The following is a 115,343-nucleotide window of genomic DNA, read 5'->3' as shown; positions in this document are numbered from 1 at the left end:
ATCAAACAAGCAATCGCTAATGGCAGTTATACTATTGATGCCGATAAACTTGCTAATAATATGATTAAATTTGAAGATGAACTTAATGGTCTTTAAGACAATTAATATTATTACGTATTCACTGTAAGGATCTTGGTCATGAAACATACTATTGAGCAATTGCTTGAGCTACAACAAACAGCTTTAGTATCACTTGCTGAATTACTCAACCAAGAGAAAACAGCGATAGCGCATCGACGCGCATTAGAAATAGAACAATTTGCCAAAGAAAAACTTGCGATCATTAACAGTGTTCAACAACACGATTACCTGATTGCCAACCACCCTCAACGCCAGCAATTGCAGGATGATGATTTACTCCGCCAACAGGTTGAACACATTCAACAATTGGTTACGCTATGTAAACAGCGTAACGACATCAATGGCGAGGTTTTACAACGGGCACAATTAAGTTTTCATAAGCTTAATAACCTATTTCAACAAAGTCGTGGCCGCCATCAAATGACCTATAATTGTGATGGTAAGGCGCAAAATGTTCGATCATTAGGCACTAACCTTAAAGCTTAATCATTAAAACATCACTTGCTGATTATTAGGAACATGGAATACTTCACCATGTTGCTTCATGCGTTCCATTAAACCTAAATTCAACTCCATTTCAGTCACATAGCTATCGCCAACCGGATAACTGCGGATCACTTTTGCACCACGAATAATGCCATCAACCGCACCATCAGTGGTTTCAGGACCTAATTGTTGATTAGATAGCGACGTTGTAGCGGAGATTCGAAGACCATATATTTGTTCAGACAACTCACGGTAAGCATCGAGTTTTGATGCTCGCATAGCGCGTAAACTTTTTTCTTCTTGAGTACGACCATTTTGTTCACTGATAGATGCATAACCAACCGCAGATACCAGCTCATTACTGTGGGTTAAATTCGAATTAAGGCCATTATTTGAGGTGGAACATCCTGATACTGCGACCAATAACATTACTGCTAGCCATTTCATCATCGCGCTTATCCTTAAGGTCGTAATACCACATTATTAGTCGTGGTTTGTTGTTGTTCAGTGCGCATAATCACACCGTTACGAAGTTGAATCTTATTCATGAAATCTAAGTCACGCCCAATACGATCTGCCGGTAAAAAACCTTGAGCAGTCGCAATCACGACATGTGAGCGCATGCCAATAATGCGTGCATTAACCAATACACCACCACTTTGACGTAACATGGTGCCGGTAAGTACATAATCAACCGGTTGTTGCCCTGATAATTCTTGCCAATTACGGCTGATACTAAAATCGCCATTACGGGTAACCTTAATCACTCCTGTTGATTTGTAATCAACCACCGTAAAGCCCCGCTGCTGCATCTGAAACATAAAGTTTTCACTGACAACATTACCAAGCCAGTTAGTTGCCCCCATGTCTTGCAGATCAACAAATGACGTTACTGCTAAAGGGGTGCTTGCGGTTAAATATTGGTTGGATTCAATCAACTGATTGGTCAAACCCTCAACAAAATAATCAACCGTATGACGTGGCGTTGTTGTTAATGAATATCCTGCTGAGGAGAATTGTTGTTTACCGTTATAAACTTGCGGTGCTGCACAGGCTGTAACTAACAGCGCGCACATCACCAATATAATATTGTTCATTTTTTGCCACTCTCGATACGCGTGATAAAGAAGATATCGTTCACAAACACAATTTCTTTAATGATAAACACCAATTAGGAACACTCTTTGCATTCCTTTGCAGCTATGTCTCGATTAAAGCAAAAAACATACCTAAACTGGTCTTTTATGAATAAAAAAATAGCAATCTGTTTGAGCGGCTTGTGGTTACTGTTCTCAAACGCTAGTCATGCGCAATGGGTACAAGTAACAGGTGAAGCAACGGTCCTTGAAAGTAAGGCGACAGCACGTGTTAATGCCTTAGAGAACGCCGTATTTCAAGCAATGACCTTCACTGGTGGTGAGATAGCCAGCTTGCCGTTACTCAAAAGTTATTTGCAAGAAGATCGACAACAATACCGCTTTAGTGGCAATGAAATTCGGCATATTAGCGTGCTGGAACAAAAACAGGCTGGCGGCAAAATGTATGTCACTGCCAGAATAGATATTTACCCATCGGCAAAAAGTTGCCACAAGGTACAATATAAGAAAGGATTATTACTGGGTAGATTTTCACTGGCAGAGCCTCAACAAGCGGCAATGGGCAGTATTTATCAATTAGGTGATGATTTCTCAAAAGTGCTGAAAAAAAATATTCAGCAACGTTCGCAAAGTTTTTTAGTCACGGGGATGACACAAGTTCCTTTTAGTGCCAATCATGCTGATGCGATGATGATGCTCGCGGAAGATAATGACGCCCAATATTTGATCAGTGGCGAGATCACTGATCTTTCAGCGACTGTCGATGATCACTTATTACAAGCTGATACAATCAATCGTCAGTTTGCAGTCAACTTAGATATTATGGATGGCAAAACCGGTGAGATGATTTATCAAAATAGTTATCGTGATATTGGCTTATGGCCGTTTGCACGTACTAGCCATGTTGATACTAAAACTGCCCGTTTTTGGGTCTCACCTTATGGACAAAGTATTCAACGTATTACTCAAAATATGATGCTTGATATTGAAAGTGCGCTGTCGTGCCGAGCAAGCTTACCTGAAATCGTTAATATTCATCAGGGTATGGCACAGATTAATGTCGGTCGTGTACACGGTGTACGTAATGGTGATCAGCTTAAGTTATGGCATAGTGCTGGTTTTATCGATCAGAAAGGAATTCCTCGCAACCGAATGGTTGAAACGGCAATTACACTCACTGTCGATCGTGTCTATGAGAAATCAGCAGAACTTCGTGTTAACCAGCCGCAATTGGCTTCAAGCATTCAACCTGGTGATTTACTGACCAAGCAGTTGAATCAATAATACTATTTTCTTAACCTCTGTGCATTTTCGCGTATACTATGCACATGCTTCCTTAGCTCAGATGGATAGAGCGTCCCCCTCCTAAGGGGAAGGCCGCTGGTTCGACTCCAGCAGGGAGCGCCATATTTATCAACGCCTTAGCGATTTATTTCGCTGAGGCGTTTTTGTATCAGAAACAGCATATGTAGTTACTAGTGCAGTAGCTACATATTATGAGCCATAAAAAAAGGCCGAGTAATCAATGATCACTCGGCCTTTATTGTATTTACAACAGTATATTGTTATTTAGATGTCGATTTATGCGTCTTTAGGCCGAGAATGTTACGTACAAAAGCAACAATACGGAAAATATGACTAATCGCAGCAAAGTAACAGACGAACATCACTAAGAAAGCAACGAACATGGTTGACTCTGCAACACCTACATAATCACTCCACAGACCAATAATAGAACAACTCAATGCCATCGAACAAATAGTCAGTAATGTCTGACGAGATGATAAACCAAGACGTTGGAATATATGGTGTAAATGCTCACGGTCTGGCTTAAATGGTGATTGCCCCTTACGAATACGACGAATCATAATAGTCGCCATATCCATCAATGGAATCGCAATTAACCATAATGCCGTTACTGGTTTAAATGCATACGAAGCAGGATCTTGTGTTGCTTTGATTAATAACCATACAACAGTAAAACCGATAAACATACTACCGGCATCACCCATAAAGACTTTTGCTTTAGAGCCAAACGGAATACCTAAGTTAAGCATAATGTAAGGAATAATTGCCGTAACAATCAAACCACAAAAAGTACCTAAATAAGTATTTCCAGATAGGTAGAATACAACGCCCATCGAACCGATAGTTACTGCTGCTAATCCACCTAATAAACCATCAATACCATCCACCATGTTAAATGCATTGATTGCACCAATAACACCGAAAACAGTAATAATATAACTTGTAAATACAGACAGCTGAATAGTATCACTGCCCATTAAATAACCAAGGTTATGTAGGCTATGACCACCAATAACGATCATAGCGATAGAAATAGCAGCTTGAACGATTAAACGTATTTTAAAACTTATATCTAAACGATCATCAAATGCACCAAGAATAATCAATACTAGAGCGCAGCCTAAATATAAATATACATCACTGGTATGAGGAAGAAATGACAAAAAAGTAACTGAAATAGCGGCAAAAATAGAAATACCGCCCACTAAAGGAATCGCTCCTTTATGGTGTTTTCGAGCATTTGGTTTATCAACTAAACCAACAACTTTTGCTACAACTCTCATCACAAAAAGAAATATTAATGATGAGATAAAGACGAAACAATATCCAGTAAACATAACGAACACTTTTTAAATTGGAGAAATTTGCATATAAAAAGAAACAATAGAGGATATTAGCGAACCAATAACCCTCTATTATTTCATTATTTGCGCTCATTAATCGTATGAATTAATAATAAAAATCATTGACCTTTATTATTAATCTGCTTGGAATATATCACGAGTATAAACTTTATCAGCTACATCGCTTAATTCTTCAGCCATACGATTAGAAACAATAACATCACAGTCTTGTTTAAATTGATTCAAATCTTTAACCACTTTAGAGCGGAAGAATTCAGCGTCATCAAGTACTGGTTCGTAAATAACAACCTCAATACCTTTAGCCTTAATGCGTTTCATAATACCTTGAATACTAGAAGCACGGAAATTATCTGAGCCAGACTTCATAATAAGACGGTATATACCTACACGCTTTGGATTGCGACTAATAATAGAGTCAGCAATAAAGTCTTTACGTGTTGTGTTAGCATCTACAATCGCACCAATAATGCTATTTGGTACATTTTTATAGTTAGCACGTAATTGCTTAGTATCTTTTGGTAAGCAGTAACCACCGTAACCAAATGATGGGTTATTGTAGTGATTACCAATACGTGGGTCTAAACCTACACCTTCAATAATTTGACGTGCATTCAAGTTGTTAGTTTCAGCGTAAGTATCTAACTCGTTGAAGTAAGCAACACGCATCGCTAAGTATGTATTTGAGAATAATTTAACCGCTTCAGCTTCTGTTGAGTCAGTGAACAATACTTCAATATCTTCTTTAATAGCGCCTTGCTGTAATAGGCTAGCAAAAACTGTTGCGCGCTCACTTTGTTCACCAACGATAATACGTGAAGGATAAAGGTTATCGTATAACGCACGACCTTCACGTAAGAATTCTGGTGAGAAAATAATATTGTCACAGCCAAATTTTTCTTTAACTTCTTTGGTATAACCTACTGGTACAGTTGATTTTATAACCATTACTGCATTAGGGTTAATCGCTAACACATCTTGAATAACTGCTTCTACAGAAGAAGTATTAAAGTAGTTATTAACACTATCATAATCAGTTGGAGTTGCGATGATAACGTATTCGGCATCTTGATAAGCCATTTGCTTATCAAGCGTTGCAACAAAACTTAGATCTTTATTTTGTAAGAAATATTCAATTTCACGGTCAACAATCGGTGATTTTTTATTATTAAGAAGGTTTACCTTTTCTTCGATAATGTCGACAGCAATAACATCGTTATTTTGTGCCAATAGCATGGCATTTGACAGACCTACGTAGCCTGTACCTGCAATAGTAATTTTCATAAAATCTCTCTTAGATAATGCTTTCAATAGCCGTTAGATATTTATTAATTATGATTTTTTCATCGAATTCATTTTCGATTTTCTGGCGACTTGCTAACCCCATATCAAGACGTTCTTGATGAGTATGCTCAATTATTTTAGTAAGCATTTCTACCAAGCTTGCAGTTGATCGAGTCTGGCAAAGATAGCCATTAACACCATGGTCAACCGTTTCGCGACAACCGACATTATCCGTTGTTACTATTGGTTTACCCATTGCACCGGCTTCAAGTAATGATTTAGGGACTCCTTCACGATAGAAAGATGGCAATACCATACAATCAACTTTAGCGATTTCTTCCTCAACAGTGTCTGAAAAACCGAGATAATTAACAATACCTTCATCAACCCATACTTGCATCTCTGCGCGTGATACAGCAGAAGGATTATTCACATCTAGAAAGCCAAGTAGATTAAATTGTACTTTGTCACCGTAACGTTGTTTCAATTCACGAGCAGCTTCAACATAATGACCAATACCTTTGTCATAAAGCATACGCGCTACTAATAAAAAGCTCACTACACCATCATCTGCGGCTGGTGATATTGCAAAACGCGAGAGATCAGCACCAGAGCCTGGTAAGCGATCCGTCTTTGAAATATCCGCCAGTTTATTATCGATAAATAACCCGCGATCATCTTCGTTCTGAAAGAAGATTTTATCAGCACGACTTTGACTAAATTTATATAATCGGCGTGCTATTTTGGCCGTCATATTCTCATCAATGAAAATAATACCTAAACCAGCGATATTATTAATGACTTTGGTGCCATTTTTTGATGCTGCAACTGTGCCATAAATATTATTTTTAGGCGTAAAGTTCAAAACAACATCAAACTTTTCGGTTTTAAAAATAGTATTAAAAGCAAAAAAAGTTTTTGCATCATTAATCGGATTAGTACCACCTTGATCAATATCAATGTGAATAAATCGCGCCCCTAATTGTTCAAGTTTTGTTGAATAATCATCTCGAGGTGCAATCGCCGTTACTACATGGCCAGCTTCAATTAACGATAATATAGTGTTCTTTCTAAAGTTATATAAATACCAACTTGTATTGGCTGATATAGCTATCTTTGCCATGGGGTCACTTATTATAAAATTCTTTATACCAACGAACGAGGTTCGCAACGCCTTCTTTCACTCCGACTTTAGGGGTATAGCCGGTAGCTTTGAATAAATCTTGCGTATCTGCATACGTTTGGTAAACATCACCAGGTTGCATGCCACGGAAGTTCTTAGTTGCTTCAATGCCTAATTCAGCTTCAATAGCTTTAATAAAGTCCATCAAATTAATTGGGCTACCGTGACCGATATTATAAACACTGTATGGTGCTGAACTTGATGCTGGTGTACCTTCTTCAACAGTCCAATCATCATTACGCGCAGGGATCACATCAGCAATACGAATAACACCTTCAACAATGTCATCGATGTAAGTGAAATCACGCCACATATCGCCATTGTTGTTAATATCAATCGTTTCGCCATCTAGAATTTTCTTAGTGAAAATAAAAGGTGCCATATCTGGACGACCACAAGGACCATAAACGGTAAAGAAACGTAATCCAGTGGTTGGCATATTGTACAAATGTGAGTATGAGTGAGCCATTAACTCATTAGATTTTTTAGTTGCCGCGTAAAGTGATACTGGGTGATCAACGGTGTCTGAGGTTGAAAATGGTGTTTTTGCATTCAGGCCATATACAGAGCTTGATGACGCATAAACAAGGTGAGCAACATTATTATGACGACAACCTTCTAAAATATTAAGGTGACCCACAAGGTTACTATCAGCATATGCCATTGGGTTTTCAATCGAATAACGTACACCTGCTTGAGCTGCAAGGTGAACAACACGATCAAATTTTTCGGCGGCAAATAAATCTAGTACATCTTGAGAATGCGCAATATCAATTTTCTTGAAGACGAATTTGCTGTCTTTTAGCAGAGGTGCTAGACGTGATTCTTTTAACGCAACGTCATAATAATCATTGATGATATCAATACCAACAACATCATGGCCTTTTTTCAATAATTCTTCACTTACTTTTGCGCCAATAAAACCAGCAGCACCAGTCACTAAATATTTCATTATTTCACCTTATAATTTTGTGTCCACAGATCGCCGATTTTTACATCCCAATCATCAGGCATCGTTAAAAATCCAGATGCTGAATACATCGTTAGCTCACTGAACGTTACCTTTCCTTCATAGAAATATAAATCGACCCGAACAAAATCGTAATGTTGACCAATTTTTTCCGCAATACAGATCATCTCATCTATAAATTCCGGTTTAGGTGGCGCAGGATGACGACGAGGATGATGATACTCAAACCCTAGTTCTTCCCAATTAGCGTCATATAGATTACGGGTCATACTTGTAAAACGACCAGAATCTAACTGAATGAAGCCAACTTTGCCATTAAATACATACAGTTTATAGTCATCAGGTTCATGACCATTAAATTCAAGATATTCTTCAATAAATACTCTTGGTGGAATATTTTCATATGCCCATTCGCCAAGCGCACCAGATTGATCTTTTTTAAGCCAATCCTTTGCTAACGATTTCATCTTATCTTTACTAAGATGATTACCATGACGAATAATTTCGATCGTCTGACTCGTATGGTTTGCTTTATATACGTAATCTTTTGGTAACGTTGTTAAATCTAATTTATCAAGCGACTCAGGCGAATCACCTACCCATAACATTTTTGGTAGATATAATTCAGGAACAATATCTTTAACGAAATCTTTCGCTTTTATTTTATCAGCACCAATCGTTAATAGTTCATTGCGATCTGCTATCTTTTTACACTGAATTTTTTCATTATATGTCCGAGGATTATCAAAATTGATAAATCGCTTAAATTTTCGGAAAAACAAAATCTGCAATCGAGTCTTAATTGGTATTTTAGAGATGATCTTTGAGAACAATCTAAATTCTAGACTTTCCACTTTACACCCTCACTTATTAATACTTTTTATATATTTAATATGATTTTTAAATATGGGACCATTATTTGCTTGATGGAAATTAATTTCACCCCAACCTGCATTATATTCAATAATGGACATATTGCCGTCATTATCTACTGTTAAGTCCCATGAAACTATACCGTGGCTTTTTAAACATTTGTGCTTATCTTTAACAAGTTCCAATAACTCATTATAATAAGGAATCAAATAACCATCTGAAAATTTAATAGATGTTCCTGGATGCTGATAATATTTTTTGAAATCATGATCAATTGCGAAATCTCGTAATTTACCAGAGCTATCAACACCAATAGATATACCACCAGCTGCAGAGTTATCAATACGGCCACCATTACCCATTCTTAATACTGTTGATACAGGATAAACATTGCCTTGGTAAGCAAAACTCATCACTCTTACAGTATTAATTGATGATGGGTTAAAGATAGCCAGATCATCATGCTGCGTTATAACAGGTTGAATAACAAAGTCATATTTAGCATTAAAATAAGTAGTTAAAAATGGAACTATATGATTTGCAACACCAATTTCAACACCATTACCGCCACCTGTACCAATACTACGTTTGATAACAAACTCAGTGCCAGGTAGTGATTGTTCAAGATATGATACTAAATCATTAAACTCAATAACGTCATTGTTACTATCATAAATAGTACCAGCAATACAATTTGCAATTGTTAACACTGTATTACTATTAAGGATATTTGAAATATAACCTTTATGATCAAAAAATTTATTCAGACCAAAATCGTTAACTTTTGCTTCTAAATTATTGTAAAAATAAGGTTCAGATAAATAATGATCTGATTCAATACCGCAAGCACTTTGATAGCGGTGACTCCAAAAACGCCCTAACATTGGGCTTAGCATATTTTTACATTTTAGAGATTTAGGATTTTTAATACCATATTTAATATATCTAGCATTTGCCAAAATCTCATAAGCAAAACGACGAGCAAAGCTATTTTTCATTTGTAAGCCTTATATAAGAATGTTATTAGTGTAATGAAAAGCTTTGCATTATACACAGGTCATTTTTAAATAATATCGTAAAGTCACTATTGAATTAATCTATGAAAATAATGACACCAACAAAACATATAAAATACAAATAACAAGAAGTAAAACTATCAGCATAATTTACATTTAATTATTTGATGTCATTAATTAGCTATAAATACAATAACAACTCGATATTAAGTATTAACCATTATAAGCATTTAGTTTCCAATAAATTAACTAATAATTTCAACCACCCAACAAATTCAGGATAAATAAATAATATTAAGCCTAAATATTTATCAAAAAACATAATTTATTGGTTATTCAATAATTGTATTTAATATTATAAATTAATATTCTTTATATATGGCATGTGTTGTTTAAATACTGGACCATGAAATGCTTGATGTGACTCTAAACCACTCCATGCTGTATTACATTCAACAATAGTGACGTAACCATAATTATCAACACTCACGTCCCATGAAATAATGCCATGACTCTTGAACAGTTGATGCTTCTCTTTTACAACATCAACCATTTCGTTAAAGTAAGGCACTTCATAATTGCCAGGAAACTCAAGCTGAGTTTGTGGGTGCTGAGTAGTTTTATTCAAATAACAGTCAAAACCAAATGTTGTTAATGAACCATCATCCTTAATACCAATACATAAACCACCAGCACTAACGTTATCGATTCTGCCTCCTGGACTTCCCATTTTCACCATACTTGAAACATGGTGAACTTCACCGTCATAAGCCAGTGTCATAATGCGCACGGTATTAAGTGATGATGGATTAAACTCAGCTAATTTATCGTGTTGTTTAATCAACGGCTGAATAACAAAATCATATTTCTTTTTACGATAGAGGTTAAAGAACGGAATAATTTTCTCCGCATTACCAACCTCAACACTTTCACCACCACCAGTACCAACGCTTCTCTTAATAACAAACTCGTCATTAACAGGATCATTACGTAATTTTTCAGCAACAGTGCTTGCATCAATAATGTTATCATCAGCATCGTAAACAATACCGGCGATATAATTAATCAATAATGGAATCGCATTTGATTGCAAAATAGAAGGTAGGTAACCTTTATGATTGAAATAATCACTCAATTCAAAGTTGTTTATTTTTGCTTCAACTTTATTAAAATAAAAAGCATCAGAAAGATAGTCATCCGATTTAACACCAGAAAGCAACTCGAATTTATAAGATGAAAATCGACCCATTATTGGACTAAGCGTATTTTTCCGCTTAAAAGATTCAGGGTTTTTTAGTCCCCAGATTAAATCTTGTACTCCTACACGAAGTTCAAAAATGCGACGTCGTAAAAAGCTATTTTTCATTAAAAACCCTTTCTTTATTAAATACAAAAATCGCAAATAATAAAGTCATATATGATTAAAAATAATCGATATTGAAGCTCCCTCTTTAATACCGATCAAATACAATAAATTAAAATTACACATCTATACAACTTATTGAATTATTACTGCTTATATTAAATCACAGTGATTATTTTAATTAATTCAATAGCTAGCCAATATTATATTTAGCGCGGTAAGTACTATTACTTAAACGTGTTATATATATGTTGTTGCATTTCTTCTAAACTAAATTTATTAATAATTAATTTGCTATCAGGATGATAACATTCTTGATTAGAAATGATCTCATTAACAGCGTTAGCGATTAATACTGGCTCTGATTCATCAATAATTATACCGTCTGATTTTTCAACTACAATTTCAGAAATTCCAGGTGTATTAACCGCAACAACAGGAGTTTCAACACTAAGTGCTTCAATCACAATAGTTGGTAATGCTTCACTAGAATTAACATTCATTGTTTCCCCTTTAAATGATAACGTTTGATTTATCACTGATGGGAAAATTAACAAATCTGACTTCATTATTTCAGGTATAACATTTGAACACCAACCATGAAATATAACTTTATCTTGTAGTGCATTTTCAGAAATAATACTACTTATATAGTCTTCATAATTTAGTAATGGATTAGAATGAGCATATGAACCATAAACATGAAGTTTAACATTTGAATGGTTAATATCTTTTAAAGCCAGTAATATATTATGAAGCCCTTTATGAGCAACCAAGCTACCAACGAATGATAAATTCAATTCATCATCAACTGGATTTTTCGCTATTTCACGCTTAAGGTCAAAACCATTATAAATAACTTTTACCTTATCATCTTGAGGCAACGAGTCTTTAATATTTTGAGATGGGACAATAATTTCATCAACAAAAGACATCATTATTTTAGATATTTTATCTGAACAACTTAACTTACTATGCAGATGCCAAATAACTTTAGTTTTAGTCAACTTAAGCAACAAACAAGATAATACAAAACCACGAGGATCATAGGTATATGTGTAATCAGGTTTTTCTTTAATTACATGAAAAAGAGAAAACACATTAAAGAATAAAACATTAAGGATAAAATAAAGTTTATCCATTAGTGTTTTTTTAGTTCCCTCAAATCGACCAGTACCAAAAACTTTAGTAAATAATGATTCACATGGAATTTTTTTAGTATCACCAAATTCTTTTACAGTATCACTGTACAAAGTATTATTTAGACGTTGAAAGATGACGACATCATATTTCTTCTTTAACATCGGAATGATATTTAATGTTACTTTTTGTGCACCTGCGATATTACCTGTAAAAAACTCAAATATTACAACTTTCTTCATGTTATTCTCATTTAGTTTAAGATTATATTTATATAATGTCTTAATTTGAATATGGAGTTAGTCTTTTATAACTTGTTCGAGCAAATTAAAGCTCTTATCACTATTAAAGTATCTAATATCAGACAGTTGATTATCATCTAGAAGTGAGATAACTTTTTGCGCAAATTCATTGCAATCAAAGCACGGAACTAAATAACCATTAATGCCATTCTCAATGATTTCAGCAGGGCCACTTGGGCAATCAAAAGAAACCACAGGCGTACCTGCAGTTAAAGATTCAGCAAGAACATTAGGGAATCCCTCATATAAAGAGGTTAAAATCGTAATACGAGAGCGATTGTAATAATTATTAACATCATCAGTTGCTAATATACGTTCAACTTCGATATTATTACGTTGTTTAATATCATCTAAATTATGCTGAAGCTCTGTTTCAAGATCACCTGTACCAATAATAGATACGTTAATTTTTCGCTGCTGAGAAACAAGATCAATCACATTCGCAAGGTAATCAAGGCCTTTTTGCTTTTTTATACGACCGACAAATAATAGATCAATATCTTTTTCAACATCAGGTTGTTTAAAAATACTTGTCGATACAGGGTTATATATAACCGTTATCTTATTCTCTGGAATAGAAAGATAACTTACCATGTCATCTTTCATATCATTACATTGAGCAATATAATAATCGATATTTCTATAAACTAATTTTGTTAATAGGATTGTAACGAATTTCTTGATCGAATTTTTACGGATATGTAAATCTCGACTAAGGTAATTCACATTACGAGCAATTAACTTAAATTTACTTTTATCGATGAATCGACGATAAAACCATAATGCAATAGATATTTGATGATTAAATGTAATTACAGTACTAGCAAACTTAAAATTTGTTGCTTTTATTTTTTTAAGCATTGAAGATGCATTATGGCAATGCAAATAAACCAATTCAATTCGATTATCTAAAAGGTTAATATAAGAATCTTCATATTCTCTAAAAAGAACAATACGTACTTTATAATTATTGTCAGCTAAATAATTTGCATAATTAACGCAAACACGTTCAGCACCACCTTTCCTTATTGCATCAATAAATAAATCTATACTTTTTTGTGTCATAATAAAACCAGATCAAATAACAAAAACAATTAACAACGCAGTATTACACTTTTTCTTTTGATAACAATAACAATATACCAGCAGGGACTATCATACTTAATATTAGCTTCACACCCAGATCGACAATGATTGAATCGATATTAATATAATAATTAACTAACAAGCTTGAAATTACGATTGGAACCATAATTAAAACTAATCGCTTAAAATATTTTAAAACTGGAAATTTAAAGTATTTATGCGAAATTAAGATGTTAACAAACCATTCAAATACAGTTGCAAAAATCATGAAGTATAAAACCACATGAATACCATAAGAGTGGATTAAAACAAAGATAATACCAAGTATCAATTTAACTGATAATCTTATTTTTAGATATAAGTCACTACGTCCTTCAACTGATAATATATTTCCAAATAAATTAGATAATGGCACAACAAAAAAAGCGATAGATAATATTGATAAGAATAAACTTGCACCAACCCAACGCTCACCAAGTAACTTCAAAATAATATCGTGTGAATTAAATGATAACCATAATGATACAGGCAAATAAACACTTACAATATAAGATGCAATATTAATTAAATTACCAAAATAACATTTATCATTATTTCTTAACTTACTAATAATAGGATAGTTAACTCGACGTACAACCGATGTTATTGTCATTGATGGTACTTCTGTCAATTTAGTTGCTTGGTTATAAAAACCTAAATCAGTAACAGAATAAAACTTACCAATACCTAAATTAAACATATAACGATATGCGACATCAACAATGTTACCAAGCAGCAATTTATAACCAAAGTTTAAATGCTCTAGCAACAGTGACATTCTAAAATGCCCTGTTGGTCTCCACCGAATTACACACCAAAAGATAACACATCTTACTGATGATAAAACCACCGTTTGAATAATTAGCGCCCAAACACCAAAACCATTATGAGCTAATAATAACGCAACAATACCACTAAAAATCACAGAGAATAATGTAATTTTAGCCTGCGTTCTAAAGTTAAGATCTAATGTTAATGTTACTCGCTGAATTTGCTCAAAAGCTGTAAATACAATACTTAATGCATATACTTTTAGATAAACTTCAGCTTGTGGTAAATTTAAAAAGTGCGCTAAGAATCCAGAAGAGAAAAAGATAATCGCATAAAGTAAAATACCAAGCGTAATATTAAATACAAATACTGATGTGAAATCATCCGCAGTTGCTTCAGCCTTACGAATTAAACTACTATTTAAACCACCATTGCCAATTACATTAGATAAATAAACAACTACTGAAATTAAACCAATAACACCAAAATCAGCTGGCGTAAGTAACCGTGCTAACAGAATAGTAATGATTAATTGACTACCTTGAGAGCCAACACCATCAACAAAGCTCCACAAGAACGCTTTGAACTCTCGAATATTCACAAGAATAGATTCCTTTGTTTAATCGACATTTTTATGACTTCCTTCATCGTTAGTGTCATCATCGTCATCGTCATCGTCATCTTCAATATCAGATTCCAATACTGGTTTGTTGTTGAATACCAAGAAGAAATAAAATATAAAACCAAAGTATAGAAAACTTAATTTAGTTAAAAATATAACAAATAAAATAATTCGATTTAGCGTCGATTTGGTTTTAATAAACAAATAAGACCCAATAATAGCAAGTCCAACATAACCAAATTTAATGATAAAGAATAACCACATACCATTATCATTAAGCGACGCAATACCTAATCGATAAATAGCGCCTGTGCTATTCATAACTCCAGCAGCAGCAGGCATAATACCAAGTGCACCATTACCAAAAATCAAAATAGGCAGCTGCTGAGCAAAAACCATTGCATTTAAATTATCGCGTATATCTTGAGCATTACCGCCTTGAGAAGTTAAACGCTCAAAAGCAATCCCTATAACGGCAGCAACCAATAATGGCGATAATAAAAATAAAATATACTTTAAATAACTACCCTTACTTCTTAATAAGAAGTAACCAATAATGATAAGACCATAAGCAATCGCAGCCACCGAGAATGACATAATGATTGAGATTGCAGCAATGATAACTAACTTATCAACTTTTGGATTTAGATAGAGTTTAGATGCTAAAAGAACAACAATAAATCCAGCGTAAGTTGATGGCTCTTCATAAAAACCAGTACAACGATAAACTTGACCAATAACAGGAATAACCATTCCACCACCATAACGTGATGGTTCACCTGTTATAGCTCTCAATGGATCAATGTAATAACCTGTAGGGAAGACGACGATAAATTGCAGAAAAAACATTGATAAATTAAAAATGATTACGTATTTGACCATTTTTTCTAATTTATTAATGTCTCCTTTAAGAAAAACGAAGGTACTGTAAGCAGAAAATATCTTCACCATCATACCAACAACAAAACTATAGTAAGTGTATTTAACTAAGTTATGCATATGTGGGTATATTTTAAAAACTGAAGGTAAAGCAATAAGTGCTACCAGTAATGATATCCAAATAAATGACTTCGTACTTTGACTATCAATTTTGTTATTAGTATCCAAAAAGTGCAGCACCCACCCAATTCCTAATAAAGGAACCATTAGGTCATATCTTAGCGCATCAATATTTTCCATAAAACCAATGGAAACAATTGCGACAGATAACCAAAACACAACTTGGCTTATTTTAGTATTTGTCATCATATTTATTTAATCACAGTATAAAGTTAACTGGCATAATATATAACCATATTAATAACTTAACATAGCTATATATTATTTATATTTACAATTAAAAATATAACAAAAAACAACTTCGTTATTTTAACTTTATATTTATTAACTATAAGCCTTAGTATGATGGATCACCTTGCCATAGACGTCCGAGCCATAAGTCATAAACTTTATGACAGAAAGCGCCACGACCGCTACCATGTGCAAACGTTAATTCACCGAAATAAATAGCGCCATCTACATTATAAAAATCAACACGAGCATAACTAAACGGTTCAGCAAGCACTTTCGCAGCGGCGAGCATTTCATCATAATTTTTTGGCTTTTCGATTGATGTTTTAATACAAGCAGCTATATCAGAATGGAATGGTAACCAATTTAACTCTTCATCAAAAAATGAACGTGTATAGTTATCATTTCTTTCAAAATCAACCTGTAAAACAACTTTGAAGCTACCGTCATTTTGCTTAAAAGTATGGAATTTATAATCACGAATATCAGTCTCACCCGCTTGAGGTAATAACCTTTTTTCAACTAAAACTCTTGGCTTTATTTCACTATACCAAGGTTCATTTAACTGTTTTCCGTAATCTTTTTTAAGCTGATTATTTACATCATCTACTTTACGTTTAATCTCATCATCTGTTGCATTTACATCAATAAGATATACAGGCCCAGAATTATGATTCGCCTTTAGTAATAAATCACCTTTATCAGCTAAAATTTCTTTTATCTTTTCAACTGTTACATTGTCACCAACATAATAATTTTCAATAATATAATCTTCAGATAATTTTTCTGCTACATACTCTTTTGATTTGATCTTATCTGCACATATGCTAAATAATTCATTCTTATGATTATTCTTACGGTAATTTATTTTTTCATTAAACGTTTTAGGGTTTTTAAATGATGGTATATATCCAGTTTTGCGTATAAAGCTAAATTTAAATCTTAAATCATGAGCCAATTTACTTTTACTGCAAATTAAATTAATTATTTTTCTCATTACTTATTTCATCATATAAAAGGAGAATGATAATTATGGCAATTAGCTTGCCATAATTATTCTTTTAGCTAACGTATCAATACTTCTTAAAGATTGCTTCGTTGCTTGTTTTCTTAATGATCTTGTTCAAAACAAAACCATTAACCTCAACACCATTATCTTCAAACTTTTGTTTTGCTTGTTCGATATCTTTCAGTGCATCAGTACCATAACAACCGACCATAACCGTTGTGCCAACAGCTGCACCCACAATCGAAGCATCAACAACAGCAAGTACTGGTGGTGCATTGACAATGACAGCATCGTAATGTTCGGCAGCCCAAGCTAACAATGTCTTAAATTGATTTTGCATCAATAATTCAGCAGGTGAATGTGCATTCTCACCACCAGAAATATAATCTAAATTAGTAACCTTTGATGCTTTTACAACTGTTTTAATATCACTTTTACCGCTCAATAACTCAGCTAAACCATTTACTTGCTGACCATTAAGTACAGATGCAATTTTACCTTTACGCATATCAGCATCAATAATTAGCACTCGCTTACCCGCTTCAGCCATCAATGCTGCAACGTTTGTAACAACGAAGGTTTTACCTGATTTGGTTACTGCTGTCGCACTAGTTATTAGCACTGTATTATTATTAGCGTTATCCATCGCTAATAATAAACGGTTACGCAACGTACGTAGTGATTCAACAGAAATATCATTTGGTTCAATTTCAGCCAAAATAGCATTTGATACTTTCTTTGCTTTTGGTGTTTTTGGTACTGAAGTAAACACCGGTAAACCAATTGCTTTTAACTGCTGCGGATCAACAACGGTATTATTTAGAATAACGCGGAATAAAGCGATTAATGCACCTAAAATTAAACCAAGAATTGCAGGAGCAATAACCAACATAATACGGTTAGGTGCAACAGGCTTAACACTGCTAGAAGCGGTATCAATGATTTGTACGCTGGCAGAACTGCTCGCCTTAACAATATCAAGCTCTTGAATCTTGTTCAGAATTTGCATGTATGTTTGTTGGCTAACATCGACATGACGCGTTAAACGAATAATTTCACGTTGCATTTCTGGCATTTGATCAATTTTGTGCGTTAAGCGTGTTTTTTGAGCCAGTAAATCATTACGTTTTGCAATTAATGTTTTGTAAAGTGGATTCTCTTTAGTATAGCTACGTGAAATATCAGCCTCTTGGAAGCTTAATTGATTAATTTGACCATTTAAAGCAACTAACTCATCAAGCGATGACTTTGCTTGCAATTCCATATTAACTGATTGATTAGCTTCACGATACTTATTGAGCCTATCTTCAGCAGAGGTTAATTCTGCTTTGATTTTAGGCAGACGTGCATTTAAAAACTCTAAGCTCTTATCTGCGCTTGCTGCTGCACGATCAGCATTCATTTTGTAGTAACTTTCACTGATACTATTTAGAATGTCTTGGGTCTTTAGTCGATTCTGACCTTTTAATGACACCTCAATGATACCAGTATCTTTACCTTCTTCTGCCACTGTTAACGATTTTTGGTAGAAAGCAATAACATCAAAACGAGACAGCTTTTTCACAGTAAAGGTATCATTATTAACACCTACTAATGCTGTTACTAATAAACTGTAGCCTTGCTCTTTAATCGGTTGTCCCACAAAGCCCTTCAGCTTGATCTTACTATTATCTTCATCAGTAACGACAAACTCGCCAGTATCAACATTAGTAATTTTCAACTTATAAGTATTATGTTCTGCATTTTCTGGCATAGTAAAATGCGCAACTGTTGCACTACTTTCGCTATGTGTTAAACGTGCAAGTCCTTTACCAATAATAGGCAGGTAATCCGGTACAACAGATGTAGTCAAGTTCAACTTGTCGACAGCTTTACCGATTACTCGACGAGATTTAATTAACTCCATTTCAGTAACTGCTGATGACTCAGTAGTGAACTCTGTTGCCATCGCCTCTCCAAACGTAGAAGAGCCATCGGCTTTAGAATCAACTTGAATCAATACATCAGATCTATAAATAGGAGCAGCAAAAACAGAATAAATCAGACCTAATAAAGTAAAGACAAATGTAATAGCAAGAATAGATTTTTTACTATCTCGCAACACACCAAAAATTTTACCTAAGTCGATTTCTTCATTCGCTGTCGAAGAGGGTCTTACTTTTTTATTGCTAATGGCAGTCATGAATGGTTTCAATCCGATATGGTTAACTAAAAGGAAATTTAAAAAATTTTTGAGTAAATAATAGCGACAGTCAGCTGCACCTTAGGGTAATACTTACTTGAGTAATGAGCTGTCATATCGACAAATAAATAAGATATATACGAATGATTAAATACGCTACCGCCCTAAGGTTACAGCCCCTCATTTGCTTTATCTTACTCTCATCTTTTTTTCCGCGTTAAATCTATTTGCGTCCATATAAAAACCATCGAAATTACGAATACATATATGGCACTTAATTTACAATTACATTAAAGAATAAAATTCATTAACCAATAAATGTTTAATGGTTAATTAATTTCCATCCATACAATTGTTTTTAGACATGTCTACAATAAAGAAAATAATAAACCAACACCATTTAAAACTTTTGAATTAACCCATACTGGTAACATAAAAAAATAAAAACAATAAAAAACAATAAGATATAAGCGAGCAACCACTAACAATAAATTAAAATCAAAAAGAATATTAAAATAAAAAAAACCATTTAAGTCTTAAAAAAAACAACAATCAACAATTAATATATGCATAACCGATATTGCATTCACCCCATGAATACTTAGCGAGCTTAAAATCTATTTATTCAAACTTAACATAAAAGAAATGAATGTATTAATGATAAGAATTGCTTATAGCTGTTAATATACATTTAATACTTAATAATACTTTTACTTATATTAATAATATAAAATAACTCAACGACAATTAGATTGTAATTATTCTGTCAATTTTAAAAGCTTATTTTCATTTATTTAATTATGATTTTTATATGTATATTCTTATATTTGATATAAGCTTTTTTAAAATATTAACAACAAAGATCCTTGGAATATTATATGAAATTAATCCTAACAACTCTCGCCTTAACAACGGCAATTTTATCTCCAATGGCAGTAGCAGCAACCCCTGTTCAACTTTCATTACCGAGCGTTAATTTACCTGCAGGCAATGTTTCTGGCGCACGTTTAAACCTACTTTATGGTCAAACAAACCAAGTTACAGGGGTGAACTTCTCACTGTTGGGCTTATCAACTATTGATAACTTTACTGGTCTTAACCTTGGTTTAGCTTTTGGTGTAAACCACACCACATCAAACATGAAAGGCTTAGAGTTTGGTTTGGCTAACTGGAACGAAGGTAATGCTATCGGTACAGACTTTGGTTTAGTTAACTACACCGGCAATAATTTCACAGGTGCCCAATTTGGTAGCTTTAACTATGCTGGCTCTTTAAATGGACTTCAGTTTGGTTTAGTCAATGCTACCGATCATATCAATAAAGGGGTGCAAATTGGCTTAATTAACTATGACAAATCAGGCACTTTCGTAAGTAAAAATTTACCAGTATTTCCGATCATCAATGCGCGTTTTTAATTACTAATAAATGCAAAAAAACCTCGTCAGTGTTAACCGACGAGGTTTAAAATTTGGTGGAGCTAAACGGGATCGAACCGATGACCTCTTCGCTGCCAGCGAAGCGCTCTCCCAGCTGAGCTATAGCCCCAAAATGTTTAACTATAATATTGATATATTAAGATAATGTCACTATTGTAGTGCTAAAAATGTGATACGGTTTACGTTAGCTATAAAAAAACGGAAACATCAATGATATTTCCGTTTGGTGTTTATTTGAAATCAACTAAAAGTTACGCGTTAGCTTCACGCGCAGCAATATAGTCTAATGCCATTTTAATACGAGCAACAACACGCTCTTTACCGATCAATTGCATTACTGCATCAACTGATGGTGACTGGCCTTGACCTGTAACAGCAACACGTAATGGCATACCAACCTTACCCATACCTAACTCAAGCTCTTCACAAACTTGGGTCGTTACAGCATGTAAGTTTTCAGTTGTCCACTCATCAAGTGCTTCAACTTTTGCAAGTGCAAGTGCTAATGCATCTTTAGCTACTGGACGTAAGTGCTTTTTAGCCGCGCCAGCTTCAAACTCACTGAAATCTTGGTAGAAATAGCGTGATTGCTCAGCTAATTCAATCAACGTATTACAACGCTCACCAACAAGTGTGATCACTTCAGTGATTGCCGGACCATTTTCTATTGAAATCTGCTTTTGATCTAAATGCCATTGCAGGTATTTAGCAACATATTCAGGTTCAGCAGTTTTGATGTAATGGTTGTTTAGCCATAACAACTTATCAGTATTAAATGCTGATGCTGATTTGCTTACCGACTCAAGTGTAAAGCAATCAATCATTTCTTGTAATGAGAAGATTTCTTGATCGCCATGAGACCAACCTAGACGTACTAGATAGTTAAGCAATGCATGCGGTAAGAAACCGTCATCGCGGTATTGCATAACACCCACAGCACCATGACGCTTAGAAAGCTTAGCGCCATCATCACCCAAGATCATTGCACAGTGAGCAAACTCAGGTACTGGTGCACCTAATGCTTTATAAATGTTGATTTGGCGTGGAGTATTGTTGATATGATCTTCACCACGAACAACTTGTGTGATCCCCATATCCCAATCATCAATCACAACACAGAAGTTGTAAGTTGGGCTACCATCAGTACGACGAATGATTAAATCATCCAACTCACTGTTAGCAATCTCAATATGACCACGGATCTTATCATCAAAGATCACTATGCCTTCTTTTGGATTACGGAAGCGAATACAAAATGGTGAATCAGCTGTTGCTGCTGCATTAGCTGCAATAATTTTTGGATGGTTAGCATCATAACGCGGCTTAACACCGTCAGCCATTTGCTGTTCACGGATTTCGTCAAGTAGCTCTTTTGGACAGTAACACTTGTAAGCTTTATCTTCTGCTAGTAATTGATCAACCACTTCATTGTAACGATCAAAACGCTTAGTCTGGTAGTAAGGACCTTCATCCCAGTTTAGCTCCAACCATTCCATGCCTTCCATGATCGCATCAATCGCTTCTTGCGTTGAGCGTTCGATGTCAGTGTCTTCGATACGTAATACGAATTCGCCACCCATATGCTTAGCAAATAGCCATGAATACAATGCTGTACGCGCACCACCAACGTGCAAAAAGCCAGTTGGGCTTGGTGCAAAGCGAGTTTTAACCGTCATTGAGATTACCTTATGAATGATGGATGACACAGTAAAAACTACTGTGCTAAATCTATTGTGGAGTATTTTAGCACTGTAACCAAGATCTACAATCTTTGATCTGTTTCACAAGCCAATATCAATATAATTATTACGTTAGCACTAATGAATAATAAAGATGTGAGTAGTAAAAGTTAATTCATGAGGTTGGATCACCAATAAACAACAACAATCGAATGCGGCATTACACTTTTTTAACAATGAAAAATAAATCGTTTAACTTGCGAAAATGCAATAGCTAAACCAAAATGAGAGTGTAAATTTGCTATCAACCTCACAAAAAAAGGAACTAAAGATGAAAAAGATTTTAGGACTTTGCGCTGGAGCACTTTTGATGATGCCATTTACTCTGCAAGCGGAAAATTCACCAACAGGCCCTTTCGTTGAGTGCCAACTACAAAATGGTAATATTGAATTTATGCCAGCTATGTTTTGCGAGATAAAGAAAGGTAAGTATCATTATTAAATGATGACAGATAAAATTAAAGCGTAGGAATCACTCTATTCCTACGCTTCTAATCATATTTATCAATAATTGACTGCAGAATAAATTATTGTGTTACCGCCCAGCCTAAAAATGCTTTACGCTGCTGTGGCGTTAATTGTGAATAGATATTTTTAAGTTCTTGCTCTGCTGCGACTATTTTTGCTGGTTGAACAATAGCAACGGGCTCAACTGCTGTCGCTGGAGACTCAATTTTAACCAACTGTTTAGGTTTTTTCTTAGGCTCCACAAGTGGCTTTTCACCTGCAAATGCATAACCTTGTGACTGATTATAGTAAGCCAAATCTTTTAAATAATCACGTCCGAAAAGTGTGGCTGTATCACCACTGTTATTTCTTGGAAGTACATCCATTTTTGCATCAATGACATCACCGTTTGATGCAATAAGCTTCACTGTCGGATTCGCATCAAAATTACGTACATCGATTGAACTAACAACCCGCGCACCAGGGACAACTTTAAATTGTTTATCGTTTGCTGTTAATGTAATGACAATCGGCTCTGAACGGTATTTTTCTAATTGCCCTTGACCTTCGACTAATTTAGAGACGCGAACCACAATTTGGTTGAGACCATTATTTAGCGTTAAATCTTCTGTTTTTTCTAGGAGATTAAGGGTTTTATTACCGTTAACAATCACAGTTTCAACATCTGGAGCAAAAGACACATCAACAGCTGCGTGTGCACCATGCGCCATCACCATCGCGCTTGCTAATAATAGTTTTTTACCTAACTTCATATAACTCTCCTAATTAATAAACGAGCATTGATAACCAATGCTCGTTTATTTTTTTCTTCTAATTCAAATCAAATTAGAAGTAGTATTCAACACCCATAAGTAGGTTTGTTGAATCACCACCTTCAGTACCGCCATTCATGTTGTAATGACGAATATCTGTAAATAGGTATGCACTTGGTAGTAAGTAACCTAGACGTGCTGTAATTGCGGTATCATCAGTATCTGCTTGCTTACCTTTACCTGCGATATCAGCTTCGTTAGTACCTGCGTAACCAACTTTGTATACCCACTGACCGTTGTAAACGTACTGAGCTGTTGTAGACCATGCCCACTGACTGTTAGTACCTAGAGCAACATCAGTTGTCATGTACTTACCTGCAGCAGTTAACGTAATATCGCCTAGGAATAACGAACCACCAAAGATTGAGTATTGAGAACCAGTATTTGCAAGGAATGCATCATCATTATCCGTTTTTGCTGAGTTATCATAGTAGCCAGCGTGTACAGAGAACATGTCTGCAGAGTAAGATGCTGCAATACTGTATGCAACATTATCAGTAGATCCTGCCATGTTGCTTAGCGTTGCTTGAACGTTAAAGCCACCAAAGTTTGCAGAATCAAAACGAAGGTTGTTGTTAGTACGATCTTCGTATGACGCGCCAATATCTTGGTTCCAGTCAAATACGTTACCTAGACCAGGGTTTGAGTGTGGCCAGTCAACGTAATTATATGCAGCAACTAACTGACGACCGTATTTGAAAGAACCAATGCCATCAAATTGGAAACCAAGGAAAGTATCACGAGCACCTAATGCACCGTTATTTACATGTTTCCAGCTTTCTTCAGGGTTATAACCGCCATTGTCAGCATTACCACCTTCAATTTGCCATAATAGTGTTGGAGCAAAGTTATCAAACTCAACTGCGCCACGGAAACCGATACGTGATTCAATAACAGCAAGTACTGTATCTTCTGATTTATCCGCTTTTGGCATACCGTATTGAACAAAACCAGCCGCCTGTCCGTACATCTGTACTTTACCGTCTAGTAGATCGATTGCAGCGTTTGCACCAGTTGAAGCCATTGCTGCTGTTGCGATTGCAGCGCCAAGTAGCGTACGTTTGAACATGTTTTCCATGGAATAACTCCTAAAAGATATTAGCTGTTTACTTGCCCCTGAAAGGTTGGCCGCCGAAGGTGACAAGTAAATCTCCTATATGTCAGTCGAATCATTTCAACCGATTCATATTTTTTCGTTTTAAATTGAACTTTTAAGTAACTTCGGTATTAAGACTACTTTCGCAGCGCAAAACATCAATAAGAACTTACTTTTTAATAGTGAAAATATGATTGAGTGCAAACTTTTGGCACTATCGTGATCAATGTCATATGTTTTCTAAACCAACACGAAAATAAAAAAACACCCCTAATAAACAAAGAGATAGACAATTTAAAAACTATTATTGTGAACAGTGTCGTATTTCTAATATAGCGCTATTAGCAGTTTCATAAATAGTAAACTATGGATGTCAACCTCAAATATTTTTCATTACCACCATTAAATAAATACTAAAAATTAAGTTTATTATCACTAACAGCACACTAACATTGGCTAAATAACGACCAAAAAAAGCCTCACTTGTGTGAGGCTTCAATCTAAAATCGAATTATTTGTTAGCTGTTATTGATCAAATCAACCAACTGCTGTTCATCCCAAATTTCAATATTCAGCTCTTGGGCTTTGGTTAACTTCGAACCTGCGGCTTCACCTGCAACTAATAAATCGGTTTTCTTTGATACGCTACCTGTTACTTTAGCACCAAGTGCTTGTAATGCCGCTTTTGCGTCACCACGAGTCAATTGGGATAACGACCCCGTAAGCACCACCACTTTGCCTTCTAACGGCAATTCAACTCCAGCTTGAGGCTTCTCAATCGCAGGCCAATGAATACCTTGCGCTAATAAATCATCAATAACCGCAGTATTATGTGGTTCCCGGAAGAAATTGAACAAATGTGCAGCAACCACCTCACCAACATCTGGCACTTTAATTAATTGATCTTTAGATGCCTGACTGATTGCCTCTAAGGTTTCAAAATAATTGGCCACATTGGCTGCTGTCGCTTCACCGACTTCACGAATGCCTAATGAGTAGATAAATCGTGCTAACGTGGTTTGTTTTGACGCTGTTAACGCATCAATTAACTTCTGTGCCGACTTAGGCCCCATACGCTCTAGTACCGTAACAACCCCTGCGGTTAATTTAAATAAGTCAGCGGGTGTTGTTACCATTTCACGATCAACTAATTGCTCAATGACTTTTTCACCACAGCCGTCAACATCTAACGCTTTACGTGATACGAAATGTTTAAGCGCCTCTTTACGTTGTGCTTGGCAAAATAGTCCGCCAGAACAACGTGCAACAGCTTCACCTTCAACTCGCTCAACTTTTGATTGACATACCGGACACTCGGTCGGAAATACAATCGTAGTCGCATTAGCAGGACGGCGAGACTCAACCACTGCTGCAATTTGTGGAATCACATCGGAGTGTCACTTTTGAGTTCTATTTCATAATTTTATAAACACATAAGTTCCTTGCCAATTTCTAATTTTTCAACATAAACTTTACCTAATTGAAACTTTCAAATAGGTATAGTGTATGTTGACTGAAGAAAAACTCAGGTTGTTGTCAACTTATCTAATACCAGATTATTTCACCGTGGTAGAAAAGTTTGTTAACTGCCAAAAATACAATAGAAGGTTACTAATATTACATCTGCTAGATGCATATCAGGGGTTACTAGGCCCCCCTATAAAAAACAATGACAGCGCAGCATTAACAAAAGCATTCGTTCATATCCGCTCACATCTGTGCCAGATCCACACAAAATCAGTAGCTCACCAAAAACTCACCCTGCTTTATAGCCTAACAAAACGGCTAATCGACAAAGGAGTGTTCACAGAATATTTTATCTTCCCAGATAAACCCTACTCCGATTCAGCACATAAAGCTTACAAGGCTCAAATAATACCTAATAAGTATCTTGTAAAAATAAAATCCAAAAAGATCAACGCTGATGAAGAGTTTTACGAAACACTATCCAGAACCTGTTCTCTAGAGATAAGTCAGAGATTAAGAGAGCATGTCTACAATTTTAAGCAAATTAAACAACATAGAGGACCACTAAATAATTATTTAAATTTTGTATTTGCTGAAGATCCTAGATGGTACGAACATCCAAAAGTTATTGAAGGTACGCTACTTAAATTTCGAAATAATCTGCTGAAAAAGGTTTCTAGAAACACTGCTTATAGAAAATTTCAGAATGTAAAAAACGCCATCGCAGTCTTACGTGATCATAACCTTATATCTAAAGAAACAGATTTTCCTGACAATTTGAGAAGATGCGTAAAAACTCAGCAAGTGAGATTAAACAACCCTCTTCTATGTACCACTGACATTTATGATGAACGAGAAAAAGACCTTTTTAGAAATACCTCTGATTTCATAAAAGAACTAACCTCTGAGCTTGCTAACAATTTAAATCTCTTACTTGAAGAAGCAAGAAAAATAGTTTTGGATGGTTACCAAAAGTTTAAAGAACAAAGCCAAATAATCTCGAACAGTCAAAAAACAGAGTTCCTTAAACATCCCGATCTTCGAATTATAAAAAAGTACAACCCATTTTCATCAGCCTGTTCCTCAAAGACACTAAGAAAAAATAACCTTGTAGCTTACTTCGATCACTTTTATGAGTGCTTCATAAATGGTATGCCTAAACATGACCTTGAAGGCATTTCCTATTCTAAAGAAGTTCAACAACACCTTGGATTGACAACACGGGTAGCATCTGCGATGCAAACAATAATTATTGAAGAGTTAGGGATCAATCCTTACTCACTATACAACGTGAAAGTATATTCAGATGGTCACGGACATGAATTTATTCAAGTTACAGATGAGGGTTCAGTAAAACTTCGTGCTTTAAAACTCCGAGCGAGACATACTAAAACAAGAAATACTATTAGATCTTTTGTCGATCCAATCGATATCTCGGAACAGGATATTGATGCAGCTACTTGCTTAAAAATGGCTCTTGAAATGACCAACCGAGCGAGAGAATTTACAAACCAAAAAGAACTCTGGTTATGCACATCCAAATATGGCATTAGCAATCCGATACCTTCAACTTTTCAAAATCAATTCAAAAAAATCAGAGCAAAAGCTGCTAAAAAAAGCGAACTATTAAAATATGCTACGCTCACAAAAGTCCGCTCATCAAAAGGAGTTTGGATTTATTTAGATTCCAACGGTGACTCCCTAAAAGCTGCAAATTATTTTGGTAACACCGTAAAAACGACTCTTGCAAGATATATCCCAGACTACCTAACTGAATTAGTATATAGAGTAAAAATCAGGTCCTTTCAGCATGTCCTCTTGTTCATGGCCGTCACTCATGATGAATCGCCAGCAGATTCACTTCAATTAACTATTGCAGATTTTAGAACCCAAGTTATAAAAGCTTTCGACAATCCTGACATGGGAGGAACTCTTTATGAGAGCCTTAAATCACAAGGATCCGAACATGACACCTCTAATAATAAGTATTTTTGCATATCACTTAAAAATATAATACTAGCATTAAAATACGTCAAAAACGGTGAAGATCAAGATCTTAAAGATGATTGTATAGCCGCTATTTCTAAAATTTCAGAAGGCCCCATTATCTTGAAGCTACTTCTTAGACAAGCAGAGAAAAAACTTAACAGTATTGAGGATAGCTGAAATGGAAAAGACTGGATTATCTCCCCATAAAGAACTAAATGATCCGACTAAATTAGCAATTATAAACGAGGAGGACTGCTATCCCAAACCGAGTTGGATGCTTAATGAAAGCGTATTCGATACTACTTGGGTTATAGGGAAAACAGGGTATGCATTAGAAGATAATCAGAACCTTACTCGACGCCTTTCTTTTGCTAAGAACGTATCTCACAATGAAAAACTGACAGATAAAATTAATCAATATTTACTTGAGGATATAAGGAACAGTCTGCTCTACTTAAATACTAAAGGCAAAATAACAAGAGCGGAAAGAGCCTCAGATATATTGAGAACTACGTGTCACTTGATAGTTCACGCAAATGAACTACAAGGCCTAAAAAACCAAAAGCCAATAAGGAGCTTATCGGAAATTAGCTTTGAACACGTTAAGGACTATTTATTGTCGTTTAATGTAGAAAAGCATAATTTCGATAAGTGCTTGGACATTATTCTAAAGCGTTGGAATTCAAAAAGTGAGATCGATTGGGGCTCATTGAAAAAATCAATCACACTTACAAGCAGGCAGTTCAAAAGCTTAAAAGACAAGCTAATAAAATACTTAGAAAGCCAGCATGAAGGATTCAGAAGTGAAATTGGCTATACAGCACAATACCCCAATGCTTGCATTATTAAATTCGACATAAATTATGATTTAGCACCAAAAGTCAAAACCATATCAAATGAAATATCAAAACTTCATGCCCTGTTCACAGCACGACCTTGCCAAAAGTACAAATTCAGACATCCTGTTCAGAAGCTTTTTTCAAGTGGCTATACCATTTTCAATGAAGTAGTTGAACCTGAAAAAACCCCTCTTATGCCCGTTCAGATTTCTCTTTATACACTGTCCTCAGCGCTTCACTTTGTTCGAGCTTATGGGCCATCGTTAAGAAAATATCTTTCTTCGTTAAATAAGGCAGAAAAAACCTTAATCGATTCTAACGGTGCAAAAAAGCAGGTTGATAATTTACGAAAATACCAGAATATGGCTTTTAAAAACACCCCAATACCCGACGCCCTGTACGATCTAAATATTACTTCATGGCGTTATGAGAATGAGCTTGACCGTTATAAGAACGATTTTAGCGATGGCATATCCGTAGGAATAGTTGTCAGGCTATACATCGCCGCTATCTGGATACTTATCGCTAGTTTTTCTGGTGCCAGAACAACATCACTTATCACACTAAGACGGTCTTGTTTCGTGCAATCACCAATAGATGGATTATTTGATCTAATTTTGCGGATACCAAAAAGTTCTGAAAGATGGGAACTTGAAGAAGTACATAGACCGATCCCAGACATAATATATGATTACGGGCTGGAATTCGCTGCATTTGTAAGCGAAATTGAAGAAAGACGTGGTTTGGTTAATGACGATAAAGAATCATACCTTTTCACTCGAATGCTCAATGCCCGTTCAAGCACCGCATCTACCTATCGCCTAGAAACGCATGAACACCAGAAAGCATTTGGCAGAGACGCCTTGGACGATTGCTTAGATACATTTTTTGACTGGATCGAGTCTCCACTGAAAAATGGTAAAAGATGGTATGCAAGAACACACCAATTCAGACGATTCTTTGCTGTTTTATATTTCAATTTTACTGACGGAGAGGGACTAGATGAACTCTCTTGGTTTCTGGGACATGCTAACCTAGACCAGACATTCCATTATGCTGAAGTGGATCCAACTGATGAATGGATTGAAGAAGCTGAATTAACTATAGCTAAAATCGGAGCCTCTTTAAATAAACACATCAATGCAGATAATGCTATTCACACCATTGTTAATAAAGCAAGAAAAACATCAAATATATCTACTGTAATAGAACCTTTGGTACAAAAGCTAATTTCTGAGCATAAAGAAAAAACAAACAGGAAGTTCGTTTTTGCAAAATTGAAGGAGAGAACGTTTTCTTTTATTTCATAGACAAAAAAGGAAATTAACAATGCCAAAATATAAACTAGGTGAAACGTCAGAAGCAGTAAAAAACAGAAAAAATGCGATCACTAATTCAATAGAGAAGAAAGCTAAGTTAATTAATTCCATTAATTCAGTAGAGGATATATTCACATCACTGAATATTAAAGGAAACTTCATCGCAGAAGCATCGGTTCACAAATGGAGTGATGATGATTTGGGCATTATATCATACTCTTGGAATACAGCTCACGCTGAACATAATGCTCCCCCCCTCAAGATGCTTCAAAAGGCTATCAAAAATGCAAATAAAAAACTTGCAGATAGTGAAAGTCATGGAAACAAAAGCTCAATATACAAATCAAATGATAAAGCTTCAAATATACTTAAAAAGGAGAATGAAGAACTTAAAAAAGCTTTGGCAGAAGTATATCGTGCTTACATGCATCTTATCGAAAGCTACCGTGAAGACTTGGTGATAGATGATGCTATTAAAAACTTGATCCGAGAGCAAGCACAGATACTTGGAAAGCAACGTGTAGGGGAAGTTAAGTAATGTCGACAGTCGTTATTGCTAACCAGCCCAATCTTGGTAGCATCTTGACTAGTAGTAGAATAGCTGAGAGGTCAAAATGTAAACTTCCTATGATAATTACTAAGGAAGGAATGTTTGATTGGAATGCTAATGCATTCATTACTCATATTGGAGGAGGAGCAAGCGTATATAACATAAAGCCTCTTGCAACCACTGTTATTAAGAAGGCATACAACTTGAATTTATTCTGCTCTTTTCTAGAGAATGAGAAAATCAATGTTTATGATGTAAACGATAGTACGCTATATGAGTATATCGAACATCTCAAAGATAGAGGAATATTCGACGATACCATAATAAAACATATCAGAGTAGCTCTTGAATACATAGTCTATTTATCTAGGCGACAGCCTGAGGTCATGTTAGCTACATCTTATAAAGAGGATACAGGAGGTTATAAGGTTCACTATCAGAATAAGAAGATAACAAGAGGAGGTATTGAAATACCATACTTAACTCATCACTGTCTTAAAGGCTTAATTCATATAAGCTCTGATATTGAATTTATTCGTGACTACCAGTTAGAAATGTGGCTTGATGCGATTAATTGCACCACCTACCACCCTAACATTGACGATTTCCTTCTTAGTCGATGGCAAGCATTTACTACGTTACTTGATATTACGGGTTCTAGAATCACCGAAGTACACCAAATCACCAGATCAATAATAAAAGAATCTGCAAAAAATCTACTTAGCACCAAAGTGCCTATACTTAGACAGATTCCAATTATGAAAGGAAAATATAAAGGTAAAAAAAGAGAAGTTGAAACCACTAAGGAAGATATTCAAGTTCTGCTTTGGCACATCGAAATGGTAGAGAATATGTTTCCTGATATAAAGCATGATGCTATCTTTGTTGATTTAAGAACAGGAAAGGCTCTCAAAGCTACTTACTTAAAAAACTATGCTAAGAAAGTAATCAACGGTAGTAAATATTGCCGAGATCTCAGACACCTGACTAATCATTCTTTTCGTCACAGGTTCATCACACTTAGAGTTGCGAAATCTATAAAAAAATTAGCCGAATCTGGAAGTTTTCACAACATATTAACGGTTGCAGCAAATGCCTGTCGAAAAGTTACTATGCATGCATCTAATGACACACTATCAAGATATATACATATAGCTAATGAAATTAATGAGCCAGATTCAGATCAAAGTGTTGAGAGAGCCCCTATATCAACCCAGATCAAGGTTAGAGTAAAACACATGCTAAAAATCGCAGACTCTTTGAAGTCTGATGAAATTGGAGAAAAAGAGGCATTAGATTCTTTATTAACAACCTTATCAGAACTTCGTAGACTTTCTAATTGAACAGACAATTAGCAACAGAGCTTTTAATTTAATAGCTTAGTAGCAAGCGCAAAAATGGCTATCTAGTCCACAAAGACTACATTCGTCATTATACTGGCTACCATTTACCATTTTTTCTAGTTCTGGATTGTGGAATAATGCCATCCAATCGTCAGCAATTTCTTTTAGTTCTAATTCGATTTCCTCGTTCAACGAGTCTACTACATACTGCCACTTCACCCTATGAACCTATGGGACGATATTGCTACATTAAAAACAGTTTCGCAATACATCCCAACAGACTCTTATCTGATAAGTATGAGACTCAGCCCCCTACACATACAAATACTTCTGAAAACCAATAAACGTATCTCTAATTACCGCAGGAGATCCAAACTCCACAGCAGCGTCACTGATGGTGTCATATTTGAGTTCAACTAGACTACGCATTTTCTTAGCGGCTAATTCTTGAAAACCATCTTCAATGTATTTATCTAAAACGAATTCGATAAACTCAATTTGTTTGTCAGTAAACTCACTCGATATACTTGGTCTCGCGGTTGCAACGCGCTCTTTACGAGTGTGGGGTTCTCTGGCGTAAGCGACAAAAGACAATAAATCGTAAACATCACTGTCTTTGGCATCGATAATGTCTTTCATACTATCGAGTTTTTCATCATCGTAGCCAGCTTCTTGCAAATCAGCTAATAGCTTTTCGCGAGTACTTGGGTTACTCCATATCTCACGTAACTCATCTTCATTACCAAAAAATCTAGGTAAATCACCAAACAGTTGTTCAACAAATTGTTTTGCGGTGAGCATAGCGCCGTCAGCCCCCATGAATAATACGCTTTTCATATGCTGTATTTGACGCACCTTACCATCAGTTAGAGTAATAAATATCTTCTCTGGTTTGCCGTTCTCCTCTTCGCCATCGCCCGTATTACAACTACAAGGGGTATCTCCGCAGTTATTACAAGGTTCTGTAACACATTGGCATGGAGAGTGATGACAATCGCTACAAGGCTCTGGAGGGATTTCATTTTCGCAATTACATGGATTAAAGCCACACGTTTCACATAAACAGCTACAGGGCTTGTTATTACAGATATCACAAGGCTCTTCGTCTGGTTTTTCTTTTGGTGGTAATGGCTCACCATCCCATTCAGGATCAGAGAAGTTGTGGTGCGCTTTTACAAAGTCATACACAGTAAAAAATGATTTGCCATCGTACATACGTGTGCCACGACCAATGATCTGCTTGAACTCAATCATATTATTACACGGACGCATTAATACGATATTACGTACATTACGAGCATCGACACCCGTCGATAACTTACGCGAAGTCGTTAATATCGTCGGAATCGTTTTTTCATTGTCACAGAATGTGCGTAGGTCATTTTCACCCGCAGCACCATCATTTGCAGTAATACGCACACAATAGCTAGGGTTAGTCGTCCACCCTTTTTTTACTGCATATTGATTAATAAAGTCACGCACCATTCCAGCATGCTCTTGTGTCGCACAGAACACGATCGTTTTATCACGTGGATTAATATGATCCATCCAATACTGCACACGCTTTTGCTCACGCTGCGGCATTACAATGATGCGGTTAAAGTCACCTTCTTTATATACTCTGCCTGGTTCTGGTTCGCCTTTAAACGTAACAGCATCACCAGGGGTATACACGTACTCATCCATAGTGCCGACTATCGGATAAACCTTAAATGGCGTTAAAAAACCATCGTTAATACCCTGTTTTAAGGTATAGCTATAAACGGGATCACCAAAATATTTATAACTGTCAGCATTCTCTGTACGTTTTGGTGTAGCAGTTAAACCAAGTTGTACCGCAGGGGCAAAGTAGTCAAGAATATCGCGCCATGAACTTTCATCATTGGCACCACCACGGTGACATTCGTCAATAATGATAAAGTCGAAGAAGTCTTTTGGATATTCTCTAAATCGGCAGTTGCTAGTATCTTTTACTTGCTCAGAATCAAACTCTTCACTTTCTACTTCCTCAGCCTCTTCATTACCGCCAGAGTCCGTCATTAGCGTTTGGAAAATGGCCATAAATATACTGGCATTTTTCGGTACACCTTTGTTTTTTTTAATTTCAGCCGGAGTAATGCGCACTACTGCATCTTCACCAAAAGCACCAAAGTCGTTAAAGGCTTGCTTGGTTAATACATTACGGTCGGCTAAGAACAATATACGAGGACGTTTTTTTGCATTACTGGGGTTCTTAGCTGCTTGTAAACTCCAACGACTGTTAAACAGCTTCCATGATATTTGAAAGGCAATACAGGTTTTACCCGTGCCTGTTGCAAGGGTAAGTAGTATACGGTCTTTGCCTTTTGCTATTGCCTCTAACGCTTGGTTAATAGCGTTTTCTTGGTAATAACGAGGTTGCCAATCGCCTTTACATTCAAAGGGGATTTTTGCAAAGTTTTCACGCCAAGTACTAGTGAACTCGGGTTCACTTTTACCATCCTCACCATTAAAGGCAATCGCCCACATATCTTCAGGGCTTAAATAGCTATCTACTAACTTTTCATCACCCTTTAGCATATCTATTTGGTAAATGTCATGACCGTTAGTGGCATAAGCGAAACGGCACTGTAAGCGTGTAGCGTAGTCTTTCGCTTGGCGCACACCTTCGGTATAACTTAGCCTTTCACGTTTGGCTTCAACGGCAGCGAGTTTACGGCCTTGAAACTCTAAAACGTAATCAGCACTGAGTTTTGAGGCGCGTTTACCGCCCCCCAAAATACGCCCAGCCGTAATACTCACTTCACGGCGAATAATGCTATGGTCAGTTTTACCCCAACCATCTACCGTTAATTTAGGCGTGATTAACTCAGCACGGGTTTCAGATTCGTTTCTATCCATGACACTTACCTGTGTTATTAAATTTATTATCAATGATTACTTAGCCGATGTGGTTAACTCACCACTAAAGGCTTTTTGTAATATGGATTTTTTGAGTTCGTCTATCGTTACTAATTTTGATTTGTAAATTCTTTCTAAATCTTGTGATTGACTCGCTACTTGATTAATTTTAATAATAAATTCACGTTGTTTTTCGATAGGAGGAATAGATACTGAATAATTAAATAAATGAGTTCGGTTTACTTTAGGCATACCCGCTCTTCCAGAGCCAGATATAGCATAATCAGTGAAGTCTTTGCTCAATAATAAATAAAATAAAAAGTCCTTATCCATCACCTCCTTTATTGGTGACAAAGGATATATATCTGCACTGCATAGCCCTGTGAATTCAGGTCTACACACCTTCATCAAGTAAGGTCGGATTTTACTGTAAAGTATCATTGAGTTATCAAAAACAAACTTACCTGAGATGAGTCCTTCTTCTTTAGCTGTTTGGAGCTTAATGATTTCCCCTGTATTTGATACTATATTACCTGCACCAATATGTAATAGCTCTAAATACTCGTCTTCTTTCGGATCAATCAGCTTAGTATTTATTTCACAAATATCAGTCATTTTTCCATCAACCCAACCTTCACCTTTCTGGCTAAACACTTGTTGCAGATAGCTATCAAATAACTCGCGGGCATTTTTTAGGTTTTGTTCGGTTTTAGCGCGGGTTTGTTCTAAATCGGCAAATATGGTGTCAAGTAAAGCCACAATGCGCTTTTGTTCTGAGATTGGAGGATACGATATTGCCATTTTCTTTAGGTGAGAAGGTCCTACATTTTTTATGGCAGTCCCTGTTGAGTACCCAAGAAGCTCCTTAATAAAAGTCTCTGTTTTAAAAGCATAATAAACAAACTTTGTATCAAGGAATTCGGTTAAAGAGCGAAAACGTACAACACTTGTATTCATTAATAATGGTAAATCACTCTTTTTAACTATTGCAGAACGACCTATAGTCCCAGATATAGTGTATAAAATATCATTCTCTTCTACTTGAAAATGCTTCCATTTCGTAGTTGCGAGCTCATAGTTTGCACTTCGAGATTTAGACATATCAACGTATCCGTCTTGGACACAACGAACATTGATCATTGGGTAGCCACCATCTTCGTATTCGTATTTTCGAATACCAGGTCCTTCTTGAATAAATAAGACCTCATCAAGCCCTTTAGTTTTCCACTCCATTACAATAACTCCTGAATCTTAGCTAAAATCGCCTCAGACTCTTTATCAAGCTTTATAATGTCACCAATAATCACTTTAGGTTCACGCAGTGGCGCTTCTTCTGCAACATTCGGATTTTTAACCGATAGATCATAAGTGCTTTCATCAATATCACGAATAGCAACTGACCATGATTTATCTGAACCCCCTTTTTTCAAATCACCCATAGCGGCTTTTTGCAGCTTAACAAAGTCTTCTAAATCTTTATCGTTTAGTGGATTCGTTTTACCCATGTTACGACCGACATTTAGCTCATAGAACCATGTATTAAGCGTTGGTTCGCCTTTGGTAAAAAAGAGCACCACCGTTTTTACACCCGCACCTAAGAACGTACCACCTGGACAATCAAGCACGGTGTGTAAGTTACAATTTTCAAGTAACTCTTTACGCAGTGCAATTGCTGCATTGTCGGTATTACTTAGGAAGGTATTTTTAATAACAACCGCTGCACGGCCACCGGGTTTGAGCATTTTGATAAAGTGTTGCAAGAACAAAAATGCAGTTTCTCCCGTTTGAATAGGGAAGTTCTCTTGAACCTCTTTACGTTCTTTTCCACCAAATGGAGGGTTAGCTAGGATGATGCTGTGTTGGCTGCTTGGCTGAATATCTTGCAGATTTTCAGATAGTGTATTGGTGTGTAATACGTTAGGCGCTTCAATGCCGTGTAAAATCATGTTCATGATAGCGATAACATACGCCAGAGACTTTTTCTCTTTGGCATAAAAGGTATCGTTTTGAAGTGTTTGTAAATCACTGGTGCTTAGCTTCACTTTTTCGCGACCACCTTGACGCAAATAATCATAAGCCTCACATAAAAAGCCTGCAGATCCTGCCGCACCATCGTAAATGGTTTCACCGATTTTAGGCTGTATTACATCGATCATCGCTCGGATTAATGGGCGCGGCGTATAATATTCGCCACCATTTCGACCAGCATTACCCATGTTCTTGATTTTAACTTCGTATAAGTGGCTCAGTTCGTGTTTTTCTTTCTGTGAACGGAAACGTAATGAATCAATCTTTTCCAATGCGTCACGTAGTGAATAACCACTCTGAATCTTATTTTTTATCTCACTAAAAATTTCACCAATTTTGTATTCAATGGTATTAGCGTTATCAGCTCGTTGTTTAAAGCCTTTCAAGTAAGGGAACAATTGACCATCAACAAAATCCATTAAATCATCACCCGTTAAGGCGTTGTTGTGATCAAACTTGCCATCAGCATCTTTAGGTGCCGCCCAGTTGCTCCAACGGTATTGCTCTTCGATGATGTACTCGTAAGTTTCCATCATCATTTCCGCTTCTTGAGATTTAGTGAACTCAAGATCGTCGAGGTACTTTAAAAATAGCATCCATGAGGATTGTTCTGTGTAATCTAGCTCAGAAGAGCAACCTGCATCTTTGTGAAAGATGTCGTCGACGTTTTTAAATACTTGTTGAAACATGCTGTTGAATGTCCTGTCATGGAGGTACTGTTGGGAACGGTAACGGCTTATTTACCTGCAAACCCACAGAAAATTAAATTTGGAACTTAGGTCTGAATATACCCTTTTTCTTTAGTCTTTACTTTGACTTAGTGATGCTATGAGTGTTTTTCTTTCACTGTCTGTCATTTGAGAAATAATGCATGCTAACTCAGCTGAGCTTTCATCTTCACAGAAAAAATAATTTAAAGGCACGCCTAATTCATCAGCTAATAGCTTCAAAGTTCTTACGTCTGGGGTGTGTTTACCCTTTTCATACTGATTCATTCTGGGGCTAGCCGAACTTTCATCCATACCTATGCACACTCCCAACGCTTTTTGAGAGAGTTTCGCTTTTTTACGTGCGTATTTGAGTCGCACTGGAATTGGGTTATCGAATGACACTTACGCTTCATATCTCTTACTCTCACGGTAACTAAGATTTTCTTAGTTTTACTGATTTCTGTATACTAAGCAATCCTTAGTATTTAAGTGGTGTAAGTGGTACATGAAACGCTCTATGAAAATCAGTAATGAAATGCACAAGCTATTGATTGAAAAAGAAATGGATGGATTTTCAGTTATTGAGATAAGAGATGCATTTGTTTCTATTAATAATTCGTGCATTGATCTAGATGATGCTCGTCGTAAAGTTTACCGACAAATATTACGTTTAGTGAAGAATAATTGGCTTAGAAGTGAAGGGACTGGACAGAAAAAACGGTATTTTCAAACCGACCTATTTAACGGTATTCGAAACAATTTAGTTCAAAATGACACTCATATTACTATTTCTGCCATATCTGATTACTCAGTATTAAGGCATGAACGCAACCAATATAAAGGTGAGCTAGAAATTGTTTTTGGAGAAATTAATGAATATCAATCTCTTTGTAGTCGCTTTCCCGAGTTAGAATCCAAGTTAGCCCCACATCTTGAACGAGCAAGAGATCATTCGGCACAACTGTTAGGGAGGGTCAATGTATTAACAAATGTTCTCAACACACTCTCTGAGGATAACCTATCGTGCTAAGACAATGGCAGGTGAAATGCTCAGAAAAGGCATTACATAAATACAAAACAAAGCAAGCGCACTTCTTCTGCCAAGCAACCCCTGGCGCAGGAAAAACAGTGCTGGCAGCAGCTATAGCTTCTAGATTATTGCAATATGACATGGTCGATCTTGTACTGTGTTTTTCTCCATCGTTAACTGTCTCTGACGGAATAAAAAGAACCTTTTCAAAAGCTCTAAATTGTACCTTTAATGGGGGATTAGGTTCTATTGGACGATCTCTTACCTATCAATCAATGCAATTTCTTAACGACGAATTTTGGCAAACATTACGTAATCACCGAGTCTTTGTAGTTTTTGATGAGATACACCATTGTTCTGGCTCTGATATTGAAAATGCCAATATTTGGGGACAGCAAGTTCTGACTAAAATTCAAGGACTAGCCACGTACACTCTCGCTATGTCGGGAACACCTTGGCGTTCTGACTCTTTACCGATAGTAATGGGTGAATATAGTGATCCTGATGGCAAGTTATTAGTTGATTATCAATACACATTGAAGCAAGCAATCAATGATAAAGTTTGCAGAATTCCAAAGATTGTTTTGGTTGATAATGAACATCTAACAGTAACTAACGATGATAAGATAAAGTCGTTTTCCTCAATACTGGAAATGCTTAATCAAACTAAGACCTCATATCAAAACGTTATTCATAATCAGGATGCAATGGAGTACTTGCTTGGATTAGGTTGCCAAAAGCTCGTAGAGATACGTTCTCAATCACCTAATGCAGGAGGGTTAGTTGTCGCGGCTTCTGTTCACCATGCGCAAACAATTAAAAAGATACTTTCCGAAAAATACGCTCAATCTGTCTCAATCGTGACCTATCGCCATGAAGAACCTTTAACAGAAATTGAACGCTACCGACAAAGCAATACTCAGTGGATTGTTAGTGTCGGAATGATTAGTGAAGGTACTGACATTCCGCGCCTTCAAGTGTGTTGTCACATGAGTTCAGTCAAAACAGAATTGTATTTTAGACAGGTACTTGGGCGAATTCTTCGAGTTAATGCTACTACCGAACAACAGGCATGGCTGTTCACTTTCGCTGAACAAAGTTTAATTGAGTATGCAGAACAAATCGAATACGACATTCCCAAATCATGCATGTATGCAAAATGGGATAAATTTATAGATATTGAATCAGACACTTTACGTAATCATCTTAAAAAAGATGAGTTGTTAGAAGATCAAGATGAAATAGATTGTAAGTTAGCATGGAATAGCACAACTAGTAGTACTGAAAAGACATATAGCTCACTTGGAGTATTTGATGAACTTCGGCTTGGTACCTTTAAACAGAGGGTAATTTCGGCTTTTTTAATGTCTTGATTAGATGAAATTCTTTGATTAATCATTAAATGGTTAATGATTTCATTTGGTTGTTTTATACCCACTATTAATTAGACCAAATAGTCATTCATATCCGGCTAGCATGATTTTGTCATGGCCCTAACCTTATTATTCAAGTAAGCATAAATTAATAGATCTTTTATTCAAAGAGCTATTTAAGAGTAACAAAGTGTTACTCTTATCATTATTTTATATGCATAACTTAAGTATACTGACCTAAATATTTAATCTCGCAGCATAAAAGTGAGTGTTCATCAAAAGGAAGAAAGGAATACTATGGAGTTAGTAGCCAACGTATGGCCAGTTGTTGATATTACAACAGGATTTGTACAGCGATATTTCATTCGAGCATATGCTATTGATGCAGAAGATAAAATCATTAGTGCAGTACTTAATGGTCTCGCCTCCTCTGACTTTCGGATATCGAAAGTTTTCAAAATACCACCTCAATTTGAAATGATGTCGGAACACAGCACAATAAGTGGAATCGTATCTATAGATATGTTCCAACAGGAAATACCAATAATTTTAGAAGAAGGCTACAAATCTTTGGAGAAGGATTACTTAAGGATTCAAGGAGTCGATATATCTTCAGGAACTCCGCAGGTAGTTAACGTGGTTCCAAGGTTCCCGGAGAATCCGTACATACTCATCACAGTGCTAATTGAAACTATTGACGGCCAACTTATTCCACAATTAGGACAGTAATCATACCTAACTGGGTAATCAATCAGTTACTGAAATAGTCAACTAAAACTGTACATCTTTATAAATGTTTAAATTAAGTGGGGCATCCATCATCACTAAGCGATTCTGTCATATCTTAACAACCAGAATCGCTTCATGATCGACTACAGTATCTCACTTTGATGATATCAATATTCTTACTTTCATCGAAGCTAAAGATATATATAAAAATCAGTCAATTAAGTTTAAGTACTCTTGTTCAGACAAGACTGTTACACCTTTATCTCTTGCACTGTTAACCTTCGTTTCACCAACTTTTTCACCCGCGATAAGGTAAGTAGTTTTACCCGTAACTGATTTAGCCACCTTGGCGCCCAAGGATTTAGCATGTTTTTCCATATCTCCACGTTTTCCTTGAAGCATAGTACCGGTAAAAACAACAGTTGCACCTGCAATTGGTGAAGAGGAATCATCTTTCTCTGACAGTTTAGGTGTAATGCCTAAATTGAATCCAAGATCATAAACTTTAAAAAATTCTTCTCTAATATTCGCTAATCCTTCAACAATTGCTTCTGCACTAATTTGAGCAAAACCATCAATTTTTGCAATATCTTCGGCAGAGAGTTCGAATAACGCCACTAAAGGGTAATGTTGAAGAAGTTTTTCACAATTACCACCACCTAGACGACTAACACCAAAAGCAGACAAGAAGCGCCAATCTTCAATTTCAACTTCTTGACTCACTTGCAGTTGATCAAAGAGATTTTTAGATGTTTTATCACCAAAGCCATAAGATATAAATTGATGTGCTTTTAACGCATACAATTGGTGAATATGTTTAATTCCCAGATTTGATAATTTCTCAATATTTTTCGGACCAAAACCATCATTATTGCCCAGAGTTTTAAAAAAATGCACCAATGTATTTTCTGTTTGTGCTGGGCAGTCATTTTTATTAGGGCAAACTAAATTATCAGACTCCCATATAAGATGAGAATGACAACTAGGGCACAACTCTGGAATCTGGGGTTCTACAGCTTTAATCACGTTTTCTATTTTAGGTATAACCAAACCACTTCGAACAATTTGAAGTATAGCTCCAGGACCTACCCCATTGTTTTTTACCATCTTATAATGGTGAACTGTCACTCGACTAATGGTTGCACCACTTATTCGTGTTGGCACAAGTTCTGCTACAGGTGTAACTCTTCCCATCCTTGACGTTTGTGGAGTAACACTGATAACTTCTACTTCAGCAGATTCATCATTAACCTTAAATGCTATTTGCCAACGATGAAATTTCCGTGTTGCTCCCATGTGATTCTTGATGCGAGAATCGGTAGCCTCCAAGACGACACCATCAACATCATATCCAACAGCATTCCATACCTCATCAATTTTATTATCAAAATCCGCCATCAAATCTTGATAATTACCCGTCCAATTAATGATTTGGCTAAAGGGATAGAAAACACAAGCACCATCCTTAATAGCCTCTAATACTTTTTCATCTACATTTTTCTCTGCAATAATAGCAGCTTGTATATTTCTTGAGTTTTCAAAATACTGACTCAGATTTTCTTCAAAATAAGCTTTATCGATAACTATTTCACCAGCACCTAGCCCCCTCTGACCATTCCCAGCCACTTTTAGACCACGTTCAAAGGCTCTTGATATATCCTGACCTTTTACGCCATCACCTCTCGTATAAAGTTTTTCTCCATCATCAAAAGCAGCATAACCGTCTAACTTAGGCGTCACTCTAATTTCTATTTCTTTCGAATCAAGATCCAATTCATTTGCAGCTTTAATAATTCTATCTAACCATTTATTTATTTCTTTTTTTGAATATGCTTTATCTGTAGATAACATTTTCTGAGGTAAAGTGACTGTTTTACCTAGATTTATCACTTCAGATTCAACCGAAGTAATAAATGGATGATTTGGGTTGTTTGTTGTAAATATCTGTATAAAGGTATCGTAAATAGAATCTTTGACCACCGGAAACCCTGAGCGATAGCAAGCATTGGCTACTTTCAATATTAAAAACTGTTCGTCGTTATCAAAGTTATCGATACTTTCACTACCAAACGCAATGTTTAACTTGTTTATATCAATATCAACTTCCAGTTCATTTATTATGGATAGTTGATTATCGTTAAACTTAAATTCTTTCATTATTTATTACCAATAGGTTCTTTGTTCAGCTTAGAACTAATATCGAGGAATGGGTCAACTTAGGAAGTAAAGCTTATCTATTTGAAACATTGCTTACTAAGGTGACACCCACATCACCTGCACGGCGAATGATGACGGTATCACCAATCATAACCCCTAAACGTGACACTTCATCAGCGTTATGCAATGTCGCATTGCTGACTGTTACACCACCCACAAATACTGGCTCCAGTTTAGCGACTGGAGTAATTGCGCCTGTACGTCCAACTTGAAATTCAACATTGTTTAAAACGGTCATTTCTTCTTGAGCGGGAAATTTATAAGCAATTGCCCACCGAGGAGCACGCGCAACGAAACCAAGCTGTAACTGTAGATCCAGTTGATCAACCTTGATCACCACACCATCAATTTCATAGCCTAAAGATTGGCGTTTTTCACCGATCATTTGATGATACTCAATCACCGACTCAATACTATCAACACAACGGATCTCTGGGCACATTGGCAGTCCCCATGCCTTTAACTGACATAAACGTTGGTATTGGGTATCAGCTAATTCTTGTCCTTCTACCACACCAACCGCATAGGCATAGAAGCTTAATGGACGAGTTGCGGTAATTTTAGGATCCAGTTGACGTAAACTACCAGCAGCAGCATTACGTGGGTTAGCAAAGGTTTTAAGGCCTTTTTTTAATGCCTTAGCATTGAGTTCATCAAAGCCTTTTTTAGGCATGAACACTTCACCGCGAACCTCTAATCGCTGCGGCCAATCATCACCGCGTAAACGCAATGGAATCGCACCAATAGTACGCACGTTATGAGTGATATTTTCTCCCGTCGCACCATCGCCACGGGTTGCAGCTTGAACTAACACTCCATTTTCATACATTAAACTAACAGCTAAACCATCTAATTTAGGCTCACAGCAATAGCTAATACTGCTGTTGTCGCGCAATCGATCTTGAAGTCGCTTTTGAAAATCACGTAAATCATCATCATTAAATGCATTTCCTAATGACAGCATCGCAATCTCATGGGTAACTTGAGTAAACCCTTCAAGCGCAGCTCCGCCAACACGCTGGCTTGGAGAATCATTGCTGATCCACTCAGGATGCTCTGCTTCAATCGCCAATAATTGTTGCATTAGACGATCATATTCAGCATCTGGTATCTCAGGGTTATCTTCAACGTAATAACGATGGCCATGATAATCAAGTTGTTGTTTTAAGCTGGCAAGTTGTTGCTGAAGGTCGGTGTTCATTTCAATTCCTATCTGAAGAAAATGTTGATTAATGACTCTGATAACAAGACTTCAAATCATTAGAGCGATGACTATAGATACAATAAAATTCAGGCCCCCGAAGGAGCCTGAATTATAAAACAATAATAATAATCTATTGGATTAGCATTGATTATATTTTACTGATTTTTCTCGGTATGCAGCAATACGATTAGGGGTGATCATAACCCGATCTTGGTCCATCACATCCGCATTAAGTTGATCTGCAATTTGCTGTGCCGTTTGAAGCATCATATTAAAGTTACTTGATGCTTTTCCATGACAAGGCAACATCAAGAAAAATCCAATACCTGGCGTTTCAAAATGCTGGTAATTGGTTTCAGGAAACGTACCAGGATTAAGCAAATTGGTTACAGAGAAAATAACAGGTTCAGTACCCGCTAAGTCTGCATGGCGATGAAATACTGAGTTTTCACCAAAAATCAATCCATTACGCTCTAAGCATGCAAACAATGATGGACCGCGTAATACCTTACCTTTACGAGCATGCACACACAAAGATAAATAGCTTGGAGGCAAAGATTCGGGCTCAGGTAATATCTCTGGCTCAATAATATCTTTAAGTTCAGGCTCAGACTTTATCTCTGTAACAGTTTCTTTTTCAACACTCTCTACAACACGATCTTGCTGTTTATTCTCGTCTTCAACAACAGGCGTAAAAATAGGCGTTGGTGTTGTGATAGCTTCAGCTGTCACTGTTGGTTGAGCTGCAACGGTTGGTTGAGCTGCAACACTTGGTTGAGCTGCAACACTTGGTTGAGCTGCAACACTTGGTTGAGCTGCAACACTTGGTTGAGCTGCAACACTTGGTTGAGCTGCAACACTTGGTTGAGCTGCAACGCTTGGTTGAGCCGCAACGCTTGGTTGAGCGGCAACGGTCGGTTGAGCGGCAACGGTCGGTTGAGCGGCAACAGTCGGTTGAGCAGTAGAACCAATATTCATCTGTGGTTCAATACGGTCATGTGTAGCTACTTTAGCGGGCGTATTAACTGGTTGGGGCGCAGTTTGACCTAATAATGGATCGTACTGAGGACGCTCGCCAAAACTAAATCCAGGCTCTTTACGCTTAGGTGCTGGCTGAGTTTCAATAACCTCAGGTTGAATTGATTTTGCTGGTGTCTCTTCCGGTGTATTATTCACAACACGGACGTCACTAACACTCTCTTGGGCAACATCTTGACTTTCAAGATTTGCTTCATCTATTTTACTTAGTGGCTTCTCACCAAATTTAGCTGGTTTTTCTTTTCTACTTGTCCATAGACCATGAAAAAGAAGCGCTGCAATTGCTAACGCACCAACAATAATAAGAACCAGACGCAATTCCTGCATATGAATACTCTAAATTAACTCGTTATCCCTTTACGGGGTTAATAATAGAAAAAAATCTACTAGGAAACTTAGTATCTAGTTAGAATTTCTCACCGAATGACTTACTGTACCAAAACTCACTTGACAATGAGAACATGAATATCGAGATTCCATCAAGATAGTGTAAGCTTAGTAATTTTTGTACAAATTTAAATCATTTTTGTATTGTTACTCATCATTTTTATTTATCGTCAACGTAGTGACAACAATTTTACGAATTGATTCCATCCTACCTCGACAATTCAAATCTATAAAGAAATCTAAACAGATGAACAGTAAAACGTTAGAAAATGCTTGTTCAGGAGAAAGAAATGCCACAACAGCATAATACAAACTCTACAACCAGTGGTGCTGGTTATTTTTTTCAAGGGCTACAACTTGCCTTCCAACCGGGCACGCGCCGCTTTGTACTTATCCCTCTGGTGATAAATATTGTGTTACTTGGTAGCGCTTTTGCAACATTATTAACTCACCTTAGTGGCTGGATTGACAATTGGTTGAGCTATTTACCTAGCTGGCTAGAATGGCTGTCCTATATTTTATGGCCATTATTAGCGATTGCTGCTTTAGTCTCGTTTTCTTATTTCTTTAGTACAATTGCTAATTGGATTGCAGCCCCGTTTAATGGTCTATTAGCCGAATATCTTGAAGCTAAACTCACGGGACAAGCCCCGCCTGATGATAGTTTTAAAGCGTTAATAACCGATTTACCTCGCACCATGGGACGTGAATGGACCAAGCTTAAGTATTATCTACCTAAAGCGATTGGATTACTCATTTTAATGTGGATTCCAGCCATTGGCCAAACTGTTGCTCCAATATTATGGTTCTTATTCAATGCTTGGATGATGACAATTCAATATGCTGACTATCCATTTGATAACCATAAAGTACCTTTTCCTGAAATGAGAGACGCGCTAAAACAAAAGCGAGGTCAGGCACTCAGTTTTGGTGCTGTGGTGATGCTATTAACCATGGTGCCGATTGTTAATTTATTTGTGATGCCAATTGCCGTTTGTGGCGCAACGGCAATGTGGGTTGATCATTATCGTAGCCAATTTAAGCGCTACTGATCATTAAGGTAGCCGATTATTTAAGGCCAATAGTCTTTATACTGCTGGCCTTTTTTATATTTGTTCTCATAAAAAAGTGCTATTTAAACCGCAGCAACACGCAACAAAATACAAACAAACACCCAAAAATGATAGCAACTATCACATAATAACAATAAGATATAACAATTAATTACTTTGCAAATATTGAGACAGGTATATGCTTAATCTATTCAACATTGAGTCTAATTTGTCACGAAGGAACGAAGTATGAGCAAAATATACGAAGATAACTCTCTCACTATTGGTAACACACCGCTGGTACGTCTTAATCGTGTCAGTAATGGCAAGGTGATTGCAAAAATTGAAGCACGTAACCCTAGCTTTAGTGTTAAATGCCGTATCGGCGCCAATATGGTATGGGAAGCAGAGAAGAATGGTCTTCTAAAAGAAGGCATTGAACTTGTAGAGCCAACCAGTGGTAATACTGGTGTCGCACTTGCTTTTGTTGCTGCTGCTCGTGGCTATAAATTAACGTTAACGATGCCAGAAAGCATGAGCCTTGAACGTCGTAAATTATTAAAAGCTCTTGGCGCTAATCTGGTATTAACAGAAGCTGCAAAAGGCATGAAAGGCGCAATTGATAAAGCAGAAGAGATCGTCAACTCAAATCCAAATAAATATCTTCTACTACAACAATTTAATAATCCAGCGAACCCTGCTATTCATGAAAAAACAACCGGCCCTGAAATCTGGGATGCCACCGATGGCGAGATTGACGTTTTTGTATCAGGTGTCGGTACAGGTGGTACGATTACTGGTGTTAGCCGTTATATTAAACAACAACAAGGTAAAGCTATTACTGTTGTTGCCGTTGAGCCTACAGAATCACCAGTGATCACTCAAACAGTAAATGGCGATACCGTTCAACCTGCACCACATAAAATTCAAGGTATCGGCGCTGGATTTATTCCCGGTAATCTTGATTTAGCGCTTATCGATGAAATTGAACAAGTCAGTTCTGATGATGCGATTGAAATGGCACGTCGCTTAATGGATGAAGAAGGTATTCTGGCGGGTATTTCATCAGGTGCCGCTGTGGTTGCTGCAAATAATATTGCTTCTCGACCAGAATTTGCAAATAAAAATATTGTTGTTATTTTACCCAGCTCTGGTGAGCGTTACCTCTCAACTGCACTTTTTGCAGGTATATTCACAGAAAAAGAAACCCAACAGTGATCACATTTTGTGATGTTATATAGGTATATCTACACTCAAAAAGGCCCTTTGTGGGCTTTTTTGTTGCATTTTATTCTCAGCTTTACTATAAAGCTGATGCGCTTTATTTTTAGCATCAAAATAAAAGGACAATTATTAGTCAATTTTGATTAATTCAAAAAAAGTTTCTCATAAAACTTTGATATGGATTAAAGCTAAGACAACATATTATTAGGTAGTTTATACTGCTTGAACAATATGCTGAGATTTATAATCACATAGATTATAGCTCATTAAAGCAAACTATTAATATAACGACTATATCTAAATCGGGGTGAAATATGTATCAGAAGCAAGTTGAAATCACTGCACCAAACGGCCTACACACTCGTCCAGCAGCACAATTCGTTAAAGACGCAAAATCATTTGATGCTGATATCACAGTAACTTCAAATGGCAAAAGCGCAAGTGCTAAGAGCCTATTTAAGCTTCAAACGCTTGGCCTAGTTAAAGGTGCAGTTATTACTATCGCAGCTGAAGGTGCACAAGCTCAAGAAGCTGTTGATAAGCTAGTAACTCTTACAGAGCTACATGACGGTGCTGATATCGCAATGTTCCGCGAAATCTAAGCAAAGCTTGTATACAAACGAGTTCCAGTTTTTAGTTAATTAAAGGTAAGGCTATGATTTCAGGTATCCTGGCATCTCCTGGTATTGCTTTCGGTAAAGCATTGCTATTGCAAGAAGAAGAGATTGTTCTAAACAAAACTCCAATCGCTGCAGACCAGATCGATAACGAAATTCAACGTTTCTTCGACGCTCGAAAAAAATCTGCTGAGCAACTAGAAGTTATCAAAGAAAAAGCACGTGTCACCTTTGGTGAAGAGAAAGAAGCCATCTTTGAAGGCCACATCATGTTGCTTGAAGATGAGGAGCTAGAAGAAGAAATTATAGCCCTTATTAAAGATAAGCATTCTGCTGATTATGCTATTTATTCAATCATTGAAGAACAAGCTCAAACCCTTGAATCTCTTGATGATGAATACTTAAAAGAACGTGCAAGTGATATCCGTGATATCGGTAGCCGTTTTGTTAAGAATGCATTAGGTATTAACGTTATTAATTTAAGTGCTATTGATGAGCAAGTGATTTTGGTCGCTAATGACCTAACACCATCAGAGACTGCACAAATTAATCTAGAGTTCGTTCTTGGCTTTATTACTGATATCGGTGGTCGTACTTCACACACCTCTATCATGGCACGTTCGCTAGAGATTCCTGCTATTGTGGGAACAAATACTATTACGTCTCAAGTTAAGAACGGCGATATGCTGGTTCTTGATGCAATCAATAACCAGATTGTTATCAATCCAACTGAAGACGAACTAAACAAATTTAAAGCTATCCGTGATGCTGATAAAGCAGAGCAAGAAGAATTAGCGAAGCTAAAAGATCTTCCTGCTATCACACTTGATGGTAAGCAAGTTGAAGTATGCGGCAACATCGGTACAGTTAAAGACTGTAATGGCGTTAACCGTAATGGCGGTGAAGGCGTTGGTCTATACCGTACTGAATTCTTGTTTATGGACCGTGATTCTCTGCCAACAGAAGAAGAACAGTACCAAGCATACAAAGAAGTTGCTGAAGCTATGCATGGCGAGCCAGTGATTATCCGTACTATGGATATCGGTGGTGATAAAGATCTACCTTACTTAGATCTTCCTAAGGAAATGAACCCATTCTTGGGTTGGCGTGCAATTCGTATTAGCCTAGATCGTCGTGAAATTCTTCGTGACCAATTCCGTGCTATCTTGCGTGCATCAGCTCATGGTAAAGTTCGTATCATGTTCCCGATGATTATTTCGGTTGAAGAAGTACGTACATTAAAAGCAGCAATTGAAGAGTTTAAGGTTGAATTAACAGCTGAAGGCTTGGCATTTGACGCTAACATCGAAATCGGTGTTATGGTTGAAACACCAGCAGCTGCAGCGATTGCGCACCATTTAGCGAAAGAAGTTTCTTTCTTTAGTATTGGTACCAACGATTTAACCCAGTATACTCTAGCAGTTGACCGTGGTAATGAGCTTATTTCTCATCTCTACAACCCGCTATCACCAGCTGTACTTACTGTGATCAAGCAAGTTATTGATGCTTCTCACGCTGAAGGTAAGTGGACAGGTATGTGTGGCGAGCTTGCTGGCGACGAACGTGCTACCCTACTGCTATTAGGTATGGGTCTTGACGAGTTCAGCATGAGTGCGATTTCTATCCCTCGCGTTAAGAAAGTTATCCGTAACGCTAACTTTGCTGACGTAAAAGCAATGGCAGAGTATGCATTATCTCTTCCTACTGCAGCTGAGATTGAAGAGCACGTAGAAAAATTCATCGCAGAAAAGACCATCTGCTAATAATATAGCAGATAGAATAACAACGCTTAGGAGCAACGATATGGGTCTGTTTGACAAATTAAAGAAAATGGTTTCTGACGACAGCAGCGAAGCTGGTGTAATTGAAATTATTGCACCTCTTTCTGGTGAAATCGTTAACATCGAAGATGTGCCTGATGTAGTATTTGCTGAAAAAATCGTTGGTGATGGTATTGCTATCAAACCAACTGGCAACAAAATGGTTGCACCAGTAAACGGTACTATCGGTAAGATTTTCGAAACTAACCACGCTTTCTCTATTGAGTCTGACGATGGCATCGAGCTTTTTGTTCACTTCGGTATCGACACTGTTGAACTTAAAGGCGAAGGTTTTACTCGCATCGCTGAAGAAGGCCAAACTGTTAAAGTTGGCGACACTATCATCGAATTCGATCTTGCAATCCTAGAAGAGAAAGCTAAGTCTACATTGACGCCAGTTGTTATCTCTAACATGGATGAGATCAAAGAGTTGATCAAGCTATCTGGTGCTGTAAACGTTGGTGAAACACCAGTACTACGCATCAAGAAATAAGATTGTTGATATCTTAATAAAAACGCAGCTTGATAGCTGCGTTTTTTTATGGCGACAGAATGTAGATTTAGCTTTTAAAACGCTCTCATAGCAGCGCAGACGCTTTAACTGTTTCAGTTAAACTCATAGTTTAAATAGCCATTAAAATCTCTTCACCATCAATTCAGATAGCCTTATTGCTATAAAAAAAACGCGACCATAAAATAGTCGCGCTTCTTAAGCATAATCAATCATCAGGGTTTATGCGGTCATCACTTCAACTTGTAATTTGACATGTTCACTACTTGGCTCACCTGATTCAAATAGCATTGGCATATTTAATCCTGTTGATAATGTTTGGGCTAAAATAGTGCGCCAACCACCATCATCTAATCGCTCTTGTACTTGCAATGCAATACTGACGCTATCAGCTGAAACATCTAACAATTGTGCACTACCCACGACTTCACGGTATGAGTGATGGTTATCTTGACTCAACCCTTCAAAGAAAATAGTTTCTTCACCTGGTAATAATGACAATGAGGTATTTACCATTTGGCGAAAACAGCAAGCACTGTGCATTTCAAAACTAACATCAAGTAGCCAATCAGCCATTGCTAGTGGGCTTAATAATGTGCTTAGAAATAATTGTCCTTTACCCATAGATAACTTTTCCATTACGACTACCTCTAAAAAGCTAATGTGCAAATACATCTTTTACTCGTGAGCTTCGAATTAGATATAACCCAAGCCAAATAGTCAGTAACAAGGTTAATGCGCGTACCCAAGAAAATGCGCCCTGACTCAACACGAGATGATATATTTGCAAAGCAAAATCGATACTGTAAGCAGCTATTAATAATTTTTTTCCACGCTGCCACAGATAATGTATAACTTTATTATCGCTACTACGCTGACCAGATAACCACATTAATAGTAAAGCAGGACTTCCCAACACCATGCCGATATACAATGTGTCGCGTAGCGGATAAATCAATTCAAGTAGTTGTCCACCTTGTGTTCGACTGACTCCCGCCATCACAAAAATTACCAATGCTTTCGCATTAAAAATCAACGCTAGCCATAACATCTTATTTAATTTTAGTTGCCCATGTTCATCGTAGGCATTGATAGGATAAAGCAAACAACTTTCCTCACACTTGTTCAACTCAATACGCATCAATATCGATAACATCAGCACGTTACGGCTTAGTTTTGACTCTAATCGATCACCTATAATAAGTACTATTTAAGGGTTGTTTTTGTGGTTCACCGCACTTTTCATTTATTTATATTGCCTAGCAAGTCACGTTTTTTGATCTAAAACCAACAATTGATGGTTGTTTATTAACCATTTAATGCTGAAAAAACAGCCTCTAAATTCTTTCTAATCATAAAGTTACAATATGAATATAGTATTAACACCATATTCATCTAAAACTGGAACTTTCATACAAAAAAGCCTAAATATATAAATATCAACACATATGCCAACAATCATACATATGACAACACTACTGCTAAGATTAACTAATCAGATATAATCATCGTTCCTTATCATTTATAAGTAAGGTCAATAATAAGCATGGCGACCATAAAAAAGAACACCGCACCTTCTACAGAAACACAAATAGAAGCATTACGAGTAGCAAAAGCAACTCAAAAAGAAGGCCAAACTAAAGAACAAACTAAACTGATCGCACAAGGTATTCAAAAAGGCATTGAGCAATATAAAAAACAACAAAAAGCTAAAGCAAGAGAGCGTGATAAATTAAAAAAGAAAAATGCTCAATCTAAAAATAACCAACCACAAATAGCAACAACCATTACACCTATCGCAAATCCAAATATCATCTACAAGCAACATTGGCTACCATGGGCAATCACTATTACGTCTTGGATTGGCTTTGGTATTTATTTAATTTACACCCGTGCGCTATGATGAGAGTGAATATGAAGATTGTTGGTTTTATCAGTGTATTAAGTGGCTTAATCAGTGGCTGTGCTGATCCTCAATCAGTACCATGGCAGCGTCAAATCGATACGCCTTGCGATAATAAACCCCATTGTGTATCAACCCTTGAACAACGCGAAAAATACCAGCTAGCCCCTTTTATGTTGACCCCAAAAGGTATCAAAAGCTGGACCGATATTATTGCGCTAGCACAAACCCTGCCAGGAGCAAAACTTGTTGAGCATGACGATCATTATTTTCATATCGAAGTTCGAAGTGCTGTGTTTGGATTCATTGATGATTTTGAAGTCAAACGACAGGCCCAGCAGCTACAAGTAAGATCAATTTCTCGCAGTGGTTATTCTGATTTTGGCGTTAATCGTAAACGTGCTCAGCAATTTAGAACATTATTGATCGATCAACAATTAATACACGACACAACCACCAGCAACTGATTGGCTGGTACCATGAACAAACTAAAAAGCCATGACTACTCGAGTATTCACTCTGGCAGCCATGGCTTAACGCTCATATCGTTGTAACTATTTAATCAAGGGTTTTATCTTTACCTAATGATAATAACCCCACACACACTGCAGCAACCGCGATAAAGCCTGACAAAATAATCATTGGCATCGCAGCATAACCCAGTACATGCCAAATAACGGATTCTAGCGTACTCATTACTTCTCCTTTGGTTTATTGCCACCCTGCCACATCTTTCATGTCAGGTAACTTATGGGCAATCCCCTTATGGCAATCAACACAGGTTTTATCACCAGATGCTAATGCGGTTGAGTGCTGCTTTGCACTACGCGGAGCTTGCTCAGAAAAATCCATATAATTGAACTGATGACAATTACGGCACTCTTGAGAATCATTGTTTTTCATTCGCTGCCACTCACGCTCGGCAAGATGACCACGACGAGCATTGAATTTTTCAGGGGTATCAATGGTGCCCATCATATGTGCAACAATTTCTTTTGATGCCTGCACCTTACGCACAATTTTATCAGTCCAATTATGCGGCACATGACAATCTGAACAAATCGCTCTCACACCCGAACGGTTTGAAAAGTGAATGGTTTCTTGAATCTCTTTAACGATTGGCGCATGACACCCAGCACAGAATTCTTCAGAGTTGGTCTTTTCCATCACGGTATTAAATCCGCCCCAGAATAATAACCCGCCCATAAATCCCATAAACAGCACTAATCCAACCGCAACTTTGCTGGGTGTTTTTAGTCGTAACCAAAATGTTTTTAACAACTTCATAGATAAACCCTTTTACTATTCAGTCACGATTAACGTAATGCGTTTACGCGTTTAAAATCATTTTCAACCAATGGTTTAGCATCCGCTTGAGGCACATGACACTGCAAGCAAAAATAGCGACTTGGTGAGACATCAGACAGCACTTGACCTTGCTGAGGTGATACATAATGGGTCACACTGATTTTAGTAGCGTCCATTTGTTTAGCATTTTTCCAGCTATGACAGGCTAAACATTTATTGGCATTTAGCGACACTTCATAATGACGAATACTATGAGGGATCAATGGTGGCTGATAAACATAGTCACTATCAATAAGACCTTGATCTTTAGGGTAGTGTTTCATTGGATCCGCTGGACGTGTTGTCTCTAACTCAACCATGCCGCGTAACGACTCAACGCCGCCGATACCACCAGGGTTATCTAGTTTAGCTGCCGTTGCAATATTTGCGGCGATTGCTGTTGCCGAATCACTATCATCACTATGCGCGATACCTGTAAGCATCAGCCCTGCGACTAATACTGCAAAAAATAATTGTTTCATGCTGCTCTCCGTTACTAGGCATATTCTAGTTACAGCGAACGACTGTCTGCGTTCGCTGAATTGATTAGATCTTGGTGATCTTAATTGGGCACTTTTTGAAATCTGTCTGTTTTGACAATGGATCTGTTGCATCCAAAATCAATTTATTGACAAGAATATTTGCATCAAAAAACGGCACGAAAACCAATCCAACCGGAGGGCGATTTCGACCACGCGTTTCCACTCGACAACGTACTTCTCCACGACGAGAAGCAAGTAACACTTCATCGCCACGACGAAGATTGCGAGCTTTAGCATCTTGAGGATTGATATAACACCATGCATCAGGCACAGCTTTATATAACTCAGGTACACGGCGAGTCATGGTGCCAGTATGCCAATGCTCTAACACGCGCCCAGTACACAGCCACATATCATAATCTTGATCTGGCACTTCTGGCGGCGCTTCATAAGGCGCTGAAATAATAAGTGCCTTACCATCCGGTTTGCCATAAAAATCCCAACCAGAACCTTTTTTAGCATACGGATCTGACCCCTCTTTAAAGCGCCATTGAGTTTCTTTGCCATCAACAACCGGCCAACGTAAACCACGCACTTTATGGTAGGTTTCATAAGGGGCAAGATCATGCCCATGTCCACGTCCAAATGTGGCGTATTCTTCAAATAAGCCTTTTTGAACATAAAAATCTTGAGCTTGCGCATCATCATTTAACGGTTGCGCTTCAGTTAATGGATATTGATCAACTTGGCCATTACGGAACAAAATGTCATACATGGTTTTACCACGGTATTGCGGCATCTTATTCAGTAGGGCTTCATCCCAGATTTCTTCAACCTTAAACCGCTTGGAGAACTCCATGATCTGCCATAAATCAGATTTAGCCTCACCCGGTGCTTTGACTTGTTGATACCAAACTTGAGTACGACGTTCAGCATTGCCATAAGCGCCTTCTTTTTCAACCCACATTGCGGTAGGTAGAATCAAATCAGATGCTTGCGCCGTGACAGTTGGATAAGGGTCTGAACATACAATGAAGTTATCAGGATTACGGTAACCTGGCAGACGCTCCTCATTAATATTTGGACCCGCTTGCATATTATTGTTACACATCACCCAGTAAGCATTCAGTTTACCGTCATTTAGCATTCGATCTTGCAGCACCGCGTGATAACCCGGTTTGGGTGGAATAGTACCTTCAGGCAGTTTCCAAATATTTTCAGCAATTGCGCGATGTTTAGGATTAGCAACCAATAAATCAGCTGGTAAACGGTGAGCAAAGGTGCCCACTTCACGCGCGGTACCACATGCCGATGGCTGGCCTGTTAATGAAAATGGACTATTGCCTGGTGTCGATATTTTACCGGTTAATAAATGTAGGTTATAAACCAAGCTTTGCATCCATACGCCACGCGTATGTTGGTTCATACCCATGGTCCACAATGACATTACCTTAAGCTTCGGATCGGCATAATATTTGGCTAACTGCACCAACTTTTCAGGCTCAACACCTGACATTTTGGAGGCTTTTTCAAGAGTATAATCAGCCACAGACGCTTTATATTCTTCAAACGTCATTGGGAATAATTCACCCGAGTTAGGGTTCGCGGCTTGTTTTTGTAATGGATTATCATCACGTAAGCCGTAACCAATATCGGTTTGAGCACGTTTAAAATGGGTATGCTTATTAACAAAATCCCAATTAACCGCATCATTTTCAATAATGTAGTTAGCAATATAGTTAGCAATCGCTAAATCAGTTTGAGGGTGAAAAATCATACCGTTATCAGCTAGCTCAAACGAACGGTGCTCATAAGTCGATAGTACGTTGACTTTAACGTGAGGATGACTCAAACGGCGATCAGTTAATCGCGTCCATAATACTGGATGCATTTCTGCCATGTTTGAGCCCCACAGCACAAACACATCGGCATGTTCAAGATCGTCATAACATCCCATCGGTTCATCAATACCAAAAGTACGAATAAACCCGACTACCGCTGAGGCCATACAATGGCGTGCATTAGGATCGATATTATTAGAACGAAAACCCGCTTTCATCATCTTAGATGCAGCATAGCCTTCCATTACTGTCCATTGACCCGAGCCAAACATGCCCACACCAGATGGACCTTGTTTTTTCAGCGCCGCTTTCCACTTCTCAGCCATGACATCAAAAGCCTGATCCCATGAAACAGATGTAAACTCACCGTCTTTATGGTATTGACCATTCTTCATCCGTAATAACGGCGTTTGTAAACGATCTTTGCCATACATTATTTTCGATAAAAAATAGCCTTTAATACAGTTGAGGCCTTTATTTACCGGAGCTTGCGGATCGCCTTGAGTTGCAACCACCCGTCCGTTTTTAGTACCAACTAAAACTGAACAGCCAGTGCCACAAAAACGACACGGTGCTTTATCCCATTTAATTTTGGTTTCATCAGAACTCACAATTAAATTCGTTGCAGATGCTGGTAAAGAAATACCCGCCACCGCAGCAGCAGACGCTGCAGCATTTGCTTTCACAAATGCTCTTCTTGTCATTTTCATAGCTTACCCTCAGCGTGTGAATCGTAGTGCTCAATGTGGTGATAGACCAAAAAAGTGATCAATACATGGTCTAAATTGTTAATTTTATCAATTGCATCAGTTACATAGCCTTGATTCTCGGTCTCAAGTACTACGATAATTTTACCTTCATCACTTGTCGCAGGAATTTCAGTATTTGGTATTGCTAAAATTTGTTGGCTAATCGCTGTCAAATATTGTGGCTTAACGTGAACGATAAGGCTTGAGGTATGCACTTCATGTAATGTCATGTTTACTCTCTATAATTTCAAACTTTAAGGCGTTATCATTTCTATCGCAGCCACTGGACAGCCACTTATGCATCCACCACAGCCACTACAATCAGCGCTGTTTATCACCGGTTGTGCAACCTTTCCTATTTGCAAAGCAAAGCGAATAGCTTGAATTTCACATTGATCGCCGCAACTACGACATTCAATATTATTAACTGCCATGCAAGATGAATTAATTGTCGCAACCTGCGCCCATGGTGATTGATGTTGTAATTCAAATAGCGGTTCGGGGCATACAGTTGCACATTGATAACAAAAACTGCATTCCCCTTCACCGTGGTGAAAATCTACAATCGGAAACCCACCGTCACCTTTAACAATAATGTTAGTTTGACAACCATCAATACACGCATTACAGCGCTGACACTGATCGGTAAAGGTATTTTCATCCTTTATCCAAGGTAAACGTTGCAGTTGAGGTGACTGTTGGCGAGTAAATAAACTTCGACGAGAACGATTAATCACAGCCTTCACCCCATAGTTAACAGTAAAAGGTGAATCACAGCACCATTCACTTTCTATTCATGTTCTTTTACGTTATTTTTAAATATCGTCATAACCACGAACATACCTCTTAGGAGGTAATTACCCTTATGTTTTGTTTTAGATCAATAAAACAACCAACAAAATGACTACTATTTGACAAATTTATCGCATAATCCGATAGCTAAAATATAAAACGCCTTAATATCACCCTAACAATCTAGAGCAACGACGTTTTCCTATTAATAAATCTTCATATAACTAGGCCATCTACCATCCATGCATCAACACAAAGTAAATTCTGTCATCACTACTATTGGCCGTTCGATGGTGGCCATTCTATTTTTAGTCTCAACCACAATCAGTTTAGCCTTGTGCATGTTAGTTTCGAGCTTGAATGATGCCGCAGCCATTAATACAGCAGGGTCATTAAGAATGCAGAGTTATCGGCTAGCGTTAGATATCGAAACCCAATCACCATTGCTTAGTACTCATACCGTGGCGTTTGAACAGTCGTTAACATCACCAACAATGCGAGCATTGCACCACTGGTATGTACCGCAAAAAATACAGGATCATTACACTGAATTACTCCTCAGTTGGAGAGCGGTACGTTCACAGTTAGATCAAATGGATAAAAATGGCTATTTAACTCAAGTAGCTCCTTTTGTTGAGCGTATCAATCAATTTGTATTTGAGTTACAACAATCATCTGAAAATAAATTACACCTATTAGCTTTAATCAGTGCGATGGGGTTATTACTTATCTTAATGGTGGTGTTATTTACGATTCAATTTACTCAGCGCCAAATAGTCACGCCGCTCAATCAATTAATGGCAGGATGTAAAAAAATAAAGCAGCATCAGTTTTCATTAATAATCAATAATAATAGTGATAATGAATTGGGTATTCTGGCGCGAACATTTACTCAAATGGCAGCAGATCTAAATAAGTTTTATGCGGATTTAGAGCACAACGTTAATGAAAAAACCCACCGTTTACGCCATGCTAATGAGTCACTACAGGTGTTATATAACTGCTCACAACAGCTATCAGTTAGCCGCCTCACCCACCAGCATTTTCAACATATGCTCGAAACATTAATTGCTATTGATGGTTTAACCGCAGCGAAACTTATTATTGTAGAACCTAATAACACCACCACCGAAATTACGGTTGGCAACCACCTGTCAACAACTTGGCATCAGCAATCATTACTCATTGATGGTGAAATCATGGGCCAACTATGGTGGCAATATCAGCTGCCTTGTCCTGATCTTGCTTTGATTGAAAATATCGCCAATATTATAAGCCGTGGGATTTATTACAATCGCGCTCAAAAGCAAACCGAACAATTACTATTAATGGAAGAGCGTGCCACTATTGCCCGTGAATTGCATGATTCACTTGCTCAATCATTATCATATTTAAAAATTCAATTAACACTACTAAAGCGCCAGTTGAAGACTCCAACAACAAATAGTACTCAATGGCAAACAGTACAAACAATTGATGAAGAGCTATCTAGTGCTTATACCCAATTACGGGAATTATTAAGTACATTTAGGTTAACGATTAAAGAAGCAAATTTTAATGAAGCGCTCAATCAATTATTAGCGCCATTACAACAACAGACATCTGCGCAATTTAGGGTTGATAACCAATTACCGTCAATGGCATTGATTGCTCATAATCAAGTGCATTTATTGCAAATTATTCGCGAAGCAATACTCAATGCGATCAAGCACGCCAATGCAAGTCATATCAGTGTTAGTTGTCATCAACATCAACAGATGATTAACGTTGAAATAACCGATGATGGAATAGGGTTTGCTCCTTCACAATCAAAACTCAATCACTATGGCTTAAATATCATGCAAGAACGGGCTTCATGCTTAAAAGGAAAATTAACGGTTCATTCACAAATTGGTAGTGGTAGCCAAATTAAACTGCAATTTGCATTATCAGAAGGGTAAAAACATGTCGGCTTGGAAAGTTATGATCGTCGATGATCATCCGTTAATGCGCAGAGGTATTGGGCAGTTGCTCAGTTTTGAAAATGAGTTTGATGTCATTGGTGAAGCCAGTAATGGTAATGAAGCCATTGCGCTTGCCCATAAAATTCCCGTTGACCTGATTTTGTTAGATCTCAATATGAAAGGCATGTCAGGCTTAGATACTCTAATTACATTACGTAATGAAGGTATTGATGCTTGTATTGTAATTCTAACGGTATCCGATAATCATGCTGATATAAAAACACTCATCGCTGCTGGTGCTGATGGTTATTTACTCAAAGATACCGAGCCTGATGAACTGATTGGGTTATTAAAAACCGCCTTAACCGGTGGTAAAGCATACAGTGAGGTTGTGACTGCTTTTTTAAGTAATAACAACACTGATAATACCCTTTTCTCAACTCTAACTGACAGAGAAAACCAAATATTACAAGAGGTTGCTAAAGGTCATACTAATCGAGTGATTGCTGAGTCGTTGTTTATTTCAGAAGCAACAGTCAAAGTACATATGAAAAGCTTATTGCGCAAGTTGCAAGTGAAATCACGCACAGCAGCAACAGTACTGTATTTACAAACATTAGGTTACTAGCATTAGATTACGATTAGATAATCAACATGCCATAAAAAACCGCAGCGTGAATAAACACCTGCGGTTGATAATTCTGACACGATGATGGTGAATTACACCGCTAAAGATGCCATTAAATCCTGCTCTCGCGACTCAACCCATTGCAAATCAAACGGTCCCCAGTCACTTAATTTATAATAGCCATCATTATGACGGCGCCCATCTTGAATAAAAGTCAATTCAATACCTAAGCCTGGTAGGGCTTTTAATACATCTTGAATCGTCCGTCGTGGCCAGCCTGTTTGCTCAATTAAACGAGGAACATTAGGGCGCTCGGTGTGTTCAACAAGTAATGCCAAATAAAGTCTGCGGGCAAAAACTGGATTCAGTTCCATTGGGGCCTCCATAATATACTGTGTCTATTATTGCCCGTTCTCAAATGAGGATGTTGCGTTTGATCAACGAGGTCAGTGGTTTAATAGCTATCTATCATAATAAAAGCGAGTTTGATCTCATTTTTATGAAAACTATCGTCATAAACAGTAATGCAAAATCGTCACCAGCAAAGTGTAACAGTTGCGATCACCTTGTAATCTCGCTATAAAAGATAATTAATTTATTATAAAAAGTCAGCTAAATATGAGTACAATTGCTTACGGTATAAAAAACTGCGACACCATAAAAAAAATGAAACACTGGCTCGCAACCGAGAATATTGATTATAAATTTCATGACTACCGTGTCGATGGTATCGATCTTACATTGCTAGAAACCTTTGAAGTAGCGTTAGGCTGGGAAGCGATGGTCAATAAACGTGGTACTACTTTCCGCCAATTAACGGCTGAACAAAAAACGAGCCTCAACCGTGAAACCGCATTGCAATTAATGCTAGAGCAACCTGCAATGATTAAGCGACCATTATTACAACATAATAACCATTACTACTTAGGCTTTAAACCTGATCAATATCAGGCTATTTTTCTTACTAAATAACAAGGATACAAGGATGTCTGACAGTCCCGTTATTGCACTTGCAAAAGATCTTATAAGCCGCCCTTCAGTCACTCCTGAAGATGCGGGTTGCCAAGCGTTAATGATCGAACGTCTACAAACGCTAGGATTTACAATTGAAACAATGGTATTTGAAGATACCACTAATCTATGGGCTCGTCGTGGTAACCAAGCACCGCTATTTGTGTTTGCAGGCCATACTGATGTCGTTCCTTCAGGACCTGCAGATCAATGGCATACTCCGCCTTTTGAACCGACCATTGTTGATGGCTACTTACATGGACGTGGTGCCGCTGATATGAAAGGTTCACTGGCATGTATGGTGGTGGCTATTGAACGCTTTATTGCTCAGAACCCTCATCATAATGGCTCAATTGCACTGCTCATCACCTCTGATGAAGAAGGACCTTTCATTAATGGTACCACGCGAGTCATTGACACCTTAGAAGCACGTAATGAAAAAATAGATATGTGCATTGTCGGTGAGCCATCAAGCACCGATACTATCGGTGATATTGTTAAAAATGGCCGTCGCGGCTCAATCACTGGCGATCTGATTGTTAAGGGCATTCAAGGCCATGTTGCCTACCCACATTTAGCCAATAATCCGATCCATCAAGCACTGCCCGCTTTAACCGAACTCACAGCCACCCATTGGGATAATGGCAATGACTTCTTTCCACCAACAAGCTTTCAAATTCCCAATATTGCTGCAGGAACTGGCGCATCAAATGTTATTCCTGGTCAATTTGAGGTCCAATTTAATTTCCGCTTCAGTACAGAATTAACAGATGCCGATATTAAACGTCGTGTGCACGCAATATTGGATGCTCATGAACTAGAGTATGATTTAAAATGGACTCTCAGTGGTCATCCATTCTTAACCGATAGTGGAACATTAGTTGATGCGGTAGTCGCCGCTATTACAGAGATCAATCACACTCCGCCGCAACTGCTCACGACAGGTGGTACATCTGATGGTCGATTTATTGCCCGTACTGGTGCACAAGTTGTTGAGCTTGGGCCGGTCAATGCCACCATTCACAAAGTTAATGAATGTGTGAAAGTCGCCGATCTTGAAAAATTAACCGATATGTATCAACAGATCCTGCATAAAATTTTATAATCACCGCCCCATTTATCAATCATAAACGCTGTTCAGGCTTGATGACTGAACAGCTAATCATGCGATATTTGATAGCTAATTATGCATTGCTGTTATGATGAACTCATCGCAGCCAATAGCTATTATTGCTATGCTATTTATTCAGTGATCATTATTTATTAATGGTACTTGATAGATTGAATCGAGATTATCGTGTGAGGTGAATATGGAATGGTTTTTTAATCCTTGGATTATCTGTATGATTATTATTGCAGTGATTGCTAGTAATATTGCCGCTTTAAAGTACACCGCTTATATGCGAACAGGACTTAAAAACAGACAACCACCATCAACATCACTCGATGATCCTCAGTCATCACCCACGACAAATACTCATCACTCTAACACCAGCAACCATCCGCAGGATAAAAATGACTGATATAAAAACATTAGATAGCCGTATTGTTTATCAAAATAAATGGATGACAGTACGAGAAGATAAAATCCAGCGTCAAAGTGGTGCCAAAGGCATTTATGGCGTGGTCGAAAAACCTGATTGTGCGGCAATTTTGGCGATTGATAATGGTTGTATTCATTTAGTACAACAGTTTCGCTATAGCATTAAGCAACGCTGTTGGGAGATTCCACAAGGTGCTTGGGAAGCTAATCCTAACGCAGATCACCTTGATCTTGCCAAAGGCGAATTACAAGAAGAAACTGGTTTATTGGCTGATAAAATGACCTACTTAGGTAGCCAATTTATTGCTTATGGTTTTTTGAATCAGACTTGTCATATCTACTTAGCGACACAATTACATTCCGCACCACAACAGTTACGAGATATTGAAGAAGAAGATTTAATTAGCCAATCTTTTACCATTGCAGAGTTTGAAGCAATGATTATCAACGGTAAATTAAAAGATAGTGTAACAATTGCCGCTTATGGACTCGCAAAATTAAAACAAGCGATCTAAGTACTGAAACGCTAAGTTATATTCGTAAAAAAGCTGCCATTTTAGTGGCAGCTTTTTTGATGGATATTATCTTTGAATTTGCATTACAATACGTTTAATTAAGAACGACTTAGGTAATCTGCAACACCTACCCACTTGTAACTGGTTAGCTCTTCTAACCCCATTGGGCCTCGAGCGTGCAGTTTCTGAGTTGATACAGCAACTTCAGCACCTAAGCCAAATTGTGCGCCATCAGTAAAACGGGTTGAGGCATTAACGTATACCGCAGCAGATCCTGCTGCATTAACAAATCGCTCAGCAGCTTGAAGGTTATTAGTTAAGATCGAATCTGAGTGACTAGCATTATGTTTACGCATATGAAAAATAGCTTCATCAACATCAGCAACGACTTTTACACCTAAGGTATAACTTAGCCATTCGGTATCAAAATCACCTGCTTCAGCTTTTCGTAAGAAACTTGCTTTACCTTCCAATAAGCTATACGCAGCCTCATCAGCAACTAACGTTACTTTTGCTTTATTCATACGCTCAACTAAACGCGATAAGAAGGCTGCTGATATTTTCTCATTCACTAATAACGTATCTAATGAATTACATGCAGAAGGACGTTGCACTTTAGCATTTTCAACCACATCTAATGATCGAGATAAATCAGCACTGTCATCAACATACATATGGCTAATACCAAAACCACCAATGATCACTGGAATAGTGCTATTTTCTTTACACATTTGATGTAAACCAGCACCGCCACGTGGAATGATCATATCAACATATTGATCAAGTTTTAGCAGCTGTGATACATATTCACGATCTGGCTGTTCAATATATTGTACAGATGCTGCCGGTAAACCCACTTTAGCTAATGCAGATTGAATTACTTTCACTAACGCCATATTTGAATGGAATGTCTCACGACCACCACGCAAAATGCTCGCATTACCCGTTTTAAGGCATAACGCTGCAATATCAATGGTTACATTAGGACGAGCCTCATAAATCACACCCACAACACCTAATGGCACACGGCGACGGCTTAGGCGCATGCCGTTATCAAGCACTCGGCTATCAAGTTCAGCACCAACAGGATCATTTAAGTTAATCACGTTGCGCACATCACTAGCAATGGCACTAATGCGTGCTTCATTAAGTAATAAACGATCAACCAATGCTTCTGACATACCACTTGCAATAGCGGCATCAATATCTTGTTTGTTAGCCGCAAGAATAGCTACTTGATTAGCTTCTAACTCATCAGCAATAATCGCCAATGCCGTGTTTTTTACAGCTGTAGCAGTAGTGGCTAATTCAAACGCAGCCAGTTGTGCTGCTTGTCCCATTTTTCCAAGATTCACGATAATTCCTTACTTAAATTCAAATACATTAAATTAATCAGCTATCGATGTGACTGAACACTGTGATTAAATAACTACCATATCATCACGATGGATTGCAGCATGGCCATATTCGTAGCCTAAAACATGATGAATATCATGACTGTGCTTACCGGCGATTTTAGTCATATCATCACTTGAATAGCGGCTAATACCACGTGCAAGTAAGACATTATTACTATCAAAAATTCGAACGACTTCACCACGTTCAAACGATCCTTTTACCTGCGTTATACCTTTCGCAAGTAAGCTACTACCTTTTTGTTGTACCGCTGTCACAGCACCATCATCAATCACAATATCCCCAGCAGGCGGAGGCCCGGCAAGGATCCATTGTTTACGACCTTCAAGTGGTGATTTTAATGGTAGAAAACGTGTACCGACAGCTTTGCCGGCTGCAAGATCAACAATCACGTCAACTCGGCGTCCAGCAGCAATGATCACTTCAATACCGGCACGACAAGCGACTTCTGCAGCTTGTAATTTAGTTGCCATACCACCTGTACCTAAACCACCAACAGTACCACCGGCTAATTTACGTAATTTATCATCAATAGTCGCGACTTCGTGAATCAGCTCAGCATTTGGATTACTACGCGGATCTGCAGTAAATAATCCCGCCTGATCGGTCATGAGTAGTAACTTATCAGCCCCTCCCAAAATACCCACTAATGCAGAGAGATTATCGTTATCGCCGACTTTAATTTCAGTGGTAGCAACAGCATCGTTCTCGTTTACAACGGGTACAATACCGTTATCTAATAGCGCCACTAACATATCGCGCGCATTTAAATAACGTTCGCGATCGTTTAAATCTGCACGGGTTAATAACATTTGACCAATGTTGATCCCATAGATACCAAACAAGGTTTCCCACTCTTGAATTAAGCGTCCTTGGCCAACAGCCGCAAGCAGTTGCTTACTTGCCATGGTTTTGGGTAGTTCGGGGTAACCTAAATGCTCACGACCAGCAGCAATAGCGCCAGAAGTAACAATGATAATTTTATGGCCTTGACTACGTAACATAGCGCATTGACGCACTAACTCAACCATATGGGCACGATCGAGTTTTAATGTACCACCTGTGAGTACACTAGTACCTAGTTTGACGACGATAGTATGGGTTGCGGCAACAGCAGCAACGTCTTGCTTTTGAGCATTAGATTTTTTTGAATCAGCCATGAGATCAAACAATAGATTGAAATAATAAATGTTCTTTGTTGTATCAATACCTATCGAAAAGCACAAGAAAAAAACAATGACAAAATCAATATTAACGGGCTTTAGCACCTTGTTTGAACATTAATGGCTATAAATAAGAGTGATGACACCACATGGCAACAAAATAAATGCATATTTATGATAATTTCATAAAATAATAATTTAATGTCGCCAGTGGTGATAGCCTAACTTTTAGCTAATATTGACGTTATTTATCAGATAATTCAGCTAATGAAGTTTGGGTTAATGTTGCTGCTGGAACGAGGGTTAATTCGCATTCATCAACAATAAATTGTGTTAATTTGGGGTAAAAATCAATCAATGTTTTAAATACAGCATCATGATGCTTCGCTGGTAATCTACCATTCACCCACTCACCTGCAGCGTTATAGCGACCAAAATCATACTCATATTCGTAGCCGGTATCTGTCGCAGTCATCACCAGCCACCACCCCCAAAATTCACGTTGCTCAGGATCTTTTTCTGCATTAACACAGCTAGCTAAACAGTCAAAAAAGAATCGTTGCGGTTGTGATTTTTTTTCACGAAGATAAGGACCAATTGCGGTCAATTTAGAGATTAAACGTCCATGTGGTGGAAAGATTGTTGCTGTTGTCATTGTATTATCCATCCATAGTCAGCGGTATTTGATACACAAGTAAGACTTACTGTCCTGTTATTATCTGTACCAACGTAAAAATTCGCTTATCATAATAGTATTTTCTTATAGTATGGGTAAATTTTAACAAAATAACAAACTATGGTTACTAATTTTGCCAACAATATCATGACAATATATTTTAGTTATAAAAAAACGGAATCACACTGTAGTGCAATTCCGCTAATATTTAAGGCTTTTTATCAGTACAATAATTACTGCATTTTATCATCAAGCCATTTAACCACTTCTGTCATTACACGGTGATAGCCGTCATAAATCGGCTTTTCAGGTAACGTCATCGTCTTACCGCCATAACTTGATAAAGCAATCAGCTGATTATCCATTTCAGGACAAATAGGGTCGTTTTTAAGACCAATACCAAGCATAGGAATATCAACACGACGGCGACCTAAAATACCTTGGTTTTTTAATGACCATGCAGGTAAATGCGATTTAATACTCGCTTCTGCTTGGCCATTTTTACCCATTCGAGAGGCAAGAACATCTAAATACATACGTGGCATTTGATCTAACAGTTTAGGTTGAGTAAGAAAACTATTGATCGCACCACCAATACTGACACAGGTTTTTAACCGTGTTGGCTCCATAAAGCCAAGCCGAATCGCTGCATTGCCTCCCATGCGTAACCCCACCATCGCAACGTTGCGGTTATCAACCCACGGCACATCTCGAATTTGTTGCAATAATGCTTGGTGTAAGCGGCTGGTATCTTCGGTTAAGTTCCAACGATCACTGTGACCAACTGATGGCATATCTAAGGTCACCATTGCATACCCAGCAGGGCCTAAGTAATCTTTATATAACCGCCACAGATCACTTTGTAATGTTGCTAAGCCGCCACTAACAATTACTGTAGGTAATAATTTATCGGTACGTGGTAGATGAATAAATGCCTCAAAGGTTTTATTTTCATATTTAACATCAATCTTACGCATGTCATGTGGACGTAGATCAATCGCCTCACGGTAACTTTGGTTGGCTTGTAATTCGGCCTGATCAGCCAACTGATCACCTTTTATATAAGGATATGCCGCAATACTGTAATGAGTACTGGCTTTAAACAATAATTCAGATGCCGCTAACTTATCACCATTATTAGCAGCTGCACGAGCTAATTGCTGATAGTTTGATGCTAATTGTGACCATTCATAAGTCCAGTTACCCGAACGATAACCTATAACAGTATCTAATAAATGTGCCGTTGTACGGGGAGCATCTGAGGCTGCAATCCTTGCTAAAACAGCTTCTTGCTCAATAGGATCAACACCTTGCCATATCCATTGTGGACGCCGTAAAACACGATACCAACCAAGCTGACTTTCACCATCAAGCACATTGTTAACATTACCACTATGAACATGTGCAATTTTTACAATATTTGAGGTTTCTTTGCTAGTTTGGCGGGGTGCAAATAGCTTCTCTGATAGATTTTGTTTTGATGGTTGTTCAGACACGGCATCCTCCAACGTATATCACGTATTTTAATAGGCTTAGATAATATACCTAAACCACTCTCAATAACTAAAATCGATAAAAAAAGACGCCAACAATGTGGCGTCTTTAATAAAACTTAGCTTTCAAAGCTGGTCATCAACACACTATCATTGTCTTGCTGAATCAGTTTTAACTAACAGATTTATTTTTTAGCAATCGGATCAACGTAAGTAACCGCCATATCCCAAGGTTGTTCAATCCATGTATCTTGAGGAATGTTAACCACAAAATCATCAACTAAATGTTGACCAGCAGGTTTTGCACATACCGTTACAAATTTAGCACGTGGGTACAGTTCACGAATTTTTTCCGCAGTACCACCAGTGTCAACTAAATCATCTACAACGATAAAACCTTCACCATCACCATCAGCTTGCTTGATTACATTCATATCACGCTGATGATCATGATCATAGCTAGCAATACATACGGTATCAATATGACGAATGCCTAATTCACGCGCCAAAATAGCCGCTGGCACTAAACCGCCACGGCTAACAGCAATGATACCTGTCCACTGTTCAGCCGGTAGCAACTTCTCTGCTAGCTGGCGTGTGTACATTTGCATGTTATCCCAAGTGATGACGAATTTATTACTCATAGTAAAACAACCTCTGAAACAGCGATTCGAAAACCGCATAAATTTATGTAAGCGTAAATAACATTACACTTATAAGAAAATAATCTTCGCAAGGAATAACGTAGAAATAACCCAAACACTGATATTTACTTCACGTCCCTTGCCACTTAATGCTTTAACTACCGCAAACGTAATGAAACCAAGACCAATACCTTCTGCAATTGAGTAGGTTAACGGCATCAGTAAACACACAACCACTACAGGCGCGGCTTCTGTTAGGTCTCGCCAATCAATAGATACCAAACCTGACATCATCAAAATAGCTACATAAAATAATGCACCAGCAGTAGCATATACTGGAACCATGCCAGCTAATGGTGCAAAAAATAACGCGAGTAAGAATAACATGCCAACCGTAACGGCTGTTAGGCCTGTACGGCCACCAACTGCGACACCCGACACACTCTCAACAAAAGATGTGGTATTTGAGGTACCCAATAATGCACCAACAGAAGTTGCAGTACTGTCGGCTAATAATGCGCGGTTTAAACGCGGTAATTTACCATCTTCACCAATTAGGTTAGCTTTGGTCGCTACCCCAACTAATGTTCCCGCAGTATCAAATAAATCGACAAACAAAAATGCAAATACAATTGAAATTAAACCAACTTCCATTGCACCAGAAAAATCAAGTTGCATAAAAGTAGGCGCAATACTTGGTGGCACGGACATAATGCCGTTGTAATCAACCTCACCAACAATAATACTGATTGCGGTAACAATTAAAATTGCGATCAATACTGCTGCTTTAAAGCCACGTTGAACTAAGCCAATCGTTAACACAAAGCCAAGTCCTGCCATTATTGCTGGAAAACTGGTTAAATCACCGGCTTTGACTAATGTTGCTGGACTTGCCACCACAATGCCAGATGTTTGCAACGCAATAAAAGCTAAAAACAAACCAATACCAGCCGAAATGCCGATACGTAATGAATGAGGAATTGAGTTAATAATCCATTCACGCACCCGCATAACACTCAGCGCGATAAAACATAAACCAGATAAGAATACAGCAGCTAACGCGACCTGCCACGTATGACCCATACCTAAAACAACGGTATAAGTAAAAAAGGCATTAAGTCCCATGCCTGGCGCTTGTGCTACCGGATAATTAGCATAAAAACCCATTACAAAGCAGCCAATCATTGCCGCTAAACAAGTAGCAACAAACACTGAGCCTTGATCCATTCCTGTACTGGCTAACATAGTGGGGTTTACAAAAATAATATAAGCCATTGTTAGGAAAGTAGTCACACCGGCCATAATTTCAGTGCGCACTGTTGTGCCATGTTCTTTGAGTTTAAATAACTTTTCTAGCATGCTTCTCGATTCCTTAGAGATAGGCAATAAACTAACAAACACGTTAAGAAATAGAAAACGTTTGCGCAATCCATTTCGGCGCTGATTATAATCATGCGATCACGCAATTTCCAGATTTTATCGTTGAAAAGCGCAAAACAATAACTAAGGTGATTTATACTAGCGTCAAAGGTGACACTAATACCTTAAATTTCATATAATTAAACAATAATTTGCAGTGGTTGTTTTTTAATCATCTACTTTATTAACCAATCCAATAAGGGTTAATAAAGACCGATAATAAAACCTAATAACGGCAATAAGGGAAAAGCAGATAAAAAAACGCCACTTCAAAATGAAGTGGCGGCAGAATGTTATAAATAACGCTATAGCGTTATCAAGAAATTCTTAATTTAAGGGGGTGTGAACAAAATTGCATTTTGTCTCGTTGAATAACAACCAAACAATTAAAACTTATTAATAACGGTACGGCGTTGGGTAATGGAAATTACTGGTATATACCGAACGGTTATTCCAAAAATGTGTCATCGAAGAAAAAATTTTCATTTAAATCACCTTAATCATAAGTACACCAACACATAATTGCTGGCGGGTTGCCGTCATGGCCCACTTATTCTCGGTTCCTTGGAGGCGATATCTCGGGTTCATCCTGAACATGTCGTGTTAATTATTATGCCTGTCATTGTGGCCTGACTAAACTATAACCAAAAAGAAATAAACTTACAATATTTATTTTAACCAGCTCACACTTTTTGAAAAATATGCTTGAGTAATGGATTTTGTGTAATTTTATTACATTATTATTTGCTTATACTGCAACATTTATCCCGCTGGCTGTTTTTTGCTACATTTGATCACATTAAATACATAACTATGGTTATGGTTGCTCAACACGTCATCATTGACACTATAACTGCAGAAATCGGTGGTATAAGATTTTATTATTTGCCCTATCTCCCCTAAACACAGAGTGATATGCTAAAACCAAAGCGATAAAAATACTCGCTCCCTAATTTTGTCATTTTACGGCTAAAACCCTACAAAATGGCACTAGCCCAGTCTCATATATAAAAGGAAGGCTACCGTGTCTGAAATTACTCAACTATCACCAAAAGCTGTTTGGCATTTCTTTGATAAGATTTGTTCAATTCCTCATCCATCTAAATATGAAGAACAATTGGCACAGTACATTGTCTCTTTCGCACAAGCTGAAGGACTTGATGTTCGTCGTGATAATACCGGTAACGTGATTATCAAAAAACCAGCAACAGCTGGCATGGAAAACCGTAAAGGGGTTGTACTTCAAGCGCACATTGATATGGTGCCGCAAAAAAATGAAGATACAGTGCACGACTTTACTCAAGATCCAATCATACCTTTCATCGATGGCGAATGGGTAACTGCAACAGGTACAACATTAGGTGCTGATAACGGTATGGGCATGGCAACATGTCTAGCAATTTTAGCAGCTAAAGACATCGAACATGGCCCGTTAGAAGTATTACTGACGATTGATGAAGAAGCTGGCATGACAGGTGCTTTTGGCTTAGAAGCCGGTTGGCTTGAAGGCGATATTCTTTTGAATACCGATTCAGAGCAAGAAGGTGAAGTTTACATGGGTTGTGCTGGCGGTGTTGACGCTGCATTAACCGTTGATATTCAACGCGAAGCAATTCCTACAGATCATCAAGCGATTAAACTGGTTGTTAAAGGCCTAAAAGGCGGTCACTCTGGCTGTGATATTCATACCGGCCGTGGTAATGCTAATAAATTAATGGCACGTTTCTTTGTTGACCATGCTGATGAGCTTGGTCTACGTATCAATAACTTCACTGGTGGTAGCCTACGTAATGCCTTACCTCGTGAAGCGACAGTTATTGCAACATTACCAACAGCAAATGTCGACAAACTAAATACTTTATTTGCTGAATACCTTCAAATTGCTAAAGCAGAATTGGGTCATGTTGAAACGGATCTAACCTTCTTTACTGAAGCATGTACCACTCCTGCTGATGTCATCGTTACTGCTGATCAAACTCGTTTAATGAATATTTTAAACGTTTGTCCGAACGGTGTTATTCGCATGAGCGATGATATTGAAGGTGTGGTTGAAACCTCATTAAACATGGGCGTGATCACTACAGAAGCAGACAAAGTTACTATCCTATGCCTTATTCGTTCATTGATCGACTCAGGCCGTAGCTACGTTGAAGGCATGTTGCAATCACTAGCAGCGCTTGCTGGTGCTAAGTGTGAAGTCGCTGGCGCATATCCTGGTTGGAAACCTGATGCTGATTCAGAAATCATGCAAGTTTTCCGTGATACCTACCAACAAATGTACGGCAATAAACCTAATATCATGGTGATCCATGCGGGTCTTGAGTGTGGTCTATTTAAAGAACCTTACCCAGAAATGGACATGTTATCATTTGGTCCAACAATCAAGTTCCCACACTCACCTGATGAGAAAGTGAAAATTGATACGGTACAAATGTTCTGGGATCAAATGTTAGCAGTTCTAAAAAATATTCCCGTTAAAAAATAACTCACAGAGTTAAAGTGATAACCCATTAAAAAACGGACCTTGGGTCCGTTTTTTATTATTCAATCTTTCTTACAATCAAAAACCAAACGATAACTGCTGCGCCTTTAATCCTTGTTCTAAACCAACACTTAATCCAATTAAACGAATTTCTCGCCCTTGTTGACGAGTAAGTGCTTCCGTTAATAATGGCATAAATTGCTGTTTATCCAGTTTAGGGCAACTGTGTTCAACGGTTGTTTGCTGAAAATCCGCAAATTTCAGTTTGATCCCTTGCTTAGCGATATTTAATTGTGGTCGCACCTTATGTAACCGCTGCTCTAATTCTGAATGTAAGTGCTCAATCACCTGCCAGCATTGATCATAACTCGCGATATTTTTATGGAACGTTCGCTCAACCCCAACAGACTTACGCTGTCGTTCAACAATCACTTCACGCTCATCAATACCATGAGCACGCAGCCACAATGATTGACCAAACTTACCAAACTGTTGTAATAACTGTTGTTGTTCATAATTTTGGACATCTCGGCCAACATACAAACCTAGCTGATGCAATTTTTGAATGGTGACTTTTCCTACACCAGGGATTTTTTCAAGTTTCAAATCCGCTACAAAATCATCGACTTGTTCAGGCGTTACCACATATTGACCATTAGGCTTATTGAGATCTGACGCCACTTTTGCAATAAACTTTATCGGCGCAATTCCTGCTGAAGCGGTAAGATTAAGTTCATTCTCAATCGCTTTACGAATATCTAATGCAATTAGGGTTGCAGAACCATGTAACATCTCACAATCACTGACATCTAAATACGCTTCATCCAATGACAATGGCTCTATTTTATCAGTATAACGCGCAAAAATAGCTCGTATTTGGTGTGACACTTGACGATAAACCTCCATGCGACCACGCACTAAGGTTAAATGTGGACATAATTTCATTGCTTGTGCTGTCGGCATCGCTGAATGAATACCATATTTACGGGCTAAATAATTACAGGTACTCACTACCCCACGTTGTTCTGAACGGCCACCGATAGCTATCGGAACATCACGTAAAGCAGGGTTATCACGCATTTCAACAGCAGCGTAAAAGCAATCCATATCGACATGAATTATCTTACGTTGGCTTGGCAATGGATTAATCACAGCAAGTACTCATCAGTGAACACAATAAATAACTGTTTTTATATACAGCCATTATACGCCAATTTACTTAATAGCAGTAAATATCGCAATAATCTATTTTCCTTAATAGTCATCATTAATGGTATATTTTAAGGTATATCTGCTCAAATCCTCGTAGTCTTGATCTTAACTAAAATAACACCCATAAAAAAACCCAAGTACAACAGTGCTTCTGTCATACTTAGGCTTCAATGTGAGTAGTTACTTACTTAAATGTTAAAGTTGATTAGATAATCTGATTCTTTTTCCATTCAGCTTGGCGTGCTGCGCGCGCTTCACGCTTTTTACGCGCGTCACAAGGTTCAGGGCAATCACATTCTTTGGCTATCCCAATCCCATCTAGGCCACCACAACTACCGCTTACTGATTTACGTTGAAAAATATATCCTACGGCCATTGCGATAATAACCAGTAGAAAAACAGCAAATGTTACTAAATAAGTTGCCATAGATGCCTCTATTATTTTTTATCTACGTATTGCTCAAAGGTATTTGATTTGTATTCAACAAAGCCATCTTTGGTTTTTACAATCAACATTACAGGAATATTTTGTTGGTTTGCTAATGCAATTGATTCATCCTCTCCCATGACAGAGAATGTCGTCGCGTAAGCATCCGCTGTCATGCATGACGGTGCAATAACCGTTACTGACACCACATGATTATCAATTGGACGGCCAGTTTTAGGATTAATCAGATGCGAGTAACGAACCCCATTATCATCAAAGTAATTACGATAATCACCCGATGTTGCTATCGCCATATTACCCGCTTGCAGAATTTCTTGCACTGCCCGTTCGTTTTCAACCGGTTTTTCAACCGCAATGCGCCATAACACATTGGCTTTATTTTTGCCTTGTAGGCGTAATTCACCACCAACATCGACCATAAAGTTTTTGACATGCAGATCGTCTTTTAGATAATCAGCAACCACATCGACCCCATAGCCTTTTGCGATAGAAGATAAATCAACATACAGTTTAGCTTCATCTTTAACCAGCTTATTGCCCGCTAACACTTGTAAATGTTGATAACCCACTTCTGACAACCGCTTTTTAATATCTTTATCGGTTGGAATCGATTCTGGGCGTGCTTCAGGGCCAAAGCTCCACAAATTAACCACAGGGCCAACGGTTACATCATAAGCGCCATTGCTGACTTTAGATATGCGTAGGGCTTCAGCGATCACTTTAGCGGTTGCTGCTGATACAGGAAACGGTTTATTCGCCGGTGCTTTGTTAAATAAACTCAATTCAGATTGTGGACGGTAAGTCGACATTTGATCGTTGACTAACTCTAAGCGTCGATCAATTTCTTGTTGAATCTCTTTTGCTGGCGGCAAACCTTGTTGGTTAATTATTTTAATTGAATAATAGGTTCCCATTGTCGAGCCATTAATGGTGATTTGCTGGCGCTGATCACTACACCCGCTAACTGACAATAGTGCTGTGAAGACAAACACAGCCCGAATAAGGAACATTTTCATTCAACTACTCCAATGAAATAAAGGTGATTTTTACTCTAGTGACGATAGTTAGTCATTACTAACCGACAATAACCACAATAAAAATAACATTACTATGCATTAATAATGAAAAAGGCTGGCCTTAAAGGCCAGCCTTCTTGCAAGGTGAAGGGCTAACGATTAGCCACCGAAATCATCCAATAGGATGTTTTCATCTTCAACACCAAGATCTTTTAGCATGCTGATAACAGCTGCGTTCATCATTGGTGGACCACACATGTAGTACTCACAATCTTCTGGTGCTTCATGATCACGTAAGTAGTTTTCATAAAGAACATTGTGAATAAAGCCAGTGTAGCCATCCCAGTTATCTTCAGGCTGTGGATCAGACAATGCACAATGCCACACGAAGTTAGGGTTTTCAGCAGCTAAGGTATCGAAATCTTCTTCATAGAACATTTCACGCTTAGAACGTGCACCGTACCAGTAAGACATCTTACGCTTAGAGTGTAGACGCTTAAGTTGGTCAAAGATATGTGAACGCATTGGCGCCATACCTGCACCACCACCAACGAATACCATTTCATTTTCAGTATCTTTCGCGAAGAACTCACCGAAAGGACCAGAAATAGTACACTTGTCACCTTCTTTAAGTGACCAGATGAATGATGACATTTGACCAGGAGCAACGTCTGGATTATTAGGCGGCGGCGTAGCAATACGCACGTTTAGCATAATAATACCGAACTCTTCTGGGTAGTTAGCCATTGAGTAAGCACGAATGATATCTTCATCAACCTTAGACTCGTAGCGGAACAAGTTAAACTTATCCCAGTCGCCACGGTACTCTTCTGGTACATCAAAGTCTGAGTATTTGATGTGGTGAGCAGGTGCTTCAATCTGAATGTAACCACCAGCACGGAAAGGTACTGTTTCGCCATCAGGAATTTGAAGCTTAAGCTCTTTGATAAAGGTTGCTTTGTTATCGTTAGAAATAACAGAACATTCCCACTTCTTCACACCAAAAATTTCTTCAGGAAGCTCGATGCCCATGTCAGATTTAACGTTAACCTGACACGCTAGACGTTCGCCTTCACGTGCTTCACCTTTAGAAATGTGATCAAGTTCTGTTGGTAGAATATCACCACCGCCAGATTTAACTTTTACACGACACTGACCACAAGAGCCACCGCCACCACATGCTGATGATACGAAAATACCGTTAGCAGAAAGTGCATTCAGTAGTTTACCGCCCGCACCTGTAGTGATCGCTTTTTCTGGATCGCCGTTTACTGAGATAGTAATGTCACCTGATGGTACTAGCTTAGATTTAGCGAATAAAATCACTAAAACTAGAGCCAGGATAATCAAGGTAAACATGCCTACGCCAAGAATAATATCCATTGACTATTCCTTCCTTATCCTGATTACAGCTGTACGCCAGAGAAAGACATAAAGCCTAACGCCATAAGACCAACAGTGATAAAGGTAATACCTAAACCACGAAGACCCGCAGGTACATCTGAGTATTTCATCTTCTCACGGATACCCGCAAGCGCAACAATTGCCAACATCCAACCAACACCAGAGCCGAAGCCATAGACGATTGATTCTGTGAAGTTGTAATCACGCTGCACCATGAAAGATACACCACCGAAGATTGCACAGTTAACTGTGATCAACGGTAAGAAAATACCTAGCGCGTTGTATAGTGGCGGGAAGAAGCGATCAAGAACCATTTCAAGGATCTGAACCAATGCTGCGATCACACCAATGAACGTAATAAAGTTCAAGAAGCTAAGGTCAACACCTGGGAAAATTGCACCATCTTTAAGTACATAGTTGTACACAAGATTGTTTAACGGTACAGATAGTGTCAGTACTACGATTACCGCAACACCTAGACCAAAAGAGGTCTTAACTTTCTTAGACACAGCTAAGAAAGTACACATACCCAAGAAGAAAGATAATGCCATGTTCTCGATAAAGATCGAGCGAATCAATAGGCTAATATAATGTTCCATATTCCTCTTACTCCTTCGCTTCTACTTGTTCTGGACGTAAAGTACGAATAATCCAGATCATGAAACCAATTAGGAAGAACGCAGAAGGAGCCAACAGCATTAGACCGTTCGGGTGATACCAACCGCCATCAGAAGCCAGTGGCAATACCTGCATACCAAATAACTTACCTGAGCCTAAAAGCTCACGGAAGAAAGCCACAGTAATAAGTACAAAACCGTAACCTAAACCGTTACCGATACCATCAATAAATGCTGGTACTGGTGCTGATTTCATTGCATATGCTTCCGCACGACCCATTACGATACAGTTAGTAATGATCAAACCAACGAATACAGACAGTTGCTTTGATACATCGTAAAGGTATGCACGTAATACTTCGTCAACCACAATTACCAATGATGCGATAATCGCCATTTGCGCAATAATACGCACGCTGTTTGGAATTTGATTACGAACTAATGATACGAAGAAGTTCGAAAATGCAGTTACCAATGTTACTGCAATTGTCATTACAAACGCAGTTTCTAACTTAGTAGTTACCGCTAACGCTGAACAAACACCAAGAATTTGTAATGCAATTGGGTTATTGCTGATAAAAGGTCCAAATAGGATCTTTTTCATTTCTTTAGTATCAGCCATTATTCAGATCTCCTGCACGTAACTTAGCAAGGTAAGGACCAAAGCCCTGTGCACCGAACCAGAAATCGAAGGTATGCTGTACGCCGTTACTTGTTAGCGTTGCACCAGAAAGACCATCAACTTGGTGATCAGTACCTACAGGTGCACCACCTTTAAGGATTTTAATTGCAGGTTTGAAGTTCATATCGTACAACTTCTTACCAACAAACTGCTCACGCCATGTTGGGTTTTCAACTTCACCACCTAGTCCAGGAGTTTCCGCCTGATCGTAGTAAGTGATGCCATCAATAGTATTACCATCGGTTGCAACCGCAACGAATGCATACATCATTGACCATAAACCGTTACCGTGAATAGGTAAAATAACTTTAGTTAACTTACCAGCAGCATCTTTTACAAGATATACAGTCGCGACGTTTGCACGACGAATAATCTTCGCGAAATCTTCATTGGCTGGAAGCGCAATAGATTCGGCTGGATTTTTCGCAGCAGCACGTTGATTGTATTTATCTGCATTTTCACCATCAACTTCAGCAACGTAGTTACCAGTTTTAATATTTACAAGCTTAGGCTCGATAAACTGGTTGTACGTTTGCTTGATGTTAGTGTCTTTATTTAGCAGACCTGCAACAGCAAGAATATTGCGTTGTACGTCTAGTACCGCATTTTCTTGTTGCTTAGGACGTAGAACAACGGCTGCTGTAGATACGATAATTGAACATACAAGACTCAATACCACTACAAAAATCAGCGTTCTTGAGAAGCTATCCTTATTACTTGCCATGACGAGCCAGTCTCCGTTTGATGTTGCCTTGAACAACTAGGTTGTCAAATAGAGGTGCAAATAGGTTAGCAAATAGAATCGCTAGCATCATACCTTCTGGATATGCAGGGTTAACTACACGTACCATTACAGCCATTGCACCGATCAATGCGCCATACCACCATTTTGCTTTATTGGTGAACGCAGCTGATACTGGGTCTGTCGCCATAAACATCATACCAAACGCGAAGCCACCAAGAACTAGGTGCCACTGCCAAGGCATGTTGAACATTGGGTTCGTATCTGAACCAATAATGTTAAACAGGGTTGCAGCAACGATCATACCGATCATTGTACCAGCGATAATACGCCATGAAGCAATGCCCATAATAACAATAAATGCGCCACCAATAAGGATAGCTAGTGTTGATACTTCACCAATTGAACCTGGAAGATGACCAACGAAAGCGTCCATCCAAGTGATTGATTGACCAGTAATAGTGTTAACTACGTCTGCTTGACCACCTTGAGACCACTGACTTAGTGGTGTCGCACCAGAGAAACCATCCGCCGCATTCCATACTAGGTCGCCAGAAATCTGACCTGGGTATGCGAAGAATAGGAAAGCACGACCAGCAAGTGCTGGGTTAAGGAAGTTACGACCGGTACCACCAAAAATTTCTTTTGCGACAACAACACCAAAGGTAATACCTAAAGCTGCTTGCCAAAGTGGTAGTGTTGGCGGAACGATCAAAGCAAATAAGATTGAGGTTACGAAGAAACCTTCGTTAACTTCGTGCTTACGCACCATACAGAACAACACTTCCCAGAAACCACCTACCGCAAATACTACTGCGTAGATTGGAAGGAAATATGTTGCACCTAGGAGCATCTTGCTACCCCAACCAGCAGACGCCGATAGCGTACCGCCAAGCATTTGGGTAAACCAGTAATGCCAGTCAGCAGCAATCACTGCTGTTAGTTTGTCTGCAGTGTATAAGTGGTTAAGACCAGCAATCGCTTGATCACCCACGTTGTACATACCCCAGAACATTGCTGGGAAAACCGCAAACCATACCATGATCATGATACGTTTTAGATCGATACTGTCACGCACGTGCGCAGATGAACGCGTCACTTGGCCTGGCGTATACATAAGAGTGGCAAACGCTTCATATAACGCAAACCAACGCTCATGCTTACCACCTGGTTCAAAGTGGTGCTCGATATCTTCGAGGAAATTCTTGAAACCCATGAATTACCCTTCCTTCTCAATTTTGTCCAAACACTCACGAAGCATTGGACCAAACTCATATTTACCAGGACACACGAACGTACATAAAGCTAGATCTTCTTCATCTAATTCTAGTAAGCCCAACTGTTGTGCACTGTCAATATCACCAGCGCATAAATCACGCAGTAATAATGTTGGCTCAATATCAAGCGGCATTACTTTTTCGTAATTACCGATTGGTACCATTGCACGCTCACTACCGTTAGTCGTTGTTGTCATATTGAACAACTGACCAGGGAAGAACTGGCTCATAAATGCGCGAGTAACAGAAAACTTATTCTTACCAGGAGCAATCCAACCTAAGAATTCTTTTTCATAGCCTTCACGTAGTGCAGAAACTTGTAAGTGGTAACGACCAAGGTATCCATGGACACCTTCCGCTTTCACACCATTAAGCACTGAACCTGATAGCACACGAATTTGGCCTGGCATCATTTCTGAATCGGTTAGATCAGTAATAGATGCACCAATTTGTGTACGTACTAAACGTGGGTTAGTCACAACAGGACCAGCAAGCGCAACCACACGATCAGTGAAAATTTCACCAGTAAGGAATAACTGACCAAACGCAATCACGTCTTGGTAATTGATATTCCATGCAATATTGTTGGCATCAGCACCGAACAACATATGAATATGTGTACCGGCTAAACCTGCTGGGTGTGGACCGTTAAATACGTGCTCTTCAACATTTGCTTGCGCAGAACGAGGCAGGCTTGCACCTGATTTACACACGTAAACTTTGCCACTAGTCAAACGAGAAAGCACAGTTAGACCAGCAATGAATGCATCACTTTGCTCATTGATGATAATTTCTGGGTTAGCTGCTAGCGGATTAGTATCCATCGCAGTAACAAAAATCGCTTTCGATTCTGAGCCAACAGCAGGTACTTTGCTAAACGGGCGCGTACGAAGCGCTGTCCACATACCTGATTCAACTAATTGATCAACCACAACCGCACGATCTAATTGTGCTAATTGCGTTGATTCATATTTGTTAAACGTGATCTGCTCATTACCTTCTACATCAATAACCACTGATTGTAGAATGCGTTTAGCACCACGGTTAACTTCAACTACCTTGCCGCTAGCTGGAGCAGTGAATTTAACACCCGGATTCTTTTTATCTTCAAAAAGAACCTGACCTTTTTTCACTACATCCCCTACGCGAGTATGCATTGTAGGACGCATACCAACATATTCTTCGCCAAGCAAGGCGACTTTAGAAATGGCATTGCCATCGTGTATCGCCTGGGCTGGAGTCCCTGAGATGGGGATATCCAAACCCTTTTTTATTGTAATCATACGCACTTGCACTACATTAAAGGGAAAAAAGAATTTTCATATTGCGTAATTAAGACACTACGTTCCTTGGCCTGATATCGATGAACAGGCAGTGACAACAATCACTAAACGACTCTGTATCGCAACATCCAGTTAACTATCTCGCTACAAACATCAATGAGCAAGTAATTTTTCAGCCCGCGATTCTACCACTAATTAACTCGTTTTTTCTATGGTAATCCACGCGATTCCGAGTGAAAACCAAGCAACAAACAAGACGCAATAGATTTATTAACTGAGAAATATGATCAACTGCACATTTACAGAATATTTTTACATAAATATGAATTTTAAAAAACAATCATTTCATTAACAATGCCGTAAAAAACACCACTCATCAGCACATGTTTTCAACATAATGACAAACTTATTATCAACCATAAGAAAGTCGGTATTATTTAGATTATGTTATTAACATTATATTCATACACCTAATCAGTCACAGCTAGCATTGTAACCCTTTCAAAATGGCATAAAAAAAGCCGTTTTGTTAACGGCTTTTGTCAAATAACTACGCTTATCACTTATCGAGTGTTGAGCCACCATGGCATTGTGGCGATGCTGGCGCATTCACCTGTTGCTGCCACTCTGATTCGGTATAAGTATGAATTGCAAGTGCATGAATATGATTTGCCAACTCGTCGGCTAAACACTGATTTACAGCACGGTGTCGAGTAATAAGTCGTTGCCCTTCAAATTGCGCACTGACAATAACAACTTTGAAGTGGCTTTCAGAACCGGGAGGTACATTGTGCATGTAACTTTCATTGATTACCTTAAGATACACAGGAGCAAAAGTATCGACCAACTTGGCTTCAATTTGGGGTTGAATCATAATATCCTCTGCTAAAAAAGCGATTTTTACTATTAACACCACCAATGAGTCATTATTATGGCGTTAACTTGATAGATTTCCTTTCAAGCGTTTCACTGTTCTGCGAAAATGCTTTCTTATTTTCGCCAACATACTTGAAAGTTATTATTAATGAAACCAGAGCTAACCTTGCACCAACGTACTTTAACGCTAACCCGTTTTCCTGTACGTAAAAATGAAACCCTGCAAGCATGGGATGCCGCAGATGAATATTTGATCAACCATTGTCATTCAATGGCGCTTGAGCCTCAACGCCCAATATTGATCCTTAATGATAATTTTGGTGCTTTAAGTTGTTGGTTTGCAGAACAAGGGCAAGTCACAACAGTCACTGACTCATTCATCACTCAACAAGCGATTATCAATAACCTCAATGATAATAATTTACCGGCAATCACTATTATTGATTGCCTTGCTGATTTACCGACTAACCCGCAATTAGTATTAATTAAGCAACCTAAAAATAATCGCTTACTCAGTTGGCAACTCCAGCAATTATGTCATCTATTGCCAGCCGATTGCGTGGTCATTAGTGCAGGTAAAGTAAAAGACATTCACTCTTCGACGTTAAAACTCTTTGAAAAACACTTAGGTGAGACCAAAACCTCACTAGCTGTTAAAAAAGCACGGTTAATTTTTACTACCGTTGATAAATCATTAGCAGCACCGATGCCACAACCAACAACGTGGACAGTGCCTGAACATGATTTAACTATTACTAATTACGCTAATGTATTCTCAAGTGATAGTTTAGATATTGGTGGCCGCTTTTTATTAGATTTCATTCCATCAAAGCCTCAATATCAAGACATTATCGATCTAGGCTGTGGTAATGGTGTCATTGGCATTAAAGCTGCACGTTTAAACCCACAAGCGAATGTTACTTGTGTCGATGAAAGTTTTATGGCGGCAGCATCTTGTCGAGAGAACGCACAAATAAACCTTAACAACATTGATAAATTTGACGTGATGGTGGCTAACTGCTTAGATAATTTTACGAATCAAAGTGCCGATTTAGTATTGTGTAATCCACCGTTCCATCAAAATAATACTATTACTGACCATATTGCTTGGCAAATGTTTTGTGATGCACAGCGGGTTTTACGCCAAAATGGTGAATTAATCATTATTGGTAACCGCCAACTAAAATATCATGAAAAGTTAAACCGTATTTTTACTAAAGTCGATACTATTGGTAATAACGATAAATTTGTTGTGCTAAGAGCAACAAAATAACCCCATCATTATTGTCGTTAAAATAGATATTTAAGCGGCAATAATTACTAATACTCACAGATAAGCAAAGGGAATGCTTTATGATTAAGAAATGCGTTATTCTAGCATCAACATTAATACTAACCGCTTGTGCCGCTTCTCCCCCACCACCACCATTGGCATTAACGCCAACGGCCGTATTTACCGCACAACCGTGGGCAAACCATAAAGCGCTCAACCTTAGCAGTGCAGATAAAGCACCAAATAGTTACATTGCAGCGATTGATAGCGGTACTGAAAATGTACAAATTATTCAACCACAACAACCGGTTTCAACAACACTACGCCAAGTCCTAGCACAACAACTCACAGGGCAAGGGTTTAATATTACTAACAGCGCAACATCAACCATAGAAATTACCGTTGAAAAAGCCTTAGTTACCGTTAAACAAGGGTTGGTGAAATACAATATGCATAGTGAATTACAATTACAGCTCACGATTAATACCCCTGACGGCCAGTTTATCAAACGTTACGCAGGCCGATCTAGCCGTGAAGATGCATTAAAAGCGTCTGATAGTGATATTGCTACCAGCATGAATAAGCTCATGGATTCAATACTTAATGAAATTGCCCATGACAACGAATTAAATAAATACCTTATGGAGAATGTATAATGTCACGTTTTTTATTAGCACTTTGCTTACTGGTTGCATTGCCCGTTAGCGCCGCCACCAAAGTACTGGTTACCACCAATTTAGGTCCCTTTACGATTGAATTGAATGAAGCCAAAGCCCCGATCACTACCAAAAACTTTTTACGCTACGTTGATGACGGTAGTTATGTAGGCACTATTTTCCATCGTGTTATTCCTGGTTTTATGGCGCAAGGTGGTGGCTTTGATCAAGCATTAAAACAGCGTCCAAGCTATCCGCCGATTAAAAACGAAGCGGATAACGGCTTGCCAAATAATATTGCAACTATTGCAATGGCACGTACTCAAAACCCAAATTCAGCCACTCGTCAGTTCTATATCAACCTCGCAAATAATGATTTCTTAAATACTCAAGGTAACCGAACAGGCTATGCTGTATTTGGTAAGGTAATAAAAGGCTTCCCTGTGGTACAAAAAATGGCGACCATACCAACAACCAAAGATCCCCGCACAGGTATGAGTGATATTCCACAGCAACCAATTATTATTGAAGCGATGAAAGTCATTAAATAATGTGGTTACGTCACCTGTACGTAATCACTCACGGTACAGGTGACGTCTATGTTAACACTTGCTTATAATCGTCCAGCAATATCAGAACAAGAACAATATTTACAACAATTTGTTGTCGATAATGCGCCCGTTTTGGCACTCAAAGCCATTGCAGCCAGCCATGGTGATATTACCTACGCCCAACTACAAAACTTAGTTAATCATCAACTCGCACAATGGTGGCTACTCCCTCACGACAACCTACTACCAGCCAATAATTATGAAGCCAGTTATTGGTCTTTAGTGCAAACAGTGAGTGGTATTAGTGATTACCAGTTACTTGGCGATCGCTTTATTCTGCACAAAGTCGTCACCCTCAGTTGTTATTTACTCAATATAGGCCCATCCCCTAACGTAGCAGCGATAAGTCGCCCCTAATGTTATTTATTTATCTAAATCTGCGATAAAACAGAATTAAATAGTAAAATATTTGTCTGATAACCATCAGTCGGTATGGATATTATTGTTTTTGATAGCAGCCCATATTTAGAGCTGCTAAGCTTGAATTTTATAGTAAAAAATCTCAAATATTCAGCACGCTAGCGATAGGTATTGCTAGTTGGTTTTCAGAGGAAGATATGGATACAGCGGCACCTCAACAAAATCCACAAGGCTGGCGCGTTTACGCCAATCCAAAAGCCTTGATCATGTTAGCACTTGGGTTTTCATCCGGATTACCGATCTTATTAGTGTTTGGTACCTTATCATTTTGGCTACGTGAGGCTGATGTCAGTAAAACCAGTATTGGCTTTTTTAGCTGGGTTGCCTTAGCGTATGGTTTTAAATGGGCGTGGTCACCTCTGGTTGATCGGTTTCCATTACCGATTTTTTCACGTTTATTTGGTCGTCGCCGTGGCTGGATGCTATTTTCACAAATTGTGATTATTTTATCATTATGTGGTATGGCATTAAGTAACCCGCAAACTGATTTGTTCAAGTTTGCAATTTTCGCCATCATGGTTGCTTTTGCCTCTGCAACTCAAGATATCGTTATTGATGCTTTTCGTATTGAATTGGCAACAGAAAGAATGCAAGCGGCATTATCGGCAACTTACTTAGCGGGTTATCGATTAGCGATGATCATGGCGGGCGCTGGCGCATTAGCCTTTGCGGCATGGTTTGGCTCAGACACCGGTTATGATCCTAGTGGCTGGAAAAGTGCCTACTTCATTATGGCTGCAATGATGCTCATTGGTGTAGTGACAACACTTATTGTCAAAGAACCCACCATTGATAATAGCGCTATAAACACCATAGAAAAAGAATATAAACAGCAACTTATCGGAAAAGGCTATAACAAACATTATGCTAATTTAAGCGCATGGTTTTACACTGCTGTTATTATGCCGTTTCGAGATTTCTTTCAACGCTACGGTAAAAATGCACTGCTTATATTACTGTTGATCAGCTGTTACCGTATTTCCGATATTGTTATGGGCGTGATGGCCAATGTGTTTTACGTCGATATGGGCTTCACTAAAAATGAAGTTGCTTCCGTTTCAAAAATTTTCGGGGTCATAATGACCATTGCAGGCGCGGGTCTGGGCGGTATTCTAGTCAGTAAATTTGGCACCCTTAAAATATTAGCACTCGGCGCGATATTATCAGCGATTACCAATTTACTGTTTATCGTATTTAGCTATGTCGGTAATAATATCGAAATGCTAACCGTGGTTATATCAGCAGATAACCTTGGCGCAGGCATTGCGACAGCGGCATTTATTACTTTTATGTCAAGCTTAACCAATGTTGCTTTCTCTGCCACCCAATACGCACTCTTTAGCTCGATAATGGTGCTATTCCCTAAATTCATTGCCGGGTTTTCTGGAGTCTATATTGATCACTTTGGCTATAATGTGTTTTTCTTCACCACCGCATTAATGGGTATTCCGGTACTGATATTAATTCGTCTATTAGCAAATAACTCTGCACTTAATATTGTGGCTACCCCCACTCACCAGCCTTAACTATTTTTTATAAGAAATACCACTGAGGAAGTTAGTCATTTAAGCACTAACTTCCTTTTCACTCCTGTCTAAAAAACCGTCCAACATTGCGACAGCCTTAGTCTATTCAACCAATATAAAGTTCAGATTAGTGATTCATTAATGGATCAACATCACACTTACCACTCGCTGTAATCGATTGAATTGGATCGCGATCACAAATAGCAAAGGATTGCGAAATCGTTACATTCCCAAACGTGAAATAAAACACTAGAATCAGCGCCAACAAAACGGGGCGGCCAAAATCCCACCATCTAGATCAACATGAGCGAGATATCAAGATGCGCAAATCACTAGTAGCATTAAGCGTTTTAGCAGCAACAGCACTACCTTCGTTAGCTAATGCGGCAGATTACTCTGACAACATCCATAAAAATGATTTTAAGTGGATGCAATTCAACTTAATGTACGCGCTAAAAGAATTACCTCGTCCTGCAGATGCACATTCAGGTCACGACTACTTAGAAATGGAATTTGGCGGTCGCTCTGGAATTTTTGACCTTTATGGTTATGTTGATGTATTTAACCTAACAAATTCAGATAGCAGCGATAAAGCATCCTCACCAGATAAAATGTTCATGAAATTTGCACCACGTATTTCACTTGATGCATTAACTGGTAAAGATTTATCTTTCGGTCCTGTAAAAGAATTGTATATTGCAACACTATTTAACTATGGTGGTAATAACGGCGGTGTTAATAACTACTTCGTTGGTCTAGGTTCTGACATTGAAATGCCATGGTTAGGTAAAATGGGCTTCAATGTTTACTCATTGTATGACATGAACAAAAAAGATTGGAACGGTTACCAAGTATCAACTAACTGGTTCAAACCTGTTTATACTTTTGAAAACGGCACTTTCATCTCTTACCAAGGTTACCTTGATTACCAATTTGGTATGAAAAAAGAATACGCATCAGCAAGCAACGGTGGTGTAATGTACAACGGCCTTGTATGGCATACAGATCGCTATGCGGTTGGTTACGGCCTAAAAGCTTACTACAATGTATACGGCATTAAAGACTCTGCTGGTCTTAAATCAACAGGTGTTTCACAATACTTCAGCCTATCTTACAAGTTCTAAGCTGACGCTATAACACCATAAAAAAGGCGCTGATAGCGCCTTTTTTGATCGTCGCGATTAGCCACAATGTTATGATGTCATAAATTAGGCTAATAACGGATTCAACTGTGAACATAACTTTGGTAGGTGCAGGTGCTATTGGCACATTATGGGCGGTAAAATTAACCCAACAACAGCATAATGTGCAATTGTGGACCAGAGATTCAGCCCCTGAAATAATGGTGCATTTTAGTGAATTAAACTCACCAACAATCACTACTGACTATAGTTTTAGTTGCAATGATCCACATGCTCTCGCTGCCAGTAAAATGGTTATCGTTACCGTAAAAGCATTTCAAGTTACTGCCGCCCTGACGCCTCTTTTACCTTATTTAAATACTGATTGTGTAGTGATTATTATGCATAATGGCATTGGTAGTCAGCAACATGTTCAACAGCTATTACCCCATAATCCAATTATCTATGCCACCACCTCTCAAGCAGCTTTCAAACCTACCCCGACAACAATTCACCATACAGGTTTAGGACAAACATGGCTGGGTGCAATTAATCAGCAAGCCCAATCTCAAACCCATGTTGCAGAGATGTTTAACAGCGCATTATTCCCTAGCCAATGGCATACTAATATCTATCAACCACTGTGGCAGAAGCTGGCTATTAATTGTGCCATCAACCCATTAACAGCGGTTAACCAATGCCCTAACGGCGACTTAGGCCAAAACTGTTATCAAGCCCAACTTGACGCTATTTGTACAGAAATCGCACAAGTTATGACAGCTGAAGGTGTTAATACGACGTCACAACAATTACGTCACCAAGTCGATAGCGTTATTGCTGCAACATCTGCTAATTATTCCTCAATGAATCGTGATATTTTCCATCATCGCTCAACAGAAATCGATTATATTAACGGTTATTTAGTCCAACAAGCTCAGCGCCACCACATTGACACTCCAGTCAATAAACAATTGTGGCAGGCGATTAAACACATGGAGTCACAAGACCATGAATGAATTATGCCCTCGTATTGTCGTTTGTATTGCTCCCGGCACTGAAGAGATGGAAGCGATCAACACTATCGCTATTTTAAAACGGGCTCAATTTGACGTTATTGTTGCCAGCGCAGCTGAAGATGGTGCATTAATTGTTGATGGCTCGCGTGGCATTAAACTGGTGGCAGATACAGCATTAATTGCTATTGCTGATGATCAATTTGATGCGGTGGTATTACCCGGTGGCGTTGCGGGTGCCGAGCATTTTCGAGATAGTCCATTAGTAGTCGAATTTGTTAAACAACACCATTATGACGGTAAGCTAATTGCTGCTATTTGTGCCACCCCTGCGATAATCTTTGCTGCTAATGATATGTTTACTAAAGCGTTGATGACCTGTCACCCGGCTTTTCATCACCAAATTGCAGCAGCGCAATTACGTCCTAAACGAGTGGTATATGATAAACATGCTCGATTATTGACCAGCCAAGGTCCAGGTACAGCTCAAGAGTTTGCATTAGATCTTGTTACCCAACTAACTAACAAAGCCACCACAGCGGCAATTGCTGAATCAATGGTGGTATGGCCAAACATGCATTACGACATCATGCCTGAGCGTTAACCTCAGCTTTAACATAAAACCGACATAAAAAAGCCCCCAATGATCACAATCATATGAGGGCTTTTTTAGCTCAGCGAATAACTTAATCTAAACAATCAAGTTACTCGTACGCTTAAATTAGCGTGGGCGATAGACTTTCACGTTGTCAAAGCCATTCTCTTTCAAGTATAAGGCTTGTAAACGACTCATTACACCGTGTGCACAGTAAAGTAAGTAAGTCTTTTCTTTTGGTAAGTCGCCAAATTGAGTTGCTAGCTTATAGAATGGAATATGCTTCACTTCTACACCATCTAACTCAAGTGGATTTTCATCTTCTTCATCTGGGCTACGAATATCAAGCACAATAGCATCCGTTGAGATTTGCTCAACAAGTTCAACTTCAGGGGCTTGTTCTTGGCTCTGCTTTTCGATTTCACGAATATCCATCACTCGTGCCTCGTCTATAACGCGATCCAGAATAGTAAAATCAAACTTTGATTCTTCAATCTCAAGCTTTGATTTTACCGCTTTAACGGTCGGGCTCTTTGAGATCACACCACAGAATTCAGGCATTGTCGCCGCAAAATCTTCAGTACCAATCTGACGAGATAAATCGATAATGTCTTCTTTATCCCAGTTAATTAGCGGACGAAGAATTAACGAATCAGTCACGTTATCAATCATTCGCAGGTTAGTCAGTGTTTGGCTAGAAACTTGGCCTAACGCTTCACCTGTCACTAATGCTTGAATACCAAATTTATCAGCAATACGACCCGCAGCACGCATAAACATACGTTTTAGGATCACACCCATTTGGCCATCGTCAACTTTTTCTAAGATCTCACCCACAACAGGATCAAAATCAACCGCGATAAATTTAACTTTGGCAGATGAACCGTATTTTTGCCATAAGAAGTGAGCAACTTGCTTAACACCGATCTCATGGACAGGACCACCAAGATTAAAGAAACAGTAATGCACTTTACTGCCGCGTTTAATATGTAGATAGCTTGAAACGCCTGAGTCAAAGCCACCTGAAATAAGGCTTAATACGTCTTCTTGTGTACCTAGAGGGAAGCCACCTAAGCCTTTATGGCGGAATAATACTTGGTTAAGCAAATTATGCTCAATCTCGATATTAACCGTAATATCAGGCTTTTTAAGTCTTACTTTTGCAGATTCAATCGCTTGATTAAGACCACCGCCGACATAACGTTCAGCTTCAATCGAAGTAAAGTCATGTTGGCCGACACGTTTAGCGCGTACACAGAATGTCTTACCTTCAAGACTCTCACCCACAAGTGCAAGAGTTTGCTCAAAGATATTATGAAGATCGGTAAATTCCGTCTGCTGAACTTCAAGTGTGTGGTGAATACCAGGTGTTTGCGTTAAAGCAGCAAGCACCATGTCACGTTTAGTTTCATCAGGTTCGTTCACTTCTAACGAGAAGCGGCGATTGTAAACACTAACAGACTCAGACTGACGCTTTAAAATAATGCGCAGGTTAGATTCAAGAATTTTGATAAAACGCTTACGTACTGAATCACTTTTAACAAAAATCTCTGGATGTGGTTTAACTATAAATTTCATAACACACTTCGCTTCACTGGGTCTAAAGTACCAAACAGAATAAAGTACCAAACGGAATTAAAGGCGCGAATTATACAGCAAGGTGTCTGTCACTGAAACAAGGATATGCTAACAGCATCACTTATCTTATAGAGTCACACGATTATTATTGGCATTTATATTGGTTTACCTTAGTCACAATCTTTGTAACCAGCAAATATAGCCATTAAATATTTAAAGATTATTGTTCATCGCTGCTAATTTCTTCAGAATAATGGGGCTTACCTTGAACAATTGAAATTTCAACCCGTCGATTACGACTCCGTCCTGTTGCCGTTTTATTATCGGCAATCGGTGCAGTATCAGCCATGCCAACCACTCGCATCCGCTTACGATCAAAACCTTTTACTTGCTCCATTGCTTGAGCAACAGAGACCGCACGTTGAGATGATATATCCCAATTAGAACGATAGAGTTCAGAATCTAACGCTTGATTATCAGTGTGACCACTAATACGAATAATGCCAGGAACATCTTTTACCAGTTCAGTGACTTGTTGAATAAGAGGGATAAATTTTGGTTGTAAAAAAGCCGAACCTTCAGGGAAAGCACCTTTTTCTTTAATGCGAATCACTAGTTGTTGACCAAATGATTCAACTTCGACCATGTTATCAGTGATTTCTCGCGCTAAGGCTTGGGTTAATGCTTGTGCTGCTTGTTGTTGAGCTTGGGACTGTTGCTGGGCTTGTTTGGTTACTGTATTGTCATTTATACCACCATCTAATACCACGCTATCTTGACGTGAACCGCCTTCACGCTCGGCAACCCCATCATGAAAATCTAATGAACGTTTCGTCATATCAATTGTTTGCTGCATGATCACTTCAATTGGCGTTGGCTCTGGACGGCCTGGACGAAATTCTTGCGCAATAACACTGGTACCTTTGGGTATATCGTTAACATCCAATACATTTTGAACCCCAAATGCATATTTCATCGATCCTGCAATTTGTTTGAATTTCAGCACATCCATTTCAGAAAAAGATAACAACAATACAAAAAAACACATTAATAGTGTCGCCAGATCGGCAAATGTTGCCATCCATGGTGGAGAGCCTTTTTTGTGTGGCTGAGGTAAAGAATCCATGCTTAGCTCTTATTCATCAAAATTCAATCGACGTTTTTTCTCATGCAGATAGTTCTTTAAATAACTATCAATCACGCGTGGATTTTGTCCTTCTTGAATCGCTAATACACCATCAAGAATCAGTAATCGGTTCAAACGCTCTTCGTTTTTACGTAACATCAATTTATCAGCAATCGGTAACGCCACCATATTTGCCAAAATCGAACCATATAACGTTGTTAACAATGCTACTGCCATTGCTGGCCCTATCGATTTAGGATCGTTCATATTTGACAGCATCGCCACTAAGCCTATAAGAGTACCGATCATTCCCATCGCCGGCGCAACATCACCAAGCGATGAAAAAATGCTGGCGCCTTGCTCATGGCGTTCATTGGTTAATGCAATATCTTTACGTAATATCATTCGTACCGTATCGGCATCATGGCCATCAACCAACAAATCAATACCTTTACGTAAAAATGGATTCTCTACTTCCATTTCTTCTAAGGCTAAAAATCCCCCTTTACGGGCAGAATCCGCCATCGTGACAATCTGAGCAATAAGGTCATCTGGTTTATCGGTTTTAAAGATAAACGCTTTTGCCGCAACTTTTGCAGCACCCAAAAACTGACTGATATTGTATTTCATCAGTACCACAAATAAACTGCCGCCAATAACGATAAATACTGAAGAGGTATCGGCAAACATCACCAAATCACCGCCAACTAACATTGCCATCAAAATAAAAGCGAATGCACCTAATAATCCAATAAGTGTTGCCAAATCCACGCAGAATCTCCTTCACTGTCATTATTAATTATTACCTTAACGATCTGACAGCCAATTAACATATAACAAGAATTTATAAGGATAATATTGAGAGTTCATCAAACAGCAGTACCATACCGCCTTATAAAATAAACATTGCGAGCTATAGGATAAAAACAATAGTGCTATCTACTGCAAGCTAACTCTTTATCGACCATTATTCGGTTTCATTGAGGGTTTTATTACCACTTTTAAGTGATATTTATTACTTTCAACGATGAAAACTACTGTCTGTGGCACAGGTTACTGTGACATAATTTGACCTTAGATAATCACTACGTTATTTTTCTTGCACTTAGATAAGAGTGAAAATGATATGGCAGCAAAAAAACCAGAAAATATGGCATTCGAAGCCGCACTTGATGAGCTAGATGCCATTGTCAATGAACTAGAATCGGGTGATATTCCATTAGAAGATGCGCTGAAGAAGTTTGAGCGTGGTATTTCATTAGCTCGCAACAGTCAGTTAAAGTTAACCCAAGCAGAACAACGAGTAGAGATTTTATTACGTGCTGATGATAATGCACCACTAACAGACTTTGAGCCAAATCATGACGAATAGTGCATCGCTACCGCAGACACTGAAAACGCTGCAACAGCGCAATAACCAATGTCTAATAGATTGGTTAACAAAACAACCTTTTTCAGACCAACCCCTGCTAAAAGCAATGAAGCATGGTACTCTGCTGGGCGGAAAGCGCGCACGTCCTTATCTGACCTACGTGACAGGCGAAATGCTTGGGGTTGATTTTGATGATCTCGATACAGCTGCGGCAGCAGTTGAATGTATTCATGCGTATTCATTAATTCATGATGATTTACCAGCAATGGATGATGATGCATTGCGCCGTGGTCAACCGACTTGCCATATTGCATTTGATGAAGCGATGGCTATTTTAGCCGGCGATGCTCTGCAAACCTTAGCCTTTGAAATTATTGCCCAAGGCCGATTAAGTCCAGAAGGTCATCAACAACGTATCGCCATGGTCACCGAGTTAGCACAAGCTTCTGGTGCTGCAGGTATGTGTCTTGGACAAGCACTTGACTTAGAAGCTGAAGGTCAACATGTTGGACTTGAACAACTAGAATTAATACATAAACACAAAACAGGCGCATTGATCCGTTGTGCCGTTCGCCTAGGTGCACTAGCTGCTGGCGATAAAGGACGTCAAGTTCTGCCTCAGCTAGATAAGTATGCCGACGCTATAGGCCTTGCATTTCAAGTTCAAGATGACATTTTAGATGTAATCAGCGACACTGAAACGTTAGGCAAACCTCAAGGCTCTGATATTGAGCTTGATAAAAGTACCTACCCAGCACTACTTGGACTAGAAGGCGCACAACAAAAAGCGCAGCAACTTTATCAAGAGGCACTACAAGCGTTAGCAGCAATACCTTACAATACCTATCAATTGGAAGTTTTTGCCCGATATGTTATCGAGCGCAATAACTAAAATCAGTAAAAGCGCCGAACAGTTATGACTTTGGATATATCAAAATACCCGCATCTCGCATTAGCAAATACGCCAGATGAATTACGATTATTGCCCGCTGAAAGTCTGCCTCAAGTCTGTGATGAGTTACGTACTTATTTACTCAAGACGGTAAGCCAAACCAGCGGCCATTTTGCCTCAGGACTCGGTACAGTCGAACTGACCGTTGCGCTTCACTATGTCTATAATACCCCGTTTGATCATGTGATCTGGGATGTTGGCCATCAGGCGTATCCACATAAAATTTTAACGGGTCGTCGTGATCGAATGTCAACCATTCGCCAAAAAGATGGGTTACATCCTTTTCCTTGGCGTGGCGAAAGTGAGTACGATGTACTATCAGTAGGTCATTCATCGACCTCAATCAGTGCCGGTTTGGGCATGGCGATTGCTGCTGAAAAAGAAGCGTTAGGTCGTAAAGTTGTCAGCGTTATTGGCGATGGTGCAATTACCGCAGGTATGGCATTTGAAGCCATGAACCATGCCGGTGATATACACAGTGATATGTTAGTCATCCTTAATGACAACGAGATGTCAATTTCTGAAAATGTCGGTGGCTTAAGTAATCACTTAGCCCATCTACTAGCAGGTAACTTTTACGCATCAATTCGTGAAGGTGGAAAAAAAGTCCTGTCTAATGCGCCGCCGATTAAAGAAATCGTTAAACGTGCAGAAGAACACATTAAAGGTATGGTTGTTCCAAGCACTATGTTTGAAGAGCTTGGTTTTAATTATATCGGCCCTATTGATGGCCATGATATTGATGAGTTAGTCAAAACACTTAAGAATATTCGTCAACTTAAAGGGCCGCAATTTCTACATATCATGACCAAAAAAGGCAAAGGCTATGCGCCGGCCGAAGCTGATCCAATTAATTACCATGCGGTACCTAAATTTGATCTAAGTGAAAAACCACTGCCTAAAGCTAACAATACCAGCCCGACGTTTTCTAAAATCTTTGGTGATTGGCTATGTGACATGGCTGCCGTTGATGACAAACTAATGGCTATCACACCAGCGATGCGTGAAGGCTCAGGCATGGTACGCTTTTCAAAAGAATACCCTGACCAATATTTTGATGTAGCAATAGCTGAGCAGCATGCTGTTACTTTAGCAAGTGGTATGGCTATTGGTGGTTATCACCCTATTGTGGCGATTTACTCGACCTTTTTACAACGTGGCTATGATCAGTTAATCCATGATGTTGCCATTATGAATTTACCTGTAATGTTTGCCATTGATCGCGCCGGTTTGGTCGGTGCTGATGGTCAGACTCACCAAGGTGCATTTGATATTAGCTTTATGCGCTGTATTCCTAATATGGTGATCATGGCACCAAGTGACGAAAACGAATGTCGCCAAATGCTCTATACCGGTCATCAGCATCAAGGTCCTACAGCAGTACGTTATCCTCGTGGTTGTGGTCTTGGTACTGAGGTTGAAACCACCATGACAGCACTTGAAATTGGTAAGGGCATTGTCCGTCGCCAAGGTGAAAAAGTAGCGATTTTAAACTTTGGTGCCATGCTAGGTTATAGCTTAGATGCCGCTGAAAATTTAAATGCTACCGTTGCTGACATGCGATTCGTTAAGCCACTTGATGAGGCGTTAATTCTTGAATTAGCCGCTAATCATGATGTGCTAGTCACCGTTGAAGAAAATACTATTGCTGGCGGAGCCGGTAGTGGTGTGATTGAGTTCCTAATGCAACAAAAATGCATTAAACCAATGTTAACGATTGGTCTACCTGATCGTTTCATTGAGCAAGGTACTCAAGCAGAACTTCATCATATGTTAGAAATTGATGGCCCTGGTATTGAAAAACAAATTGTGGAATATCTTGCTAAATAGCTGTTATTGTCATTAATAAAAGATCCCAAAAAAGCCATGAATAGAGTTACTATTCATGGCTTTTTTATTGGCAGCTAACCATGCTTAGGAGTTAAAAACCTAACCAATAGCCAACGAACCATAATGATATCATTGCCATAAATCCAGCGAGCACATCATCAATCATGATACCAAAACCACCTTCAACATGTTTATCCAACCAACTAATTGGCCAAGGTTTTAACATGTCAAAAAAGCGGAATAAAATAAAACCAGCTAAGATCCATTGCCACGATACCGTTGGCGCAACCGCCATAGTGATCCAGAAACCGACAAACTCATCCCACACAATACTACCGTGATCATGCACTTTCATATCAGTTGAGGTTATATGACAAATACGGATCCCGATAATAGCAGCAACCAATACTGCCACTAAATACCAACCAAAAGGTAATTGAGCAAGGATAAGGTATAAAGGAATTGCAGCCAGTGTTCCCATAGTACCAGGAATATATTTAGCTAAACCACTGCCAAAACCTGTGGCTAATAAGTGCCAAGGATTGTTCATTTTTAATAAATCTTTTGGATTTGTGCTCACGCGAATACCTTAGTTATCTTTAACAATAAAATGATCCCAACCAAACAATTGCCACGTCAGTGGTTTACCAGACTGTAATAATGACAGGCCACTCCCCGCCTTTACTTTACCAATACAAGTATATTTAGCATTAGTATGCGCTAAAGCGGCTTTTAATGCATCTCGATTGGCTGCTGAAGCGGTAAAACATAGTTCATATTCTTCACCACTGGATAATGCCAGCTGTTGTGCTTGTTGGCGTTCACCATCACAAAATGCTAATAATTCAGCAGATAACGGTAATTGCTCAACCTCAATTTCAATAGCGACGTTTGATCGCGCAGCAATATGTTTTACATCAGCCACAACACCATCAGAAATATCTAAAGCTGCCGAAGCTATACCACGTAAAGCCTCGCCGACCCTGACTCGAGGTGACGCTTTAAAATGCCGTTCAATCAATGTTGCAGCTAAATGTTGATCACAATGTTGATGCTGTAATATCAATGCTAACCCAGCAGCACTATCACCAAGATCTCCGGTGACATAGACATCATCCCCAACCTGTGCGCCACTGCGGGTTAAAGCTTGGCCTCGTGGCACCAAGCCTTGCACAGTCAAAGTAATACTCAATGGACCCTTGGTAGTGTCGCCACCAATTAATTGAATATTATATTGATTAGCAAGTTCAAAAAAACTATGGCAGAAAGGGGCTAACCACGCTTCATCAATAGTGGGTAATGTTAACGCCAATGACACCCATGCAGGGGTTGCTCCCATTGCGGCTAAATCACTTAAATTAGAAGCCAGTGCTTTATAAGCAACCGATGCAGGATCAGCGTCAACTAAAAAGTGGGTACCAGCAACCAATGAATCGGTACTCACTGCGACAGAGAAATCCGCAGGTACATTCACAAGCGCACAATCATCACCAATCGCTAAAGCAACATCATCACGTTGCAATTGCTGCTGGGCGAAATAATGATTAATGATATCAAATTCATTTTTTGCCATAGTTCTCTTTTTCCTCAATAAAAAAAAGCCAGCTAATAAGCTGACTTCTTTCATCGTACTCAACGCAATAAAAATTACTTATCTTTTCTACGTAGAGATGGTGCAGCTTTATCTAACACACCATTGACGAATTTGTGGCTATCTTCGGCACCGAAGAGTTTCGCTAATTCGATTGCTTCGTTGATCACAACTTTAAATGGTACGTCTTCACGCTTAACCATTTCGTACATTGCAAGACGAAGTAGTGCAAGTTCCATCTGGTCTAGATCCTGAAGTGGACGAGACAAGTATGGGCGCATTTTGCTATCAAGTTCTTGATGGCTTAATACAACACCCGCAAATAAATCACGGAAATAAGCAACATCAGTGTCTGGCGCTTTACATGCAGGCGCATCAGTTTGATGTTCTTCTTCTTCAAACTTATCGCCTGAAAGGAAATATTGCTCAATATCAGCAACATTACTTTTAGTAAGTTGCCAAGAGTAAACAGCTTGTACAGCAAATTGACGTGCATTACGACGCGCGGCTGGTTTCACAGTAACCCCCATTAGGATTCGATTTGGGACAGGACATTTACCATTTCGAGCGCGCTTAGTGCAGCCTCTGCCCCTTTATTACCAGCCTTGGTACCGGCACGCTCAATGGCTTGTTCTATAGAATCAACAGTCAACACACCAAAAGCAACTGGAGTATTATACTCTAGTGCAACTTGTGCTAGACCTTTGTTACACTCACCAGCAACATAGTCAAAATGAGGTGTACCACCACGAATAACTGAGCCTAACGCTACGATAGCATCATAGCGATCACTCTTCGCAACTTGCTGGGCAACAAGCGGTAGTTCATAAGCACCAGGGCAACGAACAACAGTGATATTATCTTCACTAACCTGACCTTGACGTTTCAGCGCATCTAATGCACCTGAAAGTAAACTTTCGTTAATAAAGCTATTAAAGCGTGCAATTACGATAGCAATTTTTGCGTTTGGTGCCGCGATGGCGCCTTCAATTACCTTCATGGGCCTTCCTGTGACTATGTCTTTCCGGTTTGAGAAACCGCGGGAGTCTAACACACTTTACGATATGTCTGCTATCCACATCCGTCGGTTTCAGAGGATTTGTTACTATTTATTGCTTATTCGTTGATGAACCGACCAATAAGCACATCATCAATCGTTTGTTATTCGCAAATATATTCAACCACTTCAAGACCAAACCCTGACAGTGAATGGTAGCGTTGCGTGCTTGATGATAATAGGCGCATCTTACCAATACCAAGATCTGATAAGATTTGAGAACCGACCCCCACTTGACGTGATGGGTTATATGGACTCACCTTTACTTGTGGACGACCTTCATTTTCAGCCGCAATATTTTTAACTTTATTAATAATACTGTCAGTTGACTCTTGCTTGCTCAGTACCACCAGCACCCCATTTTCAGCGCTGATACGTTGCATCGCCGCAGGCAATGTCCACTGAGTTGCACCTGATTGTAAAATATCTTTAAAGGTATCTTGTAAATGCACTCGTACCAATGTAGATGCATCAGCTTCAATATCACCTTTACATAGCGCGTAATGAATTTGATCATCAATTTTATCGCGGTAGGTGATCATATCAAACTCACCAAATTCAGTATTAAGTTTACACTCACCGACACGCTCAATGGTGGTTTCATGGTGATTACGGTACTCAATAAGATCAGCAATAGTACCCAGCTTTAAGCCATGCTTTTCGGCAAAAATCTCTAATTGAGGACGGCGAGCCATGGTGCCATCTTCGTTAAGAATCTCAACAATCACACTTGATGGTTCAAGACCAGCTAAACGGGCGATATCACAACCAGCTTCAGTATGACCTGCGCGAGTAAGTACGCCACCTTCCTGTGCCATCAATGGAAAGATATGGCCTGGCATTACAATATCAGCAGACGTCGCATCAGCCGCAACCGCAGCCTGTACGGTACGAGAACGATCTGCAGCTGAAATACCAGTAGTTACACCGGTCGCGGCTTCAATAGAAATAGTAAACGGCGTGCCAAATTGTTCAGTATTATCTTGAACCATTAATGGTAGGCCCAATTTCTGACAACGTGCCTTGCTTAGGGTTAAGCAAATTAAACCACGACCATACATGGCCATAAAGTTAATCGCCTCTGGGGTGATTTTTTCTGATGCTATGATCAGATCGCCTTCATTTTCGCGATCTTCATCATCCATCAAAATAACCATTTTACCTTGGCGAATATCATCAATGATTTCTTTTGCACTACTTAAAGCCATAATACTACCCTTATTCTTATGTTGCTTTATTAACCATAAAGCAATGCTTAACCGAGAAACCCTGTTCTCGCCAATAAATCCATTGTCACTTGAGGTTGTTTTTCTGCAGCTTTATCGCCAAGCATTAATCTTTCAAGGTAACGCGCGATAACATCAACCTCAAGGTTAATTTTGCGGCCAACACTAAAATCAGCCATAGTGGTTTCAGCAGCAGTATGTGGCACGATAGTTAATTTAAATTCATCACCACGCACAGCATTAACCGTCAAGCTGATACCATCAACCGCCACCGAGCCTTTCTCTGAAATATATTTTGCAAGCTGTGGCGGCACTTTGATCCAAAACTCAATCGCACGACCGACATGCTGGCGCTCAATCACTTCAGCCACAGCATCAACGTGACCAGACACCATATGACCACCAAAGCGGGTGGTCGCTAACATGGCTTTTTCTAAATTAACCACTTGTCCGGCTTTGTAATTCGCAAATGCGGTGCGGTTAAGTGTTTCTAACGAAAGATCTGCTACATAACCTTTACCGGTTAATTTAACCACGGTAAGGCATACGCCATTAGTAGCAATACTATCGCCTAACTTAACATCAGTTAAATCTAACGTTCCTGAATCAACGGTAACAGCAACATCAGCACCTTTAGGTGTTAGTGCAGATATTTTACCGACAGCTTCTATAATTCCAGTGAACATGATCAGCCCTTAATTACACTATTTTATTTATTATTTTGTACGGTTGCCATTATACGAATGTCACAATCAATCATACAAACATCAGTAATGGTTAACAACGGCGTTTGTGCCATCGTTGTCAGCCCGCTAATATCAATTAAACCACGACTGTCGCTACCCATTAATTTAGGGGCTTGATATAAAATCAAACTATCCACTAACTGCTGTTGCAATAATGCGCCAGCTAAACGCGCACCAGCTTCGACCCAAATATGATTAATGCCATATTGCGCCAAGCGCGACATTAATGCCACTAAATCAAGCTGATGACTATTGGTTTGAGTAGGAAGTTGCCATTGCTGGACAGAATCAGGCCATACTTCAGTGCCGATATGAGTGCGCGCTAAGATGGTCTCACCAGGCAGGTGGAAAAGTTGATAATCAGGTGTGAGTCGATTCTGGCTATCAATAATAACCCGTATGGGTTGGCGTAAAGCCGATTGAGGATAAGCGTGTTGAACCGATTGTTCTAATTCACTCCAACGTACATTGAGCGATGGATCATCGGCTATTACGGTGGCGCTAGTTGATAAAATCGCGCTAGCCTGCGCACGAAAATGCTGCACGTCAGCGCGAGCTTTAGGACCGGTGATCCACTTGCTGACACCATTTGCTAATGCTGTACGGCCGTCTAAACTCGCGGCGAGCTTTAATTCAACATATGGCATTTGCTGCGTCATTTGTTTAATAAAGCCAGGATTCAGTGCTTGAGCTTCTACAGCGAGTACACCAATATCAACATCGATACCAGCCGCTTGCAGCATCGCAATACCACGCCCTGAAAACGCGGGATTAGGATCGACCATCGCGCAAACAACTCGTGCAACCTTGGCATTAATTAACACTTCAGCACAAGCAGAGGTTCGTCCATAATGGGAGCATGGCTCTAACGTTACATATACCGTTGCGCCTTGTGCGCGCTGCTGTGCTTGACGCAATGCAAGCACTTCAGCATGAGGTTGCCCAGCCTGATAATGATATCCCTCACCAACAATGTCGTTGCCATTTACTATCACGCACCCAACATTGGGGTTCGGAGCAGTGGTATAACGGCCAAGCTTAGCAAGCGTTATTGCTCGCGACATCATTTGTTGATCAGTGTGTGTCATTATTGTTAGTCTTAACGATGTTGAGTGTTAACGTTCCAATTTGGCAATTTCTTCACCAAATTCACGAATATCTTCAAAACTGCGATAAACAGAAGCAAAACGGATATAAGCAACCTTATCCAATTCTTTTAAAGCTTCCATCACTAAATTACCAATCATCTCCGAAGGTACTTCACGCTCACCTGTCGCTCGAAGACAAGATTTAATACTATTAATTGCCCGTTCAATATCATCAGTACTCACGGGACGTTTCTCTAATGCTCGCTGAATACCACCGCGTAATTTTTCTTCATTAAACGGATCACGGTTGCCATTAGTTTTCACTACGCGAGGCATCACAAGCTCTGCCGTTTCAAACGTAGTATAACGCTCATTACACGCTAAACATTGACGGCGTCGGCGTACTTGGTGCCCATCGGCAACCAATCGAGAATCGATTACTTTGGTGTCATTTGCACCGCAAAAAGGACAATGCATTTAGCCTCCTACATTCAATCGACTCAGTGTAACCCATTTCAGCACTTTAATAAGACTATCACCCCCATTTTTCTAATAAATCGGCTTAAAAGTAACAATTATCATTAATAATGGGCGATTTGTTTTATTCAAAAAATAAAAAAAGGCTTACCTAGAAATAGGCAAGCCTCATCTACAAGTGCCATAACAGCGCTTAAATTACGTTATTATCTACTTAATTATGCGTAGACAGGAAGACGCTTACAAATTTCAAGCACTTTCACTTTGGTCGCTTCAATCACAGCAATATCATTAACGTTATCCAATACATCACACATCCAACCAGCTAATTGACGTGCATCATCGGCATTAAAACCACGGCGAGTAATAGACGGTGTACCAACACGAATACCAGAGGTTACAAACGGGCTACGTGGATCATTCGGGACACTGTTTTTATTAACGGTAATATTCGCTGCACCCAGTGCTGCATCCGCTTCTTTACCAGTAATACCTTTATCGATTAAGTCGACTAGGAATAAGTGGTTTTCAGTGCTACCAGAAACGATCTTATAACCACGCTTGATAAACTCTTCAACCATAGCTTTAGCGTTTACAACCACATTCGCTTGGTAAACTTTAAACTCAGGCTCCATGGCTTCTTTAAATGCTACCGCTTTCGCTGCGATAACATGCATTAATGGACCACCTTGACCACCAGGGAATACTGCAGAGTTCAGCTTTTTATAAAGATCTTCACCTTCATTTGATAGAATCAAACCACCACGAGGGCCAGCCAATGTTTTATGGGTAGTGGTAGTAACTACATGCGCATGAGGTACTGGGTTTGGATAAACACCAGCGGCAATCAAACCTGCTACGTGAGCCATATCAACGAATAAATATGCGCCTACTTTATCAGCTATTTCACGCATTTTTGCCCAGTCAACAACTTGAGAATACGCAGAGAAACCACCAATAATCATTTTTGGTTTATGCTCTAACGCCAATGCTTCCATTTCTTGGTAATCAATTTGACCACTTTCATCAATACCGTAAGGAATGATGTTGTATAACTTGCCAGAGAAGTTTACTGGTGAGCCGTGAGTTAAGTGACCACCATGTGCCAAGCTCATGCCTAATACTGTATCGCCAGCATTCAATAACGCCATGTAAACTGCATTATTTGCTTGAGAGCCTGAGTGCGGCTGAACGTTTGCGTACTCGGCACCAAATAACTGACAAGCACGATCAATAGCAAGTTGTTCAGCTTTATCAACAAACTCACAACCACCGTAGTAACGCTTACCAGGGTAACCTTCAGCATATTTATTTGTCAGCTGAGAACCTTGTGCTTCCATTACACGCGGACTAGTGTAGTTTTCAGAAGCAATCAACTCGATGTGTTCTTCCTGACGGGCTGTTTCTTCCTGAATAGCTGCAAATAGTTCCGCATCATAATCAGCAATGTTCATATCGCGCTTTAACATCTGTATCTCCTGACTCAGCTAAGTTTTATCCTATTTTAAGTAAAAAACGAAAAACCACAAACCTAGACGTCACGTGGACGCAAACGTTTTCGTTTTACTTTTTATCTGCTGACTATCTTACATAAATTGATCTAAATCAGAAAGTCCTAAATGCTGTTTTATTGAGTATATAAATTGTTTAGCTTAAATTTAAATGCCATTTTTTACATCGCTGTTATTTTTGCCGTAGCAACTCATCACTCCAATCTGTTTACATCAACGTAAATAATTTAATACGCATGATAACCACTAATTTAACACCGAGACTATTGCTTGCACTTTAATCCTTTTACCATAGTCACTCACAACAAGGAGGATAATGTGCACATAAATAAACACCCAAGCTATGAAAACGTTATTGCTATTTTTACCGGAACATTATTTGCCGCAGTGGGGCTTTTTTTACTGCAACAAAGCCATTTATTAACAGGCGGAACTGCGGGGTTAGCTTTGTTAGTCAGTCACTTTGTACCGATTTCATTAGGGGGCTTGTATTTTATTCTCAATTGCCCATTTTATTTAATGGCGTGGTTTCAACTAGGTAAACGGTTTGCACTTAGCAGTATTTTTTGTGGTGGCTTAGTTTCCGTTATGGTTAATGCTTTACCGCACTTTATCACCATTGAGGTACTTAACCCTGTTTTTGCCGCAGTATTTGGCGGCTTATTACTGGGAGTCGGTATGTTGATCCTTTTTCGGCATCGTACTAGCCTTGGTGGCTTCAATGTTCTGGTGCTGTTTTTACAGCATAAATTTGGAATTTCTGCTGGCAAAATTCAACTCGTGATTGATAGCATGATTTTAATTACCTCTTGTCTGTTTATCAGTCCGAAGTTATTAATACTGTCGATTGTAGGTGTGATTATGATCAATATGGTATTGGCAATTAATTACAAACCTGAGCGCTATAGCGCGACGATTCAACCTAAAAAATAATTTAAAAAAAGAGGCTGCGTCATCGCAGCCCCTGATTCAATGTTGGTTATAAGCCACCATCATCGTTTAAATTGCATCTTCATCTTCTTCGCCAGTACGAATACGTACCACACGCTCAATATCAAACATAAAGATTTTACCATCGCCAATCTTACCCGTTTGTGCAGTCTCAACAATGGTTTCAATGCATTGCTCGGCAACGTCATCAGTGACTACAATTTCGATTTTCACTTTAGGTAAAAAATCAACCATGTATTCAGCACCACGATAAAGCTCTGTATGGCCTTTTTGACGACCAAATCCTTTGACTTCTGACACTGTCATACCCGTGATACCCACTTCAGCTAACGCTTCACGAACATCATCAAGTTTAAACGGCTTAATAATGGCTTCAATTTTTTTCATTGTCATCATCCTTTGCTGAGCAGAAGTTCGGGATCGTAATACCAATCACCGACTTGATTAAATTAAGGTTATTATCACAGATTTAATGCAGTAATTTAATCACATTTAATATTCTTGAATGTAATTAGTCTCCATGCGCCGCAAAAGCAGCAACACGGAATACAGTAATACCAAGCCATTGATTATCATAATAGCAATATCATGATATTTAGCAGGAAAAAAACTAGGAATGAAAGGAATTAGGCTAAATTGAAGAAATAATGTCGCTGCTGGAATATAGAAATAAAGAGGTATAAACCCCCACTTTTCACCTCTAAATAAGCCAACACAAGCAACCACGCCAGAGGTTAAAACGAATAAAGTAACAATCACAGGCACCATGCCAAATAAATCGTACCTTAACGCATTCACCAACGTCTCAATATGTTGAATCAGACCGATCACCACTAATACGGCGAGTAACTTCGTCGCACCAATGAGGCGGTAATTGCTGGGAATATCCAATCCCATTATTGTTTCATCCTTGTAACGACACCGTGGTCATTTTTACTTATTAGTTCTATTAATTATCCCAATGTTTTTTCAAGGTTAATGTGATCAATGTCAACTTCATATTTATTTTATAATTACCGTGATGACACTATAAAAAAAGCCGCCAAAATTGGCAGCTTTTTATGTTAACTAAATGATTTTTAACCGAGATTAACCCGTGCGTTACGGAACATACGCATCCAAGGGCTATTTTCGCTCCAATCATCTGGGTGCCAAGAATTAGCGACAGTACGGAATACTCGCTCTGGGTGCGGCATCATAATGGTGACACGGCCATCTTGAGTGGTTAATCCAGTAATACCGTTTGGCGAACCATTAGGGTTAGCTGGGTAGTTTTGAGTGATATTGCCATAGTTATCAAGGTAACGTAGCGCAATCGTTCCTGACTGCTCAATCGCTGTCAAATGCTCAGCATTACGTACTTCAACTCGACCTTCGCCATGTGAAACCGCAATTGGCATCCGTGAGCCTGCCATTTCATTAAAGAACAATGAGTCACTCTTTTGTACTTCAACCAAACTAAAGCGCGCTTCAAAACGCTCTGATTCGTTACGCACAAAACGCGGCCATAAATCAGCACCTGGAATCAGCTCATGTAGGTTAGACATCATCTGACAACCATTACATACACCTAACGCCAACGTATCTGGGCGAGTAAAGAATGCAGCAAATTGGTCACGGGCAATATTGTTAAATAATACTGATTTTGCCCAGCCTTCACCCGCACCTAATACATCACCATAAGAGAAGCCACCACAAGCAACTAAGCCATTAAAGCCATCAAGTTGTATCTTACCGCTAAGAATATCACTCATATGAACATCTTTAGCTTCAAAGCCAGCACGGTCAAACGCAGCCGCCATTTCAACGTGAGAGTTAACACCTTGCTCACGTAAAATTGCCATTTGCGGTTTGGCACCAAAATTAATCGCTGGTGCAATAAATGGTGCTGCAACATCATCATCAATATCAAATGTTAACTTGGTATGTAAGCCTGGATCTTGGGTATCTTTCTTAGCTTCAAATTCTTGTAATGCTCCGGCTGGATTATCACGCATAGCTTGCATTTGATAAGTGGTTTCAGCCCAGATTGCACGTAATTCAGTGCGGTTTTGTTCAAGCACTAAATCATTGCCATTCCAAATACGTACAATATCTTCTTCAATCACTGTACCAATGATGTGACTGCATGCTGCTAAACCATTTGCAGCCAGTACAGATTGAACAACGTCAACATCGTCACTGCGCACCTGAATCACAGCACCCAGTTCTTCACTAAACAGTGCTGCTAATGCGTCATCACATCCATCGGTTGCGGTAGTATTAATATCAACTTCAATACCAGTGTGACCTGCAAAAGCCATCTCAGTTAAAGTGACATACAAACCACCATCACCACGATCATGATAAGCTAATAGCTTCTCATCACGTACTAAGGTTTGCATTGCATAGAAGAAGCCTTTTAATAACTCAGGGCTATCAACATCAGCGGCTTTATCACCTAATTGCTTATAAACTTGTGCTAATGCAGTCGCACCCAAACGGTTTTGACCGCAACCAAGATCGACCAAGATTAAGCTAGATTCGCCTTTATCGGTACGTAATTGCGGTGTCACAGTTTTACGGACATCTTCAACACGACCAAAAGCGGTGATCACTAATGACAATGGTGACGTTACTTGTTTTTCTTCACCATTCTGTTGCCACTTAGTCTTCATCGACATTGAGTCTTTACCCACAGGGATAGTTAATCCTAATGCAGGACATAACTCTTCACCAATGGCTTTTACTGCTTCATATAGACCGGCATCTTCGCCAGGATGACCTGCTGGTGACATCCAGTTAGCCGATAAATTAATCCGCTTCATATCGCCGATATCAGTACCTGCAATATTGGTGATCGCTTCACCAACCGCTAAACGCGCAGAAGCGCCAAAGTTAAGCAGTGCAACAGGCGTACGCTCACCCATCGACATTGCTTCGCCGTGGTAACTATCATAACTCGCAGCTGTTACCGCACAGTTAGCTACAGGTACCTGCCAAGGACCCACCATTTGATCACGCGCAACCAGTCCGGTCACACTACGATCACCAATGGTGATTAAAAAAGTCTTTTCAGCGACTGCTGGCAGACGTAAAACACGTTGCGTGGCGGCTTCAATAGTAATGTCGCTACGATCAAGCGGTTGCCCAACCACTGTTAATGTTTGTGCCTCACGGTGCATTTTCGGCGCTTTACCCAATAGAATATCCATTGGCATATCAATCGGGGTGTTATCGAAATGACTATCTTCAAGGGTTAAATGACGCTCAGCGGTTGCTTCACCAACTACCGCGTAAGGGGCTCGTTCACGCTGACAAATCGCATCAAATGTTGCCATGTTTTCAGGAGCAATAGCGAGAACATAACGCTCTTGTGATTCATTACACCAAATCTCAAGCGGACTCATACCTGGTTCATCATTTGGCACATCACGTAACTGGAATTTACCGCCACGCTCACCATCATTAACTAACTCAGGTAAGGCATTCGAAATACCACCCGCGCCTACATCGTGAATAAAGGCAATCGGGTTGTCATCGCCCATCTGCCAACAACCATCAATCACTTCCTGACAACGACGTTCCATTTCTGGGTTTTCACGCTGTACTGAAGCGAAATCTAAATCTTCTGCTGATTGACCAGATGCCATTGATGATGCAGCACCGCCACCGAGACCGATGTTCATTGCCGGACCACCAAGTACAATTAACTTAGCACCAACAGGGATCTCTTTCTTCTGGACATGATCGGCACGAATATTACCCATACCACCAGCAATCATGATTGGCTTATGATAACCACGGATTTCTTCACCAGCGTGAGAAGTGACTTTTTCTTCGTAAGTACGGAAATAACCTAATAGGTTAGGACGGCCAAATTCATTATTAAATGCGGCGCCACCTAATGGGCCATCAAGCATAATATCTAACGCGGTAACAATACGATCTGGCTTACCAAAATCGGTTTCCCACGGCTGTTCAAAACCAGGAACGCGTAAGTTAGATACCGTAAAGCCAACTAAACCGGCTTTAGGTTTGCCGCCAATACCGGTTGCGCCTTCATCACGAATCTCACCACCAGATCCTGTCGCTGCGCCCGGCCACGGTGAAATTGCTGTTGGGTGGTTATGGGTTTCCACTTTCATCAAAATATGATTATCTTCTTGATGATAAGTGTATTGACGAGATTGTGGATCTGGGAAGAAACGCCCCACATGAGAGCCTTCCATTACCGCAGCATTGTCTTTGTAAGCCGACAACACATGCTCATGGTTATGCTCATAGGTATTTTTAATCATTTTAAATAATGATTTTGGCTGATCGACACCATCGATAGTCCAATCAGCATTAAAAATCTTGTGGCGACAATGCTCCGAGTTCGCTTGAGCAAACATCATTAATTCAATGTCGTTAGGGTTACGACCGAGCTTAGTAAAATTTTCAACCAAGTAATCAATTTCATCTTCCGCTAAAGCAAGACCTAAACTGAGGTTCGCTTGCTCTAATGCTTGGCGTCCGCCAGTTAAAATATCAACACTTTTAACTGCCGCTGGTTGAGCTTGAATAAATAACGCTGCTGCTGCCTCAACATTATCTACCACCACTTCAATCATGCGGTCATGAAGTAATGCTTTTAACTCACTCAATTGTGGTGCTGTTAATGGCGATGATGATTCAACATAATAAGCAGTGCCACGCTCAAGGCGTTTAATGGTGGTTAAACCACAATTACGAGCAATATCAGTCGATTTTGAAGACCAAGGAGAAATGGTGCCAGGACGAGGAGTAACAAGTAGCAATAAACCTTTAGGTTCGTGCTCTGCAATCGTTGGGCCGTATGTGAGTAGACTTGTTAGTTTAGCTTGTTCATCAGCTGTTAACATTGTCGCTACATCAGCAAAATGTGCAAACTCAGCATAAATACTGGTAATTGGCAGATCTAACTCATGACAACGCTCAAGTAACTTATTAACGCGAAACTCAGACAAAGCGGGTGAACCACGCAAAATTTCCATGTGCAAAGGTCTCTCGATTAGCAGGTTAAAAAAAGTGGTATTGAGGTAAATTTCATCATCTAGAAACTTATTTCAATAACACCTAATACATCATTGTGTCCTGCTTCACTATTACGCAGCGGTTAATGAGTGCCTAGTATAAGGGAATTTTTTTTGTGACGTAACACTTGACGCAACCGTTTGCGTGTTTTTTTTTCAATCTTTCTAAAAATATCAAAAAAATCTCTATTTCTGTTTTTTTTGGGTCATTTTTTAACCATAAAATAGTGTAATGTCCGCTTAACTATTCCAATATCTAAATTATGATCATCAACTTAACAGTTCAACTTTGCGCAATTAAAAGGGTTTGATATAAATAGCCGTTAATTTTTACTGTAGGTCAGCTTAGTTGATAAATATTCAATTCTTCACTCTACTACGTCGTATGATGAGCATTTTATTATTAATATTGCTAACTAACGGCTGCCAGTGGCAAGAAAACAAAACCACTAGTCTTGAAAAAATCCGCAAAAGTGGCGTATTACGGGTGGGAACGTTAAATAACCAACTGTCCTACTATATTGGTGCCGAAGGTCCAACTGGGTTGGATTATGAACTCGCACAAAATTTTGCTAAAAAGCTGGGGGTTAAACTTGAAATCACCGCCATGTTTACTTTATCAGAATTATTTCCAGCCTTAGAGCGTGGCGATATTGATATTATTGCTGCTGGACTTGCAGTAACACCAGATCGCTTGCAAGGTTTTCATCCAGCGCCAGCTTATTACTACGCTAGCCAAATTGTGGTGTATAAAAAAGGCCAACGTCGCCCTAGAGATCTCACTGAGCTGGCAAAAAATAATGGTCGTTTAGCCGTTGTCAGTGGATCAAGCCATGAACAAAAACTAGAGCTGATTCGTAAAACTCACCCAACACTGCAATGGAAATCAATGCCAGAATCAGACATTAACGATCTATTAATTAAAGTCGCCAACGGTGATCTCGATTATACCGTGGCTGATTCTGTTGATGTGGCACTATTACAACGTATCCATCCAGATATCGCTGTAGCACTTGAATTAACTCAAGATGAGCCTGTAAGTTGGTTTGTTAAGCAAAGCAGCAACGATAGTTTATATGCGCTTATCATTGAGTTTTTTGGGCAATTGAAACAAAACGGCACCATGGCACAATTGGAAGAGAAATATTTTGGCCATATCGACCAATTTGATTATGTTGATACCCGTGCGTTTTTACGTGCATTGAACAACACACTGCCGCAATGGGAGGCGTTATTTAAACAATATGCTAATGGCTTTGATTGGCGTTTATTAGCGGCACTATCTTACCAAGAATCACATTGGAATCCGCAAGCAGTATCACCAACCGGCGTTCGAGGCATGATGATGTTAACCCTGCCAACAGCAGAATCTGTGGGTGTCACCAATCGTTTAGATCCAGAACAAAGCATTCGTGGTGGCAGTGAATACCTGCGTAAGATGATTGCACGTGTGCCTGATAGTATTGAAGAACATGAAAAAGTGTGGTTTGCACTCGCCTCTTATAATGTCGGCTTTGGTCACTTAATGGATGCACGTCGGCTGACTAAGTCACAGGGGGACAATCCCAATACTTGGGCCGATGTTAAACAACGACTACCATTATTAGGACAACGTAAATATTACACTCAATCACGCTATGGCTACGCGAGAGGTGATGAAGCGTTAAATTACGTCGAAGGTATTCGGCGTTATTATCAAAGTATTATTGGCTATGAGCGCGCTCACAGCGGTAAGTATGAAAATGAGCATCTAAAAATTATTGATGGTCTACAAACCATCAATACGCCACCAACACTATTGGCACCGACAGCGTCACCATCAACGTCATCGCTACAGGTAACGCCATAATTATAACGGTAATCACCAGCCATAAAATAGCCATAGGAACCCACCTATGGCATGGCCACTATTTAGAGTAATCGTCTGATTTTTTACGCAATGGGAGTTTGATCAACCTTTGATCATTAACAGCTAAAGATTGCTACCAATAAATGCAATGTTATGCATAATGAAATTAACAGCATTAAATAATGACATTGCTAACGGTGACTGCGAGGTTTATTCGCAAACTGGTTGTTACACCGTGATATCAACTCTATGGATGGATCCATGAAATTAACCAAATTAAAATCAAAAACTCAACATATCGCCAAACGCATCACTTCAGCGGCGACGCGCCGTAAACGCCTAAGCAGTAATGTGCGTAAAAAAATTCTGTGGCGTCAACGCAGTTGTATTCTGACAGCCACCACAGAGCACAGTAGTCCAACCCTCTAATATAACAAGCTCGGTATTATTTAAATGTTTGAAAATAACTACCGAGCCGATTTTCTTTAGTCTAACTCAATCTCAAACATCATTTGATGATTGTTTTGCTGCAAGCTTAGCGGCTTTTTTCTCTGCTCGACGACGCTTAAAAAAGGCTTGTAGCTGAGCACGACACTCACTTGCAAGGACATCACCTTCAAACAGAACATGATGATTAACCCCTTCATAACTTAGCAAGTTCATGGTACTGCCTGCTGCGCCTGTTTTTGCATCGTGAGCACCAAATACCACTTTACCGACTCGGCTATGTACTATCGCCCCAGCACACATTGGGCACGGTTCTAACGTCACATATAAAGTAGTATCAATAAGGCGATAGTTTTGAAGTGCTTGTCCGGCTTGGCGTAACGCCATCATTTCAGCATGTGCTGTAGCATCATGATGACCAATTGAGCGATTCCAACCTTCACCAACAATCACACCATTATGAACCACTACCGCTCCAACAGGTACCTCACCTTCAGCTTCTGCTTGCGCCGCCAATTCCATTGCACGACGCATAAATACAGCATCAGCAGGCGCTGAAGATAACGTTTCTTGGTTTTTATTTGGCATCAGTTAAATACTTACAAATCATAATGACAAATATGCGGTAATTGCTCAGCAAGATAATCCACCAGCATTCTCACTTTAGGTGATAAATGACGATTATGTGGATAAATCGCCCAAATACCTTCATCAGGTTCTTGGTAATTAGTCAAAATAGGCACGATAGCACCCGATTCTAAATCTTTATCAATATAATAGTCAGGTAACTGCGCCAAACCGATACCTTTAATCACTGCATCCCGTAAACCATAACCGCTATTACAGTTAAGGGTACCGCTAACACGAATACTTTTCTCTTTACCTGATTCCTGAAAACGCCAATGGTCATAGTTACCAATCAAGCAATTATGTTGACGCAGTTCAGATAATGAGTGTGGAATACCAAACTTTTGTAAGTAGGCAGGCGATGCACAAACATACATTGTACGGCTAGTTAAACGCTTAGCCATCATTGATGAACTGGTTAAGCGTCCTAAACGAATCGCGAGATCGAAACTACCTTCCACCAAATCAACTTGACGGTTAGTCATATCAATCGCAACTTCCACTTCAGGATACTGCAACATAAAATCATTAACTAACGGCATAATATACTTTTCACCGTACGTTACTGGCGCAGTTAATTTAATCAACCCTTGTGGCTTACCACGTAAATTACTGATCGCTCGTTCCGCATCTTCTAGGCCATCTAACACTTGACGACAATGTTGATAATAAACATTGCCTTCTTCTGTTAATGAGACCTTACGGGTAGTACGGTAAAATAATTTAGTATTGAGTCGATTCTCTAACGCACTAACTTGACGACTAACTTGTGCAGTAGAAATACCGAGTCGTTTTGATGCAGCAGTAAAACTTTCCGTTTCTGCTACGGCAACAAACTCTGTTACCCCTTCCCATAGAAACATTCTAAACACCTATTGATAACGTGATCGAACGCCAAAATGGCGCTTACACCATTTATTATTACATACATGTAAAAGTAATTTGCACTTTTAGGTAATTATCATTATTCGAGAAACAAATACAATAGCAACCATCGAAACGGGGCAAGAAAATAATATCTTTTCCCTTTCAACCCAATTCTCATCTACTTTTGATGAAGTAGAGATAAATATAATTAGAGTAAAGATTATGACTGACAAATTTATCAAATCAAAAGCTGCTATCGCATGGGGTCCAAAACAACCTCTTTCTGTTGAAGAAATTGATGTAATGCTACCACGTGCTGGCGAAGTATTAGTTCGCATCGTTGCAACTGGCGTATGTCACACAGATGCATTCACATTATCAGGCGACGATCCAGAAGGTATCTTCCCAGCAATCCTTGGTCACGAAGGTGGCGGTATTGTTGAAATGGTTGGTGAAGGCGTAACAAGTGTTGAAGTTGGCGACCACGTTATCCCACTTTACACAGCAGAGTGTGGCAAATGTAAATACTGCCTATCTGGCAAAACTAACCTTTGTCAGGCAGTACGTGAAACTCAAGGTAAAGGCCTAATGCCAGACGGCACAACCCGTTTCTACAAAGACGGTCAGCCAATCTTCCATTACATGGGTTGTTCTACTTTCTCTGAGTACACTGTACTTCCAGAAATTTCTTTAGCAAAAATCAGCAAAGAAGCGCCACTTGAAGAAGTTTGTCTACTAGGTTGTGGTGTAACTACAGGTATGGGTGCGGTACTTAACACAGCTAAAGTTGAAGAAGGCAATACTATCGCTGTCTTTGGTCTAGGCGGTATCGGTCTTGCTGCAATCATCGGT

At 38.9% G+C, this 115,343-nt stretch carries 108 protein-coding genes, 2 tRNA genes and 2 pseudogenes (1 of these 112 cut by a window edge); 42 read left to right on the top strand and 70 right to left on the bottom strand.

All coding sequences use genetic code 11. From position 1 onward, the window contains the following. Together flgM and BTN98_RS02095 are read left to right on the top strand one after the other, a co-directional pair. Positions 1-96, top strand: partial view of a flagellar biosynthesis anti-sigma factor FlgM gene (gene flgM / locus BTN98_RS02100; protein ID WP_060997106.1) — the 3' portion only. The gene continues 210 nt to the left of window position 1, outside the view; 96 of the gene's 306 nt are visible here — the last part of the coding sequence; the start codon falls outside the window, past its left edge; its stop codon occupies positions 94-96. Between the two features lie 42 nt (positions 97-138). Then, positions 139-567: a flagella synthesis protein FlgN gene (locus tag BTN98_RS02095; RefSeq protein ID WP_060997107.1), complete on the top strand. Its 429-nt coding sequence runs from the start codon at positions 139-141 to the stop codon at positions 565-567. 3 nt (positions 568-570) lie between these two features. On the opposite strand, the gene BTN98_RS02090 is transcribed toward BTN98_RS02095, so the two are convergent. Both BTN98_RS02090 and BTN98_RS02085 read right to left on the bottom strand, forming a co-directional pair. After that, a complete protein-coding gene (locus tag BTN98_RS02090; RefSeq protein ID WP_060997108.1) occupies positions 571-1,017 on the bottom strand; it encodes an LPP20 family lipoprotein in 447 nt (148 codons plus the stop codon). Between the two features lie 11 nt (positions 1,018-1,028). Then, complete coding sequence (locus BTN98_RS02085) at positions 1,029-1,664, bottom strand: FlgO family outer membrane protein (RefSeq protein WP_060997109.1); 636 nt, start codon at positions 1,662-1,664, stop codon at positions 1,029-1,031. 147 nt (positions 1,665-1,811) lie between these two features. On the opposite strand from BTN98_RS02085, the gene BTN98_RS02080 reads away from it, so the two are divergent. Then, positions 1,812-2,948 (top strand): flagella assembly protein FlgT, encoded by a 1,137-nt coding sequence (locus BTN98_RS02080; RefSeq protein WP_060997151.1) that lies wholly within the window; start codon positions 1,812-1,814, stop codon positions 2,946-2,948. A gap of 46 nt (positions 2,949-2,994) precedes the next feature. Beyond that, positions 2,995-3,071: transfer RNA gene (locus BTN98_RS02075), tRNA-Arg, on the top strand. Positions 3,072-3,229: 158 nt separating this feature from the next. On the opposite strand, the gene wecA is transcribed toward BTN98_RS02075, so the two are convergent. The 13 genes from wecA to BTN98_RS02010 form a co-directional block, all read right to left on the bottom strand. Continuing rightward, the gene (gene wecA, locus BTN98_RS02070; protein ID WP_060997110.1) at positions 3,230-4,309 is read right to left on the bottom strand and encodes a UDP-N-acetylglucosamine--undecaprenyl-phosphate N-acetylglucosaminephosphotransferase; all 1,080 of its coding nucleotides are present in this window, start codon (positions 4,307-4,309) and stop codon (positions 3,230-3,232) included. A 141-nt stretch (positions 4,310-4,450) separates the two neighbouring features. After that, entirely contained in the window at positions 4,451-5,617 is a 1,167-nt protein-coding gene (locus tag BTN98_RS02065) for a nucleotide sugar dehydrogenase (protein WP_060997111.1), read from the bottom strand. Positions 5,618-5,627: 10 nt separating this feature from the next. Beyond that, positions 5,628-6,740: a glycosyltransferase family 4 protein gene (locus BTN98_RS02060; protein WP_060997112.1), complete on the bottom strand. Its 1,113-nt coding sequence runs from the start codon at positions 6,738-6,740 to the stop codon at positions 5,628-5,630. 4 nt (positions 6,741-6,744) lie between these two features. Then, the gene (locus BTN98_RS02055) at positions 6,745-7,752 is read right to left on the bottom strand and encodes an NAD-dependent epimerase (RefSeq protein ID WP_060997113.1); all 1,008 of its coding nucleotides are present in this window, start codon (positions 7,750-7,752) and stop codon (positions 6,745-6,747) included. Beyond that, the gene (locus tag BTN98_RS02050) at positions 7,752-8,624 is read right to left on the bottom strand and encodes an ATP-grasp fold amidoligase family protein (RefSeq protein WP_060997114.1); all 873 of its coding nucleotides are present in this window, start codon (positions 8,622-8,624) and stop codon (positions 7,752-7,754) included. The genes BTN98_RS02055 and BTN98_RS02050 overlap by 1 nt, the downstream gene beginning before the upstream one ends. Positions 8,625-8,633: 9 nt before the next feature. Beyond that, positions 8,634-9,641 (bottom strand): sugar-transfer associated ATP-grasp domain-containing protein, encoded by a 1,008-nt coding sequence (locus BTN98_RS02045; protein ID WP_060997115.1) that lies wholly within the window; start codon positions 9,639-9,641, stop codon positions 8,634-8,636. A gap of 373 nt (positions 9,642-10,014) precedes the next feature. Continuing rightward, the gene (locus BTN98_RS02040) at positions 10,015-11,025 is read right to left on the bottom strand and encodes a sugar-transfer associated ATP-grasp domain-containing protein (protein ID WP_060997116.1); all 1,011 of its coding nucleotides are present in this window, start codon (positions 11,023-11,025) and stop codon (positions 10,015-10,017) included. A 224-nt stretch (positions 11,026-11,249) separates the two neighbouring features. Next, the gene (locus BTN98_RS02035) at positions 11,250-12,404 is read right to left on the bottom strand and encodes a glycosyltransferase family 4 protein (RefSeq protein WP_060997117.1); all 1,155 of its coding nucleotides are present in this window, start codon (positions 12,402-12,404) and stop codon (positions 11,250-11,252) included. Between the two features lie 57 nt (positions 12,405-12,461). Then, positions 12,462-13,529, bottom strand: coding sequence for a glycosyltransferase (locus BTN98_RS02030; protein ID WP_060997118.1), 1,068 nt, complete (start codon positions 13,527-13,529; stop codon positions 12,462-12,464). Positions 13,530-13,572: 43 nt separating this feature from the next. Next, entirely contained in the window at positions 13,573-14,961 is a 1,389-nt protein-coding gene (locus BTN98_RS02025; protein WP_060997119.1) for a lipopolysaccharide biosynthesis protein, read from the bottom strand. 18 nt (positions 14,962-14,979) lie between these two features. Beyond that, positions 14,980-16,161: a hypothetical protein gene (locus BTN98_RS02020; protein ID WP_146107000.1), complete on the bottom strand. Its 1,182-nt coding sequence runs from the start codon at positions 16,159-16,161 to the stop codon at positions 14,980-14,982. A gap of 217 nt (positions 16,162-16,378) precedes the next feature. Further along, positions 16,379-17,269: an ATP-grasp fold amidoligase family protein gene (locus BTN98_RS02015; RefSeq protein WP_060997121.1), complete on the bottom strand. Its 891-nt coding sequence runs from the start codon at positions 17,267-17,269 to the stop codon at positions 16,379-16,381. A 76-nt stretch (positions 17,270-17,345) separates the two neighbouring features. After that, positions 17,346-19,463, bottom strand: a complete 2,118-nt coding sequence (locus tag BTN98_RS02010; protein ID WP_060997122.1) for a polysaccharide biosynthesis tyrosine autokinase — start codon at positions 19,461-19,463, stop codon at positions 17,346-17,348. An 878-nt stretch (positions 19,464-20,341) separates the two neighbouring features. Between BTN98_RS02010 and BTN98_RS02005 the strand changes: the two genes are divergently transcribed. Beyond that, positions 20,342-20,878, top strand: coding sequence for an LA_2272 family surface repeat-containing protein (locus tag BTN98_RS02005; protein WP_060997123.1), 537 nt, complete (start codon positions 20,342-20,344; stop codon positions 20,876-20,878). Between the two features lie 54 nt (positions 20,879-20,932). Here the strand turns inward: BTN98_RS02005 and BTN98_RS02000 are convergent. Beyond that, positions 20,933-21,008, bottom strand: a tRNA-Ala gene (locus BTN98_RS02000). A gap of 142 nt (positions 21,009-21,150) precedes the next feature. After that, entirely contained in the window at positions 21,151-22,575 is a 1,425-nt protein-coding gene (gene gltX, locus BTN98_RS01995; RefSeq protein WP_060997124.1) for a glutamate--tRNA ligase, read from the bottom strand. Between the two features lie 334 nt (positions 22,576-22,909). On the opposite strand from gltX, the gene BTN98_RS20240 reads away from it, so the two are divergent. Next, positions 22,910-23,080, top strand: a complete 171-nt coding sequence (locus tag BTN98_RS20240; protein WP_156451826.1) for a hypothetical protein — start codon at positions 22,910-22,912, stop codon at positions 23,078-23,080. 85 nt (positions 23,081-23,165) lie between these two features. Here the strand turns inward: BTN98_RS20240 and BTN98_RS01990 are convergent, their stop codons facing one another. From BTN98_RS01990 to BTN98_RS01980, 3 genes and pseudogenes are all read right to left on the bottom strand, one after another. Continuing rightward, on the bottom strand, positions 23,166-23,858 hold the full coding sequence (locus BTN98_RS01990; protein WP_060997125.1) for a DUF2057 family protein: 693 nt from the start codon (positions 23,856-23,858) through the stop codon (positions 23,166-23,168). 73 nt (positions 23,859-23,931) lie between these two features. After that, positions 23,932-24,996: a porin gene (locus BTN98_RS01985; RefSeq protein ID WP_060997126.1), complete on the bottom strand. Its 1,065-nt coding sequence runs from the start codon at positions 24,994-24,996 to the stop codon at positions 23,932-23,934. Positions 24,997-25,532: 536 nt separating this feature from the next. Further along, positions 25,533-26,405, bottom strand: a pseudogene (locus BTN98_RS01980) (helix-hairpin-helix domain-containing protein); the annotation flags it as partial. A 115-nt stretch (positions 26,406-26,520) separates the two neighbouring features. Between BTN98_RS01980 and BTN98_RS01975 the strand changes: the two are divergent. From BTN98_RS01975 to BTN98_RS01960, 4 genes are read left to right on the top strand one after another with little or no spacing between them, the layout of a single operon-like run. Beyond that, the gene (locus tag BTN98_RS01975; RefSeq protein ID WP_060997127.1) at positions 26,521-28,647 is read left to right on the top strand and encodes a hypothetical protein; all 2,127 of its coding nucleotides are present in this window, start codon (positions 26,521-26,523) and stop codon (positions 28,645-28,647) included. 1 nt (position 28,648) lies between these two features. Then, positions 28,649-30,619 (top strand): site-specific integrase, encoded by a 1,971-nt coding sequence (locus BTN98_RS01970; protein ID WP_240616103.1) that lies wholly within the window; start codon positions 28,649-28,651, stop codon positions 30,617-30,619. A gap of 19 nt (positions 30,620-30,638) precedes the next feature. Further along, positions 30,639-31,166: a hypothetical protein gene (locus tag BTN98_RS01965; protein WP_060997129.1), complete on the top strand. Its 528-nt coding sequence runs from the start codon at positions 30,639-30,641 to the stop codon at positions 31,164-31,166. Then, a complete protein-coding gene (locus BTN98_RS01960; RefSeq protein ID WP_060997130.1) occupies positions 31,166-32,521 on the top strand; it encodes a site-specific integrase in 1,356 nt (451 codons plus the stop codon). Before BTN98_RS01965 ends, BTN98_RS01960 begins: the two co-directional genes overlap by 1 nt. Before the next feature lie 36 nt (positions 32,522-32,557). On the opposite strand, the gene BTN98_RS20235 is transcribed toward BTN98_RS01960, so the two are convergent. The 5 genes from BTN98_RS20235 to BTN98_RS01935 form a co-directional block, all read right to left on the bottom strand. After that, positions 32,558-32,713: a hypothetical protein gene (locus BTN98_RS20235; RefSeq protein ID WP_156451827.1), complete on the bottom strand. Its 156-nt coding sequence runs from the start codon at positions 32,711-32,713 to the stop codon at positions 32,558-32,560. Positions 32,714-32,833: 120 nt separating this feature from the next. Then, positions 32,834-35,401, bottom strand: coding sequence for an EcoAI/FtnUII family type I restriction enzme subunit R (hsdR, locus tag BTN98_RS01950; RefSeq protein ID WP_060997132.1), 2,568 nt, complete (start codon positions 35,399-35,401; stop codon positions 32,834-32,836). Positions 35,402-35,437: 36 nt separating this feature from the next. Next, the gene (locus BTN98_RS01945) at positions 35,438-36,634 is read right to left on the bottom strand and encodes a restriction endonuclease subunit S (RefSeq protein WP_060997133.1); all 1,197 of its coding nucleotides are present in this window, start codon (positions 36,632-36,634) and stop codon (positions 35,438-35,440) included. Beyond that, on the bottom strand, positions 36,634-38,118 hold the full coding sequence (locus tag BTN98_RS01940) for a class I SAM-dependent DNA methyltransferase (RefSeq protein ID WP_060997134.1): 1,485 nt from the start codon (positions 38,116-38,118) through the stop codon (positions 36,634-36,636). The genes BTN98_RS01945 and BTN98_RS01940 overlap by 1 nt, the downstream gene beginning before the upstream one ends. A gap of 111 nt (positions 38,119-38,229) precedes the next feature. Continuing rightward, a complete protein-coding gene (locus tag BTN98_RS01935) occupies positions 38,230-38,541 on the bottom strand; it encodes a helix-turn-helix domain-containing protein (RefSeq protein ID WP_060997135.1) in 312 nt (103 codons plus the stop codon). Between the two features lie 115 nt (positions 38,542-38,656). Here BTN98_RS01935 and BTN98_RS01930 point away from each other — a divergent pair, with 115 nt between their 5' ends. From BTN98_RS01930 to BTN98_RS01920, 3 genes are all read left to right on the top strand, one after another. Further along, positions 38,657-39,169, top strand: a complete 513-nt coding sequence (locus BTN98_RS01930) for a hypothetical protein (protein ID WP_060997136.1) — start codon at positions 38,657-38,659, stop codon at positions 39,167-39,169. Next, positions 39,163-40,542: a DEAD/DEAH box helicase gene (locus BTN98_RS01925; RefSeq protein ID WP_060997137.1), complete on the top strand. Its 1,380-nt coding sequence runs from the start codon at positions 39,163-39,165 to the stop codon at positions 40,540-40,542. The genes BTN98_RS01930 and BTN98_RS01925 overlap by 7 nt, the downstream gene beginning before the upstream one ends. A gap of 297 nt (positions 40,543-40,839) precedes the next feature. Then, a complete protein-coding gene (locus BTN98_RS01920; RefSeq protein WP_060997138.1) occupies positions 40,840-41,271 on the top strand; it encodes a hypothetical protein in 432 nt (143 codons plus the stop codon). A 210-nt stretch (positions 41,272-41,481) separates the two neighbouring features. On the opposite strand, the gene BTN98_RS01915 is transcribed toward BTN98_RS01920, so the two are convergent. The 3 genes and pseudogenes from BTN98_RS01915 to zipA form a co-directional block, all read right to left on the bottom strand. Continuing rightward, complete coding sequence (locus tag BTN98_RS01915; protein WP_060997139.1) at positions 41,482-43,428, bottom strand: BRCT domain-containing protein; 1,947 nt, start codon at positions 43,426-43,428, stop codon at positions 41,482-41,484. Between the two features lie 76 nt (positions 43,429-43,504). Beyond that, positions 43,505-44,689, bottom strand: a pseudogene (gene ligA / locus BTN98_RS01910) (NAD-dependent DNA ligase LigA); the annotation flags it as partial. Between the two features lie 141 nt (positions 44,690-44,830). Then, on the bottom strand, positions 44,831-46,057 hold the full coding sequence (gene zipA, locus BTN98_RS01905; protein ID WP_105029941.1) for a cell division protein ZipA: 1,227 nt from the start codon (positions 46,055-46,057) through the stop codon (positions 44,831-44,833). 350 nt (positions 46,058-46,407) lie between these two features. Between zipA and cysZ the strand changes: the two genes are divergently transcribed. The 5 genes from cysZ (at position 46,408) to crr (ending at position 51,323) form a co-directional block, all read left to right on the top strand. Beyond that, complete coding sequence (gene cysZ / locus BTN98_RS01900) at positions 46,408-47,169, top strand: sulfate transporter CysZ (RefSeq protein ID WP_060999561.1); 762 nt, start codon at positions 46,408-46,410, stop codon at positions 47,167-47,169. 249 nt (positions 47,170-47,418) lie between these two features. After that, positions 47,419-48,387: a cysteine synthase A gene (gene cysK, locus BTN98_RS01895; protein ID WP_060999559.1), complete on the top strand. Its 969-nt coding sequence runs from the start codon at positions 47,419-47,421 to the stop codon at positions 48,385-48,387. A 320-nt stretch (positions 48,388-48,707) separates the two neighbouring features. After that, positions 48,708-48,995 (top strand): HPr family phosphocarrier protein, encoded by a 288-nt coding sequence (locus BTN98_RS01890; RefSeq protein WP_060999557.1) that lies wholly within the window; start codon positions 48,708-48,710, stop codon positions 48,993-48,995. Positions 48,996-49,048: 53 nt separating this feature from the next. Continuing rightward, positions 49,049-50,773 (top strand): phosphoenolpyruvate-protein phosphotransferase PtsI, encoded by a 1,725-nt coding sequence (gene ptsI, locus BTN98_RS01885; RefSeq protein ID WP_060999555.1) that lies wholly within the window; start codon positions 49,049-49,051, stop codon positions 50,771-50,773. Positions 50,774-50,813: 40 nt separating this feature from the next. Beyond that, positions 50,814-51,323, top strand: a complete 510-nt coding sequence (crr, locus tag BTN98_RS01880; protein ID WP_060999553.1) for a PTS glucose transporter subunit IIA — start codon at positions 50,814-50,816, stop codon at positions 51,321-51,323. Between the two features lie 240 nt (positions 51,324-51,563). On the opposite strand, the gene BTN98_RS01875 is transcribed toward crr, so the two are convergent. Together BTN98_RS01875 and BTN98_RS01870 are read right to left on the bottom strand one after the other, a co-directional pair. Beyond that, complete coding sequence (locus BTN98_RS01875; RefSeq protein WP_060999551.1) at positions 51,564-51,980, bottom strand: hypothetical protein; 417 nt, start codon at positions 51,978-51,980, stop codon at positions 51,564-51,566. Between the two features lie 19 nt (positions 51,981-51,999). Next, positions 52,000-52,446: a DUF2919 domain-containing protein gene (locus tag BTN98_RS01870; protein WP_060999577.1), complete on the bottom strand. Its 447-nt coding sequence runs from the start codon at positions 52,444-52,446 to the stop codon at positions 52,000-52,002. A 441-nt stretch (positions 52,447-52,887) separates the two neighbouring features. On the opposite strand from BTN98_RS01870, the gene BTN98_RS01865 reads away from it, so the two are divergent. Together BTN98_RS01865 and BTN98_RS01860 are read left to right on the top strand one after the other, a co-directional pair. Further along, positions 52,888-53,244: a DUF2956 domain-containing protein gene (locus BTN98_RS01865; RefSeq protein ID WP_060999549.1), complete on the top strand. Its 357-nt coding sequence runs from the start codon at positions 52,888-52,890 to the stop codon at positions 53,242-53,244. Between the two features lie 11 nt (positions 53,245-53,255). Further along, a complete protein-coding gene (locus BTN98_RS01860) occupies positions 53,256-53,711 on the top strand; it encodes a DUF1499 domain-containing protein (RefSeq protein ID WP_060999546.1) in 456 nt (151 codons plus the stop codon). Between the two features lie 91 nt (positions 53,712-53,802). On the opposite strand, the gene BTN98_RS01855 is transcribed toward BTN98_RS01860, so the two are convergent. The 6 genes from BTN98_RS01855 to napF all read right to left on the bottom strand — a co-directional run bounded on the left by BTN98_RS01855 (position 53,803) and on the right by napF (position 58,400). After that, positions 53,803-53,940 (bottom strand): TIGR02808 family protein, encoded by a 138-nt coding sequence (locus BTN98_RS01855; RefSeq protein WP_065166512.1) that lies wholly within the window; start codon positions 53,938-53,940, stop codon positions 53,803-53,805. Positions 53,941-53,955: 15 nt separating this feature from the next. Further along, a complete protein-coding gene (locus BTN98_RS01850; protein ID WP_060999543.1) occupies positions 53,956-54,531 on the bottom strand; it encodes a NapC/NirT family cytochrome c in 576 nt (191 codons plus the stop codon). Between the two features lie 29 nt (positions 54,532-54,560). Then, entirely contained in the window at positions 54,561-55,073 is a 513-nt protein-coding gene (locus BTN98_RS01845) for a nitrate reductase cytochrome c-type subunit (RefSeq protein ID WP_060999541.1), read from the bottom strand. Between the two features lie 64 nt (positions 55,074-55,137). Next, on the bottom strand, positions 55,138-57,624 hold the full coding sequence (gene napA / locus BTN98_RS01840) for a periplasmic nitrate reductase subunit alpha (protein WP_060999539.1): 2,487 nt from the start codon (positions 57,622-57,624) through the stop codon (positions 55,138-55,140). Then, complete coding sequence (locus BTN98_RS01835) at positions 57,621-57,893, bottom strand: chaperone NapD (protein WP_060999538.1); 273 nt, start codon at positions 57,891-57,893, stop codon at positions 57,621-57,623. The genes napA and BTN98_RS01835 overlap by 4 nt, the downstream gene beginning before the upstream one ends. Positions 57,894-57,917: 24 nt before the next feature. After that, the gene (gene napF / locus BTN98_RS01830; RefSeq protein ID WP_060999575.1) at positions 57,918-58,400 is read right to left on the bottom strand and encodes a ferredoxin-type protein NapF; all 483 of its coding nucleotides are present in this window, start codon (positions 58,398-58,400) and stop codon (positions 57,918-57,920) included. Positions 58,401-58,697: 297 nt separating this feature from the next. Here napF and narQ point away from each other — a divergent pair, with 297 nt between their 5' ends. Both narQ and BTN98_RS01820 read left to right on the top strand, forming a co-directional pair. Then, the gene (gene narQ, locus BTN98_RS01825; RefSeq protein WP_060999537.1) at positions 58,698-60,395 is read left to right on the top strand and encodes a nitrate/nitrite two-component system sensor histidine kinase NarQ; all 1,698 of its coding nucleotides are present in this window, start codon (positions 58,698-58,700) and stop codon (positions 60,393-60,395) included. Positions 60,396-60,399: 4 nt separating this feature from the next. Then, entirely contained in the window at positions 60,400-61,026 is a 627-nt protein-coding gene (locus BTN98_RS01820; RefSeq protein WP_060999531.1) for a response regulator, read from the top strand. Positions 61,027-61,118: 92 nt separating this feature from the next. On the opposite strand, the gene BTN98_RS01815 is transcribed toward BTN98_RS01820, so the two are convergent. Continuing rightward, positions 61,119-61,400, bottom strand: a complete 282-nt coding sequence (locus BTN98_RS01815) for a winged helix-turn-helix domain-containing protein (protein ID WP_060999529.1) — start codon at positions 61,398-61,400, stop codon at positions 61,119-61,121. A 244-nt stretch (positions 61,401-61,644) separates the two neighbouring features. Here BTN98_RS01815 and BTN98_RS01810 point away from each other — a divergent pair, with 244 nt between their 5' ends. The 4 genes from BTN98_RS01810 to BTN98_RS01795 all read left to right on the top strand — a co-directional run bounded on the left by BTN98_RS01810 (position 61,645) and on the right by BTN98_RS01795 (position 64,095). Then, positions 61,645-61,998 carry an ArsC family reductase gene (locus BTN98_RS01810; protein WP_060999527.1) on the top strand — a complete coding sequence of 118 codons (354 nt, stop codon included), beginning with the start codon at positions 61,645-61,647 and terminating at the stop codon, positions 61,996-61,998. A gap of 13 nt (positions 61,999-62,011) precedes the next feature. Then, entirely contained in the window at positions 62,012-63,142 is a 1,131-nt protein-coding gene (dapE, locus tag BTN98_RS01805) for a succinyl-diaminopimelate desuccinylase (RefSeq protein ID WP_060999526.1), read from the top strand. A gap of 205 nt (positions 63,143-63,347) precedes the next feature. Continuing rightward, entirely contained in the window at positions 63,348-63,560 is a 213-nt protein-coding gene (locus BTN98_RS01800; protein ID WP_065190133.1) for a DUF2897 family protein, read from the top strand. After that, positions 63,553-64,095 (top strand): NUDIX domain-containing protein, encoded by a 543-nt coding sequence (locus tag BTN98_RS01795; protein WP_060999524.1) that lies wholly within the window; start codon positions 63,553-63,555, stop codon positions 64,093-64,095. The genes BTN98_RS01800 and BTN98_RS01795 overlap by 8 nt, the downstream gene beginning before the upstream one ends. A 98-nt stretch (positions 64,096-64,193) precedes the next feature. On the opposite strand, the gene BTN98_RS01790 is transcribed toward BTN98_RS01795, so the two are convergent. The 6 genes from BTN98_RS01790 to BTN98_RS01765 form a co-directional block, all read right to left on the bottom strand. Beyond that, entirely contained in the window at positions 64,194-65,435 is a 1,242-nt protein-coding gene (locus BTN98_RS01790; RefSeq protein ID WP_060999522.1) for a glutamate-5-semialdehyde dehydrogenase, read from the bottom strand. An 81-nt stretch (positions 65,436-65,516) separates the two neighbouring features. Further along, the gene (gene proB / locus BTN98_RS01785; RefSeq protein ID WP_060999520.1) at positions 65,517-66,671 is read right to left on the bottom strand and encodes a glutamate 5-kinase; all 1,155 of its coding nucleotides are present in this window, start codon (positions 66,669-66,671) and stop codon (positions 65,517-65,519) included. A gap of 247 nt (positions 66,672-66,918) precedes the next feature. After that, positions 66,919-67,329 carry a sigma factor-binding protein Crl gene (crl, locus tag BTN98_RS01780; protein ID WP_060999517.1) on the bottom strand — a complete coding sequence of 137 codons (411 nt, stop codon included), beginning with the start codon at positions 67,327-67,329 and terminating at the stop codon, positions 66,919-66,921. Between the two features lie 254 nt (positions 67,330-67,583). Continuing rightward, positions 67,584-68,846: an esterase FrsA gene (gene frsA, locus BTN98_RS01775; protein ID WP_060999515.1), complete on the bottom strand. Its 1,263-nt coding sequence runs from the start codon at positions 68,844-68,846 to the stop codon at positions 67,584-67,586. Between the two features lie 182 nt (positions 68,847-69,028). Then, on the bottom strand, positions 69,029-69,487 hold the full coding sequence (gene gpt / locus BTN98_RS01770) for a xanthine phosphoribosyltransferase (RefSeq protein WP_060999514.1): 459 nt from the start codon (positions 69,485-69,487) through the stop codon (positions 69,029-69,031). Positions 69,488-69,556: 69 nt separating this feature from the next. After that, entirely contained in the window at positions 69,557-70,846 is a 1,290-nt protein-coding gene (locus BTN98_RS01765; RefSeq protein WP_060999512.1) for an NCS2 family permease, read from the bottom strand. 1,084 nt (positions 70,847-71,930) lie between these two features. On the opposite strand from BTN98_RS01765, the gene BTN98_RS01760 reads away from it, so the two are divergent. Beyond that, positions 71,931-73,391, top strand: coding sequence for an aminoacyl-histidine dipeptidase (locus BTN98_RS01760; RefSeq protein ID WP_060999510.1), 1,461 nt, complete (start codon positions 71,931-71,933; stop codon positions 73,389-73,391). A gap of 75 nt (positions 73,392-73,466) precedes the next feature. On the opposite strand, the gene dinB is transcribed toward BTN98_RS01760, so the two are convergent. From dinB to bolA, 10 genes are all read right to left on the bottom strand, one after another. Then, positions 73,467-74,540: a DNA polymerase IV gene (gene dinB, locus BTN98_RS01755; RefSeq protein ID WP_412779394.1), complete on the bottom strand. Its 1,074-nt coding sequence runs from the start codon at positions 74,538-74,540 to the stop codon at positions 73,467-73,469. Positions 74,541-74,805: 265 nt separating this feature from the next. Beyond that, positions 74,806-75,027, bottom strand: a complete 222-nt coding sequence (gene nqrM / locus BTN98_RS01750) for a (Na+)-NQR maturation NqrM (protein WP_060999509.1) — start codon at positions 75,025-75,027, stop codon at positions 74,806-74,808. An 11-nt stretch (positions 75,028-75,038) separates the two neighbouring features. Further along, positions 75,039-76,064, bottom strand: coding sequence for an FAD:protein FMN transferase (locus BTN98_RS01745; RefSeq protein WP_060999507.1), 1,026 nt, complete (start codon positions 76,062-76,064; stop codon positions 75,039-75,041). 159 nt (positions 76,065-76,223) lie between these two features. Then, the gene (gene nqrF, locus BTN98_RS01740; RefSeq protein WP_060999505.1) at positions 76,224-77,447 is read right to left on the bottom strand and encodes an NADH:ubiquinone reductase (Na(+)-transporting) subunit F; all 1,224 of its coding nucleotides are present in this window, start codon (positions 77,445-77,447) and stop codon (positions 76,224-76,226) included. Positions 77,448-77,470: 23 nt separating this feature from the next. Beyond that, positions 77,471-78,067: an NADH:ubiquinone reductase (Na(+)-transporting) subunit E gene (nqrE, locus tag BTN98_RS01735; protein WP_060999503.1), complete on the bottom strand. Its 597-nt coding sequence runs from the start codon at positions 78,065-78,067 to the stop codon at positions 77,471-77,473. Positions 78,068-78,074: 7 nt separating this feature from the next. Beyond that, positions 78,075-78,707, bottom strand: a complete 633-nt coding sequence (locus tag BTN98_RS01730) for an NADH:ubiquinone reductase (Na(+)-transporting) subunit D (protein WP_060999501.1) — start codon at positions 78,705-78,707, stop codon at positions 78,075-78,077. Beyond that, complete coding sequence (locus BTN98_RS01725; RefSeq protein WP_060999499.1) at positions 78,700-79,491, bottom strand: Na(+)-translocating NADH-quinone reductase subunit C; 792 nt, start codon at positions 79,489-79,491, stop codon at positions 78,700-78,702. The genes BTN98_RS01730 and BTN98_RS01725 overlap by 8 nt, the downstream gene beginning before the upstream one ends. Further along, positions 79,481-80,725 (bottom strand): NADH:ubiquinone reductase (Na(+)-transporting) subunit B, encoded by a 1,245-nt coding sequence (locus tag BTN98_RS01720; protein WP_045031167.1) that lies wholly within the window; start codon positions 80,723-80,725, stop codon positions 79,481-79,483. Before BTN98_RS01720 ends, BTN98_RS01725 begins: the two co-directional genes overlap by 11 nt. Before the next feature lie 3 nt (positions 80,726-80,728). Beyond that, the gene (locus BTN98_RS01715) at positions 80,729-82,069 is read right to left on the bottom strand and encodes a Na(+)-translocating NADH-quinone reductase subunit A (RefSeq protein ID WP_060999570.1); all 1,341 of its coding nucleotides are present in this window, start codon (positions 82,067-82,069) and stop codon (positions 80,729-80,731) included. A 559-nt stretch (positions 82,070-82,628) separates the two neighbouring features. Continuing rightward, positions 82,629-82,943 carry a transcriptional regulator BolA gene (bolA, locus tag BTN98_RS01710; protein WP_060999568.1) on the bottom strand — a complete coding sequence of 105 codons (315 nt, stop codon included), beginning with the start codon at positions 82,941-82,943 and terminating at the stop codon, positions 82,629-82,631. Positions 82,944-83,093: 150 nt separating this feature from the next. On the opposite strand from bolA, the gene BTN98_RS01705 reads away from it, so the two are divergent. From BTN98_RS01705 to BTN98_RS01670, 8 genes are all read left to right on the top strand, one after another. Then, complete coding sequence (locus tag BTN98_RS01705) at positions 83,094-84,218, top strand: methyltransferase (RefSeq protein ID WP_060999496.1); 1,125 nt, start codon at positions 83,094-83,096, stop codon at positions 84,216-84,218. Between the two features lie 80 nt (positions 84,219-84,298). Continuing rightward, a complete protein-coding gene (locus tag BTN98_RS01700) occupies positions 84,299-84,874 on the top strand; it encodes a YajG family lipoprotein (RefSeq protein ID WP_060999495.1) in 576 nt (191 codons plus the stop codon). Beyond that, positions 84,874-85,425, top strand: a complete 552-nt coding sequence (locus BTN98_RS01695) for a peptidylprolyl isomerase (RefSeq protein ID WP_060999493.1) — start codon at positions 84,874-84,876, stop codon at positions 85,423-85,425. Before BTN98_RS01700 ends, BTN98_RS01695 begins: the two co-directional genes overlap by 1 nt. Before the next feature lie 48 nt (positions 85,426-85,473). After that, a complete protein-coding gene (locus BTN98_RS01690) occupies positions 85,474-85,842 on the top strand; it encodes a hypothetical protein (protein ID WP_060999491.1) in 369 nt (122 codons plus the stop codon). 200 nt (positions 85,843-86,042) lie between these two features. After that, the gene (locus BTN98_RS01685; protein ID WP_060999489.1) at positions 86,043-87,431 is read left to right on the top strand and encodes an AmpG family muropeptide MFS transporter; all 1,389 of its coding nucleotides are present in this window, start codon (positions 86,043-86,045) and stop codon (positions 87,429-87,431) included. A 320-nt stretch (positions 87,432-87,751) separates the two neighbouring features. Further along, positions 87,752-88,555 (top strand): nucleoside-specific channel-forming Tsx family protein, encoded by an 804-nt coding sequence (locus BTN98_RS01680; RefSeq protein ID WP_060999485.1) that lies wholly within the window; start codon positions 87,752-87,754, stop codon positions 88,553-88,555. 107 nt (positions 88,556-88,662) lie between these two features. After that, positions 88,663-89,568: a 2-dehydropantoate 2-reductase gene (gene panE, locus BTN98_RS01675; RefSeq protein ID WP_060999482.1), complete on the top strand. Its 906-nt coding sequence runs from the start codon at positions 88,663-88,665 to the stop codon at positions 89,566-89,568. Continuing rightward, complete coding sequence (locus BTN98_RS01670; RefSeq protein ID WP_060999480.1) at positions 89,561-90,169, top strand: DJ-1 family glyoxalase III; 609 nt, start codon at positions 89,561-89,563, stop codon at positions 90,167-90,169. The genes panE and BTN98_RS01670 overlap by 8 nt, the downstream gene beginning before the upstream one ends. 117 nt (positions 90,170-90,286) lie before the next feature. On the opposite strand, the gene thiI is transcribed toward BTN98_RS01670, so the two are convergent. From thiI to pomA, 3 genes are all read right to left on the bottom strand, one after another. After that, the gene (thiI, locus tag BTN98_RS01665) at positions 90,287-91,738 is read right to left on the bottom strand and encodes a tRNA uracil 4-sulfurtransferase ThiI (protein ID WP_060999478.1); all 1,452 of its coding nucleotides are present in this window, start codon (positions 91,736-91,738) and stop codon (positions 90,287-90,289) included. Between the two features lie 220 nt (positions 91,739-91,958). Next, complete coding sequence (locus BTN98_RS01660; protein WP_060999476.1) at positions 91,959-92,864, bottom strand: flagellar motor protein MotB; 906 nt, start codon at positions 92,862-92,864, stop codon at positions 91,959-91,961. Between the two features lie 9 nt (positions 92,865-92,873). Beyond that, the gene (gene pomA, locus BTN98_RS01655) at positions 92,874-93,635 is read right to left on the bottom strand and encodes a flagellar motor protein PomA (RefSeq protein WP_060999475.1); all 762 of its coding nucleotides are present in this window, start codon (positions 93,633-93,635) and stop codon (positions 92,874-92,876) included. Positions 93,636-93,990: 355 nt separating this feature from the next. Here pomA and xseB point away from each other — a divergent pair, with 355 nt between their 5' ends. Genes xseB through dxs form a run of 3 tightly spaced genes read left to right on the top strand, consistent with a single transcriptional unit; the run spans position 93,991 to position 97,018 of the window. Further along, positions 93,991-94,236, top strand: coding sequence for an exodeoxyribonuclease VII small subunit (gene xseB, locus BTN98_RS01650; RefSeq protein ID WP_060999473.1), 246 nt, complete (start codon positions 93,991-93,993; stop codon positions 94,234-94,236). Continuing rightward, a complete protein-coding gene (gene ispA, locus BTN98_RS01645; protein ID WP_060999470.1) occupies positions 94,226-95,128 on the top strand; it encodes a (2E,6E)-farnesyl diphosphate synthase in 903 nt (300 codons plus the stop codon). The genes xseB and ispA overlap by 11 nt, the downstream gene beginning before the upstream one ends. 24 nt (positions 95,129-95,152) lie before the next feature. Continuing rightward, positions 95,153-97,018 carry a 1-deoxy-D-xylulose-5-phosphate synthase gene (gene dxs / locus BTN98_RS01640; protein ID WP_060999468.1) on the top strand — a complete coding sequence of 622 codons (1,866 nt, stop codon included), beginning with the start codon at positions 95,153-95,155 and terminating at the stop codon, positions 97,016-97,018. 91 nt (positions 97,019-97,109) lie between these two features. Here dxs and pgpA read toward each other — a convergent pair whose 3' ends face one another. The 9 genes from pgpA to glyA all read right to left on the bottom strand — a co-directional run bounded on the left by pgpA (position 97,110) and on the right by glyA (position 104,672). Next, on the bottom strand, positions 97,110-97,598 hold the full coding sequence (gene pgpA / locus BTN98_RS01635) for a phosphatidylglycerophosphatase A (RefSeq protein WP_082732193.1): 489 nt from the start codon (positions 97,596-97,598) through the stop codon (positions 97,110-97,112). A 9-nt stretch (positions 97,599-97,607) separates the two neighbouring features. Beyond that, complete coding sequence (thiL, locus tag BTN98_RS01630) at positions 97,608-98,591, bottom strand: thiamine-phosphate kinase (protein WP_060999466.1); 984 nt, start codon at positions 98,589-98,591, stop codon at positions 97,608-97,610. Between the two features lie 74 nt (positions 98,592-98,665). Then, on the bottom strand, positions 98,666-99,139 hold the full coding sequence (gene nusB, locus BTN98_RS01625) for a transcription antitermination factor NusB (RefSeq protein WP_060999465.1): 474 nt from the start codon (positions 99,137-99,139) through the stop codon (positions 98,666-98,668). Further along, a complete protein-coding gene (ribH, locus tag BTN98_RS01620; protein WP_036795804.1) occupies positions 99,139-99,609 on the bottom strand; it encodes a 6,7-dimethyl-8-ribityllumazine synthase in 471 nt (156 codons plus the stop codon). The genes nusB and ribH overlap by 1 nt, the downstream gene beginning before the upstream one ends. A gap of 161 nt (positions 99,610-99,770) precedes the next feature. After that, on the bottom strand, positions 99,771-100,874 hold the full coding sequence (ribBA, locus tag BTN98_RS01615; RefSeq protein ID WP_060999463.1) for a bifunctional 3,4-dihydroxy-2-butanone-4-phosphate synthase/GTP cyclohydrolase II: 1,104 nt from the start codon (positions 100,872-100,874) through the stop codon (positions 99,771-99,773). Positions 100,875-100,921: 47 nt separating this feature from the next. Then, positions 100,922-101,578, bottom strand: a complete 657-nt coding sequence (locus BTN98_RS01610; protein WP_060999461.1) for a riboflavin synthase — start codon at positions 101,576-101,578, stop codon at positions 100,922-100,924. 23 nt (positions 101,579-101,601) lie between these two features. Further along, positions 101,602-102,726 (bottom strand): bifunctional diaminohydroxyphosphoribosylaminopyrimidine deaminase/5-amino-6-(5-phosphoribosylamino)uracil reductase RibD, encoded by a 1,125-nt coding sequence (gene ribD, locus BTN98_RS01605; RefSeq protein ID WP_082732192.1) that lies wholly within the window; start codon positions 102,724-102,726, stop codon positions 101,602-101,604. A gap of 27 nt (positions 102,727-102,753) precedes the next feature. Then, positions 102,754-103,203 carry a transcriptional regulator NrdR gene (nrdR, locus tag BTN98_RS01600; RefSeq protein WP_045031203.1) on the bottom strand — a complete coding sequence of 150 codons (450 nt, stop codon included), beginning with the start codon at positions 103,201-103,203 and terminating at the stop codon, positions 102,754-102,756. A gap of 218 nt (positions 103,204-103,421) precedes the next feature. Then, on the bottom strand, positions 103,422-104,672 hold the full coding sequence (gene glyA, locus BTN98_RS01595) for a serine hydroxymethyltransferase (protein WP_060999457.1): 1,251 nt from the start codon (positions 104,670-104,672) through the stop codon (positions 103,422-103,424). A gap of 366 nt (positions 104,673-105,038) precedes the next feature. Between glyA and BTN98_RS01590 the strand changes: the two genes are divergently transcribed. Further along, positions 105,039-105,647 (top strand): YitT family protein, encoded by a 609-nt coding sequence (locus BTN98_RS01590; RefSeq protein ID WP_060999563.1) that lies wholly within the window; start codon positions 105,039-105,041, stop codon positions 105,645-105,647. Positions 105,648-105,713: 66 nt separating this feature from the next. Here BTN98_RS01590 and glnB read toward each other — a convergent pair whose 3' ends face one another. From glnB to purL, 3 genes are all read right to left on the bottom strand, one after another. Continuing rightward, a complete protein-coding gene (glnB, locus tag BTN98_RS01585) occupies positions 105,714-106,052 on the bottom strand; it encodes a nitrogen regulatory protein P-II (protein WP_060999454.1) in 339 nt (112 codons plus the stop codon). 105 nt (positions 106,053-106,157) lie between these two features. Then, positions 106,158-106,562 carry a hypothetical protein gene (locus BTN98_RS01580; RefSeq protein ID WP_060999452.1) on the bottom strand — a complete coding sequence of 135 codons (405 nt, stop codon included), beginning with the start codon at positions 106,560-106,562 and terminating at the stop codon, positions 106,158-106,160. Positions 106,563-106,744: 182 nt separating this feature from the next. Continuing rightward, on the bottom strand, positions 106,745-110,662 hold the full coding sequence (gene purL, locus BTN98_RS01575; RefSeq protein ID WP_060999451.1) for a phosphoribosylformylglycinamidine synthase: 3,918 nt from the start codon (positions 110,660-110,662) through the stop codon (positions 106,745-106,747). A 424-nt stretch (positions 110,663-111,086) separates the two neighbouring features. Between purL and mltF the strand changes: the two genes are divergently transcribed. Both mltF and BTN98_RS20230 read left to right on the top strand, forming a co-directional pair. Continuing rightward, positions 111,087-112,550 (top strand): membrane-bound lytic murein transglycosylase MltF, encoded by a 1,464-nt coding sequence (mltF, locus tag BTN98_RS01570; protein WP_174545301.1) that lies wholly within the window; start codon positions 111,087-111,089, stop codon positions 112,548-112,550. A 261-nt stretch (positions 112,551-112,811) separates the two neighbouring features. Continuing rightward, a complete protein-coding gene (locus BTN98_RS20230) occupies positions 112,812-112,979 on the top strand; it encodes a hypothetical protein (RefSeq protein ID WP_174545300.1) in 168 nt (55 codons plus the stop codon). Between the two features lie 72 nt (positions 112,980-113,051). Here BTN98_RS20230 and tadA read toward each other — a convergent pair whose 3' ends face one another. Together tadA and BTN98_RS01560 are read right to left on the bottom strand one after the other, a co-directional pair. Beyond that, the gene (gene tadA / locus BTN98_RS01565; protein WP_060999447.1) at positions 113,052-113,585 is read right to left on the bottom strand and encodes a tRNA adenosine(34) deaminase TadA; all 534 of its coding nucleotides are present in this window, start codon (positions 113,583-113,585) and stop codon (positions 113,052-113,054) included. Positions 113,586-113,596: 11 nt separating this feature from the next. Further along, positions 113,597-114,487 (bottom strand): LysR substrate-binding domain-containing protein, encoded by an 891-nt coding sequence (locus BTN98_RS01560; protein WP_060999446.1) that lies wholly within the window; start codon positions 114,485-114,487, stop codon positions 113,597-113,599. Positions 114,488-114,713: 226 nt separating this feature from the next. On the opposite strand from BTN98_RS01560, the gene BTN98_RS01555 reads away from it, so the two are divergent. Beyond that, the coding region (locus tag BTN98_RS01555) for an alcohol dehydrogenase catalytic domain-containing protein (RefSeq protein WP_167390197.1) at positions 114,714-115,343 on the top strand (630 nt) is incomplete at its 3' end.

The organism is Photobacterium aquimaris (genome assembly GCF_002954455.1).
Classification (GTDB): domain Bacteria; phylum Pseudomonadota; class Gammaproteobacteria; order Enterobacterales; family Vibrionaceae; genus Photobacterium; species Photobacterium aquimaris.
This window is presented reverse-complemented; position numbering and strand designations above follow the sequence as displayed.

What these genes read in the sequence shown, in the direction of transcription:
- ribH (WP_036795804.1), bottom strand. Translation starts at nt 99,609, where the DNA reads ATGAAGGTAATTGAAGGCGCCATCGCGGCACCAAACGCAAAAATTGCT.
- BTN98_RS01990 (WP_060997125.1), bottom strand. Translation starts at nt 23,858, where the DNA reads ATGAAGTTAGGTAAAAAACTATTATTAGCAAGCGCGATGGTGATGGCG.
- hsdR (WP_060997132.1), bottom strand. Translation starts at nt 35,401, where the DNA reads ATGGATAGAAACGAATCTGAAACCCGTGCTGAGTTAATCACGCCTAAA.
- BTN98_RS01580 (WP_060999452.1), bottom strand. Translation starts at nt 106,562, where the DNA reads ATGGGATTGGATATTCCCAGCAATTACCGCCTCATTGGTGCGACGAAG.
- tadA (WP_060999447.1), bottom strand. Translation starts at nt 113,585, where the DNA reads ATGCCAAATAAAAACCAAGAAACGTTATCTTCAGCGCCTGCTGATGCT.
- BTN98_RS01835 (WP_060999538.1), bottom strand. Translation starts at nt 57,893, where the DNA reads ATGACATTACATGAAGTGCATACCTCAAGCCTTATCGTTCACGTTAAG.
- BTN98_RS02055 (WP_060997113.1), bottom strand. Translation starts at nt 7,752, where the DNA reads ATGAAATATTTAGTGACTGGTGCTGCTGGTTTTATTGGCGCAAAAGTA.
- purL (WP_060999451.1), bottom strand. Translation starts at nt 110,662, where the DNA reads ATGGAAATTTTGCGTGGTTCACCCGCTTTGTCTGAGTTTCGCGTTAAT.
- BTN98_RS01860 (WP_060999546.1), top strand. Translation starts at nt 53,256, where the DNA reads ATGAAGATTGTTGGTTTTATCAGTGTATTAAGTGGCTTAATCAGTGGC.
- ptsI (WP_060999555.1), top strand. Translation starts at nt 49,049, where the DNA reads ATGATTTCAGGTATCCTGGCATCTCCTGGTATTGCTTTCGGTAAAGCA.
- cysZ (WP_060999561.1), top strand. Translation starts at nt 46,408, where the DNA reads ATGCCACAACAGCATAATACAAACTCTACAACCAGTGGTGCTGGTTAT.
- bolA (WP_060999568.1), bottom strand. Translation starts at nt 82,943, where the DNA reads ATGATTCAACCCCAAATTGAAGCCAAGTTGGTCGATACTTTTGCTCCT.
- crl (WP_060999517.1), bottom strand. Translation starts at nt 67,329, where the DNA reads ATGACAACAGCAACAATCTTTCCACCACATGGACGTTTAATCTCTAAA.
- nusB (WP_060999465.1), bottom strand. Translation starts at nt 99,139, where the DNA reads ATGGGGGTTACTGTGAAACCAGCCGCGCGTCGTAATGCACGTCAATTT.
- proB (WP_060999520.1), bottom strand. Translation starts at nt 66,671, where the DNA reads ATGGCTGATTCAAAAAAATCTAATGCTCAAAAGCAAGACGTTGCTGCT.
- ispA (WP_060999470.1), top strand. Translation starts at nt 94,226, where the DNA reads ATGACGAATAGTGCATCGCTACCGCAGACACTGAAAACGCTGCAACAG.
- BTN98_RS02065 (WP_060997111.1), bottom strand. Translation starts at nt 5,617, where the DNA reads ATGAAAATTACTATTGCAGGTACAGGCTACGTAGGTCTGTCAAATGCC.
- BTN98_RS01810 (WP_060999527.1), top strand. Translation starts at nt 61,645, where the DNA reads ATGAGTACAATTGCTTACGGTATAAAAAACTGCGACACCATAAAAAAA.
- BTN98_RS02060 (WP_060997112.1), bottom strand. Translation starts at nt 6,740, where the DNA reads ATGGCAAAGATAGCTATATCAGCCAATACAAGTTGGTATTTATATAAC.
- mltF (WP_174545301.1), top strand. Translation starts at nt 111,087, where the DNA reads ATGATGAGCATTTTATTATTAATATTGCTAACTAACGGCTGCCAGTGG.
- glyA (WP_060999457.1), bottom strand. Translation starts at nt 104,672, where the DNA reads ATGTTAAAGCGCGATATGAACATTGCTGATTATGATGCGGAACTATTT.
- wecA (WP_060997110.1), bottom strand. Translation starts at nt 4,309, where the DNA reads ATGTTTACTGGATATTGTTTCGTCTTTATCTCATCATTAATATTTCTT.
- BTN98_RS01875 (WP_060999551.1), bottom strand. Translation starts at nt 51,980, where the DNA reads ATGGAAAAGTTATCTATGGGTAAAGGACAATTATTTCTAAGCACATTA.
- BTN98_RS01685 (WP_060999489.1), top strand. Translation starts at nt 86,043, where the DNA reads ATGGATACAGCGGCACCTCAACAAAATCCACAAGGCTGGCGCGTTTAC.
- gltX (WP_060997124.1), bottom strand. Translation starts at nt 22,575, where the DNA reads ATGACGGTTAAAACTCGCTTTGCACCAAGCCCAACTGGCTTTTTGCAC.
- dxs (WP_060999468.1), top strand. Translation starts at nt 95,153, where the DNA reads ATGACTTTGGATATATCAAAATACCCGCATCTCGCATTAGCAAATACG.
- BTN98_RS20230 (WP_174545300.1), top strand. Translation starts at nt 112,812, where the DNA reads ATGAAATTAACCAAATTAAAATCAAAAACTCAACATATCGCCAAACGC.
- BTN98_RS02080 (WP_060997151.1), top strand. Translation starts at nt 1,812, where the DNA reads ATGAATAAAAAAATAGCAATCTGTTTGAGCGGCTTGTGGTTACTGTTC.
- BTN98_RS01690 (WP_060999491.1), top strand. Translation starts at nt 85,474, where the DNA reads ATGTTAACACTTGCTTATAATCGTCCAGCAATATCAGAACAAGAACAA.
- BTN98_RS01865 (WP_060999549.1), top strand. Translation starts at nt 52,888, where the DNA reads ATGGCGACCATAAAAAAGAACACCGCACCTTCTACAGAAACACAAATA.
- BTN98_RS01915 (WP_060997139.1), bottom strand. Translation starts at nt 43,428, where the DNA reads ATGAAAGAATTTAAGTTTAACGATAATCAACTATCCATAATAAATGAA.
- BTN98_RS02095 (WP_060997107.1), top strand. Translation starts at nt 139, where the DNA reads ATGAAACATACTATTGAGCAATTGCTTGAGCTACAACAAACAGCTTTA.
- nqrM (WP_060999509.1), bottom strand. Translation starts at nt 75,027, where the DNA reads ATGGCAACTTATTTAGTAACATTTGCTGTTTTTCTACTGGTTATTATC.
- BTN98_RS01845 (WP_060999541.1), bottom strand. Translation starts at nt 55,073, where the DNA reads ATGAAACAATTATTTTTTGCAGTATTAGTCGCAGGGCTGATGCTTACA.
- thiI (WP_060999478.1), bottom strand. Translation starts at nt 91,738, where the DNA reads ATGAAATTTATAGTTAAACCACATCCAGAGATTTTTGTTAAAAGTGAT.
- BTN98_RS01850 (WP_060999543.1), bottom strand. Translation starts at nt 54,531, where the DNA reads ATGAAGTTGTTAAAAACATTTTGGTTACGACTAAAAACACCCAGCAAA.
- BTN98_RS02035 (WP_060997117.1), bottom strand. Translation starts at nt 12,404, where the DNA reads ATGAAGAAAGTTGTAATATTTGAGTTTTTTACAGGTAATATCGCAGGT.
- BTN98_RS01920 (WP_060997138.1), top strand. Translation starts at nt 40,840, where the DNA reads ATGGAGTTAGTAGCCAACGTATGGCCAGTTGTTGATATTACAACAGGA.
- gpt (WP_060999514.1), bottom strand. Translation starts at nt 69,487, where the DNA reads ATGAGTAATAAATTCGTCATCACTTGGGATAACATGCAAATGTACACA.
- BTN98_RS01725 (WP_060999499.1), bottom strand. Translation starts at nt 79,491, where the DNA reads ATGGCAAGTAATAAGGATAGCTTCTCAAGAACGCTGATTTTTGTAGTG.
- BTN98_RS02040 (WP_060997116.1), bottom strand. Translation starts at nt 11,025, where the DNA reads ATGAAAAATAGCTTTTTACGACGTCGCATTTTTGAACTTCGTGTAGGA.
- ribBA (WP_060999463.1), bottom strand. Translation starts at nt 100,874, where the DNA reads ATGGCTTTAAGTAGTGCAAAAGAAATCATTGATGATATTCGCCAAGGT.
- zipA (WP_105029941.1), bottom strand. Translation starts at nt 46,057, where the DNA reads ATGCAGGAATTGCGTCTGGTTCTTATTATTGTTGGTGCGTTAGCAATT.
- BTN98_RS20240 (WP_156451826.1), top strand. Translation starts at nt 22,910, where the DNA reads ATGAAAAAGATTTTAGGACTTTGCGCTGGAGCACTTTTGATGATGCCA.
- BTN98_RS01610 (WP_060999461.1), bottom strand. Translation starts at nt 101,578, where the DNA reads ATGTTCACTGGAATTATAGAAGCTGTCGGTAAAATATCTGCACTAACA.
- dapE (WP_060999526.1), top strand. Translation starts at nt 62,012, where the DNA reads ATGTCTGACAGTCCCGTTATTGCACTTGCAAAAGATCTTATAAGCCGC.
- narQ (WP_060999537.1), top strand. Translation starts at nt 58,698, where the DNA reads ATGCATCAACACAAAGTAAATTCTGTCATCACTACTATTGGCCGTTCG.
- BTN98_RS02005 (WP_060997123.1), top strand. Translation starts at nt 20,342, where the DNA reads ATGAAATTAATCCTAACAACTCTCGCCTTAACAACGGCAATTTTATCT.
- napA (WP_060999539.1), bottom strand. Translation starts at nt 57,624, where the DNA reads ATGAAAATGACAAGAAGAGCATTTGTGAAAGCAAATGCTGCAGCGTCT.
- BTN98_RS01855 (WP_065166512.1), bottom strand. Translation starts at nt 53,940, where the DNA reads ATGAGTACGCTAGAATCCGTTATTTGGCATGTACTGGGTTATGCTGCG.
- BTN98_RS02030 (WP_060997118.1), bottom strand. Translation starts at nt 13,529, where the DNA reads ATGACACAAAAAAGTATAGATTTATTTATTGATGCAATAAGGAAAGGT.
- BTN98_RS01700 (WP_060999495.1), top strand. Translation starts at nt 84,299, where the DNA reads ATGATTAAGAAATGCGTTATTCTAGCATCAACATTAATACTAACCGCT.
- ribD (WP_082732192.1), bottom strand. Translation starts at nt 102,726, where the DNA reads ATGACACACACTGATCAACAAATGATGTCGCGAGCAATAACGCTTGCT.
- BTN98_RS02020 (WP_146107000.1), bottom strand. Translation starts at nt 16,161, where the DNA reads ATGGAAAATATTGATGCGCTAAGATATGACCTAATGGTTCCTTTATTA.
- nqrF (WP_060999505.1), bottom strand. Translation starts at nt 77,447, where the DNA reads ATGGATATTATTCTTGGCGTAGGCATGTTTACCTTGATTATCCTGGCT.
- BTN98_RS01945 (WP_060997133.1), bottom strand. Translation starts at nt 36,634, where the DNA reads ATGGAGTGGAAAACTAAAGGGCTTGATGAGGTCTTATTTATTCAAGAA.
- BTN98_RS01720 (WP_045031167.1), bottom strand. Translation starts at nt 80,725, where the DNA reads ATGGGTTTCAAGAATTTCCTCGAAGATATCGAGCACCACTTTGAACCA.
- BTN98_RS01715 (WP_060999570.1), bottom strand. Translation starts at nt 82,069, where the DNA reads ATGATTACAATAAAAAAGGGTTTGGATATCCCCATCTCAGGGACTCCA.
- BTN98_RS01670 (WP_060999480.1), top strand. Translation starts at nt 89,561, where the DNA reads ATGAATGAATTATGCCCTCGTATTGTCGTTTGTATTGCTCCCGGCACT.
- BTN98_RS01745 (WP_060999507.1), bottom strand. Translation starts at nt 76,064, where the DNA reads ATGAAAATGTTCCTTATTCGGGCTGTGTTTGTCTTCACAGCACTATTG.
- BTN98_RS01970 (WP_240616103.1), top strand. Translation starts at nt 28,649, where the DNA reads ATGGAAAAGACTGGATTATCTCCCCATAAAGAACTAAATGATCCGACT.
- BTN98_RS01705 (WP_060999496.1), top strand. Translation starts at nt 83,094, where the DNA reads ATGAAACCAGAGCTAACCTTGCACCAACGTACTTTAACGCTAACCCGT.
- BTN98_RS01560 (WP_060999446.1), bottom strand. Translation starts at nt 114,487, where the DNA reads ATGTTTCTATGGGAAGGGGTAACAGAGTTTGTTGCCGTAGCAGAAACG.
- BTN98_RS01975 (WP_060997127.1), top strand. Translation starts at nt 26,521, where the DNA reads ATGTTGACTGAAGAAAAACTCAGGTTGTTGTCAACTTATCTAATACCA.
- BTN98_RS01890 (WP_060999557.1), top strand. Translation starts at nt 48,708, where the DNA reads ATGTATCAGAAGCAAGTTGAAATCACTGCACCAAACGGCCTACACACT.
- BTN98_RS02085 (WP_060997109.1), bottom strand. Translation starts at nt 1,664, where the DNA reads ATGAACAATATTATATTGGTGATGTGCGCGCTGTTAGTTACAGCCTGT.
- BTN98_RS01940 (WP_060997134.1), bottom strand. Translation starts at nt 38,118, where the DNA reads ATGTTTCAACAAGTATTTAAAAACGTCGACGACATCTTTCACAAAGAT.
- BTN98_RS01765 (WP_060999512.1), bottom strand. Translation starts at nt 70,846, where the DNA reads ATGCTAGAAAAGTTATTTAAACTCAAAGAACATGGCACAACAGTGCGC.
- BTN98_RS01960 (WP_060997130.1), top strand. Translation starts at nt 31,166, where the DNA reads ATGTCGACAGTCGTTATTGCTAACCAGCCCAATCTTGGTAGCATCTTG.
- BTN98_RS01815 (WP_060999529.1), bottom strand. Translation starts at nt 61,400, where the DNA reads ATGGAACTGAATCCAGTTTTTGCCCGCAGACTTTATTTGGCATTACTT.
- BTN98_RS01680 (WP_060999485.1), top strand. Translation starts at nt 87,752, where the DNA reads ATGCGCAAATCACTAGTAGCATTAAGCGTTTTAGCAGCAACAGCACTA.
- BTN98_RS02010 (WP_060997122.1), bottom strand. Translation starts at nt 19,463, where the DNA reads ATGACTGCCATTAGCAATAAAAAAGTAAGACCCTCTTCGACAGCGAAT.
- thiL (WP_060999466.1), bottom strand. Translation starts at nt 98,591, where the DNA reads ATGGCAAAAAATGAATTTGATATCATTAATCATTATTTCGCCCAGCAG.
- nrdR (WP_045031203.1), bottom strand. Translation starts at nt 103,203, where the DNA reads ATGCATTGTCCTTTTTGCGGTGCAAATGACACCAAAGTAATCGATTCT.
- BTN98_RS01965 (WP_060997129.1), top strand. Translation starts at nt 30,639, where the DNA reads ATGCCAAAATATAAACTAGGTGAAACGTCAGAAGCAGTAAAAAACAGA.
- BTN98_RS01800 (WP_065190133.1), top strand. Translation starts at nt 63,348, where the DNA reads ATGGAATGGTTTTTTAATCCTTGGATTATCTGTATGATTATTATTGCA.
- BTN98_RS02015 (WP_060997121.1), bottom strand. Translation starts at nt 17,269, where the DNA reads ATGAGAAAAATAATTAATTTAATTTGCAGTAAAAGTAAATTGGCTCAT.
- cysK (WP_060999559.1), top strand. Translation starts at nt 47,419, where the DNA reads ATGAGCAAAATATACGAAGATAACTCTCTCACTATTGGTAACACACCG.
- BTN98_RS02090 (WP_060997108.1), bottom strand. Translation starts at nt 1,017, where the DNA reads ATGATGAAATGGCTAGCAGTAATGTTATTGGTCGCAGTATCAGGATGT.
- BTN98_RS01695 (WP_060999493.1), top strand. Translation starts at nt 84,874, where the DNA reads ATGTCACGTTTTTTATTAGCACTTTGCTTACTGGTTGCATTGCCCGTT.
- BTN98_RS01795 (WP_060999524.1), top strand. Translation starts at nt 63,553, where the DNA reads ATGACTGATATAAAAACATTAGATAGCCGTATTGTTTATCAAAATAAA.
- BTN98_RS02045 (WP_060997115.1), bottom strand. Translation starts at nt 9,641, where the DNA reads ATGAAAAATAGCTTTGCTCGTCGTTTTGCTTATGAGATTTTGGCAAAT.
- BTN98_RS01985 (WP_060997126.1), bottom strand. Translation starts at nt 24,996, where the DNA reads ATGGAAAACATGTTCAAACGTACGCTACTTGGCGCTGCAATCGCAACA.
- xseB (WP_060999473.1), top strand. Translation starts at nt 93,991, where the DNA reads ATGGCAGCAAAAAAACCAGAAAATATGGCATTCGAAGCCGCACTTGAT.
- crr (WP_060999553.1), top strand. Translation starts at nt 50,814, where the DNA reads ATGGGTCTGTTTGACAAATTAAAGAAAATGGTTTCTGACGACAGCAGC.
- nqrE (WP_060999503.1), bottom strand. Translation starts at nt 78,067, where the DNA reads ATGGAACATTATATTAGCCTATTGATTCGCTCGATCTTTATCGAGAAC.
- BTN98_RS01820 (WP_060999531.1), top strand. Translation starts at nt 60,400, where the DNA reads ATGTCGGCTTGGAAAGTTATGATCGTCGATGATCATCCGTTAATGCGC.
- BTN98_RS01730 (WP_060999501.1), bottom strand. Translation starts at nt 78,707, where the DNA reads ATGGCTGATACTAAAGAAATGAAAAAGATCCTATTTGGACCTTTTATC.
- glnB (WP_060999454.1), bottom strand. Translation starts at nt 106,052, where the DNA reads ATGAAAAAAATTGAAGCCATTATTAAGCCGTTTAAACTTGATGATGTT.
- BTN98_RS01930 (WP_060997136.1), top strand. Translation starts at nt 38,657, where the DNA reads ATGAAAATCAGTAATGAAATGCACAAGCTATTGATTGAAAAAGAAATG.
- BTN98_RS01660 (WP_060999476.1), bottom strand. Translation starts at nt 92,864, where the DNA reads ATGGATTCTTTACCTCAGCCACACAAAAAAGGCTCTCCACCATGGATG.
- BTN98_RS01790 (WP_060999522.1), bottom strand. Translation starts at nt 65,435, where the DNA reads ATGGGACAAGCAGCACAACTGGCTGCGTTTGAATTAGCCACTACTGCT.